Source organism: Actinoplanes sp. NPDC051470 (assembly GCF_040682035.1).
Classification (GTDB): domain Bacteria; phylum Actinomycetota; class Actinomycetes; order Mycobacteriales; family Micromonosporaceae; genus Actinoplanes.
Genome location: NZ_JBFBAA010000019.1, coordinates 1 through 115,343, shown reverse-complemented (window position 1 = coordinate 115,343; position 115,343 = coordinate 1). Strand labels below are relative to the sequence as shown.

At 68.5% G+C, this 115,343-nt stretch carries 98 protein-coding genes and 3 pseudogenes (1 of these 101 running past the window's edge); 55 read left to right on the top strand and 46 right to left on the bottom strand.

All coding sequences use genetic code 11. The features are described 5' to 3' along the window. The 3 genes from AB0M54_RS29900 to AB0M54_RS29890 form a co-directional block, all read right to left on the bottom strand. A protein-coding gene (locus tag AB0M54_RS29900; RefSeq protein WP_364474936.1) for a protein kinase crosses the window boundary here: on the bottom strand, positions 1-634 show its start. Its footprint begins 869 nt before the window's first position; the window shows 634 of its 1,503 coding nt (coding positions 1-634); the start codon lies at positions 632-634; its stop codon lies off the left edge, out of view. Positions 635-659: 25 nt separating this feature from the next. Then, the gene (locus AB0M54_RS29895) at positions 660-1,286 is read right to left on the bottom strand and encodes a hypothetical protein (RefSeq protein WP_364474934.1); all 627 of its coding nucleotides are present in this window, start codon (positions 1,284-1,286) and stop codon (positions 660-662) included. 326 nt (positions 1,287-1,612) lie between these two features. After that, complete coding sequence (locus AB0M54_RS29890; protein ID WP_364474932.1) at positions 1,613-4,195, bottom strand: AAA family ATPase; 2,583 nt, start codon at positions 4,193-4,195, stop codon at positions 1,613-1,615. A 181-nt stretch (positions 4,196-4,376) separates the two neighbouring features. On the opposite strand from AB0M54_RS29890, the gene AB0M54_RS29885 reads away from it, so the two are divergent. After that, complete coding sequence (locus AB0M54_RS29885; RefSeq protein WP_364324054.1) at positions 4,377-5,030, top strand: LuxR C-terminal-related transcriptional regulator; 654 nt, start codon at positions 4,377-4,379, stop codon at positions 5,028-5,030. A 16-nt stretch (positions 5,031-5,046) separates the two neighbouring features. Here the strand turns inward: AB0M54_RS29885 and AB0M54_RS29880 are convergent, their stop codons facing one another. Beyond that, positions 5,047-5,538 carry a heme-binding protein gene (locus AB0M54_RS29880; RefSeq protein ID WP_364474930.1) on the bottom strand — a complete coding sequence of 164 codons (492 nt, stop codon included), beginning with the start codon at positions 5,536-5,538 and terminating at the stop codon, positions 5,047-5,049. Positions 5,539-5,610: 72 nt separating this feature from the next. On the opposite strand from AB0M54_RS29880, the gene AB0M54_RS29875 reads away from it, so the two are divergent. The 3 genes from AB0M54_RS29875 to AB0M54_RS29865 all read left to right on the top strand — a co-directional run bounded on the left by AB0M54_RS29875 (position 5,611) and on the right by AB0M54_RS29865 (position 7,663). Then, positions 5,611-6,597, top strand: a complete 987-nt coding sequence (locus AB0M54_RS29875) for a helix-turn-helix domain-containing protein (protein WP_364474928.1) — start codon at positions 5,611-5,613, stop codon at positions 6,595-6,597. Between the two features lie 238 nt (positions 6,598-6,835). Further along, positions 6,836-7,459 (top strand): LemA family protein, encoded by a 624-nt coding sequence (locus tag AB0M54_RS29870; protein WP_364324060.1) that lies wholly within the window; start codon positions 6,836-6,838, stop codon positions 7,457-7,459. An 18-nt stretch (positions 7,460-7,477) separates the two neighbouring features. Beyond that, the gene (locus tag AB0M54_RS29865; RefSeq protein ID WP_364324062.1) at positions 7,478-7,663 is read left to right on the top strand and encodes a hypothetical protein; all 186 of its coding nucleotides are present in this window, start codon (positions 7,478-7,480) and stop codon (positions 7,661-7,663) included. A gap of 163 nt (positions 7,664-7,826) precedes the next feature. Here the strand turns inward: AB0M54_RS29865 and AB0M54_RS29860 are convergent, their stop codons facing one another. Further along, positions 7,827-8,564, bottom strand: coding sequence for a tetratricopeptide repeat protein (locus AB0M54_RS29860; RefSeq protein ID WP_364474926.1), 738 nt, complete (start codon positions 8,562-8,564; stop codon positions 7,827-7,829). Between the two features lie 663 nt (positions 8,565-9,227). Between AB0M54_RS29860 and AB0M54_RS29855 the strand changes: the two genes are divergently transcribed. Continuing rightward, on the top strand, positions 9,228-10,187 hold the full coding sequence (locus AB0M54_RS29855; RefSeq protein WP_364474925.1) for a trypsin-like serine protease: 960 nt from the start codon (positions 9,228-9,230) through the stop codon (positions 10,185-10,187). A 71-nt stretch (positions 10,188-10,258) separates the two neighbouring features. Here the strand turns inward: AB0M54_RS29855 and AB0M54_RS29850 are convergent, their stop codons facing one another. Further along, positions 10,259-10,648 carry a helix-turn-helix domain-containing protein gene (locus AB0M54_RS29850; protein ID WP_364474923.1) on the bottom strand — a complete coding sequence of 130 codons (390 nt, stop codon included), beginning with the start codon at positions 10,646-10,648 and terminating at the stop codon, positions 10,259-10,261. Between the two features lie 41 nt (positions 10,649-10,689). Beyond that, a complete protein-coding gene (locus tag AB0M54_RS29845) occupies positions 10,690-11,103 on the bottom strand; it encodes a hypothetical protein (RefSeq protein ID WP_364474921.1) in 414 nt (137 codons plus the stop codon). A 56-nt stretch (positions 11,104-11,159) separates the two neighbouring features. Here AB0M54_RS29845 and AB0M54_RS29840 point away from each other — a divergent pair, with 56 nt between their 5' ends. The 5 genes from AB0M54_RS29840 to bluB all read left to right on the top strand — a co-directional run bounded on the left by AB0M54_RS29840 (position 11,160) and on the right by bluB (position 16,846). Beyond that, complete coding sequence (locus tag AB0M54_RS29840; RefSeq protein WP_364474919.1) at positions 11,160-12,251, top strand: hypothetical protein; 1,092 nt, start codon at positions 11,160-11,162, stop codon at positions 12,249-12,251. Positions 12,252-12,463: 212 nt separating this feature from the next. Further along, positions 12,464-13,195, top strand: a complete 732-nt coding sequence (locus AB0M54_RS29835) for an IPT/TIG domain-containing protein (RefSeq protein WP_364475023.1) — start codon at positions 12,464-12,466, stop codon at positions 13,193-13,195. A gap of 200 nt (positions 13,196-13,395) precedes the next feature. Beyond that, positions 13,396-15,090 carry an alpha/beta fold hydrolase gene (locus AB0M54_RS29830; protein ID WP_364474918.1) on the top strand — a complete coding sequence of 565 codons (1,695 nt, stop codon included), beginning with the start codon at positions 13,396-13,398 and terminating at the stop codon, positions 15,088-15,090. A gap of 303 nt (positions 15,091-15,393) precedes the next feature. Then, positions 15,394-16,101, top strand: a complete 708-nt coding sequence (locus AB0M54_RS29825; protein WP_364474916.1) for a hypothetical protein — start codon at positions 15,394-15,396, stop codon at positions 16,099-16,101. 85 nt (positions 16,102-16,186) lie between these two features. Then, a complete protein-coding gene (gene bluB, locus AB0M54_RS29820; protein ID WP_364324080.1) occupies positions 16,187-16,846 on the top strand; it encodes a 5,6-dimethylbenzimidazole synthase in 660 nt (219 codons plus the stop codon). Positions 16,847-17,326: 480 nt separating this feature from the next. Here bluB and AB0M54_RS29815 read toward each other — a convergent pair whose 3' ends face one another. After that, entirely contained in the window at positions 17,327-17,761 is a 435-nt protein-coding gene (locus tag AB0M54_RS29815; protein ID WP_364474914.1) for a hypothetical protein, read from the bottom strand. A 309-nt stretch (positions 17,762-18,070) separates the two neighbouring features. On the opposite strand from AB0M54_RS29815, the gene AB0M54_RS29810 reads away from it, so the two are divergent. Next, a complete protein-coding gene (locus AB0M54_RS29810; protein WP_364474912.1) occupies positions 18,071-18,214 on the top strand; it encodes a hypothetical protein in 144 nt (47 codons plus the stop codon). A 425-nt stretch (positions 18,215-18,639) separates the two neighbouring features. Beyond that, positions 18,640-20,475 (top strand): hypothetical protein, encoded by a 1,836-nt coding sequence (locus tag AB0M54_RS29805; RefSeq protein ID WP_364474910.1) that lies wholly within the window; start codon positions 18,640-18,642, stop codon positions 20,473-20,475. Between the two features lie 102 nt (positions 20,476-20,577). On the opposite strand, the gene AB0M54_RS29800 is transcribed toward AB0M54_RS29805, so the two are convergent. Genes AB0M54_RS29800 through AB0M54_RS29780 form a run of 5 tightly spaced genes read right to left on the bottom strand, consistent with a single transcriptional unit; the run spans position 20,578 to position 27,801 of the window. After that, positions 20,578-21,750 (bottom strand): glycoside hydrolase family 76 protein, encoded by a 1,173-nt coding sequence (locus AB0M54_RS29800; RefSeq protein ID WP_364474909.1) that lies wholly within the window; start codon positions 21,748-21,750, stop codon positions 20,578-20,580. A gap of 2 nt (positions 21,751-21,752) precedes the next feature. After that, the gene (locus AB0M54_RS29795) at positions 21,753-24,827 is read right to left on the bottom strand and encodes a hypothetical protein (protein WP_364474907.1); all 3,075 of its coding nucleotides are present in this window, start codon (positions 24,825-24,827) and stop codon (positions 21,753-21,755) included. Between the two features lie 18 nt (positions 24,828-24,845). Next, positions 24,846-25,670 carry a carbohydrate ABC transporter permease gene (locus tag AB0M54_RS29790; protein WP_364474905.1) on the bottom strand — a complete coding sequence of 275 codons (825 nt, stop codon included), beginning with the start codon at positions 25,668-25,670 and terminating at the stop codon, positions 24,846-24,848. Further along, positions 25,667-26,524 (bottom strand): sugar ABC transporter permease, encoded by an 858-nt coding sequence (locus AB0M54_RS29785; RefSeq protein ID WP_364324094.1) that lies wholly within the window; start codon positions 26,522-26,524, stop codon positions 25,667-25,669. Before AB0M54_RS29785 ends, AB0M54_RS29790 begins: the two co-directional genes overlap by 4 nt. Continuing rightward, complete coding sequence (locus AB0M54_RS29780; protein WP_364324096.1) at positions 26,521-27,801, bottom strand: extracellular solute-binding protein; 1,281 nt, start codon at positions 27,799-27,801, stop codon at positions 26,521-26,523. Before AB0M54_RS29780 ends, AB0M54_RS29785 begins: the two co-directional genes overlap by 4 nt. A 121-nt stretch (positions 27,802-27,922) precedes the next feature. Here AB0M54_RS29780 and AB0M54_RS29775 point away from each other — a divergent pair, with 121 nt between their 5' ends. From AB0M54_RS29775 to AB0M54_RS29760, 4 genes are all read left to right on the top strand, one after another. Further along, the gene (locus AB0M54_RS29775) at positions 27,923-29,593 is read left to right on the top strand and encodes a hypothetical protein (RefSeq protein WP_364474903.1); all 1,671 of its coding nucleotides are present in this window, start codon (positions 27,923-27,925) and stop codon (positions 29,591-29,593) included. Beyond that, positions 29,590-30,441 (top strand): ROK family protein, encoded by an 852-nt coding sequence (locus tag AB0M54_RS29770; RefSeq protein ID WP_364324100.1) that lies wholly within the window; start codon positions 29,590-29,592, stop codon positions 30,439-30,441. Before AB0M54_RS29775 ends, AB0M54_RS29770 begins: the two co-directional genes overlap by 4 nt. A 19-nt stretch (positions 30,442-30,460) precedes the next feature. Beyond that, positions 30,461-31,456 carry a LacI family DNA-binding transcriptional regulator gene (locus AB0M54_RS29765; protein WP_364324102.1) on the top strand — a complete coding sequence of 332 codons (996 nt, stop codon included), beginning with the start codon at positions 30,461-30,463 and terminating at the stop codon, positions 31,454-31,456. 225 nt (positions 31,457-31,681) lie between these two features. Then, a complete protein-coding gene (locus AB0M54_RS29760; protein ID WP_364474901.1) occupies positions 31,682-32,104 on the top strand; it encodes a hypothetical protein in 423 nt (140 codons plus the stop codon). 595 nt (positions 32,105-32,699) lie between these two features. Here AB0M54_RS29760 and AB0M54_RS29755 read toward each other — a convergent pair. Next, positions 32,700-35,534: a LuxR C-terminal-related transcriptional regulator gene (locus AB0M54_RS29755; protein WP_364474899.1), complete on the bottom strand. Its 2,835-nt coding sequence runs from the start codon at positions 35,532-35,534 to the stop codon at positions 32,700-32,702. 357 nt (positions 35,535-35,891) lie between these two features. Here AB0M54_RS29755 and AB0M54_RS29750 point away from each other — a divergent pair, with 357 nt between their 5' ends. The 4 genes from AB0M54_RS29750 to AB0M54_RS29735 all read left to right on the top strand — a co-directional run bounded on the left by AB0M54_RS29750 (position 35,892) and on the right by AB0M54_RS29735 (position 39,654). Continuing rightward, positions 35,892-36,560, top strand: coding sequence for a DUF998 domain-containing protein (locus AB0M54_RS29750; protein WP_364333586.1), 669 nt, complete (start codon positions 35,892-35,894; stop codon positions 36,558-36,560). A gap of 182 nt (positions 36,561-36,742) precedes the next feature. After that, a complete protein-coding gene (locus tag AB0M54_RS29745; protein WP_364333589.1) occupies positions 36,743-37,192 on the top strand; it encodes a YdeI/OmpD-associated family protein in 450 nt (149 codons plus the stop codon). Between the two features lie 93 nt (positions 37,193-37,285). Then, on the top strand, positions 37,286-38,068 hold the full coding sequence (locus AB0M54_RS29740; protein ID WP_364333591.1) for an alpha/beta hydrolase: 783 nt from the start codon (positions 37,286-37,288) through the stop codon (positions 38,066-38,068). A gap of 806 nt (positions 38,069-38,874) precedes the next feature. Beyond that, positions 38,875-39,654, top strand: coding sequence for a transposase family protein (locus AB0M54_RS29735; protein WP_364474897.1), 780 nt, complete (start codon positions 38,875-38,877; stop codon positions 39,652-39,654). 487 nt (positions 39,655-40,141) lie between these two features. Here AB0M54_RS29735 and AB0M54_RS29730 read toward each other — a convergent pair. From AB0M54_RS29730 to AB0M54_RS29710, 5 genes and pseudogenes are all read right to left on the bottom strand, one after another. After that, a pseudogene (locus AB0M54_RS29730) lies at positions 40,142-40,645 on the bottom strand (ISAzo13 family transposase); the annotation flags it as partial. A 316-nt stretch (positions 40,646-40,961) separates the two neighbouring features. After that, positions 40,962-42,590 carry a diguanylate cyclase gene (locus AB0M54_RS29725; protein ID WP_364474895.1) on the bottom strand — a complete coding sequence of 543 codons (1,629 nt, stop codon included), beginning with the start codon at positions 42,588-42,590 and terminating at the stop codon, positions 40,962-40,964. A 280-nt stretch (positions 42,591-42,870) separates the two neighbouring features. Continuing rightward, positions 42,871-44,403, bottom strand: coding sequence for a S8 family serine peptidase (locus tag AB0M54_RS29720; protein ID WP_364474893.1), 1,533 nt, complete (start codon positions 44,401-44,403; stop codon positions 42,871-42,873). 430 nt (positions 44,404-44,833) lie between these two features. Then, on the bottom strand, positions 44,834-45,286 hold the full coding sequence (locus AB0M54_RS29715) for an IS3 family transposase (RefSeq protein ID WP_364475021.1): 453 nt from the start codon (positions 45,284-45,286) through the stop codon (positions 44,834-44,836). Between the two features lie 26 nt (positions 45,287-45,312). Beyond that, on the bottom strand, positions 45,313-46,938 hold the full coding sequence (locus AB0M54_RS29710; protein ID WP_364474891.1) for a methyl-accepting chemotaxis protein: 1,626 nt from the start codon (positions 46,936-46,938) through the stop codon (positions 45,313-45,315). Positions 46,939-47,402: 464 nt separating this feature from the next. On the opposite strand from AB0M54_RS29710, the gene AB0M54_RS29705 reads away from it, so the two are divergent. Continuing rightward, positions 47,403-47,927: an amidohydrolase family protein gene (locus AB0M54_RS29705; RefSeq protein ID WP_364474889.1), complete on the top strand. Its 525-nt coding sequence runs from the start codon at positions 47,403-47,405 to the stop codon at positions 47,925-47,927. Then, positions 47,849-48,388, top strand: a complete 540-nt coding sequence (locus tag AB0M54_RS29700) for an amidohydrolase family protein (protein WP_364475019.1) — start codon at positions 47,849-47,851, stop codon at positions 48,386-48,388. Before AB0M54_RS29705 ends, AB0M54_RS29700 begins: the two co-directional genes overlap by 79 nt. Positions 48,389-48,929: 541 nt before the next feature. Here AB0M54_RS29700 and AB0M54_RS29695 read toward each other — a convergent pair. Continuing rightward, positions 48,930-49,946 carry an NADP-dependent oxidoreductase gene (locus tag AB0M54_RS29695; protein WP_364474887.1) on the bottom strand — a complete coding sequence of 339 codons (1,017 nt, stop codon included), beginning with the start codon at positions 49,944-49,946 and terminating at the stop codon, positions 48,930-48,932. Between the two features lie 71 nt (positions 49,947-50,017). On the opposite strand from AB0M54_RS29695, the gene AB0M54_RS29690 reads away from it, so the two are divergent. Together AB0M54_RS29690 and AB0M54_RS29685 are read left to right on the top strand one after the other, a co-directional pair. Beyond that, positions 50,018-50,941: an AraC family transcriptional regulator gene (locus AB0M54_RS29690; protein ID WP_364474885.1), complete on the top strand. Its 924-nt coding sequence runs from the start codon at positions 50,018-50,020 to the stop codon at positions 50,939-50,941. 577 nt (positions 50,942-51,518) lie between these two features. Further along, entirely contained in the window at positions 51,519-52,025 is a 507-nt protein-coding gene (locus AB0M54_RS29685) for a SigE family RNA polymerase sigma factor (RefSeq protein WP_364324124.1), read from the top strand. Between the two features lie 485 nt (positions 52,026-52,510). Here AB0M54_RS29685 and AB0M54_RS29680 read toward each other — a convergent pair whose 3' ends face one another. Then, positions 52,511-54,085: a class I adenylate-forming enzyme family protein gene (locus tag AB0M54_RS29680; protein WP_364475017.1), complete on the bottom strand. Its 1,575-nt coding sequence runs from the start codon at positions 54,083-54,085 to the stop codon at positions 52,511-52,513. 3 nt (positions 54,086-54,088) lie between these two features. On the opposite strand from AB0M54_RS29680, the gene AB0M54_RS29675 reads away from it, so the two are divergent. Then, positions 54,089-54,637, top strand: a complete 549-nt coding sequence (locus AB0M54_RS29675) for a TetR/AcrR family transcriptional regulator (RefSeq protein ID WP_364475016.1) — start codon at positions 54,089-54,091, stop codon at positions 54,635-54,637. A gap of 45 nt (positions 54,638-54,682) precedes the next feature. On the opposite strand, the pseudogene AB0M54_RS29670 reads toward AB0M54_RS29675, so the two are convergent. From AB0M54_RS29670 to AB0M54_RS29660, 3 genes and pseudogenes are all read right to left on the bottom strand, one after another. Then, positions 54,683-54,903 (bottom strand): annotated as a pseudogene (locus AB0M54_RS29670) (IS5/IS1182 family transposase); the annotation flags it as partial. A gap of 538 nt (positions 54,904-55,441) precedes the next feature. Then, complete coding sequence (locus AB0M54_RS29665; RefSeq protein ID WP_364474883.1) at positions 55,442-55,900, bottom strand: hypothetical protein; 459 nt, start codon at positions 55,898-55,900, stop codon at positions 55,442-55,444. Between the two features lie 415 nt (positions 55,901-56,315). Further along, complete coding sequence (locus AB0M54_RS29660; RefSeq protein ID WP_364324130.1) at positions 56,316-57,314, bottom strand: winged helix-turn-helix domain-containing protein; 999 nt, start codon at positions 57,312-57,314, stop codon at positions 56,316-56,318. 331 nt (positions 57,315-57,645) lie between these two features. Between AB0M54_RS29660 and AB0M54_RS29655 the strand changes: the two genes are divergently transcribed. Further along, positions 57,646-58,527: a hypothetical protein gene (locus AB0M54_RS29655; protein ID WP_364324132.1), complete on the top strand. Its 882-nt coding sequence runs from the start codon at positions 57,646-57,648 to the stop codon at positions 58,525-58,527. A 62-nt stretch (positions 58,528-58,589) separates the two neighbouring features. After that, positions 58,590-59,054, top strand: coding sequence for a hypothetical protein (locus AB0M54_RS29650; protein ID WP_364474881.1), 465 nt, complete (start codon positions 58,590-58,592; stop codon positions 59,052-59,054). 311 nt (positions 59,055-59,365) lie between these two features. Here AB0M54_RS29650 and AB0M54_RS29645 read toward each other — a convergent pair whose 3' ends face one another. After that, complete coding sequence (locus AB0M54_RS29645) at positions 59,366-59,605, bottom strand: helix-turn-helix domain-containing protein (protein WP_364475014.1); 240 nt, start codon at positions 59,603-59,605, stop codon at positions 59,366-59,368. Between the two features lie 323 nt (positions 59,606-59,928). Between AB0M54_RS29645 and AB0M54_RS29640 the strand changes: the two genes are divergently transcribed. Continuing rightward, positions 59,929-60,483 carry a hypothetical protein gene (locus AB0M54_RS29640; RefSeq protein ID WP_364474879.1) on the top strand — a complete coding sequence of 185 codons (555 nt, stop codon included), beginning with the start codon at positions 59,929-59,931 and terminating at the stop codon, positions 60,481-60,483. A gap of 93 nt (positions 60,484-60,576) precedes the next feature. Here the strand turns inward: AB0M54_RS29640 and AB0M54_RS29635 are convergent, their stop codons facing one another. Further along, a complete protein-coding gene (locus tag AB0M54_RS29635) occupies positions 60,577-63,069 on the bottom strand; it encodes a tetratricopeptide repeat protein (RefSeq protein ID WP_364474877.1) in 2,493 nt (830 codons plus the stop codon). Positions 63,070-63,433: 364 nt separating this feature from the next. On the opposite strand from AB0M54_RS29635, the gene AB0M54_RS29630 reads away from it, so the two are divergent. Next, entirely contained in the window at positions 63,434-64,138 is a 705-nt protein-coding gene (locus AB0M54_RS29630; RefSeq protein WP_364475012.1) for an AfsR/SARP family transcriptional regulator, read from the top strand. Between the two features lie 78 nt (positions 64,139-64,216). On the opposite strand, the gene AB0M54_RS29625 is transcribed toward AB0M54_RS29630, so the two are convergent. The 3 genes from AB0M54_RS29625 to AB0M54_RS29615 form a co-directional block, all read right to left on the bottom strand. Continuing rightward, positions 64,217-64,861, bottom strand: coding sequence for a hypothetical protein (locus tag AB0M54_RS29625; RefSeq protein ID WP_364324138.1), 645 nt, complete (start codon positions 64,859-64,861; stop codon positions 64,217-64,219). Positions 64,862-64,992: 131 nt separating this feature from the next. After that, positions 64,993-66,237: an ATP-binding protein gene (locus AB0M54_RS29620; RefSeq protein ID WP_364324139.1), complete on the bottom strand. Its 1,245-nt coding sequence runs from the start codon at positions 66,235-66,237 to the stop codon at positions 64,993-64,995. Continuing rightward, positions 66,231-66,899 (bottom strand): response regulator transcription factor, encoded by a 669-nt coding sequence (locus AB0M54_RS29615; RefSeq protein WP_364324140.1) that lies wholly within the window; start codon positions 66,897-66,899, stop codon positions 66,231-66,233. Before AB0M54_RS29615 ends, AB0M54_RS29620 begins: the two co-directional genes overlap by 7 nt. 220 nt (positions 66,900-67,119) lie before the next feature. Here AB0M54_RS29615 and AB0M54_RS29610 point away from each other — a divergent pair, with 220 nt between their 5' ends. Genes AB0M54_RS29610 through AB0M54_RS29595 form a run of 4 tightly spaced genes read left to right on the top strand, consistent with a single transcriptional unit; the run spans position 67,120 to position 70,566 of the window. Then, entirely contained in the window at positions 67,120-67,584 is a 465-nt protein-coding gene (locus tag AB0M54_RS29610; RefSeq protein WP_364474875.1) for a hypothetical protein, read from the top strand. A gap of 20 nt (positions 67,585-67,604) precedes the next feature. Next, a complete protein-coding gene (locus AB0M54_RS29605; protein ID WP_364474873.1) occupies positions 67,605-68,654 on the top strand; it encodes a peptidoglycan-binding protein in 1,050 nt (349 codons plus the stop codon). Further along, complete coding sequence (locus tag AB0M54_RS29600; protein WP_364474871.1) at positions 68,651-69,349, top strand: ABC transporter ATP-binding protein; 699 nt, start codon at positions 68,651-68,653, stop codon at positions 69,347-69,349. Before AB0M54_RS29605 ends, AB0M54_RS29600 begins: the two co-directional genes overlap by 4 nt. Continuing rightward, positions 69,346-70,566, top strand: coding sequence for an ABC transporter permease (locus AB0M54_RS29595; protein WP_364474869.1), 1,221 nt, complete (start codon positions 69,346-69,348; stop codon positions 70,564-70,566). Before AB0M54_RS29600 ends, AB0M54_RS29595 begins: the two co-directional genes overlap by 4 nt. Positions 70,567-70,581: 15 nt before the next feature. Here AB0M54_RS29595 and AB0M54_RS29590 read toward each other — a convergent pair whose 3' ends face one another. The 3 genes from AB0M54_RS29590 to AB0M54_RS29580 form a co-directional block, all read right to left on the bottom strand. After that, positions 70,582-71,313 carry an SDR family oxidoreductase gene (locus AB0M54_RS29590; protein WP_364324150.1) on the bottom strand — a complete coding sequence of 244 codons (732 nt, stop codon included), beginning with the start codon at positions 71,311-71,313 and terminating at the stop codon, positions 70,582-70,584. A 26-nt stretch (positions 71,314-71,339) separates the two neighbouring features. After that, positions 71,340-71,981, bottom strand: coding sequence for a helix-turn-helix domain-containing protein (locus AB0M54_RS29585; protein ID WP_364324152.1), 642 nt, complete (start codon positions 71,979-71,981; stop codon positions 71,340-71,342). 828 nt (positions 71,982-72,809) lie between these two features. Then, positions 72,810-73,235, bottom strand: coding sequence for a peptidase inhibitor family I36 protein (locus AB0M54_RS29580; protein ID WP_364474868.1), 426 nt, complete (start codon positions 73,233-73,235; stop codon positions 72,810-72,812). Between the two features lie 175 nt (positions 73,236-73,410). Between AB0M54_RS29580 and AB0M54_RS29575 the strand changes: the two genes are divergently transcribed. Beyond that, a complete protein-coding gene (locus AB0M54_RS29575) occupies positions 73,411-77,097 on the top strand; it encodes a hypothetical protein (protein ID WP_364474866.1) in 3,687 nt (1,228 codons plus the stop codon). Positions 77,098-77,185: 88 nt separating this feature from the next. After that, positions 77,186-77,288: pseudogene (locus AB0M54_RS29570) on the top strand (integrase); the annotation flags it as partial. A 670-nt stretch (positions 77,289-77,958) separates the two neighbouring features. On the opposite strand, the gene AB0M54_RS29565 reads toward AB0M54_RS29570, so the two are convergent. Further along, complete coding sequence (locus AB0M54_RS29565) at positions 77,959-78,477, bottom strand: hypothetical protein (RefSeq protein ID WP_364324160.1); 519 nt, start codon at positions 78,475-78,477, stop codon at positions 77,959-77,961. Positions 78,478-79,250: 773 nt separating this feature from the next. Here AB0M54_RS29565 and AB0M54_RS29560 point away from each other — a divergent pair. Together AB0M54_RS29560 and AB0M54_RS29555 are read left to right on the top strand one after the other, a co-directional pair. Next, positions 79,251-85,286 (top strand): polymorphic toxin-type HINT domain-containing protein, encoded by a 6,036-nt coding sequence (locus AB0M54_RS29560; RefSeq protein ID WP_364474864.1) that lies wholly within the window; start codon positions 79,251-79,253, stop codon positions 85,284-85,286. Positions 85,287-85,306: 20 nt separating this feature from the next. Further along, positions 85,307-85,762, top strand: coding sequence for an SMI1/KNR4 family protein (locus AB0M54_RS29555; protein WP_364474861.1), 456 nt, complete (start codon positions 85,307-85,309; stop codon positions 85,760-85,762). 68 nt (positions 85,763-85,830) lie between these two features. On the opposite strand, the gene AB0M54_RS29550 is transcribed toward AB0M54_RS29555, so the two are convergent. Then, positions 85,831-86,307: a cupin domain-containing protein gene (locus AB0M54_RS29550; protein ID WP_364324169.1), complete on the bottom strand. Its 477-nt coding sequence runs from the start codon at positions 86,305-86,307 to the stop codon at positions 85,831-85,833. Positions 86,308-86,396: 89 nt separating this feature from the next. Here AB0M54_RS29550 and AB0M54_RS29545 point away from each other — a divergent pair, with 89 nt between their 5' ends. Next, entirely contained in the window at positions 86,397-86,858 is a 462-nt protein-coding gene (locus AB0M54_RS29545; protein WP_364324171.1) for a MarR family transcriptional regulator, read from the top strand. Between the two features lie 30 nt (positions 86,859-86,888). On the opposite strand, the gene AB0M54_RS29540 is transcribed toward AB0M54_RS29545, so the two are convergent. Continuing rightward, positions 86,889-87,194 (bottom strand): hypothetical protein, encoded by a 306-nt coding sequence (locus AB0M54_RS29540; protein WP_364475027.1) that lies wholly within the window; start codon positions 87,192-87,194, stop codon positions 86,889-86,891. Between AB0M54_RS29540 and AB0M54_RS29535 the strand changes: the two genes are divergently transcribed. Then, complete coding sequence (locus AB0M54_RS29535) at positions 87,102-87,440, top strand: helix-turn-helix transcriptional regulator (RefSeq protein WP_364475010.1); 339 nt, start codon at positions 87,102-87,104, stop codon at positions 87,438-87,440. The genes AB0M54_RS29540 and AB0M54_RS29535 overlap by 93 nt on opposite strands. A gap of 26 nt (positions 87,441-87,466) precedes the next feature. Here the strand turns inward: AB0M54_RS29535 and AB0M54_RS29530 are convergent, their stop codons facing one another. Then, on the bottom strand, positions 87,467-87,868 hold the full coding sequence (locus tag AB0M54_RS29530; protein ID WP_364474859.1) for a helix-turn-helix domain-containing protein: 402 nt from the start codon (positions 87,866-87,868) through the stop codon (positions 87,467-87,469). A gap of 127 nt (positions 87,869-87,995) precedes the next feature. Between AB0M54_RS29530 and AB0M54_RS29525 the strand changes: the two genes are divergently transcribed. Together AB0M54_RS29525 and AB0M54_RS29520 are read left to right on the top strand one after the other, a co-directional pair. Continuing rightward, positions 87,996-88,850 carry an NmrA family NAD(P)-binding protein gene (locus tag AB0M54_RS29525; RefSeq protein ID WP_364474858.1) on the top strand — a complete coding sequence of 285 codons (855 nt, stop codon included), beginning with the start codon at positions 87,996-87,998 and terminating at the stop codon, positions 88,848-88,850. 66 nt (positions 88,851-88,916) lie between these two features. Next, positions 88,917-89,888, top strand: a complete 972-nt coding sequence (locus AB0M54_RS29520) for a hypothetical protein (RefSeq protein WP_364474856.1) — start codon at positions 88,917-88,919, stop codon at positions 89,886-89,888. A 144-nt stretch (positions 89,889-90,032) separates the two neighbouring features. On the opposite strand, the gene AB0M54_RS29515 is transcribed toward AB0M54_RS29520, so the two are convergent. The 4 genes from AB0M54_RS29515 to AB0M54_RS29500 all read right to left on the bottom strand — a co-directional run bounded on the left by AB0M54_RS29515 (position 90,033) and on the right by AB0M54_RS29500 (position 95,448). After that, positions 90,033-92,123 (bottom strand): family 16 glycoside hydrolase, encoded by a 2,091-nt coding sequence (locus AB0M54_RS29515; RefSeq protein WP_364474854.1) that lies wholly within the window; start codon positions 92,121-92,123, stop codon positions 90,033-90,035. A 203-nt stretch (positions 92,124-92,326) separates the two neighbouring features. After that, complete coding sequence (locus AB0M54_RS29510) at positions 92,327-92,860, bottom strand: alpha/beta hydrolase (RefSeq protein ID WP_364324240.1); 534 nt, start codon at positions 92,858-92,860, stop codon at positions 92,327-92,329. A 337-nt stretch (positions 92,861-93,197) separates the two neighbouring features. Continuing rightward, positions 93,198-94,073, bottom strand: coding sequence for a hypothetical protein (locus AB0M54_RS29505; protein WP_364324182.1), 876 nt, complete (start codon positions 94,071-94,073; stop codon positions 93,198-93,200). A gap of 628 nt (positions 94,074-94,701) precedes the next feature. Beyond that, complete coding sequence (locus AB0M54_RS29500; RefSeq protein ID WP_364474852.1) at positions 94,702-95,448, bottom strand: methyltransferase domain-containing protein; 747 nt, start codon at positions 95,446-95,448, stop codon at positions 94,702-94,704. A gap of 692 nt (positions 95,449-96,140) precedes the next feature. Between AB0M54_RS29500 and AB0M54_RS29495 the strand changes: the two genes are divergently transcribed. Then, complete coding sequence (locus AB0M54_RS29495) at positions 96,141-96,923, top strand: cyclic nucleotide-binding domain-containing protein (protein WP_364474851.1); 783 nt, start codon at positions 96,141-96,143, stop codon at positions 96,921-96,923. 393 nt (positions 96,924-97,316) lie between these two features. Then, entirely contained in the window at positions 97,317-98,222 is a 906-nt protein-coding gene (locus tag AB0M54_RS29490) for a phosphotransferase (RefSeq protein ID WP_364474850.1), read from the top strand. A 99-nt stretch (positions 98,223-98,321) separates the two neighbouring features. Here the strand turns inward: AB0M54_RS29490 and AB0M54_RS29485 are convergent, their stop codons facing one another. Both AB0M54_RS29485 and AB0M54_RS29480 read right to left on the bottom strand, forming a co-directional pair. Continuing rightward, the gene (locus AB0M54_RS29485; protein WP_364474848.1) at positions 98,322-98,738 is read right to left on the bottom strand and encodes a hypothetical protein; all 417 of its coding nucleotides are present in this window, start codon (positions 98,736-98,738) and stop codon (positions 98,322-98,324) included. 76 nt (positions 98,739-98,814) lie between these two features. After that, a complete protein-coding gene (locus AB0M54_RS29480; RefSeq protein WP_364324194.1) occupies positions 98,815-99,330 on the bottom strand; it encodes a TetR/AcrR family transcriptional regulator in 516 nt (171 codons plus the stop codon). 136 nt (positions 99,331-99,466) lie between these two features. On the opposite strand from AB0M54_RS29480, the gene AB0M54_RS29475 reads away from it, so the two are divergent. After that, positions 99,467-101,701 (top strand): alpha/beta fold hydrolase, encoded by a 2,235-nt coding sequence (locus AB0M54_RS29475; protein WP_364474846.1) that lies wholly within the window; start codon positions 99,467-99,469, stop codon positions 101,699-101,701. A 136-nt stretch (positions 101,702-101,837) separates the two neighbouring features. Here AB0M54_RS29475 and AB0M54_RS29470 read toward each other — a convergent pair whose 3' ends face one another. After that, positions 101,838-102,365: a hypothetical protein gene (locus AB0M54_RS29470; protein ID WP_364324198.1), complete on the bottom strand. Its 528-nt coding sequence runs from the start codon at positions 102,363-102,365 to the stop codon at positions 101,838-101,840. Positions 102,366-102,538: 173 nt separating this feature from the next. On the opposite strand from AB0M54_RS29470, the gene AB0M54_RS29465 reads away from it, so the two are divergent. From AB0M54_RS29465 to AB0M54_RS29450, 4 genes are all read left to right on the top strand, one after another. Continuing rightward, the gene (locus AB0M54_RS29465; RefSeq protein ID WP_364324200.1) at positions 102,539-103,078 is read left to right on the top strand and encodes a TetR family transcriptional regulator; all 540 of its coding nucleotides are present in this window, start codon (positions 102,539-102,541) and stop codon (positions 103,076-103,078) included. 326 nt (positions 103,079-103,404) lie between these two features. Further along, entirely contained in the window at positions 103,405-104,391 is a 987-nt protein-coding gene (locus AB0M54_RS29460; RefSeq protein ID WP_364474844.1) for an amidohydrolase family protein, read from the top strand. A 15-nt stretch (positions 104,392-104,406) separates the two neighbouring features. Continuing rightward, positions 104,407-105,294: a patatin-like phospholipase family protein gene (locus AB0M54_RS29455; RefSeq protein ID WP_364474842.1), complete on the top strand. Its 888-nt coding sequence runs from the start codon at positions 104,407-104,409 to the stop codon at positions 105,292-105,294. Positions 105,295-105,553: 259 nt separating this feature from the next. Continuing rightward, the gene (locus tag AB0M54_RS29450) at positions 105,554-106,132 is read left to right on the top strand and encodes a TIGR03086 family metal-binding protein (protein ID WP_364474841.1); all 579 of its coding nucleotides are present in this window, start codon (positions 105,554-105,556) and stop codon (positions 106,130-106,132) included. Between the two features lie 463 nt (positions 106,133-106,595). Here AB0M54_RS29450 and AB0M54_RS29445 read toward each other — a convergent pair whose 3' ends face one another. Continuing rightward, positions 106,596-107,006 (bottom strand): pyridoxamine 5'-phosphate oxidase family protein, encoded by a 411-nt coding sequence (locus tag AB0M54_RS29445; RefSeq protein ID WP_364324208.1) that lies wholly within the window; start codon positions 107,004-107,006, stop codon positions 106,596-106,598. Positions 107,007-107,062: 56 nt separating this feature from the next. Next, positions 107,063-108,073 carry a CPBP family intramembrane glutamic endopeptidase gene (locus AB0M54_RS29440; RefSeq protein ID WP_364474839.1) on the bottom strand — a complete coding sequence of 337 codons (1,011 nt, stop codon included), beginning with the start codon at positions 108,071-108,073 and terminating at the stop codon, positions 107,063-107,065. A 209-nt stretch (positions 108,074-108,282) separates the two neighbouring features. Here AB0M54_RS29440 and AB0M54_RS29435 point away from each other — a divergent pair, with 209 nt between their 5' ends. Then, entirely contained in the window at positions 108,283-108,882 is a 600-nt protein-coding gene (locus tag AB0M54_RS29435) for a TetR/AcrR family transcriptional regulator (protein ID WP_364474838.1), read from the top strand. Between the two features lie 54 nt (positions 108,883-108,936). Here the strand turns inward: AB0M54_RS29435 and AB0M54_RS29430 are convergent, their stop codons facing one another. Then, a complete protein-coding gene (locus tag AB0M54_RS29430) occupies positions 108,937-109,659 on the bottom strand; it encodes a hypothetical protein (protein ID WP_364474836.1) in 723 nt (240 codons plus the stop codon). Between the two features lie 85 nt (positions 109,660-109,744). Here AB0M54_RS29430 and AB0M54_RS29425 point away from each other — a divergent pair, with 85 nt between their 5' ends. From AB0M54_RS29425 to AB0M54_RS29400, 6 genes are all read left to right on the top strand, one after another. Further along, positions 109,745-109,906 carry a hypothetical protein gene (locus AB0M54_RS29425; protein WP_364474834.1) on the top strand — a complete coding sequence of 54 codons (162 nt, stop codon included), beginning with the start codon at positions 109,745-109,747 and terminating at the stop codon, positions 109,904-109,906. A gap of 378 nt (positions 109,907-110,284) precedes the next feature. After that, positions 110,285-111,322 (top strand): hypothetical protein, encoded by a 1,038-nt coding sequence (locus AB0M54_RS29420; protein WP_364474833.1) that lies wholly within the window; start codon positions 110,285-110,287, stop codon positions 111,320-111,322. 267 nt (positions 111,323-111,589) lie between these two features. Then, positions 111,590-113,059, top strand: coding sequence for a hypothetical protein (locus AB0M54_RS29415; protein WP_364474831.1), 1,470 nt, complete (start codon positions 111,590-111,592; stop codon positions 113,057-113,059). Continuing rightward, a complete protein-coding gene (locus AB0M54_RS29410) occupies positions 113,049-113,537 on the top strand; it encodes a hypothetical protein (RefSeq protein WP_364474829.1) in 489 nt (162 codons plus the stop codon). The genes AB0M54_RS29415 and AB0M54_RS29410 overlap by 11 nt, the downstream gene beginning before the upstream one ends. Continuing rightward, positions 113,534-114,748: a cytochrome P450 gene (locus tag AB0M54_RS29405; protein WP_364474827.1), complete on the top strand. Its 1,215-nt coding sequence runs from the start codon at positions 113,534-113,536 to the stop codon at positions 114,746-114,748. The genes AB0M54_RS29410 and AB0M54_RS29405 overlap by 4 nt, the downstream gene beginning before the upstream one ends. A gap of 35 nt (positions 114,749-114,783) precedes the next feature. Next, complete coding sequence (locus tag AB0M54_RS29400) at positions 114,784-115,137, top strand: hypothetical protein (RefSeq protein ID WP_364324226.1); 354 nt, start codon at positions 114,784-114,786, stop codon at positions 115,135-115,137. The last annotated feature ends 206 nt before the right edge of the window (positions 115,138-115,343 follow it).

The following is a 115,343-nucleotide window of genomic DNA, read 5'->3' as shown; positions in this document are numbered from 1 at the left end:
TGGCTGCATAGGTCACCACCGCGCCCCAGGCGAAGACGTCCGCGGCCGGCGTCACCGGACGGCCGTCGGCCGGGTCGAAGCGTTCGGGCGCCATGTAGGCGACCGTTCCGACCATGTGGTCGGTACGGGTGTGCTGGCTGGTGGCCTCGAACGCGCGGGCGATGCCGAAGTCGATGACCTTCAGCCCGCCTCGGGCCAGCAGGACGTTGCCGGGCTTCAGGTCGCGGTGGATGACGCCGGCGCCGTGGATGGCGGACAGTGCGGTGGCGATGCCGACCGCCAGCCCGTGCAGTTCGGAGCCGGTCAGGACCCCGTCGTCGCGGACCACCGCGGACAGGCTCGGGCCGTCGACAAATTCCATGACCAGGTACGGAGGGTCATGTTCCGGATCGGCGTCCAGAACCGCGGCGGTGGAGAACGGTGGCACCTGCCGGATCCGGTTGAGCTCGCTGCGGAACCGGCCGCGGAACTCCTCGTCGTGGGAGAGTTCCGGCCGCATCATCTTGACTGCGACCAGGCGTTCGTAGCTGTCGCGGGCCAGGAACACCGTGCCCATGCCGCCCTGTCCCAGCCGGCCGAGGATCTCGTACCGGCCGAGCCGGGCCGGCTCACCGGGTCGCAGGGGCAGGACCATGTCGGTACGGTAGCGGGCGGCCGGTTCAGGCCGCGCCGCGGTCGACGAAGCTGAAGGTGGCGGGGGAGTCGCCGGCCTTGTCGAGGAAGAGCACCTGGCCGGCCGGTTTCCATCGCACCGTGCCGTAGTCGTCGTTGACGATCCGGTGAGCGGGCCGCTTCTTGTCGTCGACGGCGCCGGTGGCCTCGATCGTGAAGGTGGTCTCGGCGGCCTCTTGACATTCGACGGTGGTCAGGGTCGTCAGGTTGTCCTCGGTCTGTACTGCCGCGCACCACCGGCCGCCCTCTTCGCGCGCTCGCAGCGCCTCCACCAGATACCGGCCGTTCTTGGCGGGCAGGATCCGGAAGAGGGCGCCGTCGTCGGTGCCGTCGCCGGTGGCGATCGGTCCTTCGTAGGTGGCGCTGAGGTCACGATCGGCCGGGATGAGGTGGATGATGATCTTTCGCTTCCCCGCCAGGATCGCGGCCAGTTTCGGATCTGGCGCCGCTGTCGGGGACGGGCTCGGCGACGCGGCGGACGGTGCCGTGGCAGCGGATGGTGCCGGGGAGCCCGGAGCCTCGAGCGGCGCGGCCGTTCCGCAACCCTGCCCCGCGGGCAGGAGCGCGGCCAGGGTGAGACCGGCGACGACCCGGCGAGAGTGCTTCCGAGGCACGGCTCATCTCCCCATGTTCGCCGTTATGGACGGGAGCAACTGTTGCGGAATCCTCGGCCGGTGACCATGCCGGTGTCGAAACGGGCACCTTGGGGGTGTGCGTACGGGCATATCGACCTATCGGGCGAGCCGAGTGCATGGGGCAGTGTTCATACGCGCCGAAATCGCTGCCCCTTCGATCATTCGATCTCATCGAGAGCCTGCGGGATCGTGAGGGCGTGACGGCCACTACGTCGTTCATGCTGAGGTGCAGGTCTTCGTGACCGGCGCTACGCGCGGACGAACTGCAGGACGCCCCGTTCGGCGGCGACGACTGAGCGACCCATTCACAGCTCTGTTGTGATTGACAGCTGTAACAGCCGGTCATGCACGTCGTGTCGGGTTTTGACGTCGAGTTTGGCCATCACGGCCGCTACGTGGTTGTCGATCGTGCGCACCGACAGGGCCAGTGCGTCCGCGATCCGGGCATTGCTCCACCCGTGACTGACCATCCGCGCGATTTCGATCTGCCGCTGGGTGAGACCGGCGGGGTTGTCGCGGGTTGCCCGGCCCGGTCCGCGTGAAGCTCGGATGCCCTGGCGGCGAAGCCGACGGCGTACGGCCCGGCCCAAGGGCAGCGCCCCGAGGCGGTCCAGGAGGGGTAGCGCGGCGATCCAGAGTTCCGGATCTTCGCTCTGCGCCAGGGCGGCAGCCTGTTCGTACGGCATTCCCGCGGCCACCCACCCGGCGGCCCCCTCGGCGTGGCGCCCCTGGTCCTGCAGCTCGTACGGGCCGGGGGTGGGCTCGACCGGACAGCCGGCCCGGGTGAGCCAATGGCCGAGTTCGTGTTCCCACCGAGGATGCCGGAGGCGACGGGCCCACTCGTACACCGGCTCGGCGTGCCGGCGTACCGCATCCCGGTCGCCGCGCAGCCAGGCCGCCTCGGCGCGGGCCGAAGCGAGCAGACCAACCCGGGGCAGATCTCTCACCTGCCCGAATTCGGAGATCGAGGGTGGCAGTGCCTCGTCTTCGGGGCGGCCGCGGCGGATCGCGGCGTGGCCGCGGACGACGGAGATCACCCACTGCGACATCGGCGGTCTCACCTCAGGGTTCGCTTCGGCCACCCGATCCATCTCGTCCCAGTGACCGCGGTAGAAGGCCAGGAGTGCCTGGTGCGGCTGCACGAACCCGATGGAGCTGAACTGTTCGGTCGCCTCTGCCACCCCGGTCGCCGCCTGGATGTGCGTCTCGGCCTCGTCCAGGCGCAGATTGTCGAGCAGCGTCCAGGCAAGGTTGATGTGAGCGCGGCATACCTCGGCGGATACGTCGGCTGCCGCGGCGATTCGAAGGGAGTTCAAAAGGGTGTCGTGACCGATGTGCGGTTCGCCGAGCGACCACTGTGCGGTTCCGAGGTGGTTGAGTGCGGTGGACAGCACCGCCGGGTCGTCCGATGCCCGGGCGTGGGCCGTTGCCCGTTCCGCCCAGTCGAGAGCCTGCGGGTATTCGGAAGCGCGTAGGTGCAGCATTGCGCGGTTGCTGTGCGCCAGGGCGAGCAGGCGCGTATCACCGGTTCCGCTCAGGACGTCGACCGCCTCCTGCGCCGCCGATTCGGCTGACAGATGGTCTTCGTCAAAGGTCAGCGCGGAGGACAGCCGGCGAAGAGCTTCCCCCAGCGCGCTCCGGTCTGTCCCCTGTCGTCGCAGACCGACTGCCTCCTTCAGCGTCCGGGTCGCGCCGATGAAGTCGGCCGTCGTCTGGCACTCGACCGCGTATTCCTCCAGCACTTCCGCGAGATCGGTTGCTGAGAGCCGGTCGCGGTGGGCCAGCACGGATCGGTAGTGCGAGACCGCCTCACGGTGTGCGCCGGTCCGGCTGGCGTCCCGGGCGGCCGTCGTACCGTGACGGACTACCGCGTTGGCGTCTCCGGCCCGCATGGCGTGGTGGACCAGCCGCGACGGGTCCGTGCCCGGCCGGGCGGCCAGGACGGCGAGCGCTCGGCGCTCGAGTTCGATCTGCCGGCCCGGCGTGAGGGAGTCCGCGAGTGCCCGGCGGGTCAGCTCGTGCCGGAACGAGACATGCTGCGGGGTCGATGTGATCAGTCCGAGCCGTTCCGCCGCCGGAAGTTCGTTGATCGCCTCGCCGACCAGGGCGGTGACCACCGGAAGCTCGATCGTGGACGGGATCATCGCGAGTTGCTCCAGGGCGGCGCGCGCCTCGGCGCCGAGATGGTGGGTACGTGCCAGTACCGCGTCGACCACGGTGGGCGGGGTGTCGCCGGTGTCCGGGCCGTACCGGATCACCTCGGTGACGAAGAACGGGTTACCCGCGGTGACGCTGTACAGCCAGTCGGCGTCGACGCCGGTTCCCGCGCTGAGCCGGCGCACGCCTGCCGCCGTTAACGGTTGCAACGCGATGTGCCGTACCCGTTCCGAACTGGCCACGGTTCCCAGCAGGCGCCGCATCCGATGGTTGGCGGCCACTCCCTCGTCGCGATAGGTCAATATCAGGGCGAGCGGCAGGTCGGCGATGCGACGGACCAGGAAGTGCAGCACGTCGAGGGTGGCCTCGTCAGCCCACTGCAGATCCTCGACGGCCAGCACAGTGGCCCGACCACCGATGAACTCCCCGCGCAACGCACCGAAAACGCTCTCCCGGTCCTCGGCGAACAGGGCCGCCGCCAATCCGGGACCGAGGTGAGGAGCCAGATCCCGCAGCGGCCCGAGAGGCCGGGGGATGGCCAGGTCGTCGCAGTACCCCACAAGAACCCGGACGTCATCGCTCCAGCGGTGCCGGCCCGCGGTGATCACGCTCGACTTTCCGATCCCTGCCTCGCCGTGAACCACGGCGACGCACCCGCCGCCCGCGGCCGCCTCCTGCACCATCCTGGCCAGGTCACCGATGGGTGTCTCACGCTCCAGCGGCTCAGTCACCGTCGCATCCTCGCATGGTGTCTCCGGCGGGCCGGCTGCTCAGCCGGGCGAGCGTAGGTAGTGACCCTCGGGAAGCGACCAAATTTGGGTATTCGTCACTCATGACCGGCAACCCGGCGTGTCCGTAATCTGCAATTGCGATTCGTTCATGTGCTTTCCTTGGGCCCGAAAGGGATACGCAATGTCGGCGGTCAAGTATTGCGCGAACGCGGTTCACGCCGAGCCGATCAGGGTGGCGATAATGGCGCGCGAGCCGCTGCGGGAAGCTGGAGTCGTGGAAGCGCTTCGTGCATCACCCGACTTCGCGCTCCAGCAATTCGTCGCGGGACGGCGAAGCGACGTGATCGTCGCGGACTTGCAAGGCCGGTTCCGCGAGACGATCCCAACACTCAGGCTGGCGCACCACGAGCACGGCACGGTGACGGTCGCGGTGATGGACGAGGCGGCCGAAGTCGGGGTGCAAGCGGCGATGGAAGCCGGTGTGGTCTCCGTCCTTCATCCTTCCGACGCTTCCCGTGGCCGCCTGCTGTCCGCCGTCCAGCAGGCGGCCGGCACGACTCCCCGGAACAATGCGACGTTGTCAGCCGATCTCACCCGGCAATTCTGCCGGTTGCGTGACGTCGGTGCGGCCGGCCGGCCCCGGCCGGAGCTGTCAGAACGCGAGATCGTCCTGCTCGGCCACCTCGCCGCGGGTCTCGACACTGCTCAGATCGCCAAGGTCATGGACATTTCGCAGCGTACGGCGAAGTACATTCTCTGGTGCGTCATGCAACGCTTCTCCCTGCGTAACCGGGTCCATGCCGTCGCGTTCGCCATCCGAGCAGGCCTCCTCTGAGATTCCGAAGGCTCACTCATCGATCTTTCGTGGAAGCGGTCGTGTCGGTGGGCGTCAGTCCAAGCTTTTCGATCGCGGCCAGCGCGGCGCGTTCGTCCTGTTCGAGGGTTCCGCCTGAGATGCCGATGGCGGCGATCACCAGATTTCCTTCGCGGATCGCATAGCCACCGCCGACCGGCATGACCCGCGGCAGGTTCTGCAGAGGACTCACCGACGGATCCTGTACGTAGCCGTTCCAGTAGCTCGATGAGACCTGATAGGACACAGCGGTCCAAGCCTTGTCGATGGCGATGGGACCGGCCAGGAACGGTGTGCGGTCGCCTCTCTCGAACGCGACCAGATTTCCGCCCGGGTCCACGATCGCGGTGGCCGGCTCGAAGCCCAGCGCGACTCCGGCTTCGCGTGCGGCCTCGAGAAGATCCGAGGCCGCACGAAGGGTGATCGACGCAGTCCGGTACGAACGGTTGGCCGAGTCAGTAGTGCCTGTCGTGTCAGCGGTGCCTGTCATGATCGCAAATCTAGTGATCGGTAACCGGCTCGCGACCTCATCGTGGGAGCCAAACTTGGTTACATTCGGGCCATGAGCCACATCAAGCCCGAGCGTCACCGCGCTGTTGTTCTCGCGCTGGATGGGGTCAAGCCGTTCGACCTCGGGATTCCGGCCCAGGTCCTGGGACAGGCCACGGATTCGCACGGCGAGCCGTTGTACGACGTGTCGACCTGTTCTCTCGGTGGTCGCCCGGTACGCACATGCCACGACTTCACCGTCATCGTCGCGCACGACGAAACCGAGCTGATGCGAGCTGACACGGTCATCATCGCGACCCAGGATCACACCGGTGAACTACCGCACCCTGGTGGTCTCGCGCCTGCGTTGGCTGATGCGGTTGCCAATCTGCCGACTACGACCCGGATCGTCAGCTTGTGTACCTCTGCGTTCGTGCTCGCGGCGGCCGGGCTGCTCGACCGGCTGAGCGCGACCACGCATTGGGGCATCAGCGACGAGTTCGCGCGACGATTTCCACAGGTTGATGTGGATCCCAGCGTGCTGTTCGTGGACAACGGCCGAGTACTGACCTTAGCTGGTGCAGCCGCGGGCATCGATCTGTGCCTGCACCTGATACGTCGCGACTTCGGCGCCCAGGTGGCAAACGAGACGGCACGTCGGTGCGTCGTGGCACCTTGGCGGGAAGGCGGCCAGGCACAGTTCATCCACCAGCCCGTTCCGGTCGACGTCGGCCGGTCCACGGCTCCGACCAGGGAGTGGTCGCTCGAGCGGCTGGCCGAACCTCTGACACTCCCTGACCTGGCCCGGCACGCCAGGATGAGTACCCGGAGTTTCACCCGGCATTTCCGGAGGGAGGTCGGTCAGAGCCCGCAGCGCTGGCTGACCCGGCAGCGCATCGATCGTGCCCGGCAGTTGCTCGAATCCACCGATCTCACGGTCAGCCAGATCGCCAATGCCGCCGGCTTCGTCGACGCCGTCGCGCTGCGCCGACATCTCCATCGACACATCGGGCTGACGCCCAAGGCGTACCGAGAGGCCTATTCCGCTTCACTCTGTTAGGGGTAGATCCTCCACGCTCTGCGGGTCCACCACCTGAGCCCAGGCCAGTTCCCGCAACCGGCAACCCTTACTGAAGGCGCGAGGCTGGAAGTCACCAGGAGTGGCGGATCGCGGTGATGGATTGATGGCGGCGGTTGTTGACGACGTCGGGGGAGAGCGGCGTGGATTCTCGGCGGCGCCGTCCAGAGGTGCAGCCAATGGTGCGCGTCCGATCGGTGGGCGGTAGAAGGTCACCTTTGTGGCCTTTTCGGCGCGCGGCGAAGTCATACAGTCCTTCGTTGTGTCGATGGGAAGTGTTTTCACAGCGGTCTGTGGCGTGGCGTTGCTCCTGGCGCTGCTCGTCACCGGGTGGGCGGTGGCGGTTTTCAACAGGTTCGTACGATCCCGGAACCAGGTGGACGCGTCCTGGGGTCAGATCGACGTGCAGCTCAGGCGCCGGTACGACTTGATTCCGAACCTGGTTGCCACGGTCCAGGGGTACGCATCTCACGAACGAGGAACGCTCGACGCCGTGGTGGCCGCCCGGGGGTTGGCCGTCGGAGCCGCTCAGGGCGCACCGATGCGGGACCGCGCTCAGGCCGAGGGCGAGCTGACCCACATGCTCGGCCGGCTCTTCGCGCTCGCCGAAAATTACCCCGACCTCAAGGCAAACCACAATTTCGCCCGCTTGCAGAGCGAACTCGCGGCGACCGAGGACAAGATCGCCTATGCGCGGCAGTTCTTCAACAGCGCCACCGAGTCGTACAACAACGCCGTGCAGACCATGCCGGCCTCGATCGTCGCCACGGTCGCGGGATTCGGCACCCGCGACTTCTTCCACGCGGCGGAAAGCGAACGGGGGCCCGTGCAGGTCCGCTTCTGAGCGGGAAAGCGCGCACCGATGAACTTCACCGGCATCGTCGAGGTCGTCTTCGCGCTGCTCGCGCTCGTGCTGTGGGGGTTTGTCCTCATGGTCGCGCTGGCTGTCAGCCGGCCCGCGCTCAGCAGCGGCATCGGCGTTCTCCTCATCGGCACCGTCGTCGCGCTGGTGATCCAGCACCGCCGCCACCGGCGACCAGCTGCGTGAGATCGAGGCCGGTCCGGGCCGTTGAACTCGAGACTGGACCGGCCCGGGAACGTATGCGCGCTCGCCGCCCTCTCGCTGTTGGTGGTCGCCTTCGCCGACGCAGGCGAACGCGCGAAGGCATTTGGCGTCTACGGCGCCGTCCACGCGCCGATAGCGGCAAGCCTCAACCGGCCCTCTGACCCCATTCGGTCAGCGCCCGCTGGATACCGGCGCCGGCGCCGGCGCCGAGAGCAGCGTCGAGGTCGTCGCGCTCCAAGGTGCGGCGGAGCTCGCTGAGCAGACCTTCGCGTTCGTCGTCATCGTCGGGGTCCGGGATACGGCCGAGAGCGGCGTACCCGGCGTCGGCCGCGCCCAGCAGACGGGCCGCCCGGCCGGGCTCGCCGTCGGTGGCGCTGAGAACCGCCGCGCCCAGGGCCAGGTCGGGCAGGATCTGCTCGTACCCCATCTCGAGGGCCTGGGCCTGTGCCTGCGCGAACAGCTCGCGTGCGGACTCGACGTCACCGCTGTGCAGCTCGACGTACCCGAGATTGAGGTGCTCGGTCGCGACCATGCGTGCGTTGCCGGTCTCCCGGCCGAGCGCGATGCTCTGGCGGTAGAGGGTGCGAGCGTAGGCGAGGTCTCCGGACATCCGCGCCGTGGCCGCCTCGATGTGCAGCGGCATCTGCTCGGCACCTCTGTCCGGCAGTCCGGCGGCCAGCGCACGGGCCTCGTCCGCCCGCCGCCACGCGTCGCTGAATTGCCGCTCACGCAGGGCGAGCCGGGCGAGCATGCACAGCGCGCCGATCTCGGCCGGCACGTCCGCGTCCGCACGGGCCCGATCGAGCCCCGCCCGGCTCCACCGCGCCGCGAGCTCGGTCCGCCCGGCCCGGAACGCGGCCTGTGCATCCTCGATGTAGTTCATCCGCAACCTCCGCCGGTCGGCCTCGCACCATCCAAGAACAGCGAGGAAGCTCCGGCCCCGTCACCTGCCCGGAGACGCAGCGAAAAACGCCCCACAGGACGAGCGCCGACATTTTCGGGACGACGATGCTGCCGGTCTGCCGGGACACGCGGACCTGCTGCCGCGTCGCCGGGCGTTCGACCGAACGGGTCGACTCACGGTGTTCCAGCTGGTCGAGGTTCACACCGACGGGCAGACCTGCCGTCACCATCGGAACGGAATGTCCTGCGGTACGGCGTTACCGTCACGATCTCGCGATGGCCGACGTGCGGTCCTCCTCCGATGTGACTTCAGACTGTGTTCGGACAGCAATTCCGAAAGACGCCGGGCGGACCGCAGGATTTCTTGATCTATCCAATCTGACTCAGCGGAGCTCATCCTCTCGGCGAACGTCGAAGCAACCAGCCGATCTAGTACTGGTACGCGACGAAAAGTGCCTGTTTGATCGTTTAACTTCTCAGACTTGCTCAACATCGCTCACTGTTGAGGCCGAATCGCCGCCATCAGTGCAGCTTCGATGGGCCATTGTGTTCCACCTTCCGTCTGAACGTGCCAAGCCTCAGTCGCAGCTGCCTCTAGATCTCCCGGCGAATCCGGTGCCGGGCCGGCAAGGACGGAAACTTGATGAATCTCCTCGTAAGAGCGGCCGCAGCCCTCGGGGCTTCGGTCGTCGCGCTCACCGTGTCGGCCTCACCGGCCACAGCAATCATTGACGGGCACGAAGCCACCCAACGCTACGACGGCATGGTGCACCTCACGGTCGACTACCCGGACGACCCCACCGTGAACTGCGGTGCCGGCCTGTACGACGCGTGGCACGTGGTGGTCGACGCGCATTGCGTGTCCGACAACCAGGTGATTCCCGACCCGGTCGCGGTGGACCCGTCACGAATTATGGTCCGGGCCGGTACCAACGACCGCACCAGCGGCGGGGAAACTGCCCGAGGCACCCGTGTCCAGCTGCACCCCGACTGGACGTGGGGCACTTCCGGTCCCGGCAAGCCGGTGGCGGACATCGCGTTGGTCACCGTTGATCACCCGATCAACCAGCCGCTGATGAAGCTGCCCCCGGCTGCCGGATCAGAGCCCGGCACTTCGCTGCGGGCCATCGGATGGGGACTCACCGAATTCCCGCCGCCGGCCGACGAGCCCGACCGGCTGCCGGCGATGCTGCGCCAGCGCGACATCGTGCAGCTGCCCGCCGCTTCCTGTGCCACCGCAGACCCGACGATCGGCGAGGGTGACATTTGCATCTCCGTCGGCACCTGCCTCGGAGATGCCGGCGGCCCGGTGCTTACCCCGGCCCGCCACCGCGCGGCCGGCACCGGACGGTGGTGGGTGTGGCAGGCACTGGTTTCACGGGCAACGAACGACGACGACCCGTGCGGCGCCCCCGTCGTCGCGACCAGCCTCCCGTACTACCGCACCTGGCTGGCGACTGCCGCCTCCTGCCCCCTCGACCGCATCACCTCCACCGCCACCGGACGCGCCCCGCAGCGCCCCCTCAGGAGCAATCAGGCGCACGGCCAACGGCGGGTCACGAAGGATGAGCTGCCTTTCCTGGGTCAGCTCACCGGTGGCTGATCGCTGACGGACCCGCAGAACGCCAGCAGGGCCCACTACCCGGCAGCGCCCACTCAGGAGACTGCCGTCGCTCATCGTCGGCTCTCCGCCTGAGAACGGGCGAAGGCTGCGGGCGTTATCCCGTACCGTTGTTTGAAGGCGCGGCTGAAGTGGCTGCCGTCGGCGAACTGCCACCGCGACGCGACTTCCGAAACGCTGTTGGGTCGAGTCGGCGATGACAGCGCCCGCCGGGCCAGCTCAAGGCGACGATCCCGGACGTACGCCGTCAGCGACGTCCGTTCCGCGGCGAACGCGCGTTGGAGTGTTCGGACCGAGACGTGCAGTTCCCGGGCGAGCGACGCCGGGTCCGGCCCGGGTTCGGTGAGCCGTTGCTCGATCAGTGCCTTCGCCGCCAGCACGATCGGCGAGGTCAGCTGGGGGTCGGCGGCGCCGCGCACAAGCGCTCTGGTGAGCTCGATCAAGGCGGTACGGGCGGCGAGTAGCCCCGCCGGACCGAGTTCGTTCAGCAGCCGTCGGACCGTCCGGGCGTACGCAAGAAGCATTCGCACCTCGGCCGACCCGGTGTCGCCGGAGACCGTGCGGGAGCCGAGCAGCGGCGCCGGACCACCCACGGCCGCACACAGTCCTCCGCTGGTACAGGTCGGCCCGACGTCACCAAGGCTGAGGTGCCCGCAATGGCAGCCACGGCCGCGTCCTGGGCGCCGCCGCGACGGAACTTGGCGATACCGAGGTTTACGCCCTCCATGTCGATGCCGTACTTCCGTGCCAGCGCCAGCACATTGTCGTGGCTCATCAGGATCTTCTTGCCGTTGCGGACGATGCCGTCACCCTCGCGGAAGAGACCCCGCTCCAGCCCGCGTGCCCCGCGCAGCCGGGCGATCAGATCCTGGATGATCTCGCCCAGCTTGCGCACCATCGTGCCGAGCTTGCTCAGGCTGGAGATCAGATCGCGGGCTCGCGGTCGCCGCGACGTTGCTGCTGCCGCTGGAGCCCCCTGCGGTCGCGGGCCCGCCGCCGGCGCCCACCGGGCCGGCCGCCCCGAGCATCGGCATCAACCTCAGCGGGATCGCGGACTGGGGCACGGCCTGGCCGTTCGTGGACGTGTTCCGGACCTCCCGGAGCTGGATCAGCCAGCAGCAGGGGGCAGGCTGGGGCAAAGGCCCGGCGCTGGACCTCGACGACCGCGGGTGGGTGCGTCGCCTGGAGCCCGGGACGTGGGCCGAGACGCCGGTGCTGCTCGAAGCCGCCCGCATGCCGGTGGGGCGTTACGTCGTGACGTGGAAGGGCGACGGCGACATCGGGCTGTGGAGCGGTGACAATCGGACCAAACCGCTCAACCCGACCGCCAACCGGTTCGAGTTCGACCTCGGCACAAGCGGCGTCTTCCTGCGGCTGACCCGGACCAACCCGGCGGACTACGTACGCGATATCCACGTGTGGATGCCCGGCTACGAGAAGACCGGCGCGCAGCAGGTCTTCCACCCGGTCTTCCTCGATCGGCTCAAGGGTTTCCGCACGCTGCGATTCATGGACTGGATCTACACCAACGACCCGAACCGCTTCGACGCGAGCAGCCTCGCCGCGGGGCCGCACCTGGACTCGGCGACGCAGACTCGCGGTGTCGCGCCCGAACTGATGGTGGCGTTGGCCAATCGGGTCGGCGCCGATGCCTGGTTCAACGTGCCGCACCTGGCCACCGACCGCTACGGCCGCGAGTTCGCCACCCTCGTGCGGGACACCCTGGCGCCCGGCCGGAAGGCGTACGGCTGGGCCTGTCAACCGACCGGTTCCAGGCCGGTCTGCGTTACCACGCGCAACGCGCGGTCGAGATCTTCGAGATCTGGCGGGACGTGTTCGGCGCGCAGGCCGGCACGCGGTTGGTGCGCGTGCTCGCCGCGCAGTCGGCGAACCCCTGGACCGGGGGGCAGGTGCTGGCCTGGAACGACGCCTACAAGCAGGCGGACGCGATCGCGATCGCCCCGTACTTCCATTGCGCCGGGCAATATGTCGCGAACGATCCGAAGTACTACGCGCCCGGCTACCGCGGCGTTGCGACGGCCGTGAAGGCGGCTGGCCGCAACCGGCTACTCACCAACTGCCAGCACGACATCGACACCTCGATCCGCGAGCAGATCACCGCCTACCGCCTGCTGGCCGAGCGGTACGGCGTCGCGCTGGTGGGCTACGAGGGCGGCCAGCATCTGGTCGGGGTGCACGGCGCCGAGAACGACGAGAAGCTCACGGCGCTGTTCCACGCGGCGAACCGCGACCCGCGCATGCGCCAGCTGTACACCAGCTACTACAACGTCTGGGTGAACAACGGCGGCGGCATGCTGGCGGCGTTCAGCGCCGCGGACGCTCCCAGCAAGTGGGGAACGTTCGGGCTGCTGGAGTACCAGGACCAGCCCGTCGCGAACGCCCCGAAGTTCCGGGCGACACTCGACTTCATGACCGGGCTGCGCGCCAGGCCGGTTCGCGAGATCGCCTCGTACGTCACCGGCCTGTCGGTCCGCACCGGCACCAAGCTCGGCGGCACCGAGATCGTCATCTCCGGCAACCGCCTGGCATCGGCGAGGTCGGTCACCTTCGGCGGCACCGCCGCGAAGTTCCGCAAGGTCGTCGACTCGGACGTGACCCGGCTCGTCGCGGTCGCGCCGGCGCATGCCGCGGGCGTCGTCGACGTGGTCGTGTCAGGCCCGGCCGGCGGGAGTCTCACCGGCTCGGCGACGACGTTCGCCTACACGGCGCCGCCGCCGACGATCACCCGGCTGAGCATCACGAAGATCCCGGCCAAGGGCGGCACCGCCGTCACGGTGACCGGCACGTCGTTCACCGGCACGCAGTCGGTCATGCTGGGCGGTACGGCGGCCACGAGCGTGAAGGTCCTTTCCGACACGCGACTGCGGTTCGTCTCTCCGGCTACGTCCGCAGGCCCGGTCGACGTCGCCGTGCGTACGCCGTACGGGACGAGCGCCGTGTTACCCGGCTCCCGTCTGACGGTCGGCTGACCGACCGAATGCTGCCTCGCCCCTGCCTCAGGCGAACTCCAGCCGGCCCGCTCGACGAACGCGGACAACCCAACCTCACGGCCCGCACAGCCGAATGACAACGCGAGCATCCTGAAAACCAGCACGTGGATCGAGGCTGAGAGGAACCTGGACGATTTCGGTTACCTCGGCTTGACACGTCCATCTGTATCAATTCCCGCATGACACGACGCACAGGAATTGTCGCCGGGATCGGGGTGCTCGTCATGGCGGCCGGGGCAGGGCTCATCGCCCTTGCCCCGCCAGCCGGAGCAAGCACGGTGCCACCCGCGGTGACGTGGAGCGACTGCGTGGCCTACTCGGACGAGACCCTCGAAGCGATGGGTGTCTCACCGGAGGAGCTACCCAGGATCCGGGCGCTGCTCGCCCGAACCGACTGCGGCACCGTCCAGGTGCCGCTCGACTACAACCGCCCGAACGGCACGAAGATCACGGTCGCGATCAGCCGGCTCCGGGCTACCGACCAGCGACACAAGCTGGGCAGCATGGCGGTGAACCCGGGCGGGCCGGGCGGCAGCGGCTATCTGATGCCGCACGAGCTGGCGCTGACCAGCCCGCAGTTCGAGGCGCTCGCCGAGAAGTATGACCTGATCGGGTTCGACCCGCGCGGCGTCGGCTACAGCACCCGGGCCGCCTGCGCGCGCCCGGACGACGACGTCACGCCGCCTGAGATCCCGGCCGGGCCACTCACCAAGGAGACAGCCAAGAAGATCTACGACTTCCAGGTTCTGCAGAACCAGACCTGCTGGCAGAGCGACCCCACCTTCCTGGGGCAGCTCACCACCGCCAACGTGGCCCGCGACCTCGAGCAGGTGCGCAAGGCGCTCGGGCAGGAGAAACTCAGCTACTTCGGCGTCTCCTGGGGTACGCTCCTCGGCCAGGTCTACCGAAGCCTCCACCCGCATTCCGTGGGCCGGATGTGGCTGGACAGCGTGGTCGGCCCGACCGCGAACCGGCTCGACTCGCGCTTCCGCGACGTGACCGCCGCCGACGAGGGCAAGATTCCGCGCTGGGCCGCCTGGGCCGCGGAGCGGGACACGACGTACCACCTCGGCGACACCGCCGAGGAAGTGATCGCCCTGGTCAAGCAGGTGAAGGCCAAGCTGGATGCGGCGCCGATCGTCTTCAGCGACCTTGACCAGCCGATCGACGGCAACCTGGCCGCCTTCCTGGCCGTTGCGCCCAGCCCGTTGTGGGCCGAAGGCACGCCCGCGCTGGCGGCGCTGACCACGGCGAAGACCGGCGACCCCATGCCGGACGCACTCCGGCCGATCCTCATCGGGGACGGGCGGCAGGAGCCCACCGAGCCGCCGGCCGACCTTCCCGAGCAGTTCAACGACGCCGCCGGCAAGGCGATCCTGTGCAACGACGACACCAGCCCACACGACTTCCCCACCTTCTGGAAGACGTACCGGAGCCGGCAGCGGGAGTTCCCGATCACCGCGGGCCTGGCGCCCTTTACCCAGATCTGCGCCGGCTGGCCGATCCCCGCGAAGGAACCGTTCCAGCTGCGCAAATCGAACGGCTCCCTTCAGCTGTCGGGGCACCGGTGGGAGAGCCCGACGCCGTTCCCGTGGATCGCCCAGGTGCAAGCAAAGATCGGCGGCACCGCATTCACGGTCGAGGACGACATCCACGGTTCGGTCGCGCGGGTGCCGGAGTGCACCGAGCACCTCGAGGCGTACTTTCTGACCGGCCGCCCCGACTCCGGCGGCTGCGACGGCGTTACGCCACCCTCCGACTCGGCCGCGTCGGCCGCGTCGACCGCGTCGACAGTTGCCGCTGCCGCTGAGTCGGCGCCGGTCAGCACCGACTGGGCGCCCTCCGGCAACCGCTGGAGCTGGCGCAAGCACTGATCCCGTCCCGCCGCGGTGGCCGGTCTTCCGGCCGGCCACCGCGGCCTTGGCCGCTTTGAAGCCGGCCGCGCTGCCGGAACCTTGAAGTGCGGGGGTGGCGAGGTTCGTTTGGTACGAGTGGTGTCCGCTGTGGTTAGACGTCGGCGCTACATTGGTGATCTTCATGTATGTCGTGTTGGTGTGTTCGCCTGTCGGAGCAAGGCGGCATGACCTCGCGAACGCTGGCCCCTACGAAGGAAGTTCATGGATTCGTACACGATCACGATCGCCCCGAACGACGACAGCGGCGCCGCGACCCGGCTGGTGGTCGATACCTCCGGTGATCAGGTCCGGATCACCGATGTGCACCTGCACGCCCCGCAGGGACTGTCCAGTGGGCACATCCCGACTGTCGACTTCGATCTGCTCCTGCAAGCGGTGACCGGCACCGTGACCGCGTCAACCGGTCAGCGGGGCAATGACACAGCCGAGCTGAGCGCCCCGAGCGGGACCCCTGCCCTCGAGGCAACCACCGCTGACCAGCCTGTCGAACAGCCGGGTGTGTCTGAGGTGCCGAAGGACCGTACACGTAAGACCGCTCCGCGGGCTGCGGCCACACCGGCGCCGCGCCGGCCACGCGCGCGTGCTGCCACCGCACCGTCCGGGGACGAAACTGGTGCGCCTCGGCGATCGGCAAGAACGGCCGCCGCATCGACGACGCGTACGGCCAAACAGGCCCCAGCTAAGGCAACCAGGAAGGCCGCGGCGGCGAAGACCCCGCCCGCGCCGGTGAAGAAGCGGACCGCCACGAGCGCCACGGCCCCGGCGAAGAACCAGAAGCCCGCCAAACGAACCCGGGCGGCCGCTACCACCGCGGCGCCTGCCAAGAACGGGCGGGTCTACCGCGTTTCGCCCGACGATCTCGCGGCGGTCTTCGAGGAGATCGGGACGGTGGCAGGGGTGGCCGAGCACTATCAGGTGCCTCGCCACACGGCCCAGGGGTGGATCAGGCGCCTGCGCGCCACGGCGTGACGAAGTCCAGACGAGCCGACCCGATGAGGCAGTCGAGAAACCTGAAGCCCCGGCGGCGCGGGGCTGAGCGCAGCGGGAGCCAGCCATGGTCCATGACCTGTACGAGATCATCCACCGCCGACGCGACGTGCGGGGCGAGTTCACCGGCGAACCGCTGCCCGACGCCACCCTCGATCGGATCCTGACCGCCGCGCACGCCGCGCCCAGCGTCGGGTTGTCCCAGCCGTGGGACTTCGTGGTCGTCCGGGACACGGCGTTACGCAGGGCGTTCCACGAGCACGTACACCGCGAACGCGAGGTGTACGCCGGCACCCTGGACACGGAAGCAGCCACCCGGTTCGCCCGGATCAAGATCGACGGAGTACTGGAATCGACACTCTCGATCGTGGTCACCTACGACCCGCAACGCGGCGGCCCCACGGTCCTGGGCCGGCACGCGATCGCCGACGCCGGCCTCTACTCGACCTGCCTGGCCATCCAGAACCTCTGGCTGGCCGCCACGGCAGAACAGCTAGGCGTCGGCTGGGTCTCGTTCTACCGAGAGGAATTCGTCCAAGACCTGCTGGGAATACCGGCCGCCGTCCGGCCGGTGGCGTGGCTGTGCCTCGGCCCGATCACCCAGCTCCAAGAGGTCCCCGACCTGGAGCGACATGGCTGGCGCAGCCGCCGGCCACTGCACCTGGCCCGGCACGACGAGCGCTGGGGTGTGTCGAAAGCGCCGGTCACAGCCACCCCGTTGCTCTGAGGCAGTGGTAAACCGCTACTTCAGCGGTGGAAGTGGCGCATACGGTGTGGCTGTGGCCGGTGATCACGTGCGGCGGCGGCTGACGGAGACAGCCGGCACCTGGAGCGGTCGGATGTGTTATCCACAGCTCTTTCCGCAGGGCTCTGTCGGCCGTGTTTCTGCGGGCTGCGGCGGTTGTGGCGGCAGGCTTGCTGTGCCCCGCGCGTGGTTGGAGGGAAGCAGTGGGGTGCAAGGCGATGCCCCGTGCTCGGCCGGTACCGTCGGTGTCGACATCGGCCGCCAGCGGAACTAGGGATTGATGATGGGTTGGACTGAAGCTGACGGTGATGCATTGTTCCGTCAGCAGCCTGTCGGCCAACACGTGCTCGATCTCCGGGATGGCTTCGACTACCCCTGCCAATGAAGTTGATCGGAGTCGGTGCTGCTGAACAGGCGGCAAGTCCGAGCGGCCCGCGAGCCGGACCAGCCCTCCGGCACGAATCAATACCGCGCCGCCAGATCTACTGAGATCTGAAGTCGGGCGGCAGGCTGCAACGAGCGGCTGCCAGAGCGGATGCGGCTGGCTGGCAGCATGGTGAGCATCGGCGGGTGCCAGGCGATCGGCCGGAACGCCCGGTCCTGTAGGGCGTCGAGCAGTGCCGCGGTGTACGGATGGGCTGCGGCAGTGAAGACCGATGACGCCGGCCGATGTTCGACGATGTGGCTGGCGTACATGACGGCGACGGTGTCGGCGACGCGTTCGGCGGCGAGGTCATGAGTGATCAGCAGGACGGCGCCGCCCTGGTCGCAACGGCGGCGCAGCACGTCGAGGGTGTGGTCGACCAGCGGCCGGTCCAGTCCAGTGGTGGGCTCGTCGGCGATCAGCAGTAGCGGATCGGATGCCAAGGCGAGGGCGGTGACCAGACGCTGGGCCATCCCGCCGGACAGCTGGAAGGGATAGCGGTCCAGGTCTGCTGCGTCCAGCCCCGCGTCGGCGGCGACCGAGGAACGACAGGGCGGTCTCGTGCTGAGCGCTTAGACGTCCGGATTTGCCGCTGTTAGCGCACAGTCGTGTGCACCCGACTCTGGCCGACCCCAAATGGAAGGTCGCTGAGTCGGCAGCAACATCTGCCCGTGTCGCTGTGTACTGTGCGAAAAGCTGGGATGACGCCAGGGGACTCCGCCATCGAGTTGAGTGGCGTCCACCAGTTATCGTCCGAGGCCGCGATCCGGCAGGATGCGATCATGACCGACGATGCGCGGCACCGGCTCCTGGAAGAGATATTCGCGTTGTTCGACGCGTTGATGAGCGCAGGCGATGGCGGGCCGGACGACGTGGTCAACCTGCTGGATACGATAAATGGGCTGGCCCGCGCGGCAGTTCCCTGAGCCGAGTCAAGGAATGCCGCACGAAGTCGACGAACCGTTGATACGTCGGAACTCGGGGATGGCCGCAGCCGCCGTGTGCCAACCCCACGGGTGTCAATAGGGCACAGGGAGGGTGCAGCAGACCCCGTCGGTGTCGGCGGGGGTGGACTTGTGGTGCCCGGTGATGATGACGCCGTCGAAGTCAGACGAGATGGCTTGTGCCCCGTTGGCGGTGAAGTTGGCGAAGACGCCCGAGCCTGAGTCGGCGCTGGCCAGGGCCGCGTCGGGCCGCCTGAGTGAGCTGGATCGTACGGTGTCGTGCCGCCTCCGGAGCTGAGCCCCTGTGGAAACACCGCGGCGGCTGTCACGGCTGGGCAGGCGGCCGCGGGAATCGCTTGAGTCCGGTCTGTCCCGGCCGATCAGGAACTCTGGCGATCGGAGGGCCCGTGCGCCGGCTGGGGGACAACATGCGGCTTTCGAGGGGTACGGCACGGGCGGTCGCCGTGGTCGCGGTGGTCGTCGCGACGATGGCCGCCACGACGCCACCGGCGATGGCCGTCTCCCGGCCCACCGCGGCCACCGGCAAAGCCTGCACGATAGTCGGTACCGTGCGCAATGACCGGCTGGTCGGGACGTCCGGGGCTGATGTGATCTGTGGCCTGGGCGGCAACGACACCCTCGACGGGCGCGGTGGCAACGACACCCTGGACGGCGGCGCCGGCGGTGACACCCTGCTGGGTGGCGCCGGCAGCGACCGGCTGGTGGGCGGCGCCGGTACCGACCGGGTTTCCTACGGTGACCACTCCACGCCGGTGATCGCATCGCTCGACGGCCGGCCCAATGATGGCTCCGCCAAGGAGGCCGACGCCATCGCCGGTGACGTCGAGGGACTGGTCGGCGGGTCGGGGGTCGACACCCTCACCGGCAACGCCGGCCCCAACCAAATCACCGGCGGTAGCGGCAGCGACTACCTCTACGGGGCTGGTGGCAATGACACCATCCAGGGTCAGGACGGCAACGACCAGCTCGACGGCGGCCCCGGGCCGGACCTGGTCGTCGGCGGGAACGGTGACGACTACTGCACCTCGGACGGAACCAGCAGCGCACTTGACTGCACCGTCTCACCGGTGGTGACCAAGCCGCGCAAGGTGGCGTTCGCGTTGCATGTGGTGACCGCTGACGACGAGCCGATCCCGGGGCTCATGGTGAGCTTCGTGGGTGCGGGCCCGGGTACGCCCACCGACTCCGACGGCCGGTTCAGCGTCAACCGGATGACCGGCCACACTCCGATGGAGATCCGCGGGTCGATGCCGGGCTACGCCGGTTTCGTGTACTTGGTGAGCTACTTCAACCTCGTCGACGACACCGATACGACGATCCGGCTGCCGCGGCTGGTGCCGGTCACGGTGCACGCCACCGACGTCGATGGCGCCCCGCTGGCCGGCGCCGCCGTGGATCTGGACACCTCGGCTCTGGAGGGCCGGCTGTGGCCCGGCGGCCCGCAGTACCAGCTCGGCGGCAGCGCCACACCACCGCATTGGTCCCCGATCCGCACCGACGCCGACGGCACGGCCACCATCCCGGTGCTGGCCGGCTCGACGGTCAAGGCCGGCGTCAGCTACGCGTTCGACGGCGACGTCGGAGTCGGATCTTCGCCCTGGACGAGCGAGGTGACCGAGCCCGTCGAGTTGAGCGTCGCGGTGGCCCGGCCGAAACGGGTGTCGTTCACGGTCGAGGTGCTCGACGGGGCGGGCGAACCCGTTCCAGGGCTGACGGTCAGCTTCACCGGCGCGGGCGCCGGCCGGACCACCGACGCTGACGGCCGGCTCAGCGTGAGCCGCCTGGAAGGGCCGGCCGCCATCGAGATCCGCGGTTCGCTGGCCGGCTATCGGGGCTTCGTCTACCTGGTCAGTTACTTCACCCTCACCGACGACCAAGTGGCGACCATCAAATTGCCGCGCCTGGTGCCGATCACCGTCCACGTCACCGATGTCGATGGCGCCCCGGTCGCCGGCGCGGTCGTAGGCCTGGACACTGGTGCGCTCGACGGTCAGCTGTGGCCTGGTGGCCCGGACTACCAGCTCGGCGGTAGCGCGACGCCGCCGCCGTGGAATCCGGTCAGCACCGGCGCCGACGGCAGTGTCACGATTCCGGTGCTGGCCGGTTCGACGGTCATTGCGAACTCCGGCTCGATCGTCAACGGCAAACCCGGATCGGCGTCCTCGGCACCTGCGGCGAACGTCACCGAGGCCACCGATCTGTTCGTCAAGGTGGTCCGATAGGTCAGGCATCGGCCGTGGCCAGGCGACTCGAGAGTATGCGCCCGGAGGCGGCGCTGAGCTTCCCCCGCTTCGATGGAGCGCCCACCCCTTGGAATAGGTCATCTAGGCGATGCGCCAGTGGTCGCGCGGGCTCCAGGCCAGCGCCGCGAAGATCTGGACGACCGCGGACTGCTCCAGGGTCTGCGCGGGAACGTTCGCCGGGTCGGGTGCGCCGCCGCCGCTGGCCTGGAAGTGGAACAGGCCGGTGGCCGGGTCGTGGTTCTCGGACCACAGCCGGGCGGCGTACCGCTCGAATACGGCCCGGTGCCGCGCGTCCGGAGCCTCCGAGGAGAGGAGCAGCAAGTCGTTGAGCAGGTACGCGTTGAAGATGGCGGGCTGCTGGTAGAGGCGATCGTCGGTGGTCCAGTAGTCCAGCGCGCCGCGCGCCGCGGCGACCGCCTCGCGGAGGTAGGAGCGGTCGTGGGTGGCCCGGTAGAGCAGAGTGGCCGAGGCGATCATCGCGCCTGAGTTGTAGGTCCACAGCGTCTCGTTGACGACGCCGTCGTAGGAGATGTCGTTCCAATACAGGCCGGCGCTCTGCCGCAGGCAACGCTGGTTCCAGCCGAACAGTTTGCGGGCGAAGTCGAGATCGGCCCGCTGGTGCCGGATCAGGTAGAGATGGGCGGCGAGCTGGGCGCCGAGTCCGGTGACATTGGCGGCCCGGAACGAGTTGTTCGCCGACTCGACCCATTTCTCGCCGCCGGGGCAAGGTCGCGACTGGTCGTTGTCCCAGCCGCGCTCGACCGCCTTCAGCGCGTCGACGGCGTGCGGGATCAGCCGGCTGTCGCCGGTGGCGTGATAACCGCGCACGAATTCCAGCCCGACGATCGCGTTGTCGTCGTAGAACAGGTCCCCGCCGGTGCCCAGCGGCGGCACGACGTAGGACTGGTAGCCGGCGCTGCCGGGCATGCCGCTGAAGTACGCGTCGAAGCCGGCGAACCGGGTGGCGAGGTCACGCCGGCTCACCGGGCTGTCACCGCGCGCCTCGTGCAGGGACAGGGCCGCGGTGACGGCTTCGCGATAGGGCCAGAGATACGAGTACGGGTTGTCAGCCGGCTGTTTCGGATAGTTCTCCTGGTAGAGCGGGTCGACGTAGAGGTGCTCCTGCAGCGACCGGTAGGCGGCGGTGGCCCGGTCTTTCCAGGTGCCCGCCGCGGCGGCGGGCACAGCACCTGCCGAACCGGCCAGCAGCGCGGCGAGCCCGGTGGTGACGGCGAGACGGATGGCGTGGCGCATGCTCACTCCTCGGTGGTGGGAAAGGTCAGCAGCACTGCGGTGGTTCCGAAGGCCGGCACGGTGGCGGTGACCTTCGCGTCGTGGATCTCCAGGGCCGAGCGGGACTCGCCCAGATAGGTGGCCGTCCAGGCGGCGCCGGCGGGGAAACCCGGCGTGATCGTGCAGTCCACCGGGGCCGAGGCGACGGATCGCAGCCGCACGAGGACCTGCCCGGGCGCCGGCGTGGTGAGCCCGGCCAGCCGCACCCGATCGTCGGAGAGGGTGACGGCCGGACCGGCGGCGGCGATCGGGCCGGTCGGGGCGGAGGCCGGCGCCGGCACCGCGGCGAGCGGGTTGGTGGCGTCGGCCGCGACCCGGGCGGCGAAGGCGGACGTCGTGTCAGGGCTATCCGACGGGCTTGCCGTGACGCGGTACCGGAACGTCATCTCGAACGCCTGCCGGCTGGGGAAATTGGTGTCCCACAGGTTGTTGTGCACCCAGGAGTAGATGGTGCCGGGCTCGTGTGACGGCGTCGATACCGGGAACGGCGCGTACGGCACGGCGATCGCGCCGAGCTGGACCAGTGGGGCGTCGACGGTCACCCAGGCCGCCCCGAAACCGTCGGCGTGCAGACCGATCCAGTGCCGGACGGCCTGCATGTGGGCGGCTCCGCCGGGCACGTACGGCAGGTCGGTGCCGTTGACGGTCGCGGTGGCGTCGATCCGGAGGACCGGGTCCGGGAACGCGAACGGGAACGCGAAGAAGGCGCTCTCCTTGGCCATCGTCGCGGGCTTGGCGATCCGGTTCTCGATCTCCAGCACGCCGGTGCCGGGTCGCAGCGTCAACGTGGTGCGGACCCAGTCGGCGCCCGGCGCCACGGATTCGTAGGTCAGCCACTGCCGCACCGCGGTACGGCCGGCGTCGACCAGTGCCGCGGGCCGGGCCGTCTCCCGGGACCCGAGCAGGGCCAGGTTCGCCGTGGCCTCGGTCTTCGACGACTGGTGGTTGATGCCACCAGCGGTCGCGTAGTGGTCATACACGTACGCGTTGAATCCGAAGGTGCCGCTGGGGTCGACGAGCTCGGCGCCGGTGCGCTTGTCGATGATCGAGTGGATGGCCGCGGTCGCCAGATCGACCTCGACGCGCAGCTCGTCGTTCTCGAGCACGGATCCGGCGGGTGGTGGCGCGGCGGCCGTGGGTGGGCCGGCGTCGACCAGGTCGAGGCGGAGGACGCCCAGCGGCGGCACGTCGTCCACCGCGATGTGCAGAAACCGCCCGGCCTCCCGATGCGTCGGGTTGAGCTGCGGCGTCTCCTCGACCGGCAGGGACTTGCCGGTGCGCGGGTCGGCCACCGACAGCGGCGTCTCGATCGGGATGCGGCTCTCCGGCACGAACGCGGTCACCACACCGGTCCGCGCGTGCGCCGCGGGATTCACCACGTACAGCGCGGCGCCGCCGTCCAGCGTGCCCGCGAGCCGCGCCACCGCCCGGGTGAGCAGCCGCTCGGCGTCGTCGTGCGCGGCGAGTGCGGTGTGGTACTTCCAGTGCCACTGCTCCTCGCCGGAGTGGGTGTGGTCGTCGCCGTGCGTCCAGGGGTCCGCCGCACCCCAGGTATGCTCGTCGAAGAGCGAGGCGTTGAGGTACACGCCCCGGGCATCGGCGGTGTCCGTGGCCGCGCCGGGCGCGCCACGCAGGCCGGCGATCGTGCTGACCGTCTGGGCGTCCGCCACGGCGGCCTGGGCACGCCGGACGAGTTGCAGCGGCCGCGCGGCGGAGCCGATGCCGTCCGCCCACCAGTCGTTCCAGCTGCCGGTGAAGGACGGCAGCCGCTCGCTGTACCGGCGCTCGGCCTCAGTGAAGAAGTCCTCGTTGTGCGAGAGCCGCAGGCGCGGATAGGCCCACTCGGAGTTCCACCGCCGTACGGTCTCGGCCATGATCCGCCGCGGCGGCGCGTTGTCGCCGAAGCGTCCCTGCACCCGCAGGTGCAGGATGTCCCACGGGTACGGCGGCCGGTGCAGGGGAGCGTCGGGAACCGGGAACCCGAAGGCCCGCCCGTCGTACGGGTACGGCCGCGTGGCCAGCGCTGTCAGGTACGCCGGCAGCAGGTCGTCGACCATGTCGTAGGAGACGTCGAAGCCGAGCACCGACCCCTCCATGTAGGCGAGCCCGTGCGGGGTGTCGGTGGACCAGACCAGCACCCGTTCGCCGCTGGGCGCCCGCCACCAGAACAGACGTGGCACGTCCTGCCCGCCGGTCAGGTGCGGCACCGACCGGCCGGCCCAGTTGTGGGCGACGGACAGGTAACGCACCCCGTTCTCCGCGAGCACGTCCACCAGCCCGCCGACCGCGCCGGGCACGTCGGTCTGCATGGCGGCCCGGATGTCCACGCCGTGCCGGCGGCGGATGTCGCGCGCGATCCGCAGCAGTTCGTGCAACTCGTCGGTCGAGCAGGTCTCGGTGTGCAGGTTGAACGGCATCGCGGTGAGCTCGATCCGGCCCTGCCGCACCCGGTCGATCATGTCGGCGACGGCGGCCGCGGGCCGGTTGGCGCACCACTGCTCGAACGACCACAGCGACTCCACCGACCAGCGGAACCGGGCGTCGTCCGGCCAGTCGTCGGTCTCCCGGATCAGGTCGAGTGTGGAGTCCAGATAGGACAGATGCTCGGCCAGAACCCGGCCCTGGGGGTCGGTGTACCCGATGTCGAGGTGGGAATGGTGCACGAGGTGGACGTCCCAGTGGCGGACCGGTGCGAGCACGAGCTCGATGCGCTCGCCGGTCGCGACCTCGGGCAGTTCGACGGTGATCGTCTCCGGCGCGGCCACCTCACCGACGAGCAGGCGCAGGCCGTCCGGCGCCGCGGCGACACGGGCCGGGATCTCGGCGCCGGACGCCGAGCGTACAAAAGCCTGGGTCAAGGCCCGGCCCGCGCGGACCCGGACCGATTGCAGCAGCGCTCCCGATGCGGTTCTTCGCAGCAGCGGCTCGGCCTGCAGCCGGATCGGCCCGGCCGACGCCGTGGTGGCCCGGTTCCGCAGGTCGTCGCGGGCCAGGTCCCAGTCCCAGGTCGACCTCGCGATCAGTGTCTTGGTGGTCACCGGGCGCCTCCTCGGGGATCAGATGTTGGACTTGAGGCTGGTCACGAAGAATCGCTGGAAGCCGAAGAACAGCGCGACGGTGGGCAGCGACACGACCAGGGCGGCGGCCAGGACCGCGGGCTGGCCGACGGCGCTGAAGTTGCCCTGCAACCCCGCCAGCGCGGCCATCACCGGCTGCACCTCCGGGCTCAGCGACAGGGTGATGCCGAAGAACAGCTCGTTCCAGATGTAGACGAACTGGAACACGAACGCGGCGGCCATCGCGGACCGGGAGAGCGGGACGTGGATCGACCAGAACAGCCGCAACCAGCCGGCGCCGTCGATCCGGGCCGACTCGGTGACCTCCAGAGGCAGTGTGGTCAGGTAGTTGCGGACCACGAACATCGCGAACGGGATGCAGATCGCGACGTAGACGATGCCCAGGCCCCATGGGGTGTCGTACAGGTTGGTGGTGGAGGCCGCGAGGAACAACGGCCGGGCGAAGACCTGCAGCGGCAGCAGCGTGCCGGCGTAGATCAGCCAGAACCACAGCGCCTTGCGCCGGACCGGCATCACCACCAGGGCGAACGCGGCCAGCGTGGCGATCAGCACGGCTGCCGCGGCGCAGACCGTGGCGTAGAGCAGGCTGTTGCGGGCGGCGTCGGTGAAGTCGGCGGCCCGCCAGCCGGCCTCGATGTTGTCCCACAGCGCGAAGCTGCCCGGGAACCACCGGGCGGTTCCCGAGTAGGAGTCGTTGGAGACGGCCGCGTTCACGATCAACAGGTAGGTGGGCAGCAACCAGATCAGGCCCAGCGCCACCACAACGACATTGCGCACCACCCGGCCGGGGGTCAGGTTCCTCATCGGCTGCTCCTCAGATTCGAGCGCAGATAGATCCACGAAGCGCCGACGACGACGATCGTCAGCACCACCGCGATCGCCGAGCCCTGCCCGGCGTCCTGGAGCAGGAACGTCTCGCGGTACATCGACAGGGCGAGCGTCTCGGAGCTGCGGGCCGGGCCGCCCTGGGTGAGCACCCAGATGACGTCGAAGGCGCGCAGCGCGTTGGCCAGCGTGATGCCGACGACCACGACGGTGACGGCGCGCAGCTGCGGGAACGTGACGTGCCGGAATCGCTTCCAGCCGTCCGCGCCGTCCAGCGCGGCCGCCTCGATGGTCTCCACCGGCACGGTCTGCAGGCCGACGAGGAACAACACGACCGCGACGCCGGTGCTCTGCCAGGTGCTCAGCAGGATGGCGCTGATCGTGTTCTGCGGCCAGAGCAGCAGCCACTGTGCGGTGAGACCGTCCAGTCCGGCCGCGATCAGCAGCTGGTTCACGGCGCCGTTGGTCTGGAGCATGAACGCGCCGACCACGGCGACCGCGGAGCCGGAGATCGCGTACGGCAGCACCACCGCCAGCCGCGCCCAGCGTCCCCATCTCGTGGCATTGGTCATCACCGCGATGGCCAGGCCCAGCCCGACCGGCAGGACCAGCGACCCGACCACCCAGATCAGCGTGTTGACCAGCGACCTGACCAGGATCGGGTCCCGGAACATCTGCGCGTAGTTGGCGAGCCCGGTGAACTCCGGGGCGATGCCCTCACCGAAGAAGCTGCGGTGGAACGTGATGGCGAACGGCGTCAGGAGCACCACCGCCACGCATCCGACGGCGGGGAACAAGAAGGCCGCGCGGGACGCCGCGGCCCGGACCGTCATCCGGCCTGCTTCTTCCAGGCGGCCCACTCGGTCACGGAGGTCTTCTGGATCGCGTCGAGTGTCTTCGGGCCGGTGCCCGGGTCGACCATGAACCCCTGCAGCTCGGTGGTCGCGGCCAGCACCAGCTTGGACGGGAAAGCCTCGTAGAAGCGGTTCAGCAGCACCGGCTTGTCCTGGGCGACCTGGGTCTGCAGCTTCTTGATCAGCGGGTCGGTGGAGGGGACATCGGGATTCGCCGAGCTGTCCGCGAGGAAGGTGGACCAGACCGTCTGCACCGACGGGTCGAGCCAGTTGCCCAGCTGCTTGACCGCGTCCTCGCGGTTCGGCGCGTTGGTGGGCACGGTCCACGCGCCGCCCTCGACGAAGGTCGACCGGGGCGCGCCGGGCGTCACGGTCGGCATGAAGAAGGCGCCGTAGTCCTTGTCCGGCGTCATGCCGGCCAGCTTGAGGTTGCTGTTCTCCCAGGTACCGACCGGGAGCATGGCCACCTTGCCGGATTTCATCATCGCCGGGGCGTCGGCGAGCTTGACGTCGGCCGGGGTGGTCCAGCCCCTGTCGATCCAGCCCTTCCAGATGGCCATCGCGTTCTGGGAGACCGGGTCGGTCCAGGCCGCCTTGTTCTGGGTGAGCTTGGCGTAGAAGTCGGGGGACTGGGCGGCGACCAGGGTCTGGTAGGGGATGAACGACGTCCAGGTGTCGGACTGGCCGGTCCACAGCGGCGTCACGCCGTTCTGCTTGAGGGTGGCGGCGGCCTTCTCGAACTCGGCGAACGTGGTCGGCGGCTCGATGTCGTGCTCGGCGAACAGCGGCTTGCTGTAGAACACCACCCAGTAGGACTGGTACATCGGCAGGCCGTACACCTTGCCCTGGAAGGTGTAATTGGGCTTGAGCGCCGGGTCGACCCAGCCCTTCTGCTCGGCCGAGTTCCACACGTCGGTGAGGTCGGTCAGCAGCCCGGTCGAGGCGAGGTCCTGCAGCTTGTATCCGCTCCACCACTTGACCAGATCGTTGGTCTTCCGGGTGGTGATCGACGTCCGCACCACCTGTTCGTAGTCGGAGGTCGACGGGACGCTGACCGGTTTGATGCCGCGGCCGGTGATCTTCTGCAGCGCCGTGCCGGCGTCGACGAAGCCCTTTTCCCAGGTGGGATTGTCGGAGTAGAGGGAGAGCGGGCCGGCGCCGCCGGCCGGCTCGCTGCCGCGCCCGCAGGCGGCGGCCGACGTGACCGTGAGCACCGCGGTGAGAAGCGCGCTGGCTGTCCGTTTCGTGATCCGCATCTCCGGCACGGTATCGCTACCATAGACACTAGGCAATACGTTGGAAACAAATCCTGCTGGGGCACGGAGATGTGGACTGGGCAACTCTGGTACCGATACCATCGCCGGGGTGGTTGACCAGATGAGTTACGAGTCCGAGCCGATCTACCCGCCGGCGACGGGTGCCGTCCGTCGCGGATGGGACGCGGTCCGCGACGTCCTTCCCCGCCCCGGCGCGGTGCTCGCGATCGACGGCCCGATGGTGCAGGACTGGGCCGCCGTGCTGGCCGCGCTGCCGCCCGATGCGTTGCTCGTCGACATGCGCACCGCGACGGTCGGCTGGGATCAGGTGCGCAAGCGCACCGAGTCCGCCCGCGAGCTGGCCGGCGACCCCGACTTCGCCACCCTCGCCACGGGGACCCTGGCGGATCTCATCGACCGGGTGCCGCCGGTGCCACGCGACCCCGGCCGGCTGACCGTGGTGTTCGGCCCGGGCGCCGCTCTGGCCGGGCACGACGAGCTCTGGTATGCCGACCTGCCCAAGCGGTACGCGGAAAAGGCGACGATCGACGGCCACGGCCGCAACCTCGGCCGGCCGGCCGGCGATGCGGGTGACACGCGGCGCCTGTTCTATGTCGACTGGCCGCTGCTCGACCGGCACCGCGACGCCGTCGCCGCAGACCTCACGCAATGGCTCGACCTGCAGGATCCGGCCGATCCGCAGCTGCTCGCCGGCGCCGATCTCCGCGCCTCGCTGGCCTGGCTGTCCCGTCGTCCGCTGCGCACCCGGCCGACCTTCAACACCACCTCTTGGGGCGGGCACTGGGCGCAGGAGCAGCTCGGCATGAATCCCGGCGCACGCAACACCGCCCTCGGGTACGAGCTGATCGGACCGGAGAGCGGCATCCTGATCGGCACCCGGGACGGCGGCGCCGTCGAGGTACCGTTCCAGCTGCTGGTCGCGTCGCACCCGGAAGCGGTGCTGGGCGAGGCCGTGCACCCGCGGTTCGGTACGTCGTTCCCGATCCGGTTCGACTACCTCGACACGTACGGCGGTGGCAACCTCTCCGTGCACTGCCATCCGCGGCCGGACCGCATGCGTACGGTTTTCGGCTGGCCGTACCCGCAGCACGAGACGTATTACATGATGGTGGGCTCGCCGGAGAACGTGGTGTACCTGGGACTGCGCGACGGCGTGGACCTGGCCGCCTTCGAGCGCCAGGCACACGCGGCACACGACCACGGCGAGCCCTTCGACATCGAACGGTTCGTGCAGCAGCACCCCGCCGACGAACACCAGCTGTTCCTCATCCCAGCCGGCACCCCGCACGGCAGCGGCAAGGGCAACGTGGTGCTCGAGGTCAGCGCGACGCCCTACCTCTACTCGCTGCGCTTCTACGACTGGCTGCGCCGCGACGCCGACGGCCGGCAGCGCCCGGTGCACGTCGGCCACGCGTTCGGCAACCTGGACACCAGCCGCACCGGGCCCGAGTCGCGCGCCGATCTCGTCCAGCGGCCGCGGACGGTCGAGGCCGGCGCCGGCTGGCGCGAGGACCTGATCGGAGCCCTGCCCGAGATGTTCTTCCAGGTGCACCGCCTGGAGCTGGCGGACGGGGCGACGGCGCCGCAGGACACGACCGACCGTTTCCACGTGCTCAACGTGGTGGCCGGGCGGGTCCGGATCCGGACCGGGCTCGGCGAGCACCTGGTGTCGTTCGCCGAGACGCTGGTGATTCCGGCGGCGGCCGGTCGCTACACGGTCACCGCCCTCGGCCCGGCGGGAGCGCGTGTGGTGAAGGCGTTCGTCCGATGATCGCGGCGGTCGAGCTCGGCGGCAGCCACGTCTGCGCGACCCGGGTCGATCCGGCCACGTGGACGGCCCGCGACGATGCGCCGCCGGTCTGGCGGGTGGATCCGCAGGCCGGAGTGCGAGACCTGATCGGGGCGCTCACGGTCGCGGCGCGATCGGCCGGGCCCTTACGGGATACGCCGTTGTGCCTCGCCGTTCCCGGCCCGTTCGACTATGCCGGGGGCGTCGGCCGGTACGCCGGGGTCGGGAAGTTCACGACGCTCAACGGCGTCGATGTGCGCGCCGCCCTGACCGAGGCGCTCGACGGGCAGCCGGCGGAGATCACGTTCGTGAACGACGCCGAGGCGTTCGGGGTTGGGGAGTGGGTCGCCGGGGCCGGCCGGGGCCTGGACCGGATCGCCGGGATCACGCTCGGGACCGGCGTGGGATCGGCCTTCCTCGACCGCGGCCGGGCTGTGCGGGACGGCCCGGCGGTGCCACCTGAGGGCCGGGCCGACCTGCTGGAGATCGACGGCCGCCCGTTGGAGGAGACGGTCAGCACCCGGGCGGTGCTCCGGGCACACGGGCGGCAGGCCGCGGGTGTGCTGGAGGTGATCCGGGCCGGGGACGCCGAGGCCCTGACCGCCTACCGCCGGCTGGGGAGCGCGCTGGCTCCGTACGTCCGCGGTTTCGCCGCCCGGGCCGTCGTGGTCGGCGGCGCGGTGACCCGGTCGTGGGACGTGATCGGGCCTCTGTTCATCGCCGGGCTGGCCGACGGCGGTGCCGAGGCGGAGGTGCTGGTCGCGGCCCACCCGCGGACCGCCGCGCACGTCGGCGCCGCCTGGCTGACGCGGCGGGGGACGGCGCCGTGATGGCGATACCATCGCAGCGATGAACCCGACGATGCGTGACGTCGCCGACTACGCGCGCGTCAGCCCGATGACCGTGTCGCGCACCCTCCGCGACGACCCCGGCGTCGCCCCCGAGAAACGCAGCCGCGTGCTGGCGGCGGTCGCGGCCCTCGGTTACCGGCGCAACGAGGCCGCGCGCACCCTGCGGGTCGGCGGCTCGACCAAGCTGCTCGGCGTCATCATCACCAACATCGCCAACCCCTTCTACGCCCAGCTCGCCCTCGGCATCGAGGACCACGCGGACAAGCGCGGGATGCGCGTCGTGTTCGCCAACTCCGGCGAGAACACCGACCGGGAACGCCAGCTGGTCCAGGATTTCGCGGCCCGCCGGCTGGACGGCATCATCGCGGTGCCGGCCGCCAACCAGCACGACCACCTCGACCCGGCCGGTCTCGCCGCCGTCCCGGTGGTGCTCGCGGCCAGCCCGCCCCACCGGATCAACGTGGACGCGGTGCTGCTGGACGACTTCGGCGGCACCTACGAGGCGACCAGCATGCTGATCGCGCGCGGCCACCGCAACATCGGTTTCCTCGGCCTGCCCGCGGCCACCTGGACCGGCTCGGAACGCTACCGCGGTTATGTGGCGGCGCTGGAGGCGGCCGGACTGGCGGTGCAGGACCGGTTCGTCCGCCGGAACCAGCCCCACGTCGCGGCCGCGGTCGAGGCGGCGAACGCGATCCTCGACCAGCCCGACCCGCCGACCGCCGTCTTCGCCGCCAACAACCGCAACACCATCGGTGCCTACCGCGCCATCCGGTCGCACGGCGGCACGACCGCCCTGGCCGGTTTCGACGACTTCGACTTCGCCGACCTGCTCGACCTGCCGCTGATCGTGGTGTCCTATGACGCCCGTGAGATCGGCCGGGTCGCCGCCGAGTTGGTCTGCGGCCACATCGACAACCCGTCGTCCACCCCGCTGGCCCGCCGGGTGGTCATCCCGACCAAGGTCATCGACTACCCCAACGCCGCGTCCTGAGAATTGGCCATGGCCCCATCGTCGCCTACCAACGGGTCCAGCGCGTTGAGCGTCAACGTGATCAATCCATCCTCGCCCCCGGGCGGGCTACACCTGTGAACCGCTGGTCTCACCGAACCCTGACACCCAGGATCCCCGCCGCCCGGCGCCTGGGGGTGGTGCCGGCCTCGCTGGCTGACGCGGCGGCGAGTTCAGCGGAGAAGACGCCGGCATCCTGACCCGCCGGTGCGACAGGACGTCGGTCAGCCGATCTTGTGCCGGCCGTGGGCGGGCGCGTGGGTGGGCGGCACGATGCCGAACATTTGGCACACTGCCGTTTCGATGGTGAGCTGGAACAGTGACCAGAGCGCCTGGTCGGGCTCGGTGGGCAGCAGGCGGGAACACCTCGGCGGCGGCGTCCTCGGCGACGACCGCGACAAGGTGTCCTCCCGCGGCTGGCGAAGGGCCTCCGCCGTCATCGAGATGTTGTTGATTCGCGATCATAGTCGCATGAAATTCGACGCCACTACGCCATACGGCAGCACGCACGAGCAGCAATTCCGTCTTCTCCCGATAGCCCATCCTGAAGACTTCGTCGTAGCGGCAGATCAGGATGACAGCCATGGCGACGGAATCTCAAACGGCGGTGAAGTCAGAAGTTCGAGCTAGCCTGCCCAGCTCGGCCTGTCGGCTAAAGGAAATGCCGCCTGTCTGACGCCGTGGAGGGCGAGCCCTTCGAGCCGTATCGCATCAGGTACGAGGCTTGCTCGCGGTCCGACTGATTAGGTGAGAAGACGGGTCGAGGATTTCTAACTCGAGGCTGCTGGTGGCATCATGATGGCAAAGCTGCAGACGCTGTGAGCCATCGGGACAGACTGGCTCATTCACTGATGCCCCTCAACTACGGGTGATGTTGCCGGTCCGGCGACGTCCGGATTTGCCGATGACAGTGCGCCAATCCGCACCGAGCAAATTGGCGGTGCTCAGTTGATAAAGGCCTCTTGTCAGCCATTGTGGCTGCCGGGGGCGGTGCTGATCGTCGACGGGCTCTTTCTTCGCAGGATGAAATCGTGGTGGCCTGGGCCTATCTGTGTTCCTGGACGTCCCGTTCAGCGTGAAAGCGAAACGAATGGCGCTTCGCGACGGTACGAACCCCACCCCCGAGAACCCCAGCATGCGACGCTACGTTGAGGCGCAACGCATGTATTTGGACACCTGTTACCGCGTCGGCGCACCGACATCCTGATCGAATTGTTGGATCGGGCTATTCCTGTGTGGGGCTGGCCGGGATGTGCGCGTCCGGGGTCGGGATCCCGTATGCCGGTTGTGGGACGCCGATGGCGGCCAGTTCGGTGCGGCCCTCGTGCGCGCGGTCCGGGATGAGCAGGAGGGTGCAGGCGCGTTCGAATCGCGCGCCGATCAGTTCCCAGCCTTTGACGGATGCGGTCAGTGCGGCTTGGTCGTGGTACAGGCGGCCGCGGGCGCGGGCGAGGCCGGCGGCGGCCCAGTCGTTCTGCTCTGCTGCCGATGCGGCCACGGACAGGCGTTCGGCAGCGTCGGGCAGTCCGGCGACGACCGCCAGTTCGGCTTTGACGGCACGGGCATATGGCTCGTAGCGGTTGGCGACAAAGCCGGTGAACTGCTGGCCCGTTGTCGCGGTCGCGGCACCGACCCGCCCGGTGTGAAGGGCGACCCGTGCGTCAACGAATGCGGCGAACGACGCGTGGTTGCTCAACTGGGTGATGTCGGTGACGTTGGCAGCCTGCGCCGCCCGGGTCCGCCAGAGCCGGAACTGCTCGCTGTCTCCGCGCAGCCCGTAGGCGAGGGCGGTGGCCATCAGAGTCTCTGTCTTCAGCAAGGTGTAGCGCCGTCCGGCACCATGCCAGTCCTCCCACGCGGCACCGGCGAGGCGCAGCGCCTCGTCCAGGTCGCCCATGAGCACCAGCGGCGCGACCAACGTCGTCAAGGCCTTGTGGTGTGCCAGGTCGTCAGCCAGATGTTGTCGAGCGGTCGCTGCCGCGGTGGGTAGGTCACCGACCAGGAGGGCGTACATGACGACAATGCCGTACGCGTCGGATATCTCTACCGCGAAGCGCGGGTCGTCCACGGCGTGCGGGGCGAGCAGGGCGAGCCGTTCGGTGACGATGCTGAGCGCGTCCCGTAGCCGGCCGGCCCTGGCGGCCGCCAGGCCGACCGCGTCGAGGGCGGCGCTGATCAGTATCGGATCGGCGGTGGCGCGCGCGGCATCGGCTGCGGCGGCGGACAGAGCCGGATCGGGTGAGAGCTTTTCGCCGCTGGCGGTCCAGGCCCGGGCGGCGGCAAGGTGCGCTGCGACGACCATGTCGTGGGGGTCGGCTGTGGTCGACGCTTCGGCGAGGACTTCGCGCAGTCGCTGGTGAGGGATTTGACTGCGGTCACCGGGATGCCGGTGACCGGTGATCACGGCAGAAGCCAATGCGATGGCCTGAGTGTTGCCGTCACCGGCAACGCGTGCCTGCTCGGCTGAGCCGAGCAGAAGCCCGTAGGCCTCCTTGAAGTCCCCGAGCGCCAGCGCGCAGTCGGCCGCGGCGCGCAGGTCCTCGGCGGCATCCGTCGGGAGTCGAGCGTGCTGGGCGGCCTGCCGGTGGCGGGTGACTGCTTCGGTCAGGAAGCGCCGTGCGTAGGTCAGACGTCCCAGCGCTCGGGCAAGGCGATGCGGCAGATCGCCCGGGCCGGGGGGCGCCGCGGCCAGGGCTGCGCGTAGATCATCGGCGACGAGATCGAAAATGTCCCGCCATCGCCCGGACCGCGCCGCCAACTGCGCCGCGGTCCGGGCGGCCCAGCGCAGATGCCGCTCCTGGACATCGGCCTGCTCGCCGCTGGTCCGAAGCTGGTCACCGGCGTAGGCGCGGATCGTGGTGGGTAGCCGCCACCAACCTGGGGCGGGCTGTTGATGGGCGACCAGATGCTTGTCGGTCAGCCGGCCGAGCAGGTCGGCGATGGATGCCGGGTCGTGCCCGGGGGTCACCGCCACCGCCGCGGCCAGATCGAAGCTGCCGACGAACACCGCAAGGCGCCGTAACAGGGCACGCTCCTGGTCGTCGAGCAGGTCGTGACTCCAGTCGATCACCGCGCGCATCGAGCGGTGCCGTGCGTCGGTTCCCCGTCCGCCGGCCAGCACCCGCAGCCGATCCTCGAGCGCGACCAGCAAGCCCGCGGTGCCTAACGACGGTGTGCGGGCTGCGGCCAACTCGATCGCCAGCGGAACGCCGTCGAGCTTGGCGCAGATGTCCGCGACCAGGGTCGCGTCCGCGCTGAATGAGGGATCTGACGCCCTCGTACGGTCGACATAGAGTGTCTCGGCGTCGGAGTTCAGCGGCAGTGGTGCGAGGGGCATGACTCGCTCACCGGGTATCCCGAGGCGCTCGCGACTGGTCGCCAGCACCCGCACACCGGCGGTGATGGCGAGGATCCGTTCGGCGAATCCAGCTACCGCGTCGAGCAGGTGCTCGCAGTTGTCCAAAACGAGAAGCGAACGGTGTTGCCCCAACCGTTCAGCGATAGCCTCCTCCAGCGGAACCTTCGGCCGCTCGGCCACGCCAAGTGCGGCCGCGACCGCCTGCGCGACGAATCCGTCGCGTACCGGCACCAGATCCACGAATGCCCCGCCGGCGGGAAAGGACACCGCCGCCGCTTCGGCGATGACCGCTGCGAGTCGGGTCTTGCCGACGCCACCCGAGCCCACCAGGGTGACCAATCGGGAGCATTCCAAGGCGGCCAGGGCCGCGTCACGCTCGGTGCCTCGCCCGACGAAGGACGTCCAGGCGGACGGCACGCCGAGCACCTGTGACCGGCCCGGCCCGACCCGGCCGGCCAGCGCCGCAAGAGCCAGCCTGTCGGAGACTCCATGTTTGCGCAGCAGCGAGGAGACGTGGCTCTCCACGGTCCGGACCGAGATGTGCAAGCTGGCGGCGATTTCCGCGTTTGACAGCCGCGACCCGATGGCGGCCAGCACCTGAGCCTCCCGCTTGGAAACCTTGGGGGGATGCGGAGCAGTCATCGCGCCGGCGGGGGCCTCAGCCTCAGGCCCGGACGCCTCGGCGCGAGAAAGCTTGATCATTGCCACATCATGACCGACCATCGCCCGGTCCGTGGCCCCGTTTTGCGTGGTGAAAATCCGTGGTCAGCACGGATGCCCTCCCCCTGGGGTGTAGCGCACGCTTTGACGTACAACACCGACGCCGTCCGGTCAAGCGTTGCGGGGCAGCGTCAAGCCCGGCTTGCCCCGGCCAGGTCTGGCCCCGCCGTCGCGATCTTGCTGGATCACATGATGCATGCGGTGCGCGCCGGCGCTCTGACGCGATTGATATCTCATCCATGTCTGTAAATGAACTCACGAGAGAGACGCGCATATATGGCACATATAGTCTCCCCCGGCGGGATCACCGCCGCCGAGCATCGCGAACCTTCGACCAGGGTGACCAGATTGTTGCTTGGCTGCGGTGTCGTGGCCGGGCCGTTCTACGTCATCGTCGCCTTGGCGCAGGCGTTGACCCGCGAGCGGTTCGACCTGACCAAACACAGCTGGAGCTTGTTGGCCAACGGCGATCTCGGCTGGATCCAGATCACCAACTTCATCGCCACCGGCATGATGGTCATCGCGGCAGCGGTGGGACTCCACATGACGCTGCGCCCGAAACGCGGCAGCATCTGGGGTGCCCTGCTCCTGGGCGGCTACGGCCTCGGCATGATCGGGGCTGGCATCTTCCGGGCGGACCCGGCACAGGGCTTCCCGGTCGGCACACCCGAAGTCACCGCCGTGAGCACACACGGCCTGCTGCATTTCGTGTTCGGCGGCGTCGGATTCTTGTGCGTGATCGCGGCCTGCTTCGTGTTGGCCGACCGGTTCGTCCGCGACGGGCGGCGCGACCTGGCCTGGTTCTCGCGGATCACAGGGATCGTCTTCCTCGCGGGATTCGTCGGCATCGCCAGCGGCTCACACGGTCCCACGACCGTAACGTTCGTCGCCGCGATCCTGATCGTCTGGAGCTGGCTGTCCACGGTGTCCCTCCACCTATACCGCCATGTCGCTATCAAGGACCGTCAGAAGTGCACCGACATGTCCCAACGACCACGCAACTCATGACACGGGGTGACGGCGGAGCCATCGAGACACGGCGACCAGGCTGACCGCCGACGCGGGAATTGGCGCTCCAGGACCGATGAGTTTCGCGGCCGAGCGTTGTCTGACCCTTTGACGGCTGCACCAGCGCGGCAAACAGCGTCACAGCCCGTGCCCGACTTGTTCGTCCGAAAGGAAGGTCCGCCATGAGATTCCAGACCACCGTCCTGACCGCCGGCAAGACCACCACCGGTGTCGCCGTGCCGGCTGCGATCGTCGACGCGCTCGGCAGCGGAAAGCGACCGAAAGTCCGGGTGACCATCGGCCAGCACACCTTCCGTAGCTCGGTGGCGCCGATGAACGGCACCTACATGCTCGGCCTGAATGCCGACGTCCGGCAGCAGACCGGCATCGCCGGCGGAGACGTCATCGAGCTTGAGATCCGGCTGGACACCGAGCCCCGCGAGGTCGCCGTCCCGGCCGACTTCTCCGCTGCCCTCGACCAAGAACCGCAGGCCCGGAACTTCTTCGACCAGCTGTCTTACAGCAACCGCAGAGCACACGTCCTCTCGATCGAAGGCGCCAAGACCGACGCCACCCGACGCCGGCGCATCGAGAAGTCCGTCGCCACGCTCGCCGCCGGCAACGCCCGCTGACCAACCCACCCTGCCCGTGGCGCCCCGCGCACCGACGTTCGCGTCCCACCGCACGTCCATCGACCAGCTCTGCCAACCAATCGAAGGAACATCATGAACTTCGTCACCTCCCCGGACGGCACCCGCATCGGCTACGACCGCATCGGCTCAGGTCCGACGATCATCCTGATCGGCGGTGGTCCGGTCGACCGGAGCGCCGAGTCGCCGCTGGCCGCGCTGCTGGCAGAGCAATTCACCGTCTACAGCTACGACCGCCGCGGGCGAGGTGACACCGTCGACACCGCCCCGTACTCGGTCGACCGCGAATTCGACGACCTCCAGGCACTCATTACCGAAGCGGGCGGATCCGCGATGATGTACGGCACCTCCGGCGGCGGGATGATCGCGATCCAGGCCGCCGCCCGCGGTCTGGCCATCACCAAGCTGGCGCTGTGGGAGGTCCCTTACATCCTTCCCGGCACCCGCGAGCCCATCCCGGCCGACTACCGTGACCAGCAATACGCCCTGCGAGCGGACGGCCGGTTCAGCGACATGATGGAACTGTTCATGCTCAAGGCGGCGCTCATGCCCGCCGAATTCGTCGCCGGCATGAAGAACGCCCCGTTCTGGGACGCGATGGCCGCCAGCGCGAGCTGCCTGACCTACGAAGCCGACGTCGCCGCCGACTTCGCCCTGCCGTCCGACGCGCTGAAGTCCATCACCATCCCCACCCTCGTCATCGACGGTGCGACTATTCCCTGGATCACCGCGGCGGCCGAGGCGATCGCCAACGCTCTCCCACACGCCCACCGCACCACGCTGCCAGGCCAGCCGCACAACGTCGACGCGGCCGCCATCGCCCCCATCGTCACCGCATTCTTCGCCAGCAAGTCATGAGGAAGGTCATCGCCCAGCACACCGTGTCCGCCAACGGTGTCATGGAGGCGCCTGGGGGAGTGTCGGGGATAGCAAATTGGCCATTGACGGGGGATCGGTGCCGTCGTCAGGCTGCTGGTGGGGAGTACAACGCTGTGCTGTTCCGGATTTTGCGGTCATAACTGCTCGCTACGAAGGAGCGACCAGCGAGTTCAATCCCGTTGCGGCCTTCAGCTGTTATGGAGGAGTAATTTTGGCGGTACTCGGGCTGCTGGTATGGCTACTCCTCAGCCGTTCTGCTGAACGTGATCGGCAGCATGAAAGTGACTGAAAGAATAGGCCTGGATCTGACAGATGCGACGCGCTCATTTGCCGCTGGTAGAGCGCGGTGGGATCGGCTGGCTAAGTTCGGTAGCTGGTGTTTGACGGCACCTGGAGCGGTCGGATGTGTTATCCACAGCTCTTTCCGCAGGGCTCTGTCGGCCGTGTTTCTGCGGGCTGCGGCGGTTGTGGCGGCAGGCTTGCTGTGCCCCGCGCGTGGTTGGAGGGAAGCAGTGGGGTGCAAGGCGATGCCCCGTGCTCGGCCGGTACCGTCGGTGTCGACATCGGCCGCCAGCGGAACTAGGGATTGATGATGGGTTGGACTGAAGCTGACGGTGATGCATTGAGCCATTTTGAGCCATTTTCATCGTGCCGGTGCCGGTGCCGGTGCCGGTGCCGGTGCCAGTGCAGGTCGCGAGGGCACGCAGTCTGATGTGGACATAAGGCGAGGCTCCCGGTAAGACAGCAGTCGACCAAGATCCGATGCCCCAACCGGGAGCCTCGCTGTGCTGTCTTACCCTGCTGCGATTCCGCTGTCCACCCGCACCCTGAACCACCTCGCCGACCTCATACGGGCACACCGCACCCAGCGCCGTTCCCGATGGCGACGCCTTGATCCTGGCCGGCAAGCCCTGCTCGCCCTGGCCCACCTGCGCAACGGCGACACCCTGACCCGCCTGGCCTGCGGATTCGAAATCGGCGTCACGACGGCCTGGCGATATGTCCGCGAAGCCATCGACCTGCTCGCCGCCACCGCAGACGACCTGGCCACTGCGATGGCCCGGATCCGTCTGCTGGCCTACGCAATCCTCGACGGCACGTTGATCCCGATCGACCGGGTCGCCGACCAGAAGCCCTACTACTCCGGTAAGCACCGCCGTCACGGCGTGAACGTGCAGGTCATCGCGGACCCGGTCGGCCGGCTCATCTGGGCGTCGGCGGCTCTGCCCGGCTCCACCCATGACCTGACCGCCGCCCGCATCCACCAGATCATCGAAACCCTGACCAGGGAAAACGTGATGACGTTCGCCGACAAGGCCTACCAGGGCGCCCGCGGCAGCATCCGAACACCGTTCAAACGCCACCGCTCCCGGCCGAAACTGTCTCGCTGGCAGAAGAAGGTCAACCGCGCCAACGCCCGGACCCGCGCCAATGGCGAACGCGCCAACGCGACCCTCAAGACCTGGAAAATCCTGACCAAGCTGCGGTGCTGCCCACGCCGCGCCACCGCGATCGTGCAGGCCATCCTCGTCCTACACCACGTCGAAAACCCCATCTACGCATGATGAAAACGGCTCAATGCGTTGGATGGGTTCGGCGCCGGTGTGATGATGGTGTCGTGTTGATCGAGGAGTTGTCGTGTCTCGCGGATGACCCGGCAGATTGTGGATCGGTTGCTGTGTGACAGGTGTGCCAGCGTGTCGGGAGGCAGAGACAACCGCAGGTGCAGGATGGTGGCCAGGACCCGGTCGGGGAAACCGAATGTGGATGGGCGCCCGGATCGTGGGGCGTGGGGCCGGATTCCGTTGTGGCCGGCGGCTTCGACGGCTTGTTGGTGGGCCGCTTTCGTGTGGCTTCACGCCGACCGTCGACGATGGCTTCGAGCGCGGCGGTCAGTGCGGTCGGTTCGTCGGGGGTCATGCCGGTGAAAGTGGGATGTGACAAGGACTCCGGTGGCTCGGCGGGGGTGCTGGTGGGTGCCTCGTTGTCGGGTGTGGCGGGGTGCAGGGTGTAGTTCCAGTCGCCGTGGAAGCACTGCCGGCCAGGGTTCTTGAAGTCTCCGAGAAGTTCTTTCTTCTTCGTATCGACACTGATCCCCGGCTGACCGGCGTCGCGGTGAGTACGGGCCTGTTCGTTGAGATAGGTGAACTGCCCGTCGCGGTCCGGGTGTTGCTTGCCCTCCAGGGTTTTCGTGTTGCTCTGCAAGCTGAAACCGTCTTCGCGCAACAGATCAGCGACGACGTCGGCGGAGACCCGATGGCCTTGGCCGGTCAGTTCGCCAGCAAGGTTCCGGGTCGATTTCGTGGTCCACCGCAGCGGTGACATCGGATCACCGCGCTCGTCCGGCTCAACCATGGCCATCAACGCTGGACGCAACCCGGGATCGAGGTCCACGACCCGTTTGCGGGCCCCCGCCGGGCCTACGCGTTGACCCAACGGCACAGCACCGGCGTCGAGTTCATCGACGCCGAGCGCGACCGTCGCCTCCCGAACCCCGGCAGCCCCGGCCACCGCCCGGATCCCGCCATGGCCCAGCACCCGCGCCTCGGCACCCATCAACAACCGGCGCTGCCGCTCATCCAGATGCGGAAAGATCGCCTGGAACTTCGCCACCAGTTGCTCTTGAACCCCTGCCATCACACCCATAACAGATCAACGGACCACAATCCGGCAAGCTACGGGTTATTCCTCTGCGAGCCCTTAGCGGCCCGATCCGGTGCCGTGCGAGCTATCGGTGTGCGTCCAGCATGATGCCGAGTTCGGCCGGCGGAGTGCCCTTGCCTACCCGCGGCTAATCGCTGTTTGCCAATCCTAGTCGTCCCTTGTGGAGAGTGTTGGTGCCGTCGGCGGCGTGTCATGCGCACGGCGGTAGTCAACCCATTTCCAGCTCGGGGTCGACACAAACGCGGTCACGTCCCGCGTGCTTGGCCGCGTACACCAGTTCGTCAGCCCGGGCGAGCAGGGCACTCGGCACAATATCGCCCCTGGTCGCGGTCATACCGATGCTCACGGTGACGGTAAGGTCGTTTGCGAGCTTTTGCCACGGATAGGCCGCAATATCGTGCCGGAGCGCTTCCAGATGGGGCGCCGCCGCCTTCGGGCCGATCCCGGGCAGGATCAGCAGGAACTCCTCGCCTCCCGTGCGGGCCGCGAAGCCGGGGAACTCTGCAGTGGAGGCCGGGACGGCCGCAGCCAGTAGACCTGCAATGACGACGAGGGCCTGATCGCCGATCTGGTGGGAGAACGTGTCGTTCACACGTTTGAAGTGGTCCACGTCAATCACCGCCGCTACCAGCGCCACACCGACGCGTTCTGCGTTATCGATCATCGCGGGTAGGTGTTCGTCCAGGTGACGACGGTTCGGCAGTCCGGTGAGCGGATCGTGCCGGGCCTGCTCCCGGAACCGTGCGGCGTCCTCGCGCGCCTCAGCGGTTTCGAACATCGCCTGACGGGTGCGAGCCTGCGCCTCGCGCTGCTGGGAGATGAGTTCAATGTCGGCTGCGTAGAACGCCTTGTGCGTCAGAAAGGCGCGCTCGAATTCGCCGCACGCGCCGTACAATTCGGCCTGTTCCTGTAGGAGCTGCACACTGATCTTGGTTAGGTTCCGCTCGTCGCACAGGAGCCGGCAACGATCGAGCGTGTCCTGCGCGGCCGCGGTGGCCCCCAGGTGGCGTTGGGCCACCGCGAGGGTCGCCATGAACTGGGCCAACGAGTCGACCTCCTGCTCCCAGCTACCGGAGCATGCGTGAATGCTGGCCCTGGCGGCCTGCTCGGCTTCGGCATACCGGCCGATTGCGATCTGGACCTGCGCCACGGTGTCCAGGTAGTTGGGGTTCAACTCGGATTGGTGCTCTGCGGCGACCGTCTGCAGCCCTTGGACCACCTCCCACGCGCGCTCAGCATCACCGGCCTCGAGTTCCGAATAGGCCAGATTGTTGAGCACCGCCAACTGGCGCTGCACGTCACCACTGGCTACCGCGAACCGCTCAGCCTGCTGGTAGCGCTTGCGGGCCTGCTCGAACGAGCCCGTTGCGTTCAGCGCCCCGCCAAGGGCCATGAGGTAAGCCGACCGCGTGCGAGCCGGCGCGGAGTCTTCCAAGTGCTGCACCGCGCTGACCGCGTGTTCAAGGCAGGCCGCCATATCACCGAGAGCGTAGAAGATCCGCGCTGACAGCCGGTCGCTGCGTGCACGCAGCGCGCGGTGATCATGTTTGGCGGTCCACGCGTTGACTTCCCAGAGGACACTCGCCACCGCAGTGGCCTGTCCCTCGCGCTGCCACATGTCCGCCTGCAACAGGCGCGCCCGCAGGCGCAGCTCTGAATCGCCCAGGGCTTTTGCGGCCCGCTCGATCTCGGCCGCCTTGGCCAGGACGACCAGAACGTCGAAGGCGAGTGGGTCCTCAAGATCATCGAGCTGGGTGGCCAGCTCATCCGCGCGGCGGATCGGGGTGGCCTCGGGGTGCCGCGGCTCGCACGGCGAGGCGCTCAAAGCGGGCGCCATCGGCGCGTGCTCCGAGCCATCTACCGCCGGCCACTTTCTCACGGTGCCCCAATCGGCGCCGCGGCCGTGAACGGTAGAAGATTGAGGTCGTGATCTGATCCTGGGCCGGCCCGCGGGTCCGATCGCGAATATCGTGGCCACCGTCCTCGATCTCGCCCTCCGCCCACGACCGGACAGTAGTGTCCTTCGCTCGCGGGACGTCGGCGCCCGCTGGCACGACAAATCACGGCGGATCGCGTCGTTGTCGCTGATCCGATCCGCCGTGATGTGGTGTCGTGGGTCAGTTCCAGGATGCGGTGGCCCAGTCTTCGCTCGACCAGGAGCGGCCGGTCCAGGTGCCGGCTGACCAGGACCGACCCGACCAGGACCGGCCCGACCAGCTCGGGTCGACCCAGGATGTCGCCGAGCCGCCCCATGGCGCGCCCGACCAACTGGCGTCGGCCCAGGTCCTGGAAGCGAACGAGCTACCCGTCCAGCCGTCTCCGGCGATCCGGTTGCCCATCCACGAGCCACCCCGCCATGACGTGCCGTCGGCGGACGCCTTCGACCAGGCCGCGGTGTCGAACGGTCCGTAGATGGTGTTCTGCCCACTGAGCGCCACGCCGTTGGTGACCACTCGGCTTCCGCCCCGGGCGCTGTCCAGCGAGCCGGAGGCATCGGACAGCATAAATGTCTGGGCGAGCGTGGTCGGTGTCAGGCCGAGAGCCGCGTTGACGTTGATCTCCCGGATGCCGCGCTCGGCGGCGATGCCGATCCTCATGTACGTGCCTTGCCTCAGCACGTCCTTGACCTGGTCGGGCGTTAGCGTGGGCTTGGCCTGTAGAAGCAGTGCCACTGCGGCGGAGGTCACCGCGGCGGCCTGCGACGTGCCGCTGCCCCGGAACAGGGTGGCGCCGACGCGCGCGCCCGGATAGCTGTTGTCGATGTTCGAGCCCGGCACGCGCAGCGAGGCGATCGACTGACCGGGGGCCAAAAGGTCGGGCATCTTCTCCGACGTCGCCAAGTTGCTGAACGTGGACAGCTCGTCATCGGCGGTCGACAGGGTGCCCTTCGTGCTGGTGGCGGCCACCCCGATGGTGTAAAGGTCGCTCGCCGGGTTAGCGAGGCGCACCGACGAGTTGCCGTCATTGCCGGCGGCGGCGACCACCACGATGCCGGCCTTCCAGGCCCGCTGCACCGCGAAGCTGAGCGGATCGCTCCAGAAGTTCGGGTTGCCACCGCTGCCGTACGACAGATTCAGCACCCGGATCCGGTTGGCCGGGTCGTCGTTGCGGTGCGCCACGACCCAGTCGATCGCCGCGATGACCTGCGTGACGTCAACGGCGCCGTTGGCGGTGCCCAGCTTCAGCGACGTCAGCTTGGCTTTGGGGGCAAGGCCCTTGGCGCCGGTTGCGGTGTCGTTGCCGACGATGATGCCCGCCATGTGAGTGCCATGACCGTAGGTGTCGAGATAGCGCAGACTCGCCGACTGCGACTCGAACGACAGGTCTGGCCCGTTCACGATCTGGGCCGCGGGCACGCCGGGCACTCCTGCCACACCGGTGTCGATCAGCGCGACACCGACGCCCGCGCCGGTGAGGTTGGCGGCGGCGCCGACGTCAGCGCCGACAATCGTCCGGACGTCCTGGAGACTGGTGCCGCTGGACGCCGTCGAATCGGCGCTCAACCACAGACCCGACCAGCCACCACCCGGGCGGACGTTTTCGCCCGAGGTGAAGCCGACCGGGCCGGCGACCACGAGTGGGACCAGCGCGGTCGCCACCGCCGCCGAAAGCAGGCGAGATGATCTGCCCCATTGTTTCACCGTAGACACAAGATGTCCTTTCCTGAGATGCCGAGGCTGAATGGCCTGGCCCACCGTTCGGCCAGAGCCCTGCTCGTCCCGTCCGTACTCCACGAGCCCTGACCCGCGCCGGTCGCCGCCACCGGCTCAGGCATGCCACAAACCCGCCGGCGGGTGAGGATCCAGAAGCCACCGGCAGCGCGGTCGGTCCCGAGCTATCGGCGCGGCAGCCCGGCACGTCGCGGGCACCTCCGGGACGGTTCCTCGCTTGCGGCACCCATCTCTCACGGCATTGCTCATGCTGAACTCGTCTCCCTTCGCGCCGGCAGTGCTGGGGGGTTCGCTAGCCGGGGCCACCCGGGTCGATCGTCCGACGCATGCGAAATCTGAACAGAACACGTAACTTCCGTTCGGGTGGGCTTGGCCCGTTTGACGGACAGGGTCGATGTGTTGATCTTGTTCAGGCAGCTTGACGTGCTGGTAGCAGGTCCTCGTGGTGGGTGGCTTCGTATGCGGTGGGCCTGAGGTAGCCGAGGGTTGAGTGTCGGCGGCGGGTGTTGTACCAGCCTTCGATGTACTCGAATATTGCCTGGCGGGCGGCGGTGTGGGTTGGCCAGGGTTGCCGGTGCAACAGCTCGGTCTTGATGGTGGAGAAGGACGACTCGGCGACGGCGTTATCCCAGCATTGCCCGCGCCGGCCGACCGACAGGCGGATCCCGTGGACGGCGGCGAGGCGGGCGTGTTGGGCACTGGTGTACTGGCAGCCGCGATCGGAGTGGAAGACCAGTCCGGACGCGGGCCGGCGCCGCACGAGGGCGTCGGTGAGAGCGTCGTCGACCAGGTCGGTCTTGAGGTGATCGGCGACGGCCCAGCCGACGATGCGGCGTGAGGCGAGGTCGATGACGGTGGCCAGGATCTTGAGTCGAGGGTCTACATCTGTCAGTAGCGGAAGTTGGCGACCACGGCGCTGAGCTCGCCGGACATGCGGGCGAGGTCGGCGGTGGCTTGTTGGGTTTCGGCGACGCCTTGGCTGGTGAGGCGGGCTGCTTCGGCGACGCCGGTGATGTTCTGAGCGATATCGCCGGTGCCGGCGGAGGCTTCGGTGACGCTGCGGCTCATCTCCGCGGTGGTGGCGGTCTGTTCCTCGACTGCCGAAGCGATCGTTGTTTGAATGTCGCTGATCCTGGCGATGACCTTGGAGATCTCCTCGATCGCCGTGACGGCACCGGTGGTGTCCGCCTGGATGGCCTGCACTCGGCGGGAGATGTCGTCGGTGGCGCGCGCGGTCTCCTGGGCCAGGTCCTTGACCTCACTGGCCACGACCGCGAAGCCCTTACCGGCCTCGCCGGCCCGGGCGGCCTCGATGGTGGCGTTGAGAGCGAGCAGGTTCGTCTGCCCGGCGATCGAGGTGATGACTTTGATGACGTTGCCGATCTCGGCGGACGACTCGCCGAGCTTGTTCATCGTCGTGGATGTCGCGGCGGTGATGGCGACGGCGTCGGTAGCGACCCGGGCGGCCTCAGTGGCGTTCTGCGAGATCTCGCGGATCGAGGCATTCATCTCCTCACTACCGGCCGACACGGTCTCGACACTGCGGGAGACTTCCTCCGCCGCGGCCGACACGGTCAGGGCCTGCGCGGAGGTCTCTTCCGCCGATGCGGCGATTTGCGCGGAGACGCCGGACATCTGCTCGGACGCGCTGGCCAGCGAGGTGGCGGAGCCCTCGATGGTCGCCACGGTCTGGCGCAGCCCGGCTATCGCGGCGTCCAGGGCCAGCCCCATCTGCCCGGGCTCGTCGCGAGTGCTCAGCCCGGTGGTACGGGTCAGGTCGCCGGCCGCGAGGCCACCACAGATGTCCTTCACCCTGGACAACGACCGAACGATCCCGCGGGCGATCAGGAAACCCAGGCCCATAGCGAGCAGCAGCCCGGCAACCAACAGCAGGATCGCCGTGGTGCGGCTGGATTGGTAACCGGATTTGGCGTTTCCGGCGCTGTCGGCGGCGGCAGCGTTCTCTGCGGAGCTGAGCGCCTCGACGTCGGCGTAGACCGCTTTCAGAATCGGCAGGGCCTCGTTGTCGCGGACCTGTTCCCATTCCTTGATGTCCTTGCGCTCTCCAGCGGGAATCATCTTGGTCTGCGCGACCTGGGAGTAGGCCTGCCAGTTCGTCTCGAGGCGCGCGATCACCGCGGGGTCACCGGCGGGCTGGTTGCCGCGGTAGGCGGTCATCGCCGCGTCGAAGGCCAGTAGATCGGCGGCGAACGCCTGGCCGAATTTGGTCGTATTGGCCTCGCTCAGCGAGACCGCCTGCATGGCCACGTCGACCCTGGCCTGGGTCATCGCGGTCTGGACCCGGCCCGCGGCCCGGACGTTGGCGACGTTGCGGTGGTAGATGTTCTGCGCGGAGTCGCTGGCCTTGCTCAACGCTTGCAGCCCGGCGAGCCCGACAATGAGCGCGACCAACCCCGCGACGCCGACCGCGCCGAGAATCTTGACGTTCACACTCAGATCAGCGAAGAAACGCCGCCTGGGCGCCGGTCCGACGTTCATGGCGATCGAACTCATTCCAGGAATCTCCTGACTCCGTGGCGGCGTGCGGCCGGAACGACCCCGCACCATCGCCGGCACCGGCCCGGACACGAGGTCTAACCAACCGACCCTAGGCCGCAACAACGCGTCACACAGCCGTTTGCCCCATTCATCAGGAACTGCCGACAACATGTACTGCCGGAATTCATACGAGCTGCCCTGCGCGTCGGCCGCGCCCCGCCGGGATGTCGGGGGATCCCTCCCTCAGCCGCCACGTCCAGCTTGGCGAGGAAGCCTCTGCCCGGATCACCACCGAGAACGACGACCACAACCGCCGACGACGCCGCTGAGGAGGTCAGCGCCGGATCCGCTTGTATCGCACCAAACCCCGTTCGTGGTCGAGACCTCGCATTCCGAAGATCGGGTCAGGCTGCTCGGTGATACTCGTTGATCACGCCGCCGAGGCATCGCCGTCTTGGCGCATGGTCGGCAAGGGGCCGATGAGAGAAGAACGCGCTCCGGTCCGGCTCCCCGCCCCGATCGTCATCCCCTGCGATGTCTCGTGCACGGTGTTGCGCGACTCGGGCCGGGCGATCGCATCGAGCTCGCGTACGGACCGCACTCGGCCTATGTGCTGCCGCCGCGAGGCGCTCCGCGCGGTCGGTGAGCAGGCGCAGGCGCGCGTCGCTCTGGTCCACATCCACGTGGCGGAGACCGAGGAGGAGGACCGGGCACAGCGTGCGGAGCTCGGTTCGGTGCCCGCGCTGCTCGAGTCGGTTGGGCTGCTGCGGTCCCGGCTCCTGGCCGCCCACGCCGTGCACCTGTCGGACGCCGACATCGGCCTGCTCGCCTACGCCGGGGTGGCGGTCGCACACTGCCCGTCGTCCAACGCGAAGCTGGGCTCCGGTGTCATGCGACTCCCGGCCCTGCGGGCGGGGGCGTACCCATCGGGCTCGGCATCGACGGCCCGGCGAGCAACGACCGCCTCGACCTGCTCGACGAGGCGCGCACCGCCGCTCTCCTAGCCCGGGTGACCGGCCGCGACCCGGCCGCCATGGCGGCGGCGGACGCGTTGCTGCTGGCCACCCGCGGCGGCGCCGAGGCCCTGGGCCGGGGCGACATCGGCGCCCTTGAGGCCGGACGGTGGGCCGACGTGGTGCAGGCGCTCCGCTACTACCGCACCGACCGCGGCCACAACGAGCACTCGACCAACCGCCGCCTCACCCGCGGCGACACCCTGCTCATCGGCTTCGACGCGTTCCACCTGGTCGACCAGCTGATGACCCAGCCGCTGCAGCTAGTCCTGGCCGAGAACCTCGACGGCACCGGCTTCGACTCCTCCGCCGAGCGACTTTGGGATCTGGCCCCCAACCGCATCGACCGCACGGTCATCAAGGAAGCCCGTCACTACGAGATGTACGACGTGCCGGAGTACGTCGACGCCGCGGTCGAACGCCTGGCCGGCTTCTACAACGACCACCTCTGACCCACAGCGGGTCTGAGCCGATCGAGCGATTCTCTCGTTTGTTGGGCGCGCCTGTCCTCTCTCCAGATCGGACGCCCCGTGCCCGCGCCTCTGCCGCACCCCGGTCCCGCTAGTCCCGGCTCAGGCGACCCGCGTTGCCGGACTCGGGGCGCGTGGCGGCCAGTTCCGCATCATGGCCGCGGACTTCCGGTGGAGCACGATCGGACGGGCCGCGTGGTTCCTGCCGGTCGGCGCGCCGCCGGACGCGATGGTCTTTTCCTGGTTCTCTGGTTCCGGGGCAGCGGACCGCGCGTCTTGCTGTCCCGGCGAGGGGTGCCCGGCCGCCGTCGCGGTAACCGACTATGCCGAGGCCTCCGCCCTCATGGCCGTCCTCGACCGCGCCGTCTTGCAGGACCCTCTGTTGAATCTGGGCGAGCGTGCCGGCGCGCACCTCACTAACATCGAGAAGGCCGGCGAGATGTTACTGGAAAGCGATCGGGTCTCCCCGGGCGAGGTTCGGTGCCGCCCGCAGGGCCCACGAGGACCGGCATCGGAAGATCGGTTACGGGCGCAGGATGAGTTTGCCGCCGGGCCGCCCGGATGCGCTGAGTTCGGCGGCCTCCTGGATGGCCTCGAGCGTGAAGGTCCGGGCGATCGTGACGGTCAGGACGCCGTTGCCGGCCAGCCGGGCGATCTCGTTCAGCAGGTCGTAGCGCATGTCGATCTGAGTGGTCCGGGTGCCGAGTTCAGCGGCGGCGGCGAAGTCCGAGATGGTCAGGACCAAGTCGGGGTTGCCGGTCAGCTCGATCAGGATCGGCAGTGAACCTCCGGCCGGACTGGCCTGGCCGGGGCGGTCGGCGCGGCCCCCGGTCGGGGTGGCGTCCAGAGCCCGGTCGATGCCGCCGGCGGCCAGGGCGGTCACCCGCTCGCTCATACCTTCGCCGTAGTGAGTCACGGTAGCGCCGGCCTCCCGCAAGGCGGCGGCCTTGGCCGATCCGGCTGTGGCGATCACCCGGACGCCGCGGTGCAGAGCGAGGCGCACCGCCGCCTCGCCGACGGCGGAGCCAGCGCCGTGGACGAGCAGCAGTTCACCCGGCTGGACGCCGAGGTCGTCGAGGGCGTGCAACGCAGTGTCGGCGGCCATCGGCAACGCGGCGGCCTGTTCGTCGGTGACGCCGGCGGGAAGACGCGCCCACGTGGCCATCAGCGCGTGTTCGGCGGCGCCGGCCGTCGGGCCGTCGTAGGGCGCCGGCCCGAACACCCGATCACCGATCTCGACGCCGGTGACGCCCTCGCCGATCGCGTCGACAACGCCGGAGACCTCGAGCCCGAGACCGCGCGGCGGTGGCGGCAGTTGGTCGGCGAACAGGCCGGCGACGTTCGCCCAGTCGGCGGGATTCAGGCCGCAGGCCCGTACCGCGATCCGGATCTGGCCGGGGCCCGGTTCGGGCATAGGGAGGTCGCGGAGCACGATGACGTCGGGAGGGCCGAACCGGTCGAACTGCAGAGCCCTCATCCGGTGACGCCGATCGTGCCGATGCTCGGCGGTGTCCGGGGCTCGCAATGCCTCGTTGATCATGGCCAAACCGTACGGACCGCGACATGACTCAGTCGATGCTTCCCTGCGTCCGATGGTTAACCTTGTGCGTCATGGATGTGGTGAGTGATGTGCTCAGGGTGGCCGGGGTTCGAGGCACGCTCGGCGCATGCGTCGAGGCCGGCGGGCGGTGGGCCGTCGCCGGCGAGGACGGCTCGGCTGCGGGTCTGCACGCCATCACCGCGGGCGAGGCCTGGCTTACGCGGGCAGGGCATTCGCCGCTGCGGCTGTGCGCCGGTGATGTCGTGCTGCTCGCGGCGGGAGTCCCTTACGTGCTGGGTGACGCGCCCGGTTCGCCGGTGACAGCATGTGATCCGGCCGCGCTGGCCCGGTCGCGGCGGACCGGTGAGGCGGTCCGGTTCGGGGTCAGTGCCCCGGACACCAGGATCATCACCATCGCCTATGACTGCGACCGCACCGTACGGACCCAACTCCTGTTCGCCCTGCCCGAGCTGATGCACGTCCGGGGCAGCACCGGCGCGGACGGCCTCGACGACACCGTACGGATGCTCGGCCGCGAACTCGCCCATCCGCAGTTTGCTACCACGGCGGTGCTCGCGTCCCTTGTCGACATCGTCCTGATCCAGGTGCTGCGCGCTTGGCTACCTGCTCATGCCGGCGAACGCCGAGGCACCTGGCTCGGCATGATGGGCGACCCGGTCGTCCATCGCGCATTGCAGCACCTGCATGCCGACCCTGCCCGCCAATGGACCACCGAGACCCTCGCTGCCACGATCGCCGCCTCACGGTCGACCCTCACCCGCCGCTTTCCCGCGGCTGTCGGCATGGCACCCGCCGCCTACCTCACCCAATGGCGGCTGGACCTCGCCGCCAGCCGCCTGAGGACCACCGACCAGCCCGTCGAATCCATCGCGGTAGCCGTCGGCTACAACTCCACGCCGGCGTTCAGCCGCGCCTTCACCCGGTCTCATGGCGCCCCGCCCGGCCGTTACCGGACGATGCACCGCCCGAGCTGAGCAAACGGCGCACAGTCCCTGCTCCGAGGTCACCGGAACTCGGTCCGGATCTGGTTCACTCGACATCACGCCTAACGTCATCCCCATAGGCAGCAAGCACGAGCGCCAGTAACGGGAGGACGAACCCCACCGGCGCTTCGACGACCTGCTCCGGCCCGGCCATCCCGGGATTGCTCGGCGCGCTCCGCCAGATACAAGGCCGACGCGGGCTGAGATCAGGAAATGTACTGCTGTCCATTTGCGACATGAAGCCCGTACTCTCTGCTACAAAGCAGATGATCCGCCCGCCGCCACCCGCGGGAAACCGCCACCTCTGCGAGGGCGACTCGGCCACTTCTGTGTCACATCACCGGAAGGGCCGCCGAGGTGTCCGTGATCCTGCTGCCAACCGCCCGCCCTGGTTACCGAGAGGCGGCGATCGCGCCTACGTGCACTGGGTGCACCGGTGTTTGCTGGTAGCGCGTATCTGCTCATGATCAGATGTCCGGTCTATCGATCGTGCCGGTATGGCGGGTCGCGCCGGGTGGCAACCATTTGCGTCGTACGTGTTGTTGATCAGGCAGCAGGAGGAGGCGGTGTGGAGGACTTCGAAGCATATGTCGCGGTGGCTTGGCCACGGCTGCTGCGATCTGCCTGGGTACTGACGGGCGACTGGCATCGGGCGGAAGACCTGGTGCAGACGGTCCTGGCCAGGGCTTACGGGCGGTGGCCGCGGTTGCGAGACGGGGCGCCCGACGCGTACCTGCGCACCATGTTGGCGACGACCTATCTCACGTGGTGGCGCCGGAAGGCGCGTAACGAGATCCCGACGGACCCGCTGCCGGACGGCCCGCACGGACCGGGCCAGGACGCTCATGGACGGGTCGAGTTACAGGAGGCGATGCGGCGCGCGCTGCTCGTGCTCCCTCGACAGCAGCGCGCCGTAGTCATGTTGCGATTCCACGCCGATCTGACTGAGGTCGCCACCGCGCGGGCGCTGAACATCAGCGTCGGCACGGTCAAGTCCTACACCGCCCGGGCCTTGGCCACGCTGCGCGACGATGCATCCCTGCGCGGGCTACTTACCGAGGAGGTACCACGATGAGTACGGACCGCAAGCTCACGGAACTGCTCGACGTCGCGACCACCGACGTGCCGGCGGGATACCTGGCGCCCCCGCTCGCGGCCATCCATGGACGGGTGCGCCGCCGCCGACAGGCGTTCGTTGCTGTCGCCGCAGCCGCCGTCATCGTCGTGCTTGCCGGTGGGTACTCGCTCGGGGCGCGGATGCTCGTCGAGCCGGACCCGCAATTGCCGGTCGGGCGCACCCCGTCACCCAGCGCGTCGTCCACTCCTGGATTGCCTTGGTTCTCCGCGATGGTCGCTCGCGACGACACCACAATCACGGTGTACGCCAGCGCGAAACGGTGCGAGCGGCTTGATCGCCCGCGGGCCCGGATCGCCGCTCAGGACGCCGCGCGGCTCACGATCGAGGTTGTCGGCCGCGCCGTCCCCACGGATGACTGCTCGACCGGCGGCCACGCCGTCCCGATCGTGGTGAAACTGCCCGCGCCGCTGGGTCAGCGCACGCTACTGGATGCGGTGGGCCTGCGCACGCATCCGACCTACTTCGAGCGGTACCTGCCCAGACTCCGGGCGGATGGCCCGTGGTCGCCCGTCAGCACGGTGTGGCCGGCCAGCGAATCGAGCTGGAGCCAAGCGCTCAACGGTCCGGATGGCGCCGCACTGTTGCTGCGGGCGCAGCCCACCGAGTCGGTGCGGAAGCGTGTTCCCGTGGACAGCGTGGATCTTGGCCCCTACCGAGGCACGATTACCGGCAGCGGTGCCCAGTCCTGGACGGTGTGGTGGCAGGCGGGCGACGCGACGTACTCCCTGCGACTCGATCCGGCCGAGGGCACATCGTTCACACTCGCCCAGTTCAAACACGAACTCGTCCGGTTGTGGGCCTGACACTCCGGTGGGACGCGACGGCATGCGCGTGCAATCGAGCTTCGAGGGCCAGCAGCGACTCGAACGGGCCTTGAGGTCAGCCCCGGTGCTGGCTTCCTGTCGTCGCAGGAGCGCTTTTTGTACCTTGCCGAGTGCGTTGCGGGGCAGCGCCTCGGTGAGGCTCAGCCGTTCCGGGAGGTACCACGGTGTCATCCCGTCGGCGAGCAGGAACTGACGCAGCTCGTCCAGCCCCGGCTGCCGCCCGGGGTCGGCGGGGACGACGACCGCGCAGACGATCTCCTGTCCGTCGAGGCCCGGCACGCCGATGAGGGCCGCCTCCTTCACGAGCGGGTGAGCACGCAGCGCCTCTTCGACGTCGGTCACCGGAATCATGAAGCCGCTGCTGATCCGGTCGGCGACCCGCCCCACGATCGTGAGCCCGCCTCGCCCGTCGGGTACGGCTAGGTCGCCGGTGTCGTACCAGCCGTCGTTGTGGTCCGCGATCTGTTCCAGGGCTCCGCCGTCGATCGCCTGGGTGATGGCCGTGTTCAGGGTGTGCGCGGCGCCCTTGGGCTCGCCTGTCGTCCCGGAGGTGAAGAGCACGATCCGGGCCTGATCGGGATTCACACCGGCGAACCGCACGTCCGGAGCATCTTGCTCGAAGTCGGCCAGGCTCAACTGGAGTCGCAGCGCGGGTAGCCCGGTGGCGAGGTCTTCCGACGTCACGCAGACAGCGGCGTCGAGGCGGTCCAGGATCCGTCCCACCTCGCGCCGGCCGACGGTCGGGGAGATCGGTGCCGTGATCGCGCCGACCTTCCAGCACGCCAGCAGCAGCGCGAGGACCTCGAACCGGTTCGGCAGCCACAGCGCGACGACGTCCCCGTCGCCGATGCCGCGTGCGTGCAGGACCCGCGCGTACCGGTCCACCTCCTGCTGCCGATACGTGACGTGGTGGACCGGCGCGCCTTCTCGCCAGGCGCTGACGGCAGTGGCGTCGGGCGTCTCGGCCGCCCACTGTGCCAGGTCGTCCAACGGGGTCCGGTCTCGCCAGATGCCCAGATCGACGTAGCGACCAATCCAGGAATCCGGCGAGTGGACAGCGTTGGCCGCCGCGGCCGCGCTTCTGATACCGGAAACCCCCAGCGTGCCGGGAAAGGAGTCCTCGTGCGCCGAGACGCGGCCCGCAACCAGGAGCTGATCCTGAGGAGCGCCCATGAGGTGTTCTCCGAGCTGGGAACCGATGTCGGCATGGACGTTGTCGCCAGCCGTGCGGGCGTCGGCGTCGGCACCGTGTACCGGCATTTCCCGAACAAGGACCTTCTGCTCAGCCGATTGCTGAACGCGATGTACGAGGGCCTCGTAGCAGCTGCGCAGGAGGCCCTCGCGCGAGGAGACGGGACCGGTCTGGAGGAATTTCTCCGCCTGCTCAGCAGGTCTTTGATCGACCACCTCGGCTATTCCGACCGCTTCATCAGCGACCTGGGCCCGGGCGTGGGCGAGCAACTCGACAGCCTGTTCGACCAACTTCTGACCCAGGCGAAGACGCATCGCACGATCAACGACAGCGCCACGAAGGGCGACCTTCAGATCCTGATCTGGGGAGTACGTGGTGTCGTCGCCGTGAGCGGTTCCGTTGCCCCCGAGGCCTGGGAGCGTTTTCTCGACATCCATCTCGCGGGACTGCGCGCAGCGCCGTTCCCAAGCGTTCATCCAGGCATTGACGCCGGACAGATCAAGCAGATTCTGGACGCTCGCGACAAGAAATGATGGAGATCCGGTAGGCGCATCGTCGAATGCCGGAACCATCGAGCGGTGCTTGGAGCCCGGTTTAGCGCGGTCGACCGGAGATGGGCCTGTTCCGGGACCCCATTTCGCGTCGATGTGACTGCCGTCGATCACCGCTCGCGACCAGTCGAGCTCTTTGCCGCGTTCAGCTGCGCCAGCAGGATCCGATGCAGGTCGTCGAACACGCCGGCGTCGGTCCATCGCTTGGTCCGCCGCCAGCACGTCGGCCGACTACTCGAGGGAAGACGCGGACACCCTGATCGGCCAATGGCTTTCGCAAGCTGAAAGCCTCCCGGTTCAGATCGCCCACGCCGGCGGTTGGGGCGGACTCGACGACGCAACCTTCGCGGCGCTCGGGGCGTATCAGGACGCGATCAAGGCAGGGCAGCCAGGCATGAGCAAGTTGCAAATCGATCTCGCCGTGCTCGTGCAGGCCCCATGGGCAGATCGCGCACAGCTGCGCCGTCTCGTCGACCACATGCGACAGATCGGGCTCGATCGATTCCTACTGGGATCGGATTGGCCGGCGATTGCCTCGCCCGGCGACCACAAACCGACTCCTCTTAGGGCAGCTGCCCCTGACGCACAGGGAACAAGAGACGGTTCTCACGAACGTCGCGTACCACCTTAAGGCTGACAATGGCTGAGCCGACTCCCGCGTCGGACTCGCGGGCTCCCCGCGTCACGTTCGCACGGCCAGCTCTCCCGCTTGGCGTGGTGACGGCAGTTGTTCTGCTGGTATCGATGCCGTTGGCGGGACTGGTGTGGTTCGTCGTCGTTCAAGCTTTATGCTCGGTACTGATCGCCGCGATGCTTGTCGTGGTCCTTGTCCGCAGGCGATGTGCTCACGAGTGCTGTCACCGTCTGCGTCGTCAGTCGGCGGATACGGGCCATACCGGCTGGAGCAGGGCCGGGCCAGGCAGGAGAGCGATCGCCCACGACCTCCAGTGAGATCATTTTCGGCATCCATTCCACGCTCTCCGAGGGCATGATGTGGGCCAGCGCGTCCTCGAACTCCACATCATGATGGATCGCTAGTGCGGCCAGTTGCTCTCCAAGTCGTGCGTGATACTCCCCAAGGCGGTGTGCCACGTCGATCTCATCACGGAAGTTCTTACCGTCGATGCCAGCCTGATCGAGAAAAGTCAGTGAGTCGGATCTCATTCTTCTTACCGAACGTTCGAGGTCATCGCCTGGATCGTCGTTTTCTAGGGTCTCGGTAAGGCGGTCAGCTATCTTGATCACTGACCGCGTAATGCCAGGCAAGTCGTCGACCGAGCGCCTGGGATGGCCTGTCAGAACGCGGCGCCGCTCAAGGAATATAAATAGCTTCTTGGCGATCTATTTGTCACTTGGTTGCCGCTTCCAGCCGAACCCAATTACGCCTGGAATGGATATACTGGTAGGTTCGAATCGCATTTTCACCTAAGAGCTCCAGTTGGAATTCGGAGTAGCCAGGATGTTTTCCCGGCTTGGGTGGTCTGGTTTCAATAGAGATGAGTGACAATCCTGGCGGCTATTCTAGCTGCGCAGGTACGCGCTGGGGCAGTCTTGGAGATCAAAGCTGAGTTTCACAGCTGGCATGCACTTTCATCGGCAGAAGAGCGAACGATATGTCGCCGGGGGGCCGCGCGGGTGCCTGGTGGTGTCGATGTCCGGATCAACGGGCTTGGTCCGAGTCGAGCAGTGCCGCGCCGAGACTGGTTACGGTGTGGATGACGCTCGCACCGTCCCGGCGGGTGCTGATCAGGCCGTTGTTGCGCAGCACGGCGGTGTGGTGGCTGACGCTCGCGGAGGAGATGCCGACGCGGCGGGCGAGTTCGACGGTGCCGCATCCGTCGGCGATCCGGTCCAGGATCACACTGCGCGTGCGGCCGAGCAGGGCTGCGAGAGGGTCGGCGGGCCGGTCGACGGTCCAGAGCCGGCGGGCTGTCACCAGATCCGTGAGGACCGGGTAGGCCAGGTTCGCCGGGGCATCCGCATTCGCCAGGTCGAAGCTGAGGAAGGGCAGCGATCCGGTGAAGACCGACGGTGTCAGGACCAGCCCGCGCCCGCCGAGATGCACGTCGGCGTCACAGCCGAGGGGTGTGTCCACCTCCAGGATGGGGTGCCGCCACCTGATGTGCGCCGGGCACAGTGTCGCGAAGAGATGTTCCAGCCCCGCCTCGACGATCTCGAGCGCGCGCGCCGCACGGTCTGCGCGTATCCGGGCGTCGATGTGTGCCCAGTAGGGCCGGACTGCCGCATCGTGCAGCGAGGCAAGGGCTTCGACGAGTTCGCGCCGCGGACGCGGGTCGGCGTCCGCCAACGACTTCGACCATGTGGTCAGTCGGTGGCGCCGGTTGTGCCACGACAGCTCAGCCCGGAAGGATGCCGGCGGTACGCCCAGCAGGCGGTCGAGTCCCTCCTCGAAGCTCGTCAACGGCCCGACCAGAGCGCCGAAGTCGATGCCGTTGGCGTCACGAGGAAACACGTTGGCCAGAACACGGGTTCGCTGGCCCAAGTGGCCGTTCACGTGTGCGCGCCACGCGCGGAACTCCGAGGTGGGCAAGCGCTGCCGGAGCCGCTCGGCGGCCATGACAGTCTCGGCGAACGGTCCGGCCCCCGCCGTGATGCGCGTGCGGGCCAGATCCTCGGCCGTGAAGTGCAGTCGGTACATGTCGGCCCCCGAAATGCGAACAGCGTCGATGCCCCTCGCGCGTCGACCCCAACGCTCTGACCAGGGCTATTCCAGCAGGGCTGAAAGCCCTACCGCCCGAGGACATCTCACCGCGAGCATATCGACGTCAAGCAATTCCGATCGGAACGATCTTTGACGCCGTCGTGATGACCATGCTGTCTTGCCCTTGGCTGTCCACGAACGACATCGCGCCCGCCTCTGCGGAAGCCGAGGCCACGGGGGCCGCGACGATGAGGAGAAAGCCCCGATGATCGAGCGGAAATGCATCGGCGGCCGGGTGCGCCGGCCGGCCTGCGTAATGGTCTTGCTGTTGAGCTTCTTGAGCCTCTTGACCTGGCTGGCGACCGAGCTACCCGTGCAAGCCGGCCGGCAGGAAACGACGGGCCCCGCGCCGGCGGCGGTCGTGCGGGACCTCGCCGCGGACGAGTCCGATGTGCTCGATCGGGCCGAGCAGTTCCTGATCCGCGATTGCATGCGGCGGCACGGTTTCGCGTACACCATCGTTTCGCACACCCAACGGGCCGAGGACCGCGACTTTCCGTACGTCATCGACAACGTCGGATGGGCAGGACGGCACGGCTACGGCACTGACCTGCTGCGCGAGCGTGAGGCGGCCATCCGGGCGGAACCCAACACCGTACGCCTGAACGGCATGACCCCATCGGCCCGGGCGGCGGCGCTGGCCGCGCTCAACGGCGTGTCCGACCCGCACACCGACCTCAGTGCCGTGCTCCCGTCCGGTATCACCACCCGACGGAGCTCGATCAGCTGCACCTCGGAGGCGCAACGGGCCCTCTACGCCGACCTGCCGACCTGGTACCGGGTGTCACGGGTGACCGAGAACCTGGCCCCGGAACGTATCGGGCTCGTGCTCGCCGACGCCCGATACCAGCGGGCGGTCGCCGGCTGGAGCCGTTGCCTGGCGCACGCCGGCCATGCGTACGACTCGCCGGGCGAGGCGCGCGACGCGGTGCTGTCGGCGGACCCGCCGATGCCGCGACCGAAGGAGACGGCCCTCGCTGTCGCCGAGGCGACCTGCGCCGGTCGGACCGGCCTGGCCGCGACGGTGCGCGAGCTCGACCGACAGCACGCAGAAGAGATCAACCAGCGGTACGCCGCCGACCTCGCCGACCGGCGACGGCTGCGACACGACGCCCTGCCGCGCGCCAACGCCGTCATCCTGGCGGGCTGACCGGGCGGCGAAGACTCCGTGGCGACCGTCCACGGTGCACCACCGACGATATGGGGGATCTGATGAGACGAGTTATCAGTCTGCTGGCCGGGGCCACCCTCGGTCTCGCACTCTTGACGGGGCTGCCGACTGCGGCCCAGGCACAGCCGGTCGCAGGACCCTCTGCGCCGAGCGGCTTCACGGCGCAGGGCGACGGCTACTTCTATGCCTGGGACGCCATCGACGGCGCGGACAATCCGACCACTGCGAATTGCCGGTGGTTCAACTCGGACGACAACTGGGAGAACAACTGCGGCAACTTCCGCAACCGAGCCTCGTCGGTGAAGAACAACAGCGCAAACGGCAACTACGCCAACCTGTACTACCACCAGTGGTACGGCGGGGCGTACGCCTGCATCGCGCCGGGCGACTACTGGAATGACCTGAGGGTCCGCTACTTCTCGTGGGGTCCGGCCGACGGCAAGGGCAAGGCGACGAACAACGAGATCGCGGGCTTCAAGTGGACCAGCCGCCAGTGCGGCACCTGATCCACTCTGAAGGCGCCGCCGACTATCTCGTCGGCGGCGCCCGTGCCGCTTGCAGGGTTGGCTGTCTCAGCGGCTGTCGACACCGGTTCAACGGTTGTCGTTTGCCACCTGAGTGAGTGTTTCTGAGGGCTGTCGGACGGCGTGTCCGCGGTGATTCCGGTAGTCGTGGCAGGTCCGGGATGTGGGCCCGTTGGCGATCATCGAGCCGACGCTTCCGCTGATCAAGGAGCCGGGGCGGGTCCCGAAGCATCCTTTCCGTGACATCGTGGACGCGACGCGAAGGCGGCGTTGTCGGGCTACAGCAGGTCCGGCTACAAGGCCGTTGCGGACGAATACTCCGTCCCGTCCCCGTCGGCGAGCTGATCGCCGAGCCGGGTGCGCTGGTAGAGCAACCGGCGGCCGGCGCGTTCCGTGGTCGCCGGCCCGGCGTCGCGCAGCGTCGTCAGATGGTGTGACGCCGTGCCGGCGGCCAGGCCCAGACGCTCGGCGACCTCGCCGGTGCAGTGCGGGGCGGCCAGCAGGTGCAGCACCGCGGCCCGGGTCGGCCCCAGCAGGGCGGACAGCGGCCCCGCGGCGGCGCCCGGCCCTTCTCAGCGTGGAGGGACGCAGCACGGCCAGCGGAGCGCCCGTCATCATGTGGTCGCACGGGAGCACCCCCGACCAGACGTGGTGCCTGCAGAACCCCATCGTCGCGTAACAGCCGCCTGCGAGGGGCGCTCAGCCTTCGGGCGGCGAACGGCGTTCTCAGAGGCATGATCGAGAAGGGCGGCGAGCGGAAACCGATATGAACAACTCGAAGTAGATCGATCACCATCACGACCCACTGGCTCCGGAGCATGTGGGTGGGCCGTCCGCTGCATGACAGGATCAATCCATGGATTCGAAGTCCAGGGGGCAGTTGCGTGTCATCCGCGAGGTCATCACGGTCTTGCAGGCGGAAGGCATCCCGGCGTGGCTGTTTGGCGGCTGGGGACTCGACGCAAGGATCGGTCGCATCACCCGAGAGCACGGCGACGTGGAGTTCTGGGTCGAACGCATCCACGCCGAGCAATCAAAGGCGCTGATCGAGGGGATTGGGGGCACGGCTTTGCCGACTCAGCCTCCAGAAGAAGCCTGTGAGTTCATCCTGGACGGAACCTCTTTCAGCACCGCCTACATCGACCGGCGGCCGGACGGATCATTCGACCAGCCCCTCGGGAGGTTTTCTGACTGGCTGTTTCCGCCAGGATCCTTTGACAACGAACCCGTGACGCTCGACGGCATGCCGGTCCTGGCCATGAGTATTTCCGGCATGCTCGCGATGAAGGAGCAGTTCCCGCACCTGCGCCACGGCCGGCCGTGGCGGCAGAAGGACATCAGCGACATGGAGATGCTACGAAGGCTGCAAGCTACAGAGACGGCCGACAACCGTATGGGAGCCGCTGAGTAACAGAAGATGAGCGCCGCGTCGCGGCCGTCCGCGGCCCGCAAGGCCCACGGCGGAAACGCTGGATCGATCCGCTTCGGGTCGTCGAGTTCGGCATCATGCAGGTCCTGGCGCCATTCGGTACTCGCGGCCGGGTGGCGACCCAGCGTGTACGGCGGGTGCTCGGGCGGGCAGATCATCAACCATCGTTCCCAGTCCGGCCACCGCATCGCGATGGTCCGGCTCGTCGAGGCTGATTCGTGAGTCGGGCAGCCGGGCGCGGAGCAGGTCGGCGTCGGCGTGGCCCAGCTCGTCGAGGATGTCCAGGGCGGCTCGCCAGGCGTCGTGGGCGTCGCCGTGGTCGCCGGCGCTCTCATGGGCGTCGCCGAGGTTGGTGAGGGCCTGCGCCTCGTTGGGGCGGTCACCGGTCTCGGTGTACAGCGTGAGGGCGTGCCGGTAGCAGTCGATCGCCGCTTCCTGCTGGCCGAGCCGGTGGTGCACATAGCCGATGCTGTCCCAGGTGGTGGCCTCGCCATGGCGATTGCCGATGCTCTGGTGCAGGTTGAGGGCCTGTCGGCTGTAGGTGAGTGCCTGTGGGTACTTGCCGAGCAGGGTGTGCACGTAGCCGACGTTGTTGATTGCCCTGGCCTCGCCCGCCTGGTCCCCGGCGGCCTGGAACAGGGCGAGCGCGTGCTGGTCGTGGCTGAGCGCCTCGGGGTAGCGGCCCTGTCGCTCGTACTGTCGGGCCAGGTTGACGTGGGTCGTGGCCGTGCCTACCTGGTCGTCGAGCTCGGCGAACAGCGCCAGGGCGGCGCTGAAGTGCGTTCGGCTGTCGTCGGGGCGGCTCATCATGTCGTGGGAGCGGCCGAGGTTGCGGTGGATGTGCGCCTGCCCGGACCGGTCGCCGAGGCGGCGGGCGGCGGCGAGGGCGCGGCTCTGCACGGTGATCTGGTCCTGCCAGTGCCCGCGCAGGTTGAGGAAGTTCGTCAGAGTCCAGGCCAGCCCGGCGGTGTGCTGGTCGAGTCCCTCGGCGGCCGCGGCTTGCTCGGCGACCGCGAGCAGGACCGCGTGCTCGGCCGTGAACCACGCCATGGCCGCGCCGGCGTCGGTCAGCGGCGTCACCACCATTCCGGCGCGCGCCGGAGCGAGCGCGACCGGATCGCGGTGCGGGTACAGCAGTCGGTCGCCGGCGTGGGCGGTGTGGAGGTAGAAGTCGAACAGGCGGGTCAGGGCGGCGCGGCGGTCGGATGGGGGGTCTTCGTCGCCGGCCCGGCCGGCGGCGTAGGCGCGGACCAGGTCGTGGAGGGTATACCGGCCGGGGGCGGCCTCTTGCAGCAGATGATCCCGGCGTAGGTGGTGGAGGCGGGCCTCGGCGGTGGGCAGGTCGGTGTCGGCCAGAGCGGCGGCGGCGTAGGCGTCGAGGTCCTGGCCGGGGTGCAACGACAGCAGGCGTAGTACACGTTGCAGGTCGGTGGGTAGCTGTTGGTAGGACAGGCCGAGGGCGAGTTCGACGCCGGTGTCCAGCCGTCGCTGATAGTGGCGTTCGTCGAGCCGGTCGGCGCGGTCGGTCAAGGTCCAGCCGGGCGTCCCGCGGATGTGCGCGGCGACCAGCCCGAGCGCCAGGGGCAGATGGCCGCAGCGTCGGGCGATCCGGGCCGCGGCGCCCGGGTCCGCTCCGACGGGAACCCCGGCTGCGGCCCGGGTCAAGAAGGCCAGGGCGTCGTCGGGGGTGAACACGTTCACCGTCAGGTGCGCCGAGGGGCGCAGCGCGGCCAGGTCGCGTCGGCTGGTGACCAGCGCCGGACAGCCCGCTGTGCCGGGCAGCAGGGGGCGCACCTGGTCGGCGGTGGCGGCGTTGTCCAGCACCACCAGGGTGCGGGTGCCGGCCAGGCGGCGGCGGTAGGCCGCGGTGCGGGCGGGCAGGTCGTGCGGGATCTGCTGACCCGGCATACCGAGCAGGCGCAGGAAGCCGTCCAGTACGGCACCGGGGTCGGCCGGCGGCTGGGCCGGGTCGGGGTGGAAGCCGCGCAGGTTCACGAACAACACCCGGTCGACGACCTTCTCCTGGGTCAGAAGGTGTCCGGCGTGGATGGCGAGCTGGGTCTTGCCGACCCCGGCCATCCCGGCGATCGCGGAGATCACCATCGCGCCGCCCTCCAGCTGACCGTGGCGCAGCGCCTGCCGGAGCAGGTCCAACTCGGCGACGCGGCCGGTGAACCCGGCCAGATCCGGTGGCAGCCGGTCCTGGACCCGGACCTGCGAGGCTGCCTCGCTGCGCCCGCCGATCACTTGCAGCGCTTGGCGCCACTGTGTCACGTAGCCGGCATCTGGGTGCAAAGCCTGCACCACCGCGACAACCAGGTCGGGGTTCAACCGCCGTCGGCCGGGCCGGAAGCAGTCCGCCACGGTGGTCTTGCGCGCCAGGTCACCGGCGGGGCGGCCCGCTGCGGACCAGGCCGTGTTGACGCGGTCCTTGATCCGCTCGTACGACGGGTCACCGGCCCAGAGCTTCAACAACCGCAGCCGCTCGACCAGCGCGTCGAGGGTGCCGGCCTGCCCAGGGTCGGGCAACGCCGCGAACGTGTCGACCAGCCCCTGCATCGGCGGCATTGCCCACCTCCCGAACCGGGTCTGTGTCTCCGGCAGGGTTCCAAGCTACGGACATTGACCGCTGACGGGGTGTCCGGATCGAGACACTTCCGACCTCCGGCCCTGGCCCGTCGCTGAGCCCGAGCAACACGGCCCGCGTACGGATTCATCCGGGATCCTGTCACGTGAGCTTTCCGCACCGGACAGTCGACGGCGGAACCGCGGTCGGCACTGTGCACCAACTTAACCGCACTTATTGCCCTCTCGGATCCGTCGAGCCGACGGCTACCGGGGCGGCTGCCTTGAAGGTCGCGACCATCGAGATTCCGTACCAATGCGGGGGAAGCACATGAACCTGGAAATCTGCGTTCTGGGGCCAGTGGAAATGTGGTGGGACGGGCGTAGGGTTCCGCTCGGCACGCCGAAACAACTTACTCTGGTCGCCGCGCTGGTGCTGGCTCAGGGACGGCCGGTGCCGCTGGGCAGGCTGATCGAGCGGATCTGGGGCAGCGAGCCGCCGCGTGCGGCCCATAGCAGCTTGTACACGTACGTGGCGCGGCTGCGGCGGCTGCTGCGCACACATTGCCCCGGGCTGGCGGTGATCGCGCGTACCGCCACAAGCTACGCCCTGGAGGTCGACCCGACCCGTGTCGACCTGCACCAGGCCCGGCTCGTTCTGGCTGCGGCCCGGCTGGCCACGGACAATGGCCGAGACGCCGACGCCGTGCGGCTGTACCGGCAGGCGCTCCGGCTGTGGCAGGGCGAGCCTCTATGTGGGTTGCGCGGGAGCTGGGCCGAGCGCACCCAGGCCGGCCTGCGCCAGGAGCGGCTCACGGCGCTGAGCGGCTGGTTCGGTGCCGAGCTTCGGCTGGGCCGGCATGCCGAGGTGCTCGGCGAGCTGTCCGCCGCGGTCGGCGAATACCCGCTGGACGAGGTGTTGGCCGGCCTGCTCATGGTGAGCCTGCACCGGTCCGAGCGGCACGCCGACGCCTTGGCCACCTTCAACCGGATCCGCGCTGACCTGGCCGACCAACTCGGCGTTGACCCCGGCGCCTCGCTCCGCCGCCTGCACTCCCAACTCCTCCACTGAGTCGGCCCCTTTGGTCCTTGACCGACTCACGGCCGGCGCAACAACTGAGGACTACGCCGGCCGAACGATGACGCGGGTCTAACTCCAGGTGATGGAACGGGTGTTGTTGTCGCCGTTGAACGGGCCGCCACCGATGTTCATCGAGGAAACGATGGGCAGGGTTCTCTGGAACCCGGTGCGCGGCAGGGCGAAGTTCTGCAGGAAGTAGTGGTCGGTGAAACAGATGTTGAAGTTCGTGAAGGACGAGATCTGGTCCCAGGCGACCGACGGTAGGTCGAGCGAGTAGTCGACGTCGGTGGTCTGCCCCGTGCAGCTGACCGACCCGGACATGGTCAGCGTCCAGCCGGCGAAGTTCGGTTCGGAGTACTCGACGCCGATGACCAATGGCGCCGCCTGCGCGGCCGCCGGGTTCAGAGCCGCGGTGTTGGCCGCCTCGATCTTCGCGGTCAGCGCCTTGGACGAGGTGGCCTTGGCCGGGGCGTCGGTCACCGCGCCGCCGCTGGCGTAGCTGAGGGCTTCGGTGAACGTGCCGAAGCAACTCAGCGCCGGCGCCTTGTTGAGGCCCGGCCTCAGCTTGATCACGCAGTGGCCGCTCATGGCGCCCGCCGCGCCTGGCTTGGCCGGCGCGGCGCTGACCGGGGTGGCCGCCACGGCGCCGCCGATCAGGGTGATGCCGGCGACGACGCTGAGAACCCGCAGTATCCGGGATGATGAGATGCGCACTTCGAACCTCCTGGTGATAACCGACGCAGAAGAATGCCTGCGCCCGTCCAGCCTGGCGGTCCGATATGGCAAATTCTTTGACGAAAACTCGATGCGCGGCGCCGCTATCCGACACTCAGTTCCATGGAGTACTAACTGTGCTGCTCTTCCCGTTCGACTCGGGCCGCCCGAGAGCTTGACGCGAGGGCCAGCGAGTCGGGGAGGTGTGGCTCTGTCGTGGGCGGGAGGTATACCTCGACGACCAGGCCGCCGCCGTCTCGTGGAGTGGCGGTGGCGATGCCACCGCAGGCCGTGGCGACGGCGCGCACGATCGACAGCCCGAGTCCCGCGCCGTCGGTCTGCCCGGTGCGTTGGGCCCCCCGGTAGAACGGTTCGAACAGTCGCATGGCTTCGCCGTCGCTGATCGCCGGACCGGTGTTGCTGATCGTCAGGTGCCCGTTCGACGTGAGCCGTACGAGCACTTCACCGCCGGGCACGTTGTATCGCAGGGCGTTGTCCATCAGGTTGCGGACGAGTTGGGCGAGCAGCAGCCGGTCGCCGGTGACCGTGCAGCGGCCGGGCACGTCGAGCCGCAGCCCGGCCGGGCCGGTTCGGTGGTCTGTTGCCGCTTCCAGGGCGGTCTGGCGGACGACGTCGCCGAACTCCACCTTCTCCCGCCCGCGCCGGCCCTGTTCCCCGCGGGCCAGGGTGAGCAGGCCGTTGATCAGCGCGGTGCACCGGTCGTTGTTGCGGAGCAGCTCGTCACGAACGCGCCGGACCCTGCTCGGATCGGTGGTCGCCAGCCCGATCTGCAACGTCGTACGGGCCACGGCCAGCGGAGTGCGCAGCTCATGCGAAGCGTTGGCGATGAACCGTGCCTGTGCGCTGAAGGCGTCGTCGATCCGGGTCAGCAGGTCATTGAAGGTGTCGGAGAGTTCCCGGAGTTCGTCGGCCGGGCCGTGCACGGCGATCCGTTCGTGCAGGTTGGCGACGGAGATGCGGCGTGCCTGAGTGGTCATCGCATGGACCCGATTCAACACCCGCCCGGTGACCCACCAGGCCAGAAGCCCGACGATGACGGTCAGCACCGCGAATGCCACGATCCACTGGGTCAGGATGGTGCCGATCGCATCGTCGCGCTGCACGAGGATCGAGTCCAGGATGGATAAAGTCGGGGGCTTCCCGGACGGACTGGTCGTGCCGGTTTCCACACCGGGACTGGGGGCCGTCGGCGCTGATTGCAGGACCTCGCGGTCGCGCTCGGAGAGCTTGCCGACCCTCGTGATCACGATGCGGTTCTGGACGAAGACCATGGTCACCACCGCGGCGGCCACGATGACGAAGACGCCGGTGTGCATGAGGGTGAGCCGCCAGCGCAGCGTGAGCCGGTTCAGCATGCCGGGCCGGCCATCCGGTAGCCGACGCCGGGCAGAGTGTCGATGATCGAAGGTTCGCCGAGCTTCGCCCGTAACCGGGACATGGTCACCCGTACGGCATTGGTGAACGGATCCGCGTGTTCGTCCCACACCGTACGCAGCAGCTCCTCGGCGCTGAGGATCGTGCCGTTCGCGGCCAGCAAGGCGGCCAGCACACCGAATTCCTTGTTCGACAGTGGCACCGGGCGGCCGGCGCGTGTGACACGTCGCTGAGCCGAGTCGAGCGTGATGTCCTCGTGGCGCAGCACCGGAGGTACGGCCGGTTGGGAACGACGGCCGAGCGCGTCGAGGCGGGCGACGAGCTCGTCGAAGTCGAACGGTTTGCCGAGGTAGTCGTCGGCGCCGAGCCGCAAACCGGAAACACGCTCAGTCACCTCGGCGAGCGCGGTGAGCATCAGCACACGGGCGCGTCCGCCGGTTTCCATGATGCGTCGGCAGACCTCGTCGCCGTGCGTACCGGGCAGGTCCCGGTCGAGAACGACCACGTCGTAACAGTCGGTGACGAGCTTGTCGAGTGCAGTGCTGCCGTCATGGGCGACGTCGACCGACATCGCCCGGTCACGCAACCCTTCGGCGATGTAACCGGCGAGGAGCTTCTCGTCCTCCACCACAAGCACGCGCATGGCCACCTCCGGGTGGGATCTCGCGTCGACCGTAGCTCCGGTGGTGTTTCACCGACATAACAGCAGCTGGCCGGCCACGGTGAAACGCCGGTGAAACACCGGACGCCGTAGAACTTCGGGTCGTACCGGCGGTTGCCGGTCGAGCACGACCCGAGGAGTGGATATGCGCAACGTGACATCGCACCGCCGGCCCCTGATCCGGACGGCCGCGCTCGGACTGATGCTGACCGTGAGCTGTGCGCTCACCGGTTGTGGTGACTCCGGAAGCTCGAAGGACGGGATCGCCACCGGCGGAGGGAAGGATGCCGCGGCCGCCCCGAGCGCGTCGGCGGGCACCATCGATCCCGCGCAGTGGACGAAGTGTCTGCGGGACAACGGGATCGACGTCAAGGACCCGCAACCCGGAACGGGACCGGACTTGCCGGCCGATAGTCCGGCTCTCACGGCGGCGATGAACAAATGCAAGCAGTACGAGACCGTTCAGAGCGGCAGCACCGGAGCCAAGCCGAACGATCCTAAGCAGGACGAGCAGCGGCTCAAGTTCGCCAAGTGCATGCGTGAGCAGGGCATCGACTGGCCCGACCCGGTCCCGGGTCAGGGGATGGTGGTGCCCCCGCAGACCCCGGAGTTGATTGCTGCGGATCAGAAGTGCATGAAGCAGGTCCCGATGGACGGCAGCAAGTGAGGAAACATACGAAGGTCTCGGTGGCGGTGGTCGCCGTGGCGGTGACCGCCGCCTTGATCGCCGGGTCCGTGGTGCTTCTCACCCGCGACGATCGCGGGAGCGAGCAGGTCGCGGCCGGCCAGGATCTGACGACGCCGGTCGTGAAGACCGATCTGGTGGAGACCCAGCAGGTCGGCGGAACCCTCGGCTACGCGGGGACGGTATCCGTCGAGACCGACCGGAGCTCGATCGTGACCTGGCTTCCGCAGCCGGGTGACACCATCACCCGAGGACAGCATGTGTACGACGGCGACAACCAGCCGGTGCCGTTGTTGTACGGAAAGCTGCCGTTCTGGCGTGAGTTGTACCACGGTGTCGCCGACGGTCCGGACGTCCGGATCCTCGAGCAGAACCTGCGCAAGCTCGGTTACGGGGGTGGCCTGAACGTGGACGACGAGTTCACCGCCGCCACGGCGGCGACGGTGCGGAAGTGGCAGAAGGCTCGCGGCGCCGAACGCACCGGCCGGGTCAAGGTCGGCGACGTGGTCGTGCTCCCCGGCGCCATCCGGGTGGCCGAGGTCAAAGCCAAGATAGGTACGCGCGCGGCCGGTGAGGTCCTCACCGCGACCGGTGTCCGGAAGCAGGTCACTGTCGACCTGCCGGCCACCAAGTCGGCTCTGGCGGTCCGAGGCAGCAAGGTCACCGTGGGATTGCCGGACGGTAAGAACGCGAGCGGAAAGGTCGTCACGGTCGGTACGACGGCTAAGGCGCCCTCGGGCGATGACGAGGGTGGCGACAAAACCCCCACCCTGCCCGTCGTCATCGCGTTGGACGATCCCGCGGTGACCGGCGCCCTGGACGGTGCGCCGGTCACGGTCGACTTCCGGGGAACCGTACACAAAGGGGTCCTCGCCGTGCCGGTCAACGCCTTGCTGGCACTGGCCGAGGGTGGCTTCGGGGTGCAGGCCGTCGGCGGCGACGGCACGAAGCGGATCGTCGTGGTCGAGCTCGGCGCGTTCGCCGACGGTCAGGTCGAGATCAAGGGCAACGGGCTGACGGCGGGCATGAAAGTGACGGTGCCGTCAACATGACAGAAGCACCTCCGGTCATCGAACTGGATCGGGTCACCAAGTCCTATCCCGGCGGCGTACGCGCGCTCCACGACGCCTCGCTGCGGATCTGGCCGGACGAGCTGACCGCGATCGTCGGGCCCTCCGGATCGGGGAAGTCCACCATGTTGCAGCTGATGGGCACCCTGGACCGCCCGACCAGCGGGACGGTGCGCATCCTCGGGCACGATGTCGCCGGCCTCGACGACGTCCAACTGTCGGCGGTACGCGCGAAGTGGATCGGCTTCGTCTTTCAGCAGTTCTACCTCACCGCCCACCTGACGGCCGTGCAGAACGTCGCCAACGGGCTCTTCTATCACGGCATCGCCCGCAAGAAACGGCTGCGCGAGGCGGCCACGGCGCTGGAACGAGTCGGCCTCGGCCACCGGCTGGAACACCGCCCGCAGGAGCTCTCCGGCGGCGAACGTCAGCGGGTGGCGATCGCCCGCGCGCTGGTGGCCCGGCCGGCCATCGTGCTCGCCGACGAGCCCACCGGCGCGCTGGACTCCCGCTCCGGCGACACCATCATCGAGTTGTTGCACGAATTGCACAGTGAGGGCACCACGATCACGGTGATCACCCATGACAACGGCATCGCCGCCGCGTTCGACCGTCAGGTGGAGATCCTCGACGGTGAGATCCGCTCCGACCGCAGTACGAGGGTCGGCGCCGTATGAGCCCGCCCAGCGCCACCACGTCTGCGCCGCCGCTGCCTCGCACGGCCCGGCTGCGCACCAGCGACCTCATCGGCGTCGGGCTGCTCGGACTGCGCGGCCGGCCACTGCGCGCGATCCTGTCCGGCCTGGGCATCGCGATCGGGATCGCCGCGATGGTCGCTGTGCTGGGCGTCGGCGCCGCCAGCCAGGCTCAGCTCCTGGACAAGATCGCCAGCCTCGGCACCAACCTGCTGACGGTCGAACCGGGACAGAACCTGGTCGGCCAGAACCCCCCGCTGCCCGACGAGGTCGTCGACATGGTCAAGCGGATCCCCCCCGTCCGATCGGCCACCGCGACCGGAACCGTCAAGGGCGCAACCGTACGGCGTACCAACAAGATCGACCCGCGCGAGTCGCAGGGCATCGAAGTCGCCGCCGCCCGCCTGGATCTGCTGGACACCCTCGGCGGCAAGCTGGCCGGCGGAACCTGGCTGAACCAGGCAACCGCGCGGTACCCGGCCGTCGTCCTGGGCGCGACGACCGCCCGGTTGCTGGGCGCCGAGCCGGGACAGCAGGTGTTCATCTCCGGCCAGTGGTTCACCGTGGTCGGCGTCCTGGAACCGCTCGACCTGGCCCCGGAGATCAATACCTCCGCCCTGGTCGGCTGGGACGCCGCCACCGGCCGCCTCGGATTCGACGGCCACCCGACCCGCGTCTACACCCGTTCCGTCGACGAATCCGTGGACGCGGTGCGAGCAGTCCTGGCGCGTACGGCCAACCCGCAAGATCCGAGCGCGGTGAAGGTGAGCCGGCCATCGGACGCGCTCACCGCGCAACTGGCCGCCAAGAACACCTTCAACAGCCTCTTGATCGGACTGGGCGCGGTATCCCTGCTGGTCGGCGGCGTCGGCGTCGCCAACACAATGATCATTTCGGTGCTGGAACGCCGCCAGGAGATCGGACTACGGCGTGCTCTCGGCGCCCGACGACGCCAGATCCTGCTCCAGTTCCTCACCGAGGCAGTCGCGCTCTCCGTACTCGGCGGCCTGGCCGGCGCCGCGATCGGCCTCGCCGGTGTCACCGTCTACGCCACGTTCCAGGGCTGGCCGACGGTCATCCCGGCAACCGGGATCGCCGGCGGCGTCACCGCCTCGATCGCGATCGGCGCCATCGCCGGCCTCTATCCGGCCATGCGCGCCGGACGCCTCCCCCCAACGGAAGCGCTGACCACCGGCTGACCAACCCCACTGAGGTCAGTCCCGGTAGGAGCCGCCGAACCGTTCGGGGACCAGGTCGGCGCGCTCGGCGCCGGTACGGATCAGGTCGAGGATGGCCCCCGCGACCAGATCGGGGTGTTGCGGCTGGGGTGCGTGGCTGGACTCCAGGCGCGATGCGGATTCGTGACCGTCGCGCATCGAGCCGAGGAACTCGGTGGCCGTAATGAACGGATACATGGTGGAGACCGCGATGCCGTCGCCGGCCAATTCTGCCCGCGCCACCTCGGAAAGCTTGGCCAGGCCCGCCTTGGACCCGGCGTAGGCCCCCGAGCCGGGCAGCGCCCCGAAGGTGATGCCGGAGCTTACGTTGACGATGCTGCCGGCGCCTTGCTTGCGCATGACCGGGACGACCGCCTGCATGACCATCAGCGGCGCGACGAGGTTGAGGTCGAGCAGGGCGCGGAAGTCGTCGGGGTTGATCTCCTCGACGGGCAGGTGCAACCCCTGTCCGGCGTTGTTCACCAGCATGTCGATCCGCCCGTACGCGTCCACGGCGGCACGCACGGCCGTCTCGACCTGGCTGCGATCAGTGACGTCGGCGCGCACCGGCAGGGCCTCGCCGAGTTCGGCGGCGAGCTCGGTGATGCGCTCCTCCCGGCGCGCCACCAGCACCACCCTGGCGCCGGCGCGCGAGGCGGCCCGCGCGGTGGCGGCTCCGATGCCGGACGATGCCCCGGTTACAAGCACGACTGATCCGTTGATGTCCATCGATTCTCCTTGAGGAAGTGGGTCGGTCAGCGGGCCCGGCCGAGCACGGCCGCGGCGTCACGGAAGGGCAGGGAATCCGGTGAGAGGCGCTCGGCCGCAGCCGAGGGCCGGGTCCCGTCGATGACGAGTTGGGCGTAGCGGTGCCAGGCGCGGGGATCGACGTCCCGCGTGTTATCGGCGACCGCTCCGACCATGAGCGACAGGATGCACACGTCCTGGCCGGTGAACCCCTCGCGGAGTTCGCCGGCCGCGCGGGCGCGGGTGATCAGCGGCTCGACCGTCGGCGCGAGCCGCCGGCCCAGTTCCGCGGCCGAGTTCTCGCCGCGCATGATGACGGCACCAAGCCCGCGGTCGTTCGCACGTGCCTCGATGACGCCGAGCAGGAAGCCGCGAAACGCGGCCCCGGCGTCCGGCTCCCGCGTGGCCTCGGTAGCCAGGCGGAGCAGGTTGTCGACCTTCACGTCGAACAGAGCGTCGAGCACCGCGTCCTTGTCGGGGAACTTGCGGTAGACCGTGCCGATCCCGACGCCCGCCGCCCGGGCCACGTCGTTGAGCGTGGCGCCCACCCCGTGCTCGGCGAACACGCTCGCCGCAGCGTCGAGGATGCGGACGCGGTTGCGTTCGGCGTCTGCGCGTGGGGCGTGCACTCGCGGTGCATCGATGTTCACGACCCCAACGCTAGCACAAGCGGATACGGAGCTTCCGTATCCGTTTCAGTGGTTTGGTGATGTGGCCGACGTCGCTGGTCCGAACTCACCGGACGTCACACCAGATCTCCGGGTCGCCAGGATCTCGCCGTCGGTCACTGCTCGGGCTGGGCTGGCTGGCATGTTCTTTCAGCTGCTTCCTGCTACGCCGTGGCTCGGAGCCGGCTGACCCAGCCCTGGGCGGGTGACGAGGCACCTGATAGTGCGCGGCCACGCCCGCCACGGTCTCGACCCGGCCGACAATCTCGGCGAGGTCGTCGGGCGTACACCGGTACACGCGGCCGCTCGTGGCCGGTGGCGTAGCCGCAGCTCGGGTTCGCTTCGCGGTGTCTCGCCCTTTTCTGAGGCCCTGGCGCGGGTGGCGGTCCGCTTCTTCACCGGCGCCGGTGTGGCTGTCGCCGCTGCGGCCTTTCTGGTGGACTTCGCCGGGGTCTGCTTGGCGGTGCGTGTCGATGTCGTGGTGGCGGTTCTCGCCGTTCGGCGAGGCGCCGTGGTTTCGTCCTGAGCCGCTGGGGTGGCGGTTCGAGCGCGGGCCCGACCTGGCGCCGGTGTCGCCGGCCGTGGTGCGGTCTTGCGGGTGCGGGTCCTCGTCGCTGCGGGCGCCGCCGGCTGCCCGGTGGAATCGTTCGTGGCGGCTGCCTCGAGCGCGGTGGCGCCCGACGGCCTGCGGAGCTCGGTCGCCCCGGTTGTCCGCTGGTCGCCCGGCGCGGGGGCGCCGCGGCCAGCAGGAGCGACACGGTCATCGCCGCGATCAGGATCCGCACGAGCCTTCTCATGCTCGCGTTCCTTTCAGTAGCAGGTGGAGAACGGTCCACCGGCGATGAGCCGCAGCGAGCTGGCCTCGTTGGCCTCGCCGATGTCGTTGCCGGGAATCCCGTCGTCGGGCAGGTTCTGGACGTCCTGGCCCGGGTTCACGCAGAAGACGATGTCCCCGGTGTAATTGACGCCGTAGTAGTAGACGCTCACGTAGTTCGAGCTCGTGCGGTTCTTCGCGGACTTGATGTTGTTGTCGACGATCTGCCCGGTGCTGAACCTGTCGTTGCGAAAGTCGGGGTCGCTGTTGAAGAACGCGACCTTGCCGGTGCTGAACCCGACGTCCCAGCCGCAGTGGTAGCCCGTGTCGCAGCTCGAGTCGGCCGAGGCCGGTGACGCCGGCACCAGAACAGCCGCCACCAGTGCGGTGGCGGCGGCGAGCATCCGGGATTTCCTGATCATTCTTGACCTCCTTGGACGTTCGGCGTCGTCGGACCTCTGTTTAGCAGCGTGCGGGTTGTCTGGATCCTGCTCGGGCCGGTCAGACAAACAACTCTGAGCAACGGCATAGATAATGGACGATGGGAGCGAGGGTGGTGAGGGGGAGGTTCGGGGGATGCCGAGGCCTGAACGGCCGTTGGACGGGCTGGACGGCCCGGTCGCGCAATTGGCCGGCGGGCTGCGGCAGCTGCGCGAGAAGGCCGGCAAGCCGGGCTACCGGCAGATGGCCGTGCGCGTGAACTACTCGGTGGCGACCCTGTCCGCGGCGGCCTCGGGCCGGCGGCTGCCGACGCTGGAGGTGACCCTCGCCTATGTTGCCGCCTGTGGTGGTGATCTTGGGGAGTGGGAGTGGCGTTGGAGGGAGGCGGAGCGGCTCAGCATGGCGTCGGCCGCCGATCCGGACGCGGAGGCGAACGGGCAGGGGCGGTCGCCGTACCCGGGTTTGGCGTCGTTCAAGACGCAGGACGCCGAGTTTTTCTTCGGCCGCGCCGTACTGGTGGACGAGCTGGTGCGCCGCCTGCGGCAGCGGCGTTTCCTGACGGTGTTCGGCCCTTCAGGGGCGGGTAAGTCGTCGCTGGTGCGAGCGGGGCTGGTCCCCGCCGCAGGCGGGCCGGTGATCGTGTTGACGCCGGGCGCGCATCCGATGGCGGAGCTGGCGGTGCATCTGGCCCGGCATGCCGGTGTGTCGGCAGGTGGGCTGCTGGACGAGCTGCGTGAGGACCCGGTTCGGGCGGACCTGATGGTCCGGCAGGGCCTGCCCGACACACCGGAGAATGGTGATCTTCTGGTGGTGGTGGACCAGTTCGAGGAAGTCTTCGCGTCCCGCGCCGACCCGGCCGAACGGGCCGACTTCATCGCGGCGTTGCTGGCGATGTGCCAGCAGCCGGATAGCCGGGCGCGGGTGGTGCTGGCCGTACGCGCCGATCACTATGCCCAGTTCACCGAACACCCCGAGCTGCTGGCCGCGCTGACCGACGCCCAAGTGTTGATCGGCGGGATGAGTCCTGCCGAGTTGCGCGAGGCGGTGACCCGGCCGGCCGCGACCCGTGGCGCCCGGGTCGAGGGTGCTCTGGCGGCCACGATCGTTGCGGAGGTCAGTGACTCGCCGGGTGCGCTGCCCCTTGCGGCGCACGCACTGCGCGAGGCCTGGCGCCGTCGCCAAGGTGCGATGGTCACCCTGGCCGGCTACCAGGCAGCCGGCGGAGTCGCCGGCGCGGTCGCGCACACCGCGGAACAGACCTTCGAGCAGCTGTCCGAGCAGGAACAGGTCGTCGCCCGGTCGGTGCTGCTGCGCATGGTCGACGTCGGCCCGGACGGGTTGATCACCCGCCGGCGGCTGAGCCGCCCCGAGCTGGACACAGTTGAGCAGGGCCCGGCCGTCGTCGCGGCATTCACGACCGCCCGGCTGCTCAGCACCGACCGTGACACGGTGGAGATCGCGCACGAGGCGCTGATCCGGGCCTGGCCACGTCTCCAGGGTTGGGTGGAGGAGAGCCGCGCCGGGCTGCGCCTGCACCGTCAGCTCACCGAGGCAGCCGCCGCCTGGAAGTCGCTGGGACGCGATGAGGGCGCGCTGTATCGAGGGCTGCGGCTGTCGAGTGCTGTGGAGGCGGTGGACGCGAACGTTATCGACCTGAGCGGTACGGAATGGGAGTTTCTGGAGGCTGGCCGCGCGTTACGCGACCGTGAGACGCGGAAGCGTCAGCGTCGCACGCGCCGAGCGTTCGCCGGGCTCGTCGCGGGCCTTGCCGTCGTCTGCGTGCTCGCGACCGGAGCGGTCGTGTCAGCGCACCGCGCCACGAACGAACGGGACCGGGCCGAGGCCGAACGGGACCGTGCCGTGGCGCGGGAGCTGGTGGCGGGCGCTCGGGCCGAGCGGATGACCGATCCCGAGCTCGCGCTGCTGCTCGCGGCGCGGGCGTACCGCCTTCATCCAGACGACCAGACCGAGTCGATGCTGCGCCAGACCACCGCCGACGCGCGTACGACGTTCACGATGGAAGGGCACGACGGGGTAGTGCAGTCGGTCGCCGTCAGCGGGTCGCGAGTCGCCAGCGCGGACTCGGATGGCGTGGTCAAGGTATGGGATCTGCAGGGCCGGACACCGCCGGTCACCGCGCCCGTGCCCGGCTACTTCGTCGCTTTCGGCCCGGACGGACGACTGGCCATCTCGCACTCAGATCAGAAAAACTGGAGCAGCCAGATCATGCTGTGGCGACCGGAGGGCGCGGACCCGGCACGACCACTGGGTCCGCGGTTACCCACCATCATGGGAACCGTGGCGTACAGCCCGGACGGCCGCTGGGTCGCCGGGATCGGCGCTGACTCGCATGTCCACGTCTGGAACACCCGAGACGGGTCACGAAGGTCACTGCGCCATCCTGGAACCGCAAGCGGCCTCGCCTTCGGCGGGGGCGGGCGGCTGGCCCTCGTCACGGGCGACGGCACCATTCGGATCTGGAACATCGGTTCCTCGGCTCCGCCCGTCGTGATCCGGCAACCGAAGATGACCTCTCCCGAGTCCGTGGCGGTCAGCCCCGATGGCCGGAGAGTCGCCGTGAGCGGCGACGAGAAGGTCATGGCGTGGTCCACCGACGGGCGCTCCGGACCGCAGATCTATCGCGGCCCGGAGCACCACTACATCAGCGTGGCGTTCAGCCCGGACGGCCGCCGTATCGCCGCGGGCGCCGACGAGCGGACCGTCCGGATCTGGGACGTCTCCGACAGCACACGCGGCTTGGCGCTGCGTGGACACCGGGGTGCGGTGCGCGGTGTGGCGTTCAGCCCGGACGGCCGCCGTATCGTCTCCGGCAGCGACGACGCCACCGTGCGCGTGTGGGACACGACCGCCGCCCCCACCACCATCACGCTTCCCGTATCAAACCGCCCGGCGGCGATCAGCGATGACGGCAGCTTCGCCGCGGTGATGCCCGCCAACAAGCCCGGCACGATTTCCGTCTCTCCCACCCGGGCGCCGCAGAACGCGACACTGTACAAAGTCCCGTCGGGCCCGTTGTTCCTCGCCCTCAGCGCTGGGGGAGGCGGTGTCGCGGCTTCGACCGTCGACAACGAAAAGATCTACTGGTGGCGGACGGCGACAGGTGACAAACCGGAGGTTCTCGAGTGTCGCCGCTGGCCGGATCCGGTGATCGGCAACAAGGTCACCTTGAGTCACGATGGTCGCCTGCTCGCCGTCGAGTGCGGCGACGGCGAGGTCCGAGTATGGCGGGCCGGCGGCCGAGAGGTTGCCATCCCGCTCGACCATGCTCCACCCCTCACGATCAACCATGACGCCAGCCTGGTGGCACTGATCCAGAACCCGGACGGCGTGGTGCTGTGGGACCCGGCCGCCGGCCGGGTGATAAGGAGGTTGAAGGGCCAAAGCGGACGCCCCGATCGCGTCCAGCTCAGCTCGGACGGACGGTGGCTGGCCGTCGCGAGCGACGATGGGGCGATCCGGGTCTGGGCCGTCGCCAGCGATGAGGACCCGGTCGTGCTCACCGGTTCTGTCGGGCAGATCGCGTCAATGAGCTTCAGCCCGGACGGCAAGCTGATCGCCGGCGTCGGCACCGACGACGTCGTGCGCCTATGGAAGACCGACGGCAGCGGCGAGGCCCTGACCTTCGACCAGCCCACCGGCGCCCGGCAAGTCGCCTTCAGTGCCGATGGACGGCGACTCATCACCCTGTATGGAGCGACAATCCGCTTTACGCCCTGCGAGGTATGCGACTCGATCGATAAGGTAATCGCGCTGGCAAGACAGCGCACTACCCGAGACTTCACCCCGGAAGAGCGCACGAAATACCTACGCGAACCCGAATAGGCCCGCAGCGATCACATGCAAGCCAGCACCGCGTGACTCAACCAGGCAGCAAGCTACCGAGTAACGACTGCGATTGCTTACAGGGAAGGTCCGACACACCCGCGCCACCCTGGCCCGCGACGCCGGCACCCGCCTTAAGGGACATTCAGGACGGCCTCGGACACGCCGACCCGCGCACCACCCGCCGTTACCACCACGGCGGTGCCCGCCTCGACCAGTCCCCGGGCTACGCCCTCGCCCGACACCTCGCCAGGACCCGGCCCAGCCCGGACCCGGCCGGGCATGGACGCTGATCTCGGGGAACTGCAACTTGCCCGCGCCCTACCGCGTCAACTACCACGAAGCCTTGGACGCCAACTGCCTTGCGGCGGTCACCGAGTCACTGATCGACGCTCGGCAGGTCATCGACGCGTGCCCGTCGAGGTGCCGCCGGGCGCCGGCCGTTTGGTAGCCGCGTGGCACGAATGTAGCGCTGGGACTGGTGACCGAGGCGTCGGCCTGCGCCCGGACGAGGACGCGCCGTCATGAAGATGGACGCCTTCCGCGACAAGTTCCTCAGCGCGTACGGCGGACTTGCGGCGGGCGCGCTTGCGGCGTTTGCGTCTGCCTGGACCCGCGCCGCGGCGGCCAGCGGGTCGCTCGCATGCGGCGGATCGCGCCGCAGATGCCGAGGCCGGCGTCCAGGGCCACCGCGAGGTCGAAGATCAGCAGGAAGACCGAGCCGCTCCGGACATCCGGGTCGGGATCGCAGTGACGGGCAGCACGGCGGGCCCGAACTGCATCTCCGCAGCTCAGACCCGCTGACGGTACTGCGCGCCTGGAGGGCTCCAATTCTGGTCTTCCGAGCGGCAAGGGCTCGAGCTAGTGGAAGCGCCAGGCGACGATATTCGGGACGTTGTCGGTGGCGTATGGGTCGTCATTGGGGCGGTCTGGGTTGCAGACCAACACGGCGAGGTCGTACGTCGGCTGTCCCCCCTGCTCGGTTCCGTACGGCCGGAGGCACTTGCCGAAGCCCCAAGCGGCACTTACGAACTTCACCCAGCCGTTCTTGCCCGACGCATGCCAGCTAGTTCCCAACTCGCCGCAGCTACTCAGTCCGACAAGATTGTTCGACAGGGCCTTGAGGCATGTGTTGGACTGCTTATGCTTCAGTTCCATCCAGCCTGCGTCCCCGACGTTCCACACCTGGAAAACGTTTCCAGCGTTGCACGCGTGGAGGTAGGCGAAACTCCCGTCACCGTCCAGGCACCAGCCCGGATTTCCCATGTTCTCGTAGCGCGTGTCTCCAGCGGCAGACGCCGGCGCGGCGCCCAGCATGAGACTGGCGACCGCGACGATCATCGCGACGCCGAGTGTGCCGAATCTTCTGAGTGCCTTCATGAACACTCCTTCCCGCTGGCGACGTGCGCCAGTCCTGGTTGTCAAGACCTCTGTCTAGCGGGGCGAGAGTTGTCTGGGCCCTCCACGGGGCCGTGAGACAAACAAACTCCGGACAACACAGCAATAATTTGAAGCGCTGTGCCTCGAGTCGGTGTGGGCGGGGCTGAAAGTCGCGCTCGGTGTATTCACTGAACTAGCCGTTCGCTGCTTTCGAGAGACGCTGCCGTCGATGAGCGGGCCGCAGCGGGTGGTCGAAGGGCTCATCGCATTGCCGAAGTGGTCCAGGGTAAGCGCTGGGACCGGGAAGGTCGGCTACGACGGGCACGCGCGCGGAGTCCTCGTCGCCGGGACAGCCGCAGAGCTGCGTGGCGGGCGCCGCCGCGGCGGCGTTCCAACCGGCCAGGGCCGCCCCGGCGATCAGCATCGCCGCGCTCAGGTATCCGAGAACCGTCGTGCTCTCTGGGGCCGGCTGCGCAGGACGGTGATGAGCCGGCACAGCCCAATCGTCACGAGGACCGTGGCGGCCGCCCACCGGAGCGCTCCGGCCGGCGCGTTGATGATGTCGATGAGCGACGCGACAGAGCCCAGAACGACCAGGAGGACGGCGAGCATGCTTACCCCGGCCAGGACGCGATGGGCAGCCGGGCCGGCCCACCGCGAGACCCGAGTGGTCAAACCTTCTGCGCATGACAAATCTTGGACAGTTCCAAACAACGGCATTGATGGACGTGATGTTCTACCCCCGGCTCAAACCACGGGGGAGGTAAGCGGCCATGCCTTTGGCGTCCCAACTATCCTCGCGCGCCCGCCTACTGGCGGTTTTCTGCGCGTTTCTGCTCGCTCTGACGATCGCTCCGCCGGCTGCCCGGCCGGCCCGAGCTGATCCCGGCGACACACCCAAGGCCACCGCGGGCCAGGCCCCGCAACAGCGTGGCCTGCCACCCAACGCCGCCTCGGCCGATGCCGTCACCGAGAACGCCCGGCCACCCGTCGTCCCGCCGGTCGTGCGGGCCGGCGGTGAACCCGAGAAGGTCAGCGCCCGCTCGCTCGCCAAGGCCCGCAGCGCGGCGCCTGGCGAGGCGTTCACCGATCTGTTGCTGCGCCCCGGTTACGTGATCGGCGACACCTCGCTCGTCGTCCTGTTCAACCTGGCCGACGAGTCCTTCGACAACTGGCGCATCGACCTGTTCGACGTGACCACCGGCACCCGCCAGGATTCGGTCGTCCTCGGCAAGGACGCGCTCGAGACCAGCAAGTGCCTGCAGCCGCGCAAGTTCTGCAAGTCACTCGGCACCGCCGAGGGCTGGGAGCTCGAGGCGGGCAAGCGTTACTTCGTCACGATCACGGCGCTCTACGCCGACGGTGAGGTCACCTCGGCCGCGTCCGAGGAGTCTTCTCCTCGGACCACTGTGGACCCTCCCGCCGTGCCGGCCCGGCAGGCGGCCGGCTGCAACTGCAGCGGCGCGCTGGGCATGACCGACGCGAGCCAGGCGATCCGCGCGATCGGCGTGAACACCGGCACCGGCACGTTCACCCGCGTCGAGCAGGACCTGTCACTGACGTCGTTCGCCGTGCCGTTCGCGTCGGGCCGCGCGTACTCGTCGGCCAACTCCGGCCCGTCGGCCTTCGGGCCCGGCTGGGCCTGGATCTACGACATGAAGGTCACCGCTTCCGAGGGCGGCGCGGTGGTGCGGGCGGAGGACGGCTCGGACGTTCTCTTCGCGCTCGACGGCGACGCCTACGTCCGCCCGCCGGGCGTCCGGTCGACGCTGCGCCGCGCGGGTGATGGCTGGGAACTGGTCACCCGTAACAACATCGCGTACGCCTTCGACGCCCAGGGCCGGCTCACGTCGATCCTGAACCCGCGTCAGCAGGGCCTGCGCCTCGCCTACGGCACCAGCACGATCACGGTCACCGACGCCTCCGGCCACAAGGCACTCGTGCGGCTCGACGACGGCCTGATCGAGTCGATCACGCTCGAGGATCTGCGCACGGTGTTCTTCTGGTACACCGGCGGCCTGCTCACCAAGGTGCGTGACGCCCGCGGCGAGTTCTGGCAGTACAGGTACGACGCCGCCGGCCGGCTCACCCAGGTGATCGACCCGCACCGTGTGACCGCCCCGACCAACGAGTACGGGCCGGACGGGCGGGTCGTGCGCCAGCTCGACGCGCTGGGCGCGGCCACCACCTTCGTGTGGAACGCCGAGAAGCAGGAGGCCAAGACCACCGACGCCGACAACGTCACGGTCTGGGACGGCTACAAGGGCAACGTTCTGCTCTACACCCAGCGCGGCAACGGCGACGTCAACAATCATCGCTACGACGGCAAGCTGAACCGCAACCTGGTGGTCAACGGCAACCAGAACCAGCACGAGACGCAGTACGACGCGGCCGGCAACCCGATCGAGCAGTTCGCGCCGGGGCGCCGGTTCAGCGAGAAGACCACCTACGACGCGCGGAACAACCCGGCCACCCACGTCGACGCCAACGGCCAGACGTGGAAGGACGAGTACAACGAGTTCGACGAGTTGGTCAAGAGCACCGACCCGGAGAACCATTCGATCCAGTACGCGTACGACGATCGCGGTCTTCAGACGACCGTGACCGACCAGCGTGGCAAGGTCAGCAAGTACGAGACCATCCCGCCCGGCGAGCGGAACTCCGGCCTGGTGGAGAAGGTGACCAGCGCCGGCGGCCGGCGTACCCAGAGCCTCTATGACAAGGCCGGTCGCCGCATCGTCGCCATCGACCCGCGCGGCAACAGCACCAAGTTCTTCTACGACGAGCAGGACCGCACCGTGGCCACGCTGTCGCCGGAGAAGCGCAATCCCTCGCGGTCGGAGTTCGACGCGGTCGGCCGCCTCGTGCGCACGACCACGCCGGCCGGCGTCACCACGATCAACACGTACTTCCCGACCGGGCAGCTCATGTCGACGGTCGGCGAGCGGGTCACCACGAAGTTCACCTACACGGCCGCCGGTCGCCGGGCCACCTCCGCGGTCGACATGCGGCACGAGCCGGATCTGGTGACCAGCTGGACGTACAACCCGAAGGGTCTGGCGGAGACGGTCACGTCGCCACGCGGCAACGTCCCCGGCGCCAACAAGGCCGACTTCACCACGACCTATGTGTACGACGCCAACGACAACCCGATTCAGATCCGTCGCCCGTACCCGAATGGTCAGGTTGTCACCAAGGACATCGCCGTCGATGACCTTGACCGGACCGTGCAGACGAAGGACGCGTTCGGCAAGTCGTCCAGCTTCGACCGGGCAAACGGCGGCGAGGTCACCGGGGCCACCGACAGCCTGGGCCGCAAGACGACGATGGGCTACGACAAGAACGGCCGGCAGACCGAGACCACCGATCCGAAGGGCGGCAAGACCAAGACCGAGTACGACGCGGCCGGCAACAAGGTCAAGTCGATCTCGGCGGTCGGCGGCATCACGACCTGGGAATACGACGACGACGGCATGCTCGACGCCACCACCGAGCCGCGCGGCAACGTCGACGGCGCGGACAAAGCGAAATACACCACCCGATTCGAGTACGACGCCGCGGGCAACCAGGTCAAAGCGATCGACCCGCTCGGCAACACGACGCAGTACCGCTACGACGACGCGAACCGGCTGATCGCCACCACCGACGCCAACAAGCACGTCACGCGGGTCACGTACAACGAGGACGATCAGACCAGCACCGTCACCACACCGGACGCCGGGCTGAACGACTCGACCGTCTACGAGTACGCCGACGACGGCATGGTGGCCTCGATCACCGACCCGCGCGGGCACCGGACCCGGATGGACTATGACGAGGCCGGCCGCCTGATCAAGAGGACCGACCCGCTGGGCCGCAGCACGTACTCGACCTTCGACGCCGAGGGCAACCAGACCCAGTCGCTGTCGCTGGACCGGCTCGAGTTCCCCTGGCTGCTGCGGGATTCCGAGCGGGCCGAGCGCACGACCGTGGACACCTACGACATCGTGGGCCGCCGCACCGAGCGCAAGCTGGGCTCGAAGGGCCCGGTCTACAACTGGGGCTACGACGGCAAGGACCGCACCACCTCCTACGGCGACCCGACCGGCGTCCGGAACGTCGTGTACGACGAGGAGGACCAGGTCAAGGAGGTCACCCGCAAGGAGGCGGGCCGGGCCGACGAGAAGTTCACGTACGAGTACGACCAGCGCGGCAACATCGAGTCGAGGCAGTACCCGGACGGCACCAAGGTGACCTTCGGCTACGACGCGGACAGCCGGCTCACCACGCAGAACGCGCCCGGCGCGAGCTGGAGCTTCGGCTACGACGTGGCCGGCCGCCGGATCAGCACCACGCTGCCCGCGGCGGCCGGGCTGGTGGAGAACCGGTCCTTCGACGACGCCGGGCGGCTCACCGCGATCGGCACCGAGCGCGTCGGCGACCCGGTGCCGGGTGTGCAGGACCCGGTGTCCCGGTACGACCTCACCCTCGACCCCGAGGGCAACCCGACGCGGGTGATCACCACCCGGGGCGGCACGGCCGAGTCGGTCGCGTACGGCTACGACGAGGCCGACCGGGTCACCTCCGCCTGCTACGCGGTGGAGTCGTGCACCGGCAAGCCGAAGCCGGCCGGGCGCATCGACTACACCTACGACGAGGTTGGCAACCGCACGAGCCAGAAGCGCTCGGGCACGGCCGGCAGCGACCTCACCACCTATCGGTACGACGACGCCGACCAGCTGCAGTCCGAGACGCTGCTCGGCGTGGGTCACAGCCGGTTGACCACCTACGACTACGACGAGCGGGGCAACCAGACCAAGGCCGGCGGCGACCGGTTCACCTACAACCTCGACAACAGCGTGGCCACGGCCAAGGTCAACGGCCGGACCACGAGCTTCGAGTACGGCGCGAACGGGCTGCGGCTGTCCTCGAGGACAGCTGAGCCGGACGGCGCGAGCTCGACGCAGCGCTGGTCGTGGGACATGGCGGGGACGCTGCCGCAGATCGCGATCGACACTGTCGAGAACGCCGACGGCGCCGTGACCGAGAAGCGCGGCTTCGTGTACGGGCCGGACGACGAACCCCTCGCCCTGCTCGACCCGGCGTCGGGCGCCCACTCGTACACGCACGACTGGCTCGGCGGCATCGCGAACATGCTCTCGCCCACCGGCGTGGTGGAGAAGGGCTACGACTACGACCCGTTCGGCAACCCGCGGGTGGGCGCGTCGCTGGCCGATCAGCGGATCCCGGGGGAGGGCCCCGGCATCGAGAACCCGATGCAGTTCCACGGTGCGTACCAGGACCCCAGCACCGGCGACGGCAACTACTTCATGCGGGCCCGCAACTACAACCCGGGCACCGGCCGGTTCGCGACGCAGGACCCGATGCCGATGGGTCAGGGTGCGACGTCGGCGTACACGTACGGGTCGAACAACCCGCTGGCGTACTCCGACCCGACCGGCCTGATGCCGGACGCCGGACCGACCACCGGGGGCGCACCGGCCGACGGCACGGTGGTGCCGACCGGTCCGTCGCCGGAGGACATGGCCAAGGCCAACCAGATCCAGTCCAAGAGCATGCTGGACGTGATCCTGGAAGCCGGCGGCCAGATCCTGATGGAGTTCCTCGGGATCAACGACATCATCAACTGCCTCAAAGGCGACCTGATGGCGTGCGTCTCGATGATCGTCGGGGCGCTCCCCTGGGGCAAGATCTTCAAGGCCAAGAAGATCGCCGAGGCCATCTTCCGAGCCGGCAAGGCCGTGATCACCTTCTTCCAGGAGATCAAGTGGGCCCGGGCGATCATCGCCGGCGCCGAGAAGGCGGCCGAGGCGGCGAAGGCCGCCGCGGCGGCCGCGGCCAAGGCGGCGGCCGAGAAGGCGGCGAAGGTCAAGGCCGCGGCCGAGGCGGCGGCCAAGAAGGCCGCGGCCGAGGCGCAGGCCAAGGCGAAAGCCCTCGCGGAGAAGGCGAAGGCGAAGACGAAGAAGGGCGTCGACGATCCGAAGGACGGCCCGTCCTGCAAGGCCATACCGAAGAAGCACAGCTTCACCCCGGAGACGCGGGTGCTGCTGGCCGACGGTTCGGCCAAGGCGATCGGCCAGCTCGAGCCCGGCGACACCGTCGCGGCGGCCGACCCGTCCACCGGTGAGAGCGGTGCCCGGCAGATCACCCACACCATCCGCACCGACGACGACAAGGACTTCGTCGACCTCACCATCGAGGGCGAGAAGCTCACCACGACGGAGAACCACCCGTTCTGGTCGGTGACCCGAGGGCGCTGGGTGGAGGCCGGTGAGCTGAAGGCCGGCGAGACGCTGAAGACGGCGGCCGGGACGTACGTCCAGGTCGGCGCGATCAAGGTGTACGAGGGCAAGCAGCGGACGTACGACCTCACCGTCGACGACATCCATGCGTACTACGTGCTGGCCGGCGACGTCTCGGTCCTGGTGCACAACTGCGGCGACGATCCGACCGGCGCACCGTGCTCCTGCTACCCGGCGACCGGGTACGGACCGAACGTGCCGCCGATCAGGCAACCGGGCCAGTGGAGTGACTCGGACATCTGGCGGGGCGCGCACGGCATGCGGCCGCAGAGCATCGGCAACAACCTCGAGCTGCACCACGCCGACCAGATGCCCGGCTCCGGCATTCACGAGCTGCCGCAGCAGGTGCACCGAGGTCCGGGTCAGCACAACGTGTTGCATCCGAACCCGAACAACCAGGGCGTCACCGGCGCGATGCGCGACGAGGACACGCAACTACATTGGTGGTACCGGTCGCAGGAAGAGGGCTGGGGCCAGCATCCGGCCGAGTGGTGGTACGACAACTAGCCCGGAAGGAAGGCACTAACGTGGAGTTCGCCGAGTTCCAAGGTCTCGTCGACGCCTTGCTGGCCGAACACGCCAGCAAGGGATTTCCGCCGGAGATCCGCATCCTTGACGAGGTGCGGGCCGACGACGCCGACATCGAGGCCGTGGAGACGCAACTCGGTGCCCGGCTGCCCGAGAAGTACAAGCAGGTGCTGACGACGTACGGCGGTGGCATGTTCGGCTTCGTCGATCTGCTGCCGGTCCGTTCGCCGAAGGACGGCGAGAGTGACGTCCTGACGGAGAACACGGGCGAGTTCGCGGTCGCGGGCTTCGTGCAGGTCGCGCCGGTGGGCAGCGGTGACATGTGGGGCTTCGCGGTGCACGACGGTGTGTGCGCCGAGGCCGTGAGCATGTGGTTCCACGACACGGGCGAGATCCAGTTCGAGTCCGGCGATTTCCTGGAATTCATGGCGACACGAGGTGTTCGGGCCCGCTGATCAGCGTGTGGGGCCGCCGAGGGTGGCGGCCCCACACTTGCGGCCGCCGGTGTACGGGACGGTACATTTCATTTCGAGGTGAGGTCGGCGGGAATCGTTCCCGGCGGCCCGAGGACGATGTCGCCAAGTTCGGCGGACACGTCGGCGAACGGTTCTGGTTCGAAGTCCGTTCCGGCGTTCTCGGGGATGCCGGAACGCATGATGAGCTCGGCGAATCCGGCCGGAGAGGAGACCTGCAGCGCGCGGCAGCCGGTCGGCCCGGTCATCAGGGCGTGAGGCGTTCCCATGGGTACGGCGAGGAAGTCGCCGGATCGAAGAGTCAGCACGTCGTCGCCGGCCCACACGTGCAGCGTCCCCTCGACGACCCAGAACCGCTCGTCGTATCGGGTGTGCACGTGCAGTGGCGTCCGGCTCCCGGCGGTTTGGTAGGTGTCCGTGACGTCGTGCCTTCCCCCGGTCTCGTCGCCGGAGGTCAGGACCGTAGTGAAAATCGAATCCCGCAGCCGGAAGGCGCGGAATCTCGGACGTTCCGAAGTGGAACTCATGCGTGAACCCCATACCCGTTTGGCTTTAACGTTGAAGTCATGCTAGATCGGATGACTACAACGATCAACCCATGAGTTAGGTTGGCGACATGGCAGACGAGTCCGAGTCGGGATGGCTCGACGAGAACGAACTCTTGGCCTGGCACGCTCTGGCCACTCTGCTCATGCGGCTCCCCGGCACGCTCGACGCGCAGCTGCAGCGTGACGCCGGCATCAACTTCTTCGAGTACCTCGTGCTGTCCAAGCTGTCGATGGCGCCCGACCTCACGATGCGTTTGAGTCAGCTCGCGGGCGCCGCCCACGGTTCCCTGTCCCGGCTGTCGCAGGGTGTCGCCCGTCTGGAGAAGTGCGGCTGGGTCCGGCGTTTCCCCGATCCATCGGATGGGCGATACACGTTGGCGACGCTCACCGTTGCGGGCCGGGACAAGGTGGCCGACACCGCGCCCGGACACGCCCAGGCTGTCCGGAAGCATGTGATCAGCCCTCTGACGACTGCCCAGCAGAGGCACTTGCGCGTCATCAGCAAGCGGATCACTGACACGATCAACTGATGTGACTTGTGTTCGAAGGAACCACCGTGGTCAGTTTTCCGGCGTCACGGTGGCCTTCAGGAGGGCTCCGGCCAGCTCATCCGGGTGGGTCAGCAGGGCCTCGTGCGTGCCGGGCACCATCACCGGCTCCACGCCGAGCCGGGACGCCAACTCGGAACCCGGGGCGGCCAACGCGATGTCCCGTTCGGCCAGCAGGTAGGTCATCGGAACGCCCAGCGTACGAAGGTCTTCGCCCTCCCACGCATCGAGAACGTAGCCGCCGGGCTGAGGCGTCAACTGCTCGAAAACCATCCTCTGCAACATCGCCGGCTCGTTCTGCATCAGCCGCGCGCTCAACGTCTCAAAATACGAACTTTGCAGCGCTCGTTCGCCACCACCGCTGAGCCGCTGAGCGCCTACATTCGGCGCCGCCGCCTGGAGGAGGCCACCCGCTTGCTGCTCGCCACTCCTTCGACGACGATCTCGGAGGCGGCCGCCCGTTGGCACTTCACCGACAGCAGCCATTTCGTCCGAACCTTCAGGAAACAGTACGACTGCACCCCGTCGGACTACATCCACCGGCGTCGCAGTCCCGGAGAGTAAGACCCTGGTAATGACTGTCGCGGGATTCAGTGTTTGCCGGCGCGGTCCTGGTATTCCTTGCGGGCGGTGAGGACGTCCTCGATGTGCTGCACCGACCACTCCGTAAGGGCCTTCAGCGGACCTCGCAGCGTCTGCCCGAGCGGCGTCAACGCGTACTCCACACGGATCGGCGCCTCCGGGTACACCGTTCGCAGAACCAGTCCGTCGCGTTCGAGCGTCCGCAGAGTTTGGGTGAGCATTTTCTCGCTCACGCCCGCGAGCTGGTGCCGCAGTTCGGTGAACCGGCACGCCCCGTGCCGGCCGAGCTCGCCGATCACGAGCACCGCCCACTTGCTGCCGATCTGGTCGAGCACGTCACGTGAGGGGCAGCCCCGCGAGTATGGGTCCCACGTCGGTATGGGTTCGATCACATCGTCGACGGTCGCCACGGAGCTCACCTCGATACTTTCGTCGGGGTGGCCACCTTACCTCGAAGTCAGTACTTACCGAAAGAGAGTGACCAGGTAATCATGGGTTTCGTGCCGCGGGAGGTCCGCGGCAGGAAGCGGGATTCCCATGTCGATCGTTGTTACCGCGGCCTCCTCGCATCTGGGCCGGCACGCTGTCGAAGCGCTGCTGGCGCGTGGAGTGCCTGCCTCCGGCATCGTCGCGACCAGCCGTGACGTCAGCAGGATCAAGGACTTCGCCGACCGTGGTGTCGTGGTGCGCCGGGCCGACTTCGCGGAGCCGGACAGCCTCCCCGCGGCGTTCGAGGGCGTGGAGAAGCTCCTGCTGATATCGACCACGGACGTGGACGAGCGCGTCGCCAATCACCGGCGCGCCATCGATGCCGCGGTGGCGGCAGGCGCGTCGCTGGTCGCGTACACGAGCATGCTGCATGCGGACACGGCCACCTCGGTCCTCGGGGTAACCCACTACGCCACCGAGCAGGACCTGCGCGACCGCGTCCCCAGCGTGATGCTGCGCAACGGCTGGTACCTGGAGAACTACACCGGACAACTCTCGCAGGTGCTGCGCGGCGGAGCCCTGGCCGGGGCGACCGGACAGGGAAGGATCAGCGCCGCGACCCGCGCCGACTACGCCGACGCCGCCGCGGTCGTGCTGACCACCGACGGCCATGCCGGCCGGGCGTACGAACTGGGTGGGGACGAGGCGTTCACCCTGGCCGAACTGGCCGCGACGATCTCGGCCGTCACCGGGACGCAGATCGCCCACGTCGACCTGACGGCCGAAGCGTTCACCCAAGTACTGACCGACGCCGGCCTACCCGCCGAGCTGGCTCACGTCCTCGTCGACGCCGACCTCGCCATGGGCCGCGGCGAGTTGTTCACCGACACCGGCGACCTGCGGCGCCTGATCGGGCGGCCGACCGTGCGCCAAGCCGAAGCGATCTCCGCCGCGCTGAACTGACCGGCCCTCCCGAACCGTCCAGATCATCTTCCCTCCCGGTCAAGCCGCCGGGGAAAGGCCTTCACGATGTCCATCCGTACGATCGCGCACGCCCTCGTCACTTTCACCGCGACGTCCGCCACCCTAGCGGCCATCACACTTCCCGCCACCGCCGCGCCGTCGCATCGCCATCAGGCGGCCGGCTACGCGATCACGGTCGACGGCAGCCGCGCCTTCGCAGAGAGCATCGCGGCCGACCGCCACTACGTCTACACCACCAGCATCGCCGACGGCACTGTTTACCGCGGGCACCCCGGGGCGAGAACGCTCGAACCCTTCCTGCCGGGCGGCCAGGACAACCGCACCCAGGCCACCGGGATCAAGATCGCCGGCAACCGCCTCCTGGTGGCCGGCGCCTTCACCGGACGCTTCTTCGTATACACCAGCACCGGGAGGTTGGTTGCCTCCTACACCGCCCCCGACACCGGCGAGCCGACCCTCGTCAACGACGCGACCGTCACCCCCGCCGGGGACGTCTACGTCACCGACTCCTTCCGCGCCGTCGTCTACCGGATCCCGGCCGCCGAGGTGAACGCCCCCGCCGACGGCGCCCACCGGACTCTGCGCGTCGCCTACCGACTCCCGGACTACGCGGCCGGCCAGTCCAACGGCAACGGCATCGTCGCCACCCCCGACGGCAAGTCGCTGATCATCGGCTACTACTACAGCGGCGCGCTCTACCGGCTCACCCTCGCCACCGGCGAGACCCGCAAGATCGCGGCACCGGCCCTGCCCAGCGCCGACGGGATCGCACGGCAAGGAAACACCCTCTACATCGCCCGTGCCGTGAACAACCAGGTCGACACCGTACGGCTGTCCGACGACGCCACCCGGGCGGCCGTCGTCGCCACCCGCACCTACCCCGGGGCCGACACCACCACCGGCGTCGCCGTCAGCGGGAACCGACTACTGGTGACCAACTCCCAGATGGACACCTACCTGTACGGCGATCCCCAGACCAGCCCGCTCTTCACCGTCGAAAGCCTCCCGTTGGGTTGACGCTTGGGGCCCCGAAGGTCCGGTTCTCCCCAGCCGAGAAGGAGGACAGCGCCCCGGCCGTCGAGCTCGGCCGATGAAGCCCTGACGACGACCACCCACGTCCCCGCCGAGCAGACGCTCGTCGAGGACCGGGGCGTTTCGTCGTCAGCCTTGCAACCTGGCGACCGCGACCGCGTAGCCGCTGAGGACGAAGGTGTCGCTGGTGGCCCGTTCCTCGCGGATGGCGCCGCCGGCGGACCGCTGATCCACGATCCGGACGAGGGCCCGGCGCAGGCCGTCGATCTGGACGGTCACGGCGGTGTTCGTCTTGTTGATCATCAGCACCTTGCGGTGGCCCCGGTCGCGGACGGCGAGGGCCCAGCGCGTGCCTGCTTGCGGCTGGTCCGGGATCTCGATGAGTTCGCAGCCGGGCCGGATCTCAGCCAGGACCAGTTGCAGCACGTGGTAGCGGGCGTTGGGGGCACCAGTCGTCCAATCCACCATCGTGACCGACGGGTACTGTCCCGGATGGCCCACCAACTGGCTCTCGCCGACGATGTCGATGCCCATCAGCGCGAGCCGGGCGAACACGTAGGCGTAGATGCCGGCGGAGAAGTTCCAGTAGGCGTCCGGGATCGGCGCGGGATCGGGCTGGGTGGACGACTGCGGCAGGATCGTTCCGACCTCGTTGACGGTAGTGCGCACCGTTGGCGCCATGCTCCGGCGGATCTCTTCGATCTGTGCGACGGTCGCGACGAAACGTTCGGCCTGCGAGAAACCGTCCGGACCCATCTGATCCACGGTGTCCGCCGGGTTGGGCTGGGCGTAGAAGTGATAGCTGATGAGATCGAGCGGGACGCCCGGCCGGTGGTTGTCCGGGTTGAGGAAATACCGGTAGTAGTCGAGATTCGACGCGTTGCCGAGCGACAGCCCGACGAACTTGGTGTGCGGAGACACCTCGCGGATGCCGGTGACGATCGCGTCGTACAGCGCGGTGTAGAGCTGCGGGCTGATCGCGTGTTCGAAGTCGATCTCGTTGAGCACTTCCCAATAGGGCAAAGGGTAGTGGTGATGGGAACGGTGAAACTTGCCGTACTCGTCGGTGAAGCCACCGGCGGTGTACCAGGCGACGAGGCGCTTGAAGTAGTCGGCGACGACCTCGACCGGAACGGCGAGCCGGGAGCCCGCCGAATAGCCGAAGTCCGCCTGGTTGGGATCGTCCGGATAGGCGACCGGGGGCGCCCAACGCGACAGGTCGCCGGAGAAGTCGTCGGCGAGCAGGGTGGCACCGGTGGCCGTCGTCACGGCCACGTTGTCGAAGATGGCTGATTCCGTGTCGAACTCGCGGAACCCGACGGTCCCCGAGGCGTACGTCTCGTCATGGACCGTGAGGACCTCTTTGCCGTCCACAGTGACCGTCAGGTCCGCGCCGGTCACCGTCGTCCGCACGTGGTACGTGCGCCCGCCTTCGACCGCGAAGGGCAGCGGGGTGGGCCGGACGGTGACCGCCTGGCCGCCGCTGAGCACCACGAAGACGATGTACCCGGTCGCCGCGGGGGTGGCGTAGGGGAAGTTGGAGAGCAGGACGGCGTAGCCGTTGTCCTGGTCCCGCATGCGCACGAGCCATCCCGCTTGCGCATAGGGCGGCGTTTCCCGTGGTCCGGTCGCCAGCGGCGTGACGTCGACGGCGAAGGTGTAGTCGGTCCAGTCCTTTCCGCTCGCGGCGAGGGCGTTGTCGCCGCCGGCGACGTGCAGTGCCCCGTCGCGGATGGTCCACGGGGTGGGCTGCCACATCCATTGCGGAATCGTGCTGAAGTTCAGCATCGGCTGCTTGCCCCTGGTCGCCTGCACGAAGTCTTCGACGAGCGGGTCGATCAGGGAGAAGTCCCAGCTGGTCCGTCCGCCGGACGGGGGCTCGAGCTCGGCCACGCCGAGCCTGGGGTACGGGAACCACGGTACGAAGCGCACGTACCTGGTGGTGAGGTCGCGAAGCGCTTGATAGGCGCGCTCGACGATCGGGGATCCGCGCCGGACCAGAGGGTTCACCACCACCTGCAGCGTGGGTGTCGTCTCGGAGACCACGCCGGCGGCCTGCCAGTCGACCGTCAACAGGACGCCGGCATCGGCGGCGCGGGCGGGCGTCCCCGGCAGCAGGGGAGAGGCGGCGGCCGCGGCGCCGGCCGCGCCGAGCGACTTCAGGACGGCCCGGCGGGGCGGTCGCGGGGGATCGGCATTGGGCTCTGATGGTCGCGTCACAGTGACTCCCATCGGGTCGCGCCTCCTGAGCGGCACGGCGGCACGGGAGACGAAGGCTGCGCCAACTGAATCGTTTCAAATCATTGAAAGTTGACGTTACTAATCAGTTTCGGACGTGTCAAGCCTGAGGGCCGTGCCGCGGTCGGGTTGGCCGATCGGCCGGGTGCGCGGCTGGCGGCCGGTCTTGGCCTCGAAGCGTGAGCTCAGCCGGCAGTCTGGGCGAGGAGGTCTCGGAGTAGCGCCTCCCCCTGGGGCCATGGGCCGAAGCCGGCTTCGGGGTTGACATGGCCGGCGTTGCCGAGGTCCACGAACCGTGCACCCCACTGTTTGGCCAGCTGGCAGGACCAGTCGAGCTGTGCCCATCTGTCGTCGCTGCTGGCCGCTAGGACTGCCGGGAACGGCAGGGGGTCTGCCGTGGGCGGGCCGAAGCCGCCGATCGGCGCACCCTGGGAGGCCGAGTGGGCGATATCGGGTGGCGCCACCAACAGCGCCGCACGGACCTGGGCGTCGTGTTGGTGAGCCCAGTGGGCCACGGTGTGACAACCGAGGCTGTGTGCGACCAACACGACCGGGCCTGTGGCCCGCTGAACTGTCTCGTGCAATGTGCCGACCCACTCATCTCGGTCCGGCCGCTCCCAGTCCCGCTGCTCGACCCGAACGGCACCACGCCGGTCCCGGAGCCAATAGGACTGCCAGTGATCACGCCCGGAACCACCCAGGCCCGGCACGACGATCATGTTCTCCACAACGGAACGATAGCCGCTGCCGGGGGCCGCTCGACGTAGCGGGAGCGCATCCGGGAGATGCTTACCGTCCCACCAACCGCGCCAACTCGACTGAACGTGGCCCGTGGACCTCGTCAGCGGACGCGGCCCACGCACCCGCCCGCGCCACCGAGAGTCTCCGGCGAGCGGAGCAGCCTGACACTGCTCCCGCAGCCATAACCTGACGCGTGGGGTCAGGCCACTACGACCTCCGATAAGGACATGCTCCAGCTCCACCGCCAGGACAAGCGTCCCGAATTCCCACGCAAGACAGGTTCTGCCGGACGCATTGCTCGTCCAGAAGGGTTTGCTACAACCGCGACGCGGCGATCAGCTCGGCGAGGGCCGCGTCCTGCGCCAGGTAGTGGCGGTCGACCGGGTAGGTGGCCGCCGCCGAGAAAGCCGCGTAGTACGCATCGGAAGCGGTGTCCGGTGCGTAGACCCCGCTCGCTGCGGCCACGGCGGCGGCATGCGCGACTGCCCCGGACGCTGCAGCGACCCGGGCGGCGGCGGCCGCCCGCTCCGCGACCATTGCGGTGGCGAAACCTCTTGCGACGTTGTGCACCTCCGCGTAGGCCGACGTAAGCGCTGCGGCCGCGTCGATGGCGTCCGCGGCGACGGCGGCCGCGTGGGCGGCCCCCGCCGCGGCGGACGCCCAAGACGCCGCATCCCCGTCGGCGGCACAGGACGCGGCCATGGCGGCGGCGACGGCACGCCCGCCGTCGGGTCCGAGCGCCGCCTCGGAGGCGATCACGGCCCCGGCGGCATGGCGGGCTTCGAGCAGGTCGTCCGTCTTGAGCGAGCCGTCGAGGAACTCCTCGGTGGCCTCGACACACTGCAAGACCCGAGGGTCCAGCGGCCGACGTTTCCCGATGTAGGCGAGGCTGCTTCGCGCGCAGCCGACGGCGAAGCGCCGCAGGACGACGGCCGGGATCTCCTCGACGAGTCGCATCTCGCTCGCAGCGAACTTGTTCTCCTGGTGGTCGATGTCGCCGCGAGCCTCCGCGAGGAACCATCGCCGTCCATACACGTTCCGGACAGAGTCCCGGGGCCTCGCGGACGCGTGCAGTCCGAGGGAACAGCACGCGATGGCGCCGCGCACCGCGTTCCACTCGCCGACACGCCAGGACATCGTTCCGTTCGCCGAGGTCAGATTGTCCTCGACGAACCGGTAGCACTCGATCATCGGTACAGCTCCTCTACAACGGGGGGTTACCAGGCGACGGCATGCGGTGCGGCCCGAGGATGGCGGCGTCGTGCTGCTGGGCGCCCCTCTCGGCCGGCATCCCGATTCGCCGGACGCATCGCGTTCACCTTCGGCCACCGTGAACTGGCATTGGTGAGGCGCCGATACTGCGGTGGTCGGGATCGTCCGTGGCGTCGAAGCCGCGGTCGAGCTGCCGCTCGGTGGAGCGCCGGCCGGATGCGGATGAGTCGTCCGGATGGCCCGGCCGGCTCCGGTCGTGGCTGAACAGGGATCCGCCTACTCTCGCTAAGAGACAATGGTCTCTTATTGAGAGTAGGCATGCAGGTTAAGAGACGCAAGTCCCCTAAAAAGCATGTCGCCGCGGTGGTCGTGGTGTTCATCGCGTTGCAGGCCACCAACAGCGCCACCGTCTCGGGGTGGCCGCCGGCCTGCACGCCAACACCCGCCGGCTGGGCGCCATCGCCGCCGGCCCGCTGATCGGCCTCGGCTCGGCGACCCGGCTCGCCTACGGCGGGGTGTTCGCCGCCAGCGCGCTGATCACCGTGGCTGCGCCGGCCGGTCTGCGCCTTGTGCCCACCGGACGACGAGGCCGTAATCGCTGCGTGGTTCAGTCTTTCTCGGCCTCGAGGAGGACGGCGAACGGTCGGTCGAGATGGTCTCGCCACCACTGCGGGTCCGGGTGGTCGTGGCCCTCCGGCGAAAGTTCGGGCATGACCCAGCGAATCCGGCTGAAACCAGCGGCGGTGAGTGCCTGCTCGATCGCCGTCCGGCTCCAGTAGTAGACGGTGAAGTGGGGGCTTTGGAGGCCAGGCACGCTGATCCGGAAGGTGAACGCCTGGCCGTCCTCGAGCGGGCCGTCGACCGGGATCTGGAAGTCCGCCCCGTACTTGAGGTAATAGTCGGGAACCAGCGAGAGATCGGGGTTGAGCTGGTACGTGACAAACCGGCCGCCGGGGCGCAGGCTCCGGCTGATGTTCACGCACATGTCCTCGAGGTGCTCCATCGACGTGCTGTAGTGCAGCAGGTAAACCCCGAGAGCGCCGTCGAAACGGCCGATCCCGCCCAGGCCGCCGACATCCGCGACCTGGTACTCCGCACCGGTCAGACGCTCCTCTTCGGCGAGCTGAGCCACGCGGATCATCTCCGGCGACAGGTCGATGCCGAGCGCCCGGCCGGCGCCACGACGACGCAACTCCCGGGTGTACGCCCCGGTTCCGCAAGCAAGATCCAGCCACGCCTCGCCGGTCACCTCGCCAAGCAATTTCAAGATGGAGTGGGCTTCGACGTAGGTGCGAAGCGGCACCAGCTCGAACGTCTTGTCGTATTGGTCGGCGAAGGCGTCGTACTCGGCCATTCCTGCTCCTCGCATGCGTGTCCAACGGCGGATCGACGAATCCGGGCGCACCGGCCGGACGGCGATTCGTGGCCCGAACGGCTGTGCGCCGCCGTCGGGGCGAGCTTAAGGCGGCTCTGTCCACAGAGCAGTCACCGACTACCGGATTCTGCCCTTATGGACGCCGTTCGGAACGGCCGAGCAACCGGAGCCGTCTCGGCTCAGTAACGAAAGTCGCGGTCACACCGGGCGGGGCACGCGGCCCGGGCCGGTGGTCACACGATGGCCGCTCGCAGCCGGCCGGCCGGCCACGGCGCCAGCTGACGATCATCAGGGCGGCGATGACGATGAACGGCACCGAGCAGATGGCCCGGCTGAACACGGGCGGCGGGCCCTGGAGGCCGGTGAGGGTGCCGCTACCGCGCTCCCTGGTCGCGTGGCCAACACGTCGGATAAGGTCGTAGGCCTTATGTTCCTCGAACTGGATGAGGCCGGTCATAGCGCGCCGTCCTTGCCCTCGATGCACAGTTACATTCTGGACTGCGCTTCGGCCGGCCACCGTCGCTGGGCGCTCTTAAATGTGAGCCTCGGCAGCGCGGCGCATTCTTTCTCGACGTCGGCCCTTCCCAACTGCCTCGCTTCGAGCATCGGCCAGGAACCTGAAGGGACCGAAAGCGGAGAGGCAATGGTATGAGCAACCGAGAGAGAACCCCGTGAGTGCGGAGCGAGCGAACGCCGAGACCGCCGCCGTGCCGACGCCGGAAATCCCGGGCGGATATCCGGACCTCACCGCGTCGCAGCTGGACATCATCCGTGCGCGTTCCACGGAGGCGGTCGTCGAGCCGGGCGCGTCGCTGGCCAACGCCGGGGATGTCGACTTTGACTTCATCCTGGTCGAGGCGGGTGAATTGGAAGTCGTGCGGTTCGCGGCGTTCGGGTTGCCGGAGCAGGTCATAGCGATCTTCGGCCCGGGCTCGTTCCTGGGCGAGCTGGACATGCTGACCGGGCAGGCCGCCATGTTCTCAGCGCGTATGCCGGCCGGCGGCGTGATCCGACGGATGCGACGTCCGGCCTTCCGGCAGCTCATGTCCGAGGCGCCGGAACTGTCCGACGTCATCCTCAAAGCGTTCATGGCGAGGCGTGAGTACCTGCGTACGAGCGAAGCGGCGCAAAGCATCCAGATCATCGGCGGCGAACTCTCGGGCGACACTCTGGGGCTCCGCAACTGGGCCACGCGCCTGAGCATGCCGCACACCTGGCTCGACGTCGAAACCGACGACGGGTTCCGGATCCTGAAGTCTTTCGGGCTCGACGTCACAGACCTCCCGGTCGTGATCACCCCGACCGCGGTCCTCCGTAACGCGACCCCGAGCGTACTGGCGGACGGGCTCGGGCTCGCGTACCGCTCCGTACCAGGGAAGGTTTACGACGTTGTTGTCGTCGGTGGTGGACCCGCCGGACTGGCGACTGCCGTCTACGGTGCTTCTGCTTCATAGGCGCTGTACCCGCGACGTCTTGGCTCGAGGGCGTCCTCCTTGACCGAAGCGGCTTCATCCTTACCGACACCGATCTACCGGAGACGCAAACGCGCGACTCGTTCGGGCTGCTCGGCCGTCAGCCGCTGGCGTACGAGACCAGCATGCCAGGACTCTTCGCCGTCGGGGATGTGCGTCACGGCTCGATGAAGCGGATCGCAGCCGCCGTAGGTGAAGGTTCGAGCGCGATCCGCTCGGTCCATCAGGCGATCGGGAAGTAGCGACAGATCTGCGGCAGGAGCCCTTTTGGCCAGGTACAGCACGGCGTATGGGCGAGGGTTGCGCGGAGCAGTCGCTGTCCGCGGTACCCCGCCGCGCCGGTGAGGTCGTGAGGCTCGAGTACCGTGACGTGCCGTGATCGAGTCCGAGACTGAGGTCAGCGAAGATCTGGTCCGCGACTTGCTGCGGGAGCAGCATCCGGACCTGGCCGATCTGCCCATCCGCGAGGTGGCGGGCGGCTGGGGAAACCAGATGTGGCGCCTCGGGGACGACTTGGCCGTCCGGGTGCAGCGGATGGACACGAGCCCCGATCTGCAGCTCAAGGAGCGTCGCTGGCTGCCACTGCTGGCCCCACGCCTGCCGCTTCCGATCCCGGCTCCGGTGCGCAGCGGTACGCCTTCCGAGCGCTTCCCCAAGATGTGGACGGTCATGACATGGGTGGAAGGCACGCCCCTGGACCAAGCCACGATCGCCCGCGGTGACCACGCGGCTGACACGTTGGCGGCGTTCCTCAAAGCGCTGCACGTGGAGGCGCCCGCCGATGCACCGGGCGCCTCGGAGCTCGGCCTCCACCCCAAGGACTCCAAGGACGGGTTCGAGCGCTTCGTGGAGGCCGTGGACCTCGGCGACTTCGGCTTCGCTGAGGGCGACATCCGGGCCCTGTGGGACGACGCGGCGGCGACCCCCGAGTGGCCGGGACCACGGGTATGGGTGCACGGTGACCTGCATCCCGCGAACGTCGTCGTCGCCGACGGCACGCTGGCGGGCATCGTCGACTTCGGCGCGCTCTTCGCCGGTGATCCGGCCTGGGACCTCGGGGCCGCGTGGCTGCTGCTGCCCGAGGGAGGCGCCGCGCGGTTTTTCGACAGCTACGCCCAGGTGGACGAGGTGACGTTCCGCCGGGCACGCGGGCTGGCCGCCATGAAGTGCCTGTTCCTGATGCTGATGGGCCAGAACGGGGACCGCGGCCTGCCCGGCGGGAAGCCGAACTGGGGGCCCGCCGGCCGGTCGGCACTCGATCGTGTCCTGACGGGCCTCTGACGTCGGCCCTGCGCTGCCGCTGCCGTGAGCGGAGAAGTTGTCGGGCATGGCGGGCTTCGCCCCGGCCGGGACGGCGAAACCTGCTCGCGTTCGCAATTCTCAGCCCAGGGCGGTGGTCGCATAGAGGCGCCAGTCGGCAAGCGCGGCGCGGCGATGGGGCTCGGCGGTTGTCTGGTACCCGGGGTCGTTGACGAGGCGCTGGAACGAGCTGATGCTGGGGTAGCGGGCGACGCCTACGGCATCCCAGCTGTCATCGACTGGTCCGACGACGCGAGCGATGACGATGCCGGCGAAGACGAGTTCCGAGCCTCCGTAGGGCTGCACGGCAGTGTTGAAGGCCGGCAGGTAGCGGGTGAGGTAGGCGTCCTGGCCGCTACAGGGCTCCTCGTCGCTGGTGCTCGTGTATTGCGCCTGGGGGTGGAATCGCAGCAGGTTGAGCATGAACAGCGGAGTGTCGGCGGGGAAGGCCGCAGCGGCCGCCTCGAGGTCGTCGGGGTTGATTTGAGTGCTTGACATCGTGGTTCTCCTGGTGGGTCAAGGGATCGAGGTCGGACTGATTGCGCGCTCGCGACTGCAGGCGCCCGACATGGGCTCAGCGGGCCATGGTCAGCACATCGTGGACCAGACGTCGTGCGTACTCGTGGTCGACTGGTAATGCGAAGACGACGTGGTGGTACAGCGGCGCGATGACGTGGTCGAGGATCTGCGGGACTGTCGGTGTCGCCTCCCCGCGTTCGCGGGCCCGGTGGACCATCTTGGACGCCTGCTCGCGCCGTGTCTCCGTGACCGGGCAGCCCGAAACGATATCGACGCGGGCCGACACCATCGCGCGCAGATAGCGGACCCGCTCGGGACGGGTGATGTCGCGAGCGATGATGTTCGCCCACTGCGTCAGGTCTTGCTCGAGTGATCCGGTGTCGGGTAACGACTCACCGTCTCGCGTCAGGGCGGCGACCGCGACTTCCTCGAGGAGCGCGTTGACGTCGTCCCAGCGCCGGTACAGCGTCGTCGGGTTGACCCCGGCCCGCTCGGCGATGACCGGAAAGCTGATCCTGTCGGCACCTTCGCCTACGAGCTCACCGACCGCCGTGTAGATCGCGGTCAGCACTCGACCGCTGCGTCCTCCGGGGCGGCTTGCGCTTGCTCGGTCAGACACATCACAACCGTACGCAGAGATCTTTGCTTTAACAAGATTCTGCCCTACGGTGGCTAAAGCAAAGATCACTGCTTTTGCTGGAGGTCTCATGCGCAATCGTCCAGTCTCCTTCTTCGTTGCCGGAGCCGCCGGCGCAGCGACGCTGACGGCCGCCTCAGCACCGTCGCCGCTCTATCCGGTCTATCAGCGCCTCTGGGGTTTTTCCGCGTTCACGCTGACGGTCATCTTCGCCGTCTACGTCTTCGCACTGCTCGCCGCCTTGCTGACCGTCGGCTCGCTCTCGGACCGGGTAGGACGTCGGCCGGTCGCCTCCGCAGCCCTGGTGCTTCTCGCGCTGGGCATGCTGCTCTTCGCGATCGCCGCAGGTACCGGCGACCTACTGGCCGCGCGCATCGTGCAGGGTTTCGCCGTCGGTGCTGCCACCGGCACCACGACAGCCATGATCATGGATTCGGCCCCCAGCCCGCGGTTCGGCTCGATCGTGAGCAGCGCGGTCCCGGCCCTGGGAATCGCGATCGGCGCGGTCCTCGCCGGCGCCCTGGTGCAGTTCGCGCCCTTCCCGCGTCAACTCGTCTTCTGGATCCTCGCCGTCGTCTATCTAGTGCTGGCAGCGCTGGTGTGGCTGGTCCCCGAACGCGCTCGCCCCGAGTCGGCATCGCCCGGATCGATCTGGCGGTCGCTGCTGCCCAGCGCCGGACTTCCGCCGGCCACACGGCCGGTCTTCTTCGCACTGCTTCCCTCGATCGGCGCGACGTGGGCGCTTGCCGGGCTGTATCTGTCGCTCGGGTCGTCGATACTGGGCACCCTCCTGGACGTGCGAAGTCATTTCGTCGTCGGCATCGTGCTGGCAGTGTTCTTCGCCGCCGGCATTTCGGGCACCGCTGTCTCGACGGCCCTGCCGCCGCGACTTCAAGAACGGCTTGGCTACGGAACTCTCGCGGTCGGCGTCCTGGCCACCATCGCGGCGACGATGATGGGTGCGTTGCCCCTCTACGTGGCCGGGGCGGTGGTCGCGGGGTTCGGCTTCGGCGCGGCGTTCCGGTTCGCCATCAACGCGCTCGGCGAGGCGGCGCCGGAGACCCAGCGAGGACAGGTCTTCGCGACGATGTACATCGTCAGCTACCTCGCGTTCAGCGTGCCGGCGCTCGCGGCCGGGCTTGCCGCCGAACGGTTCGGGCTCAAACCGACAGCCGTCGCGTACGGGGCGTTGGAAGTCGCCCTGGTGCTGATCGCCTTGGTGGCCGGGATCGTCCGGGCGCGCCGGCGGGTGAGCGAGAACGATCTTCACGCCGGCGTGGCGTCGACCTTGGTTTCGCGTACGTTCAGCACGCCTCGTCACACCACGCACTACCTTGAGTGCGGGCCGACCGGCGGACCGTTGATGATCTTCCTGCACGGCTGGCCGGAAATCGGTTTGGTCTGGCGCGCTCAGATGGACGCGTTCGCCGCCGACGGCTGGCACTGCGTCGCTCCCGATCTACGCGGCTACGGCAAATCGTCCGCCCCGGCGGCCCACGACGCCTACACCATCAACGAACTGGTGACGGACATGGCGGAACTCCATGACCACCTCGGCGGAAAAACCGCCATCTGGGTCGGCCACGACTGGGGCAGCATCGTGGCCGGTGCGTTGGCCGCACATGAACCCAGGCGCTGCCGTGCTCTCGTGCTGACCTCCTGGGCGTATTTCCCCGACGCGAACAGCCTGACCACGCTTGTCCCGTTGGTCGACCGGACCATTTACCCGGCTGGCCAGTACCCCGACGGTCAATGGGACTACTACCGCTTCTACACGACGCACTTCGAGACGGCGGTCAACGACCTCAACGCCGACCAGGCGGCAACACTGGCCTCGATCTATCGATCGGGCACCCCCGACGCCGTCGGCAAGGTCTCACCATCCGCAACAGTCACACGCCAGGGAGGCCGCTTCGGCGCCGCACACCAGGCCCCGCCCACACAACCCGACCCGGCTCTCTGGCCGCCGGCCGACTTCGACATGCTGGTAGAAGCGTTCAAGGCTCACGGCTTCGGTCCATCCTGTGCGTGGTACACCAACGATGACGCCAACATCGCCTATGCCCGCAAAGCACCCGACGGCGGCCGCCTGTCACAACCGGTGCTGTTCATCAACGGCGAGTGGGACGTGATCTGCACCATCACCGGAAATCGCCAAGGCGACCCGATGCGCGCAGCCTGCGCAGACCTCGCTGTCGTCTCGATACCCGCCGGCCATTGGCTACCGCTGGAACGCAAAGCGGAACATATCCAGGCCATCCGCACCTGGCTCCGAAGCAACAGCCTTCAACCCGGAACTGTATGAGCTTCATCCCGTTCGAGGTCGCAGATGCGGCCCGAAGCCGCCGACTCAAATAGCCACATGGCCCCGGTGACCGGCAGCGAGATGTGCGGCGGCCGGCGGGCGGCGACCGAGAACAGGGCGAATTCGAGGAAGTTGCTCAGCCCACAGGCGAAGTGGCGAAGGCGTGCCATTTCGCGGCTTGCCTGCTGGCCTGTTTGAGCACCCGGGCCTGCTCGTGAGGGGCAGGCCAGAGCTGCAGCAGATAGCGGTCAGTCTGCGGCTCGTCGTCGTCGCGGTTGTTCAGGCCGAATGCGGCGTCCATCTCCGCGGCCGAGTACCGCACGCGGTAGTCAGCCACCTCCAGTCCCAAATCCCACTGGCGTTTGCCATTCCACTGCCGCAGCCTCGTCTCGTCCGACAGCGGCCGGAACGGGACCTCAACGATGTCCTCCCAGGTCTCGTCCAGCCCGGGTCGGCTGTCATGCAGTTCGGCAGTGAAGCCGACGCCGCCATTCTGCAGGCCGGTCTGCAGAAGCAGGCTCCCGCCTCTCGCGCCCCCGCAAAGCCCGACACCCTCTTGCCCGGCAAAGGCATCCCACAGATCGAACGGGTCGCTGTCACTTCTGCTCTCGACAAAGATCTGGCCGTAGTCAACCTCGACCTCGTCACTGAAAAGCAATCTCATTCTGTCGTCCTCCCATCGGCGGCGCCTTTACGGCCGACGTGAGTGCTGGCAGGTTCCAACGTTTCTTCGATTGCAATCAGTGCCACATCAGATTCCCGGTCCCTGCAGCAGCTCACTCAACGGCGTTGAGCGAGAGCGTACACCGATCGCTCAACGCCTGTATAGTGAGATCCATGACCGGGACCTCCCGCGACGTCAAACGGGCCCGCACCGCACAGCGCATCCTCGAAGCCGCCCGGCAGGAGTTCGCGACGCGCGGCTTCGACGGGGCGACGATCCGGGGCATCGCCGGCGTGGCGGGAGTGGACGCCTCGCTGGTGATGCAGCATTTCGGGTCGAAGGGTGCCCTGTTCAACGCGGCGGTTCAGCTGCCCGACAACAGCAGCAACCTCGCCGCCGAGCACCTTCTGGACGTCCTCACCGTACGGCTGGGCGAACTGCCCCCGGAGACCGCCGCCCTGGTCCGGTCCATGCTCACCGTGCCCGAAGCCGCCGACGCGATGCGGGCCTACCTCGACGAACGCGTCGACAACCTCACCAGGTCACTGGACGGCGACGACGCACACCTGCGCGCACTGATCACGGTGAGCGGCATCCTCGGCCTGACGATCACGCAGCACTTTCTGAAGCTGCGCGCCTTCGACGACGTCTCCCACGACGCTCTGCTCCAGGCCGCGCGAGGCTGGATCGCACATCTGTCAGACGACTCGTGAGCCGGTCGTACAACTGCTCCGGCCGGTACCCGTCCCGATAGGTGCGGGCACTCGACTCGGTAGAGGTTGATCCGCCATGCACCGACCACGCCGCGACGAGCCCGTGGCCACCTTGATATCGACCTGACCGCCTGGCCCGCCCCGGTGGTTGGCTCTTCGGCGGGGACCTGGACATCGCGAACCGGAGCGGTCGCCGGCTCGGCCTGCGCACCACCAGGCGGCTCCTGACGATGGCGATCTCACTCTACAGCCGTTGAGCGATTGGTGTACCGTCTTCGCTCAACGGCGGTTGAGTGGACTGCCGCAGCGAGCCGGGAGGCCTTGATGTGGCACTGATCGCGATCGAAGAACACTGGAATCTGCCCGCCCTCACGTCGGCCGTGAAGGCGCTGCCGGAGGACTACGGTGACCCGAGCGTGCTGTTCGACGAGATGGGCGACAACCTCGAACGCCTCCACGACATCGGCGACGCCCGGATCGCGGCGATGGACGCCCAAGGCGTCGACCTGCAGATCCTCTCCCTGACACCGCCGGGCACACACCCACTGGAGCCGACGCGGGCACGGGCACTCAGCGAGCGGGCCAACGACGTCGCCGCCGAGGCCGTCAGCCGGCACCCCACACGGCTACGAGCGTTCTCCACCCTGCCGATGGCCGACCCGAAAGCCGCCGTCGCCGAACTCGAACGCGCCGCCGGCCTCGGGTTCGTCGGAACGATGGTCTACGGACGGACCGGCGAGACACCTCTGGACGATCCGCGCTACGACGACCTGTTTGCCGCGGCCGCAGCCCTGCGACAACCGATCTTCATCCACCCGCAGATCCCTTCGCGCCCGACCCGTCTGGCCGCCTACAGCGGCTTCGACCCGATGACCGACCTGGCCCTGGCGACGTTCGGGTGGGGCTGGCACGTCGAGGCGGCCGTCGCCGCCCTGCGCCTGATCGTCCGCGGCACCTTCGACCGTCATCCGGACCTGCAACTCGTGCTCGGTCACTGGGGCGAACTGCTGTTGTTCTGGACGGATCGAGTCGACGGCCTCTCCCGCATCGCGGGCCTGGAGCGGAAGGTGTCGGACTACATCCGCTCCAACTTCCACATCACCAGCTCCGGAATGCTCAATCCCACGCTGCTGCGACATGCCCTCGATGTCACGACGCCCGACCGCCTGTTGTTCTCGACCGACTACCCCTTCCAACGGCCGGTCAGGGAGGGGATCGAGCAGTTCCTCACCGCGTTCCCCGCCGACGACCGCGAGAAGTTCACCGCGGGCAACGCCTGTGCCCTGTTCGGTATCAGCCTCACAACGAAGTAGAAAAGGACAGCAGCCATGACTCCTCAGCGAAATGGCACACCAACAGGCACGGTCGTTCTCGGCGGTGGCGGCACCGTCGGGGTCGCCTGGCAGACCGGCCTGCTCGCCGGGCTGCGCGAAGCCGGCATCGAGCTGGCGGGAGCTTCGGCGATCGTCGGCACCTCCGCCGGAGCCCTGGTCGGTGCGCTGCTGGCCAGTGGCCGGGACGTCACCGGCGCCCTCGCCATCCTCGCAGCAGTCGGGCAGAAGCTCGACGTCGATAGCATGACGGCGGGCTCGGAAAGCTTTCTGAACGCATCACGCCAAGCCGCCCTCGCCGCCGACCCGCAGCAAGCACTCCGCGCGGTCGGCGCCGCAGTACAGCAGGCCCCGACCACGCTTACCGAAGCCGACTACCTCGGGCTGCTCGACACGTTCGACGGCGCCGCCTGGCCGGCCGGGTTCCGATGCACGGCGATCAACACCGACACCGGCGAATTCGTCGTGTGGGACGAAGAATCCGGTGTGCCGCTGTTGCACGCCGTCGCCGCCAGCTGCGTTGTCCCGATGCTGTTTCCGCCCGTCACCATCAACGGAGTTCGCTACATGGACGGTGGCCTCCTCAACCACCTCAACGCCACGGTGGCCCCGCCAAGCGACGTTGTCGTGGTCGTGTCCTGCCATCCCATCGGTACTCCCGGTGGCGTAGTCGACAACACTCGGGCCGCTTCGGACATCCGGGCGGACGCTGAAGTGGCCGAGTTGCGCGGAACCACACGACTGATCGCTGTGGAGCCCGACTTCAGCGACCTCGAGGCGCCGGTGAGTATGCTGGACCCACAGATCGCCGGCCGGGCTCTGCACATCGGCAAGCGCCAGGCAGAACACGAAGCAGCAACAATCCGGGCGGCCTGGGACCTCTGAAATCCTACGGATCAGACGCTCGCATCCGGCAATACTCGCTCCCATCAGGCGGCGGACGACAACAGCGGTGCTGAGTGAGTGTTTATCTGGCTCCCATGTGGACGGTGGTGGCGTGATCAGGGCGGTCGGGTCGGGCAGGGCGGTGCGGTGTCGTCGCGCCGTGGTCTTGGACGATCTTCGGATGACCGCGGCTCGGGCGTGGGGGGCCGGTCCGCGACGGTTCTCGTCGCGCGCCGGCCGAGCTGATTGGATAGTCCCTATGACGATCTTGGATGTGCTCGACGGCCTCGCACGGGTAGCCGCCGCCCCCACCCCTGACCAGTACGCGCTCCCGACCCCGTCGGCGGGCCTCGACGTGTTGGGCTTGCGGCGGCACCTTACCGGCGGGCTCCTCTACTTCGACGTCGCCTTCCGTGATCCCGGCGCCGAGAACAACGGAGCCGATCCGCACGCGTACTCCGGGCCCGACGACCTCGAAGTCGTCCTCGCGCGGCTCTCCGGGACTCTGCGGACCGCCCTGGACGCCGGAGTCGAGACGACCGTCGTGAACGTGCCCCACCTGGGCGGGTCCTTCCCCGGCGGCATCGTCGTGGACATGCTGCTGATCGAGGTGATCACCCACGGGTGGGAGCTGGCTCGGGCCGTCGGCCGGCCCTGGCAGCCGGACGAGGCGACCGCCGCTCAGGCCCTCGTCTTCTACCAGGCGACCATCAAGCCGGAATGGCGCGGCCCGGGCATGGCGTTCGGCCCCGAGGTTCCGATCGCGGACGACGCGCCCACGATGGACCGGGTCGTCGCCTTCGCGGGGCGGGACCCGGGGTGGACGCCCGCCAGGTGATGGACCCGGCAGGCCGGCGTGAAGAGGACCGCTGCTGGGTACGCGCCGGGATGCCGGTGGCGCTCAGGCGGCGGCCGACGCTGATGTAGCCGAGTCCGACGATCAGCTCGATCAGCAGGTAGGCCGCGCCGAGCACGGCCAGGTTCAGGCCGGCCCCGGCGGCCGTGGTGTCTTCTACACCGACCACCTCTGACCATCCTCCATTATGGACAGCGCTGTGAACCGGATTGGGTCGTTGAGCGCGGCGGCGGTGATCGGTCGCTGGGTCGCGGCCATCAGCGACGTCTGGTCCGCGCTGAGGTCCTGGGCGAACTGGCCGGATCGGTCGGTGCGGTCAGGGCGTCGGCCAGGCGGCCATGGCCAGTTCCGCGGTGTCGCTGAGTTCTGCCGCCGTGGCGCCGTCGCGTGCGCGCTGGGACATGCCGTCCATCCGCCAGGCGGTTGCGCATCGGTCAGGCGCGAATCAGGCGGCGAAGCGGTTCACCTTCTCCGGGTGCAGGACGATACGTACGGTGCCGGTGGTCCGCCACTCGTCGAGGAACTTTCCGTAGGCCGGGTCGCTCAGGTCCCAGTAGCGGCCGGCGAGACGTGTTGCCAGCTCGACGCCGCCGTGCTCGTGGAGGGTGACCGGCCCCTCAACCGATACCCAGTGCTCCGGCTCGCCGACGGGGGCGGCAACCACGACGGAGGCGCGTGGATGTTCGCGAAGGCGGTCGAGCTTCGGCGCGCCCACCACGGAGAACATCTCCACGTCGCCGCCGGTCGCCTCGAACCACACGGGGCGGGGTGCGGGCCAGCGGTCACCGTGCGGTGCGACGGTCAGGAACGCGTACAGCGGACGGGCGAGCAGTGCTAGATCATCGTCGCGGAACATGATCCCTAACGTAGACGGCATTGCGGCGTGCGAAAAGAAGCGCGCCGCACGCTGACTCAGGGTCGCCGCAGTTCAGGGGAACCAGCACCTGCGTGCGCCGTAACTGGAGTGGCGGGGACACGGCCCGCCGTGAGTGCTGGTCCTGTCTTTCGGGTCCACCACCAGACGATGGCGGTGATGACGATGACGGTGAAGGTGGGGACGAGCTGGTACGGCGTGCCGGCTCCGGCTGAGCGGTCCTGCAGTGCACCACCGAGATCCAGCCGCAGGGATGTGGCCAGGATCAAGGAGAACGTGTTGAGTACGGCGTGGAGCATGACCGCGATCTCGAGCCCGCCGGTGCGCCAGGTGATGACGGCCAGTCCGGTCCAGAGCACGAAGTACCAGATGATGATGTACGGATCGGTTGAGCCGTGTAGGGCCGTGAACAGCACGCTCGAGGCCAGCACCCCGGCGACCAGTCCGGCCCGTGGGCTGCGGGTCCAGCTTCCGATGACGCGGAAGATCAGTCCACGTACGCCGTATTCCTCGCCCGCCGACTGCAGCGGGGTGAAAAGCATCGTGGCGAGGAAGATGGCGATGAGGTCGGTGTGCGACCAAGGGAACTCGTCAGCGGGCGCGAGGGCTCCGAAGATGTTCACGACCAGCCAGGCGGGGCCGAGGATGAGCAGCGACTTGCCGAGCAGGTCGAAGCGGAACCGCGACGTCACGGAGTGCAGAGATGCGCCGGGTACGCCGAAGAGCCACCGCTGGATGAGCATGCTCCACGGTATGAGCAGGCCGAGGGAGATCATCGAGCTGGCGTGGTAGAGCGGCGTGTAGTCGGTGCCGCCCAGGATCGGCGGGGTTTTGCCCAGCTGTACGTCGATGAGCGCAACCGCCCTGCCGATGACCGTCGGGAAGATGACGAGCCCGGCCAGCAGAAGAATGATCGCGAGAATGCCGCGACCGATCCGGCGTTTGTCGCCTGCGAGTACCCGGTGGTATTCCACTCCGGCTGGAACTGGCGGCCCATTGCGGGGCACGCCCGGAGTGAGTAGCCAGTTCGGCTCGATCATCGTGGTCATGGCGTCCTCTTATCGGGGGTGTGGTTATTTTCCCGGCTTGGTGCGCTTCGCCTTGCCGCTGCCCGTGTCGGTACGGGAGGTCGACGGCATAGCCGCCAGTCCTCGATCACGTTTCCTCACTCGTCGTTGACCGTCGCCACCCCACTAACACACTGTGCTAGTGGCGACGCTAGCACAGTGTGCTAGTACGCTGCGGCAGGAGGTGGCTGGTGACACAGGACGACGAGGGCACCGGCTCGCGGGAACGGATTCTCGCGGCCGCGGCGGCGATGTTCGCAGAGGATGTGACGGTGAGACTGAGCGTGCGTGCGGTCGCGGCACGGGCCGGGGTGAGCACGGGCTCGCTCAGGTTCCACTTTCCGACCCAGCGCGCGTTGCAGGACGCACTGCTCACCAGAATTTACGCTCAGGTGTTCCCGGACAGCCCGATCCACGACCGATCGCTACCCGCCCGGGATCGACTGGTCAACTGCCTCCGGCAGGTGCTCGCCCCGGCCGGCGTCGGGGAGCAGGCACGTGAGGCGTGGACCAAGGCGTACCAGACGTATATCGCGTCCGACCCGACCGAGGATGTGCGCGCGGCGTATCTCGCCATGGAGCAGGGAGGTTGGCGCAGTGTCGAGTACTGGCTGACGGTTCTCGCTGACGAAGGCGCGCTGCCCGAGGGTGACCACGCACGCCGGGTGAAATTTCTCCTCACCGTCCTCAACGGACTCTCGATCGAGCGAGCCCTGCCCGCCGAGGATTCGATCCTGAGGTCCGAGACCGAAACCCTCTATATGGCCGTCGACTGCGTCCTCAACCCTTGAACCGCGTGCGGGCGGCTCCTCACGAGGCGGGTTCGCAAGGCAATCTGTCCAGGGTCAGAGCTTCGGCGCGCAGGCGCCGATGACGTGACCTTCTTCGGACACGACGGCAATGGTCCGCCACCGGTCGAAGGCGCCGCACGGGTGGCTGATGCCGATGCTCAGGGCGTCGCCTGGGCGCAGGGTGGAGTTCGGCGGGACCCGGATCATCGCGTGCTGGTCGTTGATCCGGACGACCTTGGCCTCGGTCGGGCGCTTCTCCCCGCCGCCGTCGAAGACGCCGAGCACCACCGGAAGCCGATCGTCGGTCGGAACGTGGCGCCGGCCGAACCCCGCGACCGCCAATTCGGGTTCGGGGCGGGACAGCACCGTGGCGATGAGTTCGAGGGCCGGCGACAGCCGAGGGACCTCGGGGCCGGCGGCGCGGCCGTCGAATGGCGATGTGTCACGGTAGACGCCATGGTCGTGGGTGACGTAGCACCCGGCCCTCAGCACGGTCGTCGTGTCGAACGCGAAACGGGCGGGTCCGAGCTCCTGCACCACCAGGTCGGGGAAGGCGGATCCGCCGGCTGTCACGATCGGTGTCCTCGGGAACAAGCCTGCCGCTTCGATGGCCACGACAGCGGTCCGGGCCTTGCTCAGGATGTCGATCACGGGAGCCGTCGCGGAGTCACCCCGCGCCGGCGTGAGGCCCTCGAAGCAGGCCACGCCGCGCAGCTCGAGCCGAGGGGAGCCCCACACCCCGGCCTCGGCCTGGAGGTCGATCACATATGCCGACATCGACGTCTTGGAATGCGGCGCGCAGCACTCCCTGCGCCGCGCAGTAACGCGCCATCAGCCTGATGTTGGCCCGGACGGCGTCGTCGTGGATCAGCATCGCCGGGCGGTCGAGGACGTCGAGGGCGTGACCGGCGGCCGGGACCTCGTCGACGCCGGTCACCGGCCGACCAGGGTCAACGCCGCGTCGACGATGGAGGCGACATCGATCCGATGGATCTTGTACGCGTCCGGCAGGCTCGACGGCTGACCGAAGTCACTGACCCCCAGGCAGCAGATCCGGTCGCCACGGGCCGAGGCCAGGAAGGACAAGGTGTGCGGGGGTCTGGGCCTCGAACACCGCCGGCAACGGCGCCTCCACCCTCGTGCAGCAGAACGACGGCAACCTCGTTCTCTACCGCGACAGCGACGGCGTCGCCGTGTGGGCCGGCGGCACCTGCTGCCGATAACAGCGACGGCCCGGGCCGCCACCTGCGGCCCGGGCCACAAAAGCATGGCTTCCCGGGGGACCGACCCAGGTTGAAGAACAGCCTGAGACCGTCAGAGCTCCCTGACATGATCCTGATATTGAGTTGGCAAAATGCCGCACATGCGAATGAGACATATCTGTGCGGTGGTACTGCCTGTTGTGCTCTCAGCTGGGTTGATCTCGGCCGGGGCTCGCCTCGGGGCGTCCGCGGACGAACAATCGCGCAGCGGCGACCCGGCGGTCACCGTCGCCGAGTACGACCTCGGCGACACAGCTTTCACCGATTCGCAGTCGGGCACCGTGAGTGAGATCCGGGCGGTCGTGCACTACCCGCGGCATCCTGGCGCCCGGCTTCCGTTGATCATCCAGTCGCACGGCTCGTGGTGGGCCTGCGACTCCCAGGACGCCGCCGAGTGGCCCTGCGAGGGCGGAGCGAAGCCGTTCCCCAGCTACCGCGGGTACGACTACCTCGGTGCTGTCCTGGCCCGGCGCGGTTTCGTCGTGGCCTCGATCAGCGTGGACGGCGTGAACCAGACGTCCTTCGACTACGGCGACCGCGCCCGGCTTGTCAACGAGCACCTGCGACTGTGGGCGCAGCTCGCCGCCGGGCGCGGACCGCTCGTGAGCCGGCTCGGCGCGCTGACCGGGCGCGTCGATGTCGGAAACGTCGGCACGATGGGCCACTCGCGCGGCGGTAAGGCCGCTATGTGGCAGGCCTCCGACAAGCACCGCGCCGAGTGGCCCGCTGGGGTCACGGTCCGGGCGGTGCTGCCGCTGGCCCCGGTCAAGTTCGACGATCCCGAAGGGGACAACAGCGATACGCTCGTCACGAGAATCCCGGTCGGTGTCGTCACCGGCACCTGTGACGGTGCGGTCGGTGAGCGTGGACAGGAATACCTGGACGACGTCGTCGGCAGAACCCGGCAACCCGCGTATTCGGTGTCGCTGACCGGCGCCAACCACAACTACTTCAACACTCGGTGGACGCCGCCGAGTCTCTTCGGCGACGACGACAGCACGTGCCCGGCCGCGGAGCTGACCCCCGCGGTTCAGCAGTCGGCCTTGACCGCCTATGCCGTGGCGTTCTACGAGCGCTCCCTGCACGGCGACCGCTCGTACGACGCTGTGCTCAACGGCAAGCGTCCGTTGCCCGGTGTCACCTCGGCGACCCGGGTGGTCTCCGCGTCCCGGGGCTGACCATGGGCGTGCGCGGCTGCCGGCCGGGGTAGTGGCGGCTGCCACGGCGGCGATGGCCAGAAACGCTCGATGTATTGCCCGTTTGAGACCTGGTTGCGCGGATCGTGGGCTTCTCCGGGCGGGTGCCTCTAGTGTTCCCCTCTCCGGAGGATCTCCGGAGAGGGGTCATTGCGCCCGCCGTTTCCGCCTCGCGACGGCCGGTGCTCGCTGTAGATCTGAGGAGACGCCGTGTTGCTCGTGCGTGACGAGGTCCTTCGCGCTCATCACATGAGCCTTGTGGAGTCTCATCTGCGAACGGTCAGAGCGGTCCACGCCGGTACGGATGACCTGAGCGCACTGCAGGCGCGGAAGTTGCTCGACACGCTCGCTGTCGCGGCTCACTCGAGGCTCCATGCGGAGTCGTTGCGGGACTGGCGGGACGACCGTACGCTCGCCGAGGCCCGCGCGCTGCCGGCCGATGTGGTGCTCACCAAGCTGTTGTCCAGCGTGCCGCTGCTCGACCGTGGGGAGTTGCGCGCCCGGTCTCGTGACGCGTTCACCCGGCAGGTGACCAGTTTCCTGCACTACTACGAATCCTCGGGTACGACCGGCGACCCGGTGGCCGCGCCGAAGGCCGTCGACGACCTGGTCGTCAACACGATGAACATCGGCGAGATGTGGGGCCGGATTCTCGACCCGTCGGATACGGCGCTGATCCTGATCAATGGTCCTTTCGCTCCTGCCGGTTACCAGTTCGAGAAGGTCCTGGAATATCTCGGGGTCCTGTCGATGCGGCTGTGGGTCGACAACGTCACCGGCGACTACACCCGAGTGCTCCGGCTGGCCGCGGACCTGCAGGCCAATGTGTACGTGGGCACGGCCTCGCGCCTGCTGGAGCTGGTGCACTTCGCGGTCCGCAACGGCACGCCGCCGCCGCGCTTCGACCGGCTGCTGCTGATGGCCGAGCAGACCGGCGACAGCCTGCTACGGCACCTGGAACAGCTGACCGGAGCGACCGCGTACGTCGCCTCCTACGGCTCATCCGAGACCGGTACCACGGCGGTGACCTGCGAGCGCGGACGCCTGCATCTGCAGTTGCAGAGCTATCTGCTGGAACTGCACGATGAACGGGGTACCCGGCTGGTGGACGGGGGGCCGGACAGCGGCGAACTGGTCGTCACCACCCTGGATCTGCCGGCCCGGCCGCTGGTGCGCTACCGGACCGGTGACCTGGTCCGGACGACGGGCGAACCGTGCCCGTGTGGTCTCGCACTGCCGGTGATGCGTACGCTCGGCCGGCGACAGGATGTGATCACGTTCGGCGGCGTGAACGTACGGCAGGAGGACTTCGAGGCGGAACTGTGGTCCGGCGCCGGCGGAGGGCCGATCGTCCTCGATTACATGCTGGTCGTCCGGGGCCGCGAGGTGGTCTGCCTGGTGACCACCGACCAGCCACCGAGTGACTCGTGGGTCGCCGCCACGACCGATCGTCTCGGCTCGTCCTTCGCGGGGCGGCGCTTCGGGATCGGTGTCGTGAACGCGCTCCCACCGCTGGCAACGATGGGTTCCTACGTCGGCTGGAAGCTGTCGCGGATGCTGGACCTGGACGACGCGCGGGCGTGGAGCAGGCTTCCCGCGCCGATCGCAGCGGCGCTGCGAGAGACCCTGCGGCAGGTGGAGGCGTCCACCGGTCTGCGCCCGGCCCATCCCGACGGCACGCTCACCGAACCGGAAAGGATCACCGTTGATGGACGCTGACCGGAGCCCGATGTCCGAGGCGGACAAGACCCAGTTCGTGCTGGGTGTCTACTTCCGTACGCAGGCCGCGATCGAACGGTTCATGGGGGTGGACGGCCTGCCACAGTGGACCGAGCACGTCGCGGGTATCAACGCCGAAGCCGCCCGCAGGCGGGTGCCCGACGCCGCCGGACAGGCTCGTGATCTGCTGACCGGCCTGGAGTCCATGCTCGAGATCTACGGTTCGGACACCAGCCGTACGGAGACACCCGACCGTTCCCGGCTCACCGTGCGCCGCTGTGGCATCTATGACTACCGGGAGCGCGCCCAGCAGCAGGGCGTACAGCTCACTCTCAAGCGACCCTGCGAGTTCTGTGTCGACCTGCATCAGCGGACCGCCGACCACCTCGGCGTCACGGTCGAGCACGAGCTCGGCGAGCGCAGCTGCGAGTGGGTCTCCCACGTGCCGTCCGGCGACCAGGAGGGGTCGGCGTCGTGACGCAGAGCGACACGCTGCCCCTGCCGTACCGGCGCGATGCCGGCTGCCCGTTCGATCCCGACCCGGAGATGAGCCGACTGCGTGCGCACGAGCCGATCACCCGGATAACCATCAACGGTGGCGACGTCGTGTGGCTGGTCACCCGGTTCGACGACGGCCGGGACATCCTCGGCGACCGCCGGTTCAGCAGCGAGCTGACCCCACTGGGAATCGTCCTGCCCGAGCCGGGCAACCGTACGCTGGCCGAGGAGTTGCAGGTCCAGCAGCCCGGCACGTTCATCGAATGCGACCCACCGGAACACACCCGGCTGCGCCAGATGGTCGCCGGCGAGTTCAGCGCGCAACGGATGACGCGACTCCTGCCCCGGATCGAGGCCATCGTCGAGCACCACCTCGATGCGATGGCCGCCGCCGGGCCGCCGGTCGATCTGGTCAAGGAGTTCGCGCTGCCGGTGCCGTCGACGGTGATCTGCGAGATGCTCGGCGTACCGAAGGACTTCGATTTCGACTTCGCCGGCCACACCCGGATCATGACCGACGTGATGTCCAGCCTGGAGACGCTGATCCCGGCCCGGAACGCGCTACGTGCCGGGATGGGCGAACTCGTCGAGCGCAACAGGAAGCAGCCCGGCGACAACGTGCTCGGCCGGATCATCCAGGAGCACGGGGCCTCCGTCACCGATCAGGAGCTCGTCGGTATCGGCAACCTGCTGCTGGTCGCCGGGCACGAGACGACCGCGAACATGCTCGGCATCGGCACCCTCGCCCTGTTGCGCCATCCCGGACAGCTGGCGTTGCTGCGCGACGATCCGCACATCGTCGAGCGCGCCGTCGACGAACTCGTCCGGTACGTGTCGATCCCCAACCATGGGGAGATCAGGACCGCCACCGCCGACGTGACGGTCAACGGAACCCTGATCAGGGACGGCGAGCAGGTGCTGGTGGCGATTCCCTCCGCCAACCGGGATGAATCGAGGTTCCCGGACCCCGATCGGCTCGACTTCACCCGGGAACCCCGTACCCACCTGGCCTACGGCCACGGCGTGCACTATTGCGTCGGCGTTCCGCTGGCCCGCCTGGAGATGCACCTGGCGTTTCCCGCCCTGCTGCGGAGGTTCCCGCAGTTACGGCTGGCTGTCCCCTTCGAGGACGTGTCGTACCGGCGATCCAATGTCACCTATGGCGTCCACTCGCTGCCGGTCGCCTGGTAGCGCAGGATCCCGTCACCGTTGCCCGGAGGCGATGAATGTCGAACATCACCGCAGTGCTGGCCCGGGTCGTGGTACCCGACCTCGACGCGGCGATTCCCTTGTACCAGGCCCTTTCGGGTGCCCCGGAGGTGCAGCGGTTCGCCTTCGCCGGCGTGGAACTGGCCAGCGTGGGCCCGTTCCTGCTGCTGTCCGGTCCGCACGCGGCCCGATACAACAACCGGGTGGCCACGCTGCTGGTCAACGATCTAGGCCCGGTGATCCGCGACATCACCGAGGCCGGCGGCGACATCCTGGACGGACCCAGCCCCGCCCCGAACGGCGCCCGGCTGATCGCGAGGAACCCGGACGGCGCGGTATTCGAATACATCGAGACCGGGCCACCAACATAGGAGCAGATCCCGCCAAGGCGGCATTCGCACTGCTGATCAACGCGGCCCCGGTGGCTCCATCCGCATTCTTCCGCCGGAAGTTTGCGGAACCCATACTGGACCGATGACGGTCGGGCGACTTCGCCGCAAGCGCTGGGCATGGGGAATTCCGGTGGCGTTCGTCGTGCTTGTCGCCGTCCTGATCGGTGTCCTGCCGCCCGAGGCCG

Coding starts and splice junctions, on each gene's coding strand:
- AB0M54_RS29450 (WP_364474841.1), top strand. CDS start 105,554: ATGACGATCTTGGATGTGCTCGACGGCCTCGCACGGGTAGCCGCCGCC.
- AB0M54_RS29590 (WP_364324150.1), bottom strand. CDS start 71,313: ATGGACATCAACGGATCAGTCGTGCTTGTAACCGGGGCATCGTCCGGC.
- AB0M54_RS29595 (WP_364474869.1), top strand. CDS start 69,346: ATGAGCCCGCCCAGCGCCACCACGTCTGCGCCGCCGCTGCCTCGCACG.
- AB0M54_RS29500 (WP_364474852.1), bottom strand. CDS start 95,448: ATGGCCGAGTACGACGCCTTCGCCGACCAATACGACAAGACGTTCGAG.
- AB0M54_RS29710 (WP_364474891.1), bottom strand. CDS start 46,938: ATGAGTTCGATCGCCATGAACGTCGGACCGGCGCCCAGGCGGCGTTTC.
- AB0M54_RS29695 (WP_364474887.1), bottom strand. CDS start 49,946: ATGATCAACGAGGCATTGCGAGCCCCGGACACCGCCGAGCATCGGCAC.
- AB0M54_RS29815 (WP_364474914.1), bottom strand. CDS start 17,761: ATGGCCCAGCGTCTGGTCACCGCCCTCGCCTTGGCATCCGATCCGCTA.
- AB0M54_RS29680 (WP_364475017.1), bottom strand. CDS start 54,085: ATGGGCGCTCCTCAGGATCAGCTCCTGGTTGCGGGCCGCGTCTCGGCG.
- AB0M54_RS29845 (WP_364474921.1), bottom strand. CDS start 11,103: ATGGTGCGCAAGCTGGGCGAGATCATCCAGGATCTGATCGCCCGGCTG.
- AB0M54_RS29545 (WP_364324171.1), top strand. CDS start 86,397: ATGGCAGACGAGTCCGAGTCGGGATGGCTCGACGAGAACGAACTCTTG.
- AB0M54_RS29610 (WP_364474875.1), top strand. CDS start 67,120: ATGCTGACCGTGAGCTGTGCGCTCACCGGTTGTGGTGACTCCGGAAGC.
- AB0M54_RS29660 (WP_364324130.1), bottom strand. CDS start 57,314: ATGTACCGACTGCACTTCACGGCCGAGGATCTGGCCCGCACGCGCATC.
- bluB (WP_364324080.1), top strand. CDS start 16,187: ATGGTCCATGACCTGTACGAGATCATCCACCGCCGACGCGACGTGCGG.
- AB0M54_RS29885 (WP_364324054.1), top strand. CDS start 4,377: ATGTCGGCGGTCAAGTATTGCGCGAACGCGGTTCACGCCGAGCCGATC.
- AB0M54_RS29415 (WP_364474831.1), top strand. CDS start 111,590: ATGAGCCTTGTGGAGTCTCATCTGCGAACGGTCAGAGCGGTCCACGCC.
- AB0M54_RS29470 (WP_364324198.1), bottom strand. CDS start 102,365: ATGAGATTGCTTTTCAGTGACGAGGTCGAGGTTGACTACGGCCAGATC.
- AB0M54_RS29780 (WP_364324096.1), bottom strand. CDS start 27,801: ATGCGGATCACGAAACGGACAGCCAGCGCGCTTCTCACCGCGGTGCTC.
- AB0M54_RS29510 (WP_364324240.1), bottom strand. CDS start 92,860: ATGATCGTCGTGCCGGGCCTGGGTGGTTCCGGGCGTGATCACTGGCAG.
- AB0M54_RS29800 (WP_364474909.1), bottom strand. CDS start 21,750: ATGCGCCACGCCATCCGTCTCGCCGTCACCACCGGGCTCGCCGCGCTG.
- AB0M54_RS29485 (WP_364474848.1), bottom strand. CDS start 98,738: ATGTCAAGCACTCAAATCAACCCCGACGACCTCGAGGCGGCCGCTGCG.
- AB0M54_RS29650 (WP_364474881.1), top strand. CDS start 58,590: ATGAGACGAGTTATCAGTCTGCTGGCCGGGGCCACCCTCGGTCTCGCA.
- AB0M54_RS29600 (WP_364474871.1), top strand. CDS start 68,651: ATGACAGAAGCACCTCCGGTCATCGAACTGGATCGGGTCACCAAGTCC.
- AB0M54_RS29860 (WP_364474926.1), bottom strand. CDS start 8,564: ATGAACTACATCGAGGATGCACAGGCCGCGTTCCGGGCCGGGCGGACC.
- AB0M54_RS29550 (WP_364324169.1), bottom strand. CDS start 86,307: ATGAGTTCCACTTCGGAACGTCCGAGATTCCGCGCCTTCCGGCTGCGG.
- AB0M54_RS29690 (WP_364474885.1), top strand. CDS start 50,018: ATGGATGTGGTGAGTGATGTGCTCAGGGTGGCCGGGGTTCGAGGCACG.
- AB0M54_RS29745 (WP_364333589.1), top strand. CDS start 36,743: ATGAGATTCCAGACCACCGTCCTGACCGCCGGCAAGACCACCACCGGT.
- AB0M54_RS29830 (WP_364474918.1), top strand. CDS start 13,396: ATGACACGACGCACAGGAATTGTCGCCGGGATCGGGGTGCTCGTCATG.
- AB0M54_RS29875 (WP_364474928.1), top strand. CDS start 5,611: ATGAGCCACATCAAGCCCGAGCGTCACCGCGCTGTTGTTCTCGCGCTG.
- AB0M54_RS29455 (WP_364474842.1), top strand. CDS start 104,407: ATGACTCCTCAGCGAAATGGCACACCAACAGGCACGGTCGTTCTCGGC.
- AB0M54_RS29640 (WP_364474879.1), top strand. CDS start 59,929: ATGGATTCGAAGTCCAGGGGGCAGTTGCGTGTCATCCGCGAGGTCATC.
- AB0M54_RS29785 (WP_364324094.1), bottom strand. CDS start 26,524: ATGACGGTCCGGGCCGCGGCGTCCCGCGCGGCCTTCTTGTTCCCCGCC.
- AB0M54_RS29765 (WP_364324102.1), top strand. CDS start 30,461: ATGAACCCGACGATGCGTGACGTCGCCGACTACGCGCGCGTCAGCCCG.
- AB0M54_RS29775 (WP_364474903.1), top strand. CDS start 27,923: ATGAGTTACGAGTCCGAGCCGATCTACCCGCCGGCGACGGGTGCCGTC.
- AB0M54_RS29440 (WP_364474839.1), bottom strand. CDS start 108,073: ATGACCACGATGATCGAGCCGAACTGGCTACTCACTCCGGGCGTGCCC.
- AB0M54_RS29630 (WP_364475012.1), top strand. CDS start 63,434: ATGTGGTGGGACGGGCGTAGGGTTCCGCTCGGCACGCCGAAACAACTT.
- AB0M54_RS29615 (WP_364324140.1), bottom strand. CDS start 66,899: ATGCGCGTGCTTGTGGTGGAGGACGAGAAGCTCCTCGCCGGTTACATC.
- AB0M54_RS29770 (WP_364324100.1), top strand. CDS start 29,590: ATGATCGCGGCGGTCGAGCTCGGCGGCAGCCACGTCTGCGCGACCCGG.
- AB0M54_RS29620 (WP_364324139.1), bottom strand. CDS start 66,237: ATGCTGAACCGGCTCACGCTGCGCTGGCGGCTCACCCTCATGCACACC.
- AB0M54_RS29725 (WP_364474895.1), bottom strand. CDS start 42,590: ATGGCGCCCGCTTTGAGCGCCTCGCCGTGCGAGCCGCGGCACCCCGAG.
- AB0M54_RS29790 (WP_364474905.1), bottom strand. CDS start 25,670: ATGAGGAACCTGACCCCCGGCCGGGTGGTGCGCAATGTCGTTGTGGTG.
- AB0M54_RS29880 (WP_364474930.1), bottom strand. CDS start 5,538: ATGACAGGCACCGCTGACACGACAGGCACTACTGACTCGGCCAACCGT.
- AB0M54_RS29580 (WP_364474868.1), bottom strand. CDS start 73,235: ATGATCAGGAAATCCCGGATGCTCGCCGCCGCCACCGCACTGGTGGCG.
- AB0M54_RS29520 (WP_364474856.1), top strand. CDS start 88,917: ATGTCCATCCGTACGATCGCGCACGCCCTCGTCACTTTCACCGCGACG.
- AB0M54_RS29410 (WP_364474829.1), top strand. CDS start 113,049: ATGGACGCTGACCGGAGCCCGATGTCCGAGGCGGACAAGACCCAGTTC.
- AB0M54_RS29430 (WP_364474836.1), bottom strand. CDS start 109,659: ATGTCGGCATATGTGATCGACCTCCAGGCCGAGGCCGGGGTGTGGGGC.
- AB0M54_RS29465 (WP_364324200.1), top strand. CDS start 102,539: ATGACCGGGACCTCCCGCGACGTCAAACGGGCCCGCACCGCACAGCGC.
- AB0M54_RS29635 (WP_364474877.1), bottom strand. CDS start 63,069: ATGCCGCCGATGCAGGGGCTGGTCGACACGTTCGCGGCGTTGCCCGAC.
- AB0M54_RS29855 (WP_364474925.1), top strand. CDS start 9,228: ATGAATCTCCTCGTAAGAGCGGCCGCAGCCCTCGGGGCTTCGGTCGTC.
- AB0M54_RS29445 (WP_364324208.1), bottom strand. CDS start 107,006: ATGTTCCGCGACGATGATCTAGCACTGCTCGCCCGTCCGCTGTACGCG.
- AB0M54_RS29565 (WP_364324160.1), bottom strand. CDS start 78,477: ATGAAGGCACTCAGAAGATTCGGCACACTCGGCGTCGCGATGATCGTC.
- AB0M54_RS29505 (WP_364324182.1), bottom strand. CDS start 94,073: ATGATCGAGTGCTACCGGTTCGTCGAGGACAATCTGACCTCGGCGAAC.
- AB0M54_RS29865 (WP_364324062.1), top strand. CDS start 7,478: ATGAACTTCACCGGCATCGTCGAGGTCGTCTTCGCGCTGCTCGCGCTC.
- AB0M54_RS29810 (WP_364474912.1), top strand. CDS start 18,071: ATGACCGACGATGCGCGGCACCGGCTCCTGGAAGAGATATTCGCGTTG.
- AB0M54_RS29475 (WP_364474846.1), top strand. CDS start 99,467: ATGCGCAATCGTCCAGTCTCCTTCTTCGTTGCCGGAGCCGCCGGCGCA.
- AB0M54_RS29400 (WP_364324226.1), top strand. CDS start 114,784: ATGTCGAACATCACCGCAGTGCTGGCCCGGGTCGTGGTACCCGACCTC.
- AB0M54_RS29835 (WP_364475023.1), top strand. CDS start 12,464: ATGCGCCAGCTGTACACCAGCTACTACAACGTCTGGGTGAACAACGGC.
- AB0M54_RS29755 (WP_364474899.1), bottom strand. CDS start 35,534: ATGATCAAGCTTTCTCGCGCCGAGGCGTCCGGGCCTGAGGCTGAGGCC.
- AB0M54_RS29740 (WP_364333591.1), top strand. CDS start 37,286: ATGAACTTCGTCACCTCCCCGGACGGCACCCGCATCGGCTACGACCGC.
- AB0M54_RS29560 (WP_364474864.1), top strand. CDS start 79,251: ATGCCTTTGGCGTCCCAACTATCCTCGCGCGCCCGCCTACTGGCGGTT.
- AB0M54_RS29705 (WP_364474889.1), top strand. CDS start 47,403: ATGAGAGAAGAACGCGCTCCGGTCCGGCTCCCCGCCCCGATCGTCATC.
- AB0M54_RS29525 (WP_364474858.1), top strand. CDS start 87,996: ATGTCGATCGTTGTTACCGCGGCCTCCTCGCATCTGGGCCGGCACGCT.